General features: G+C 41.6%; 99 protein-coding genes, 1 tRNA gene, 3 pseudogenes and 1 other annotated feature (1 of these 104 only partly in view). Of the genes and pseudogenes, 18 read left to right on the top strand and 85 right to left on the bottom strand.

Features of this window, described 5'->3' with window-relative positions; translation table 11 throughout:
• The 5 genes from H8S07_RS06580 to proS all read right to left on the bottom strand — a co-directional run.
• Positions 1-27, bottom strand: partial view of an HU family DNA-binding protein gene (locus H8S07_RS06580; RefSeq protein WP_021860640.1) — the 5' end (the start) only. It extends 249 nt beyond the left edge of the window; the window shows 27 of its 276 coding nt (coding positions 1-27); its start codon is at positions 25-27; its stop codon lies beyond the left edge, outside the window.
• Between the two features lie 195 nt (positions 28-222).
• Complete coding sequence (locus tag H8S07_RS06575; protein WP_118288322.1) at positions 223-1,233, bottom strand: protein kinase family protein; 1,011 nt, start codon at positions 1,231-1,233, stop codon at positions 223-225.
• Positions 1,234-1,385: 152 nt separating this feature from the next.
• On the bottom strand, positions 1,386-2,714 hold the full coding sequence (locus H8S07_RS06570) for a CCA tRNA nucleotidyltransferase (protein WP_117537894.1): 1,329 nt from the start codon (positions 2,712-2,714) through the stop codon (positions 1,386-1,388).
• Positions 2,715-2,828: 114 nt separating this feature from the next.
• Positions 2,829-3,599: an REP-associated tyrosine transposase gene (locus H8S07_RS06565; protein ID WP_118288321.1), complete on the bottom strand. Its 771-nt coding sequence runs from the start codon at positions 3,597-3,599 to the stop codon at positions 2,829-2,831.
• Between the two features lie 84 nt (positions 3,600-3,683).
• Complete coding sequence (gene proS / locus H8S07_RS06560) at positions 3,684-5,123, bottom strand: proline--tRNA ligase (RefSeq protein WP_117537895.1); 1,440 nt, start codon at positions 5,121-5,123, stop codon at positions 3,684-3,686.
• A 466-nt stretch (positions 5,124-5,589) separates the two neighbouring features.
• Positions 5,590-5,800 (bottom strand) — a binding site (T-box leader).
• A 437-nt stretch (positions 5,801-6,237) separates the two neighbouring features.
• On the opposite strand from proS, the gene H8S07_RS06555 reads away from it, so the two are divergent.
• Positions 6,238-7,083, top strand: coding sequence for an RluA family pseudouridine synthase (locus tag H8S07_RS06555; RefSeq protein WP_186855706.1), 846 nt, complete (start codon positions 6,238-6,240; stop codon positions 7,081-7,083).
• Positions 7,084-7,263: 180 nt separating this feature from the next.
• On the opposite strand, the gene spoVG is transcribed toward H8S07_RS06555, so the two are convergent.
• Genes spoVG through H8S07_RS06540 form a run of 3 tightly spaced genes read right to left on the bottom strand, consistent with a single transcriptional unit; the run spans position 7,264 to position 9,971 of the window.
• On the bottom strand, positions 7,264-7,539 hold the full coding sequence (gene spoVG, locus H8S07_RS06550) for a septation regulator SpoVG (RefSeq protein ID WP_021860634.1): 276 nt from the start codon (positions 7,537-7,539) through the stop codon (positions 7,264-7,266).
• A 42-nt stretch (positions 7,540-7,581) separates the two neighbouring features.
• Entirely contained in the window at positions 7,582-8,700 is a 1,119-nt protein-coding gene (glgD, locus tag H8S07_RS06545; RefSeq protein ID WP_021860633.1) for a glucose-1-phosphate adenylyltransferase subunit GlgD, read from the bottom strand.
• Positions 8,697-9,971: a glucose-1-phosphate adenylyltransferase gene (locus H8S07_RS06540; RefSeq protein ID WP_186855705.1), complete on the bottom strand. Its 1,275-nt coding sequence runs from the start codon at positions 9,969-9,971 to the stop codon at positions 8,697-8,699. Before H8S07_RS06540 ends, glgD begins: the two co-directional genes overlap by 4 nt.
• Positions 9,972-10,201: 230 nt before the next feature.
• Here H8S07_RS06540 and murC point away from each other — a divergent pair, with 230 nt between their 5' ends.
• The 4 genes from murC (at position 10,202) to H8S07_RS06520 (ending at position 14,937) form a co-directional block, all read left to right on the top strand.
• A complete protein-coding gene (murC, locus tag H8S07_RS06535) occupies positions 10,202-11,578 on the top strand; it encodes a UDP-N-acetylmuramate--L-alanine ligase (RefSeq protein WP_118288319.1) in 1,377 nt (458 codons plus the stop codon).
• Between the two features lie 138 nt (positions 11,579-11,716).
• A complete protein-coding gene (locus tag H8S07_RS06530; RefSeq protein WP_021860630.1) occupies positions 11,717-12,718 on the top strand; it encodes a DnaD domain protein in 1,002 nt (333 codons plus the stop codon).
• Positions 12,719-12,740: 22 nt separating this feature from the next.
• On the top strand, positions 12,741-13,766 hold the full coding sequence (locus H8S07_RS06525) for an ATP-binding protein (RefSeq protein ID WP_117537901.1): 1,026 nt from the start codon (positions 12,741-12,743) through the stop codon (positions 13,764-13,766).
• Complete coding sequence (locus H8S07_RS06520; protein ID WP_021860628.1) at positions 13,753-14,937, top strand: ribose-phosphate pyrophosphokinase; 1,185 nt, start codon at positions 13,753-13,755, stop codon at positions 14,935-14,937. The genes H8S07_RS06525 and H8S07_RS06520 overlap by 14 nt, the downstream gene beginning before the upstream one ends.
• A 134-nt stretch (positions 14,938-15,071) precedes the next feature.
• Here the strand turns inward: H8S07_RS06520 and H8S07_RS06515 are convergent, their stop codons facing one another.
• From H8S07_RS06515 to H8S07_RS06475, 9 genes are all read right to left on the bottom strand, one after another.
• Positions 15,072-16,613 (bottom strand): ATP-binding protein, encoded by a 1,542-nt coding sequence (locus H8S07_RS06515; RefSeq protein ID WP_186855704.1) that lies wholly within the window; start codon positions 16,611-16,613, stop codon positions 15,072-15,074.
• 2 nt (positions 16,614-16,615) lie between these two features.
• On the bottom strand, positions 16,616-17,716 hold the full coding sequence (locus tag H8S07_RS06510) for a metallophosphoesterase family protein (protein WP_186855703.1): 1,101 nt from the start codon (positions 17,714-17,716) through the stop codon (positions 16,616-16,618).
• On the bottom strand, positions 17,622-18,860 hold the full coding sequence (locus H8S07_RS06505; RefSeq protein WP_021860625.1) for a sensor histidine kinase: 1,239 nt from the start codon (positions 18,858-18,860) through the stop codon (positions 17,622-17,624). The genes H8S07_RS06510 and H8S07_RS06505 overlap by 95 nt, the downstream gene beginning before the upstream one ends.
• Positions 18,850-19,539, bottom strand: coding sequence for a VanR-ABDEGLN family response regulator transcription factor (gene vanR, locus H8S07_RS06500; protein WP_021860624.1), 690 nt, complete (start codon positions 19,537-19,539; stop codon positions 18,850-18,852). The genes H8S07_RS06505 and vanR overlap by 11 nt, the downstream gene beginning before the upstream one ends.
• A gap of 70 nt (positions 19,540-19,609) precedes the next feature.
• Positions 19,610-21,001, bottom strand: coding sequence for an asparagine--tRNA ligase (asnS, locus tag H8S07_RS06495; protein WP_186855702.1), 1,392 nt, complete (start codon positions 20,999-21,001; stop codon positions 19,610-19,612).
• 99 nt (positions 21,002-21,100) lie between these two features.
• Positions 21,101-21,952 (bottom strand): carboxylating nicotinate-nucleotide diphosphorylase, encoded by an 852-nt coding sequence (gene nadC / locus H8S07_RS06490; RefSeq protein ID WP_186855701.1) that lies wholly within the window; start codon positions 21,950-21,952, stop codon positions 21,101-21,103.
• A gap of 11 nt (positions 21,953-21,963) precedes the next feature.
• Complete coding sequence (locus tag H8S07_RS06485; protein ID WP_186855700.1) at positions 21,964-23,154, bottom strand: L-aspartate oxidase; 1,191 nt, start codon at positions 23,152-23,154, stop codon at positions 21,964-21,966.
• A 36-nt stretch (positions 23,155-23,190) separates the two neighbouring features.
• Positions 23,191-24,096, bottom strand: a complete 906-nt coding sequence (nadA, locus tag H8S07_RS06480; RefSeq protein WP_021860620.1) for a quinolinate synthase NadA — start codon at positions 24,094-24,096, stop codon at positions 23,191-23,193.
• Between the two features lie 375 nt (positions 24,097-24,471).
• The gene (locus tag H8S07_RS06475) at positions 24,472-26,097 is read right to left on the bottom strand and encodes an Ig-like domain-containing protein (protein WP_158570029.1); all 1,626 of its coding nucleotides are present in this window, start codon (positions 26,095-26,097) and stop codon (positions 24,472-24,474) included.
• Positions 26,098-26,722: 625 nt separating this feature from the next.
• Between H8S07_RS06475 and H8S07_RS06470 the strand changes: the two genes are divergently transcribed.
• Entirely contained in the window at positions 26,723-27,211 is a 489-nt protein-coding gene (locus H8S07_RS06470) for a QueT transporter family protein (RefSeq protein WP_117537923.1), read from the top strand.
• Positions 27,212-27,388: 177 nt separating this feature from the next.
• Here H8S07_RS06470 and H8S07_RS06465 read toward each other — a convergent pair whose 3' ends face one another.
• The 4 genes from H8S07_RS06465 to H8S07_RS06450 are packed head-to-tail and all read right to left on the bottom strand — an operon-like array spanning position 27,389 to position 34,325.
• Positions 27,389-29,815 carry a cysteine peptidase family C39 domain-containing protein gene (locus H8S07_RS06465; RefSeq protein ID WP_186855699.1) on the bottom strand — a complete coding sequence of 809 codons (2,427 nt, stop codon included), beginning with the start codon at positions 29,813-29,815 and terminating at the stop codon, positions 27,389-27,391.
• The gene (locus H8S07_RS06460) at positions 29,812-30,969 is read right to left on the bottom strand and encodes a class I SAM-dependent methyltransferase (RefSeq protein ID WP_118660931.1); all 1,158 of its coding nucleotides are present in this window, start codon (positions 30,967-30,969) and stop codon (positions 29,812-29,814) included. Before H8S07_RS06460 ends, H8S07_RS06465 begins: the two co-directional genes overlap by 4 nt.
• A gap of 23 nt (positions 30,970-30,992) precedes the next feature.
• The gene (locus H8S07_RS06455; RefSeq protein WP_186855698.1) at positions 30,993-33,587 is read right to left on the bottom strand and encodes a sensor histidine kinase; all 2,595 of its coding nucleotides are present in this window, start codon (positions 33,585-33,587) and stop codon (positions 30,993-30,995) included.
• Positions 33,588-33,620: 33 nt separating this feature from the next.
• Positions 33,621-34,325 carry a response regulator transcription factor gene (locus tag H8S07_RS06450; protein ID WP_118288307.1) on the bottom strand — a complete coding sequence of 235 codons (705 nt, stop codon included), beginning with the start codon at positions 34,323-34,325 and terminating at the stop codon, positions 33,621-33,623.
• Between the two features lie 241 nt (positions 34,326-34,566).
• Here H8S07_RS06450 and H8S07_RS06445 point away from each other — a divergent pair, with 241 nt between their 5' ends.
• Positions 34,567-34,917, top strand: coding sequence for a sporulation initiation factor Spo0A C-terminal domain-containing protein (locus H8S07_RS06445; protein WP_118288306.1), 351 nt, complete (start codon positions 34,567-34,569; stop codon positions 34,915-34,917).
• Between the two features lie 249 nt (positions 34,918-35,166).
• On the opposite strand, the pseudogene H8S07_RS14920 reads toward H8S07_RS06445, so the two are convergent.
• Positions 35,167-35,289, bottom strand: a pseudogene (locus tag H8S07_RS14920) (lyase family protein); the annotation flags it as partial.
• Here H8S07_RS14920 and H8S07_RS14915 point away from each other — a divergent pair.
• Positions 35,282-35,470, top strand: a pseudogene (locus H8S07_RS14915) (Lrp/AsnC ligand binding domain-containing protein); the annotation flags it as partial. The pseudogenes H8S07_RS14920 and H8S07_RS14915 overlap by 8 nt on opposite strands.
• Here H8S07_RS14915 and H8S07_RS06435 read toward each other — a convergent pair.
• From H8S07_RS06435 to metG, 18 genes are all read right to left on the bottom strand, one after another.
• On the bottom strand, positions 35,397-36,467 hold the full coding sequence (locus tag H8S07_RS06435; RefSeq protein ID WP_118288304.1) for a sensor histidine kinase: 1,071 nt from the start codon (positions 36,465-36,467) through the stop codon (positions 35,397-35,399). The pseudogene H8S07_RS14915 and the gene H8S07_RS06435 overlap by 74 nt on opposite strands.
• 67 nt (positions 36,468-36,534) lie before the next feature.
• Positions 36,535-37,203: a response regulator transcription factor gene (locus H8S07_RS06430; RefSeq protein WP_186855696.1), complete on the bottom strand. Its 669-nt coding sequence runs from the start codon at positions 37,201-37,203 to the stop codon at positions 36,535-36,537.
• A 16-nt stretch (positions 37,204-37,219) separates the two neighbouring features.
• Positions 37,220-39,313 carry an ABC transporter permease gene (locus tag H8S07_RS06425; RefSeq protein WP_186855695.1) on the bottom strand — a complete coding sequence of 698 codons (2,094 nt, stop codon included), beginning with the start codon at positions 39,311-39,313 and terminating at the stop codon, positions 37,220-37,222.
• Positions 39,303-40,073, bottom strand: a complete 771-nt coding sequence (locus H8S07_RS06420; protein WP_186855694.1) for an ABC transporter ATP-binding protein — start codon at positions 40,071-40,073, stop codon at positions 39,303-39,305. Before H8S07_RS06420 ends, H8S07_RS06425 begins: the two co-directional genes overlap by 11 nt.
• Before the next feature lie 113 nt (positions 40,074-40,186).
• The gene (locus H8S07_RS06415) at positions 40,187-40,885 is read right to left on the bottom strand and encodes a P-II family nitrogen regulator (protein ID WP_021860609.1); all 699 of its coding nucleotides are present in this window, start codon (positions 40,883-40,885) and stop codon (positions 40,187-40,189) included.
• 115 nt (positions 40,886-41,000) lie between these two features.
• On the bottom strand, positions 41,001-42,533 hold the full coding sequence (locus H8S07_RS06410) for a DUF1538 domain-containing protein (RefSeq protein WP_186855693.1): 1,533 nt from the start codon (positions 42,531-42,533) through the stop codon (positions 41,001-41,003).
• 372 nt (positions 42,534-42,905) lie between these two features.
• Positions 42,906-43,787: a DUF4392 domain-containing protein gene (locus H8S07_RS06405; RefSeq protein WP_330598525.1), complete on the bottom strand. Its 882-nt coding sequence runs from the start codon at positions 43,785-43,787 to the stop codon at positions 42,906-42,908.
• A 42-nt stretch (positions 43,788-43,829) separates the two neighbouring features.
• Positions 43,830-44,603, bottom strand: a complete 774-nt coding sequence (locus H8S07_RS06400; RefSeq protein ID WP_186855692.1) for a LamB/YcsF family protein — start codon at positions 44,601-44,603, stop codon at positions 43,830-43,832.
• 142 nt (positions 44,604-44,745) lie between these two features.
• Positions 44,746-45,543: a putative hydro-lyase gene (locus H8S07_RS06395; protein ID WP_186855691.1), complete on the bottom strand. Its 798-nt coding sequence runs from the start codon at positions 45,541-45,543 to the stop codon at positions 44,746-44,748.
• 2 nt (positions 45,544-45,545) lie between these two features.
• On the bottom strand, positions 45,546-46,460 hold the full coding sequence (locus tag H8S07_RS06390; protein WP_186855690.1) for a 5-oxoprolinase subunit C family protein: 915 nt from the start codon (positions 46,458-46,460) through the stop codon (positions 45,546-45,548).
• Positions 46,451-47,191 carry a 5-oxoprolinase subunit PxpB gene (pxpB, locus tag H8S07_RS06385; protein WP_118660901.1) on the bottom strand — a complete coding sequence of 247 codons (741 nt, stop codon included), beginning with the start codon at positions 47,189-47,191 and terminating at the stop codon, positions 46,451-46,453. Before pxpB ends, H8S07_RS06390 begins: the two co-directional genes overlap by 10 nt.
• A 16-nt stretch (positions 47,192-47,207) precedes the next feature.
• Positions 47,208-48,050, bottom strand: a complete 843-nt coding sequence (locus tag H8S07_RS06380) for an aminotransferase class IV (RefSeq protein ID WP_021860596.1) — start codon at positions 48,048-48,050, stop codon at positions 47,208-47,210.
• Positions 48,051-48,192: 142 nt separating this feature from the next.
• A complete protein-coding gene (locus H8S07_RS06375; RefSeq protein ID WP_186855689.1) occupies positions 48,193-49,122 on the bottom strand; it encodes an alpha/beta fold hydrolase in 930 nt (309 codons plus the stop codon).
• 20 nt (positions 49,123-49,142) lie between these two features.
• Entirely contained in the window at positions 49,143-50,513 is a 1,371-nt protein-coding gene (locus H8S07_RS06370) for a citrate/2-methylcitrate synthase (RefSeq protein WP_021860594.1), read from the bottom strand.
• A gap of 179 nt (positions 50,514-50,692) precedes the next feature.
• Positions 50,693-51,580, bottom strand: coding sequence for a 16S rRNA (adenine(1518)-N(6)/adenine(1519)-N(6))-dimethyltransferase RsmA (rsmA, locus tag H8S07_RS06365; RefSeq protein ID WP_021860593.1), 888 nt, complete (start codon positions 51,578-51,580; stop codon positions 50,693-50,695).
• Positions 51,581-51,959: 379 nt separating this feature from the next.
• The gene (locus H8S07_RS06360) at positions 51,960-52,727 is read right to left on the bottom strand and encodes a TatD family hydrolase (protein ID WP_186855717.1); all 768 of its coding nucleotides are present in this window, start codon (positions 52,725-52,727) and stop codon (positions 51,960-51,962) included.
• A 4-nt stretch (positions 52,728-52,731) separates the two neighbouring features.
• Positions 52,732-53,718: a diaminopimelate dehydrogenase gene (locus H8S07_RS06355; protein WP_118288296.1), complete on the bottom strand. Its 987-nt coding sequence runs from the start codon at positions 53,716-53,718 to the stop codon at positions 52,732-52,734.
• Positions 53,719-53,816: 98 nt separating this feature from the next.
• Entirely contained in the window at positions 53,817-55,784 is a 1,968-nt protein-coding gene (gene metG, locus H8S07_RS06350; RefSeq protein WP_278336572.1) for a methionine--tRNA ligase, read from the bottom strand.
• 720 nt (positions 55,785-56,504) lie between these two features.
• On the opposite strand from metG, the gene H8S07_RS06345 reads away from it, so the two are divergent.
• Positions 56,505-58,196, top strand: a complete 1,692-nt coding sequence (locus H8S07_RS06345) for a DUF885 domain-containing protein (RefSeq protein WP_243175976.1) — start codon at positions 56,505-56,507, stop codon at positions 58,194-58,196.
• 130 nt (positions 58,197-58,326) lie between these two features.
• On the opposite strand, the gene H8S07_RS06340 is transcribed toward H8S07_RS06345, so the two are convergent.
• The 9 genes from H8S07_RS06340 to H8S07_RS06300 all read right to left on the bottom strand — a co-directional run bounded on the left by H8S07_RS06340 (position 58,327) and on the right by H8S07_RS06300 (position 68,084).
• A complete protein-coding gene (locus tag H8S07_RS06340) occupies positions 58,327-58,515 on the bottom strand; it encodes a DUF7336 domain-containing protein (protein WP_021860588.1) in 189 nt (62 codons plus the stop codon).
• Positions 58,516-58,521: 6 nt separating this feature from the next.
• Positions 58,522-59,055: a hypothetical protein gene (locus H8S07_RS06335; RefSeq protein ID WP_186855687.1), complete on the bottom strand. Its 534-nt coding sequence runs from the start codon at positions 59,053-59,055 to the stop codon at positions 58,522-58,524.
• 16 nt (positions 59,056-59,071) lie between these two features.
• Positions 59,072-59,692, bottom strand: coding sequence for a HEAT repeat domain-containing protein (locus H8S07_RS06330; protein ID WP_186855686.1), 621 nt, complete (start codon positions 59,690-59,692; stop codon positions 59,072-59,074).
• Between the two features lie 101 nt (positions 59,693-59,793).
• Entirely contained in the window at positions 59,794-60,576 is a 783-nt protein-coding gene (locus tag H8S07_RS06325) for an ankyrin repeat domain-containing protein (RefSeq protein ID WP_186855685.1), read from the bottom strand.
• Positions 60,577-60,892: 316 nt separating this feature from the next.
• Positions 60,893-61,591, bottom strand: coding sequence for a DUF6531 domain-containing protein (locus H8S07_RS06320; RefSeq protein ID WP_186855684.1), 699 nt, complete (start codon positions 61,589-61,591; stop codon positions 60,893-60,895).
• Positions 61,592-61,831: 240 nt separating this feature from the next.
• A complete protein-coding gene (gene murI, locus H8S07_RS06315) occupies positions 61,832-62,653 on the bottom strand; it encodes a glutamate racemase (RefSeq protein ID WP_186855683.1) in 822 nt (273 codons plus the stop codon).
• A gap of 100 nt (positions 62,654-62,753) precedes the next feature.
• Positions 62,754-66,122 carry an ATP-binding protein gene (locus tag H8S07_RS06310; RefSeq protein WP_186855682.1) on the bottom strand — a complete coding sequence of 1,123 codons (3,369 nt, stop codon included), beginning with the start codon at positions 66,120-66,122 and terminating at the stop codon, positions 62,754-62,756.
• Positions 66,073-66,717, bottom strand: a complete 645-nt coding sequence (locus H8S07_RS06305; RefSeq protein WP_117537943.1) for a DUF4194 domain-containing protein — start codon at positions 66,715-66,717, stop codon at positions 66,073-66,075. The genes H8S07_RS06310 and H8S07_RS06305 overlap by 50 nt, the downstream gene beginning before the upstream one ends.
• Positions 66,714-68,084: a Wadjet anti-phage system protein JetA family protein gene (locus H8S07_RS06300; RefSeq protein ID WP_186855681.1), complete on the bottom strand. Its 1,371-nt coding sequence runs from the start codon at positions 68,082-68,084 to the stop codon at positions 66,714-66,716. The genes H8S07_RS06305 and H8S07_RS06300 overlap by 4 nt, the downstream gene beginning before the upstream one ends.
• A gap of 235 nt (positions 68,085-68,319) precedes the next feature.
• Between H8S07_RS06300 and H8S07_RS06295 the strand changes: the two genes are divergently transcribed.
• Positions 68,320-68,949 carry a hypothetical protein gene (locus tag H8S07_RS06295; RefSeq protein ID WP_186855680.1) on the top strand — a complete coding sequence of 210 codons (630 nt, stop codon included), beginning with the start codon at positions 68,320-68,322 and terminating at the stop codon, positions 68,947-68,949.
• Between the two features lie 182 nt (positions 68,950-69,131).
• On the opposite strand, the gene H8S07_RS06290 is transcribed toward H8S07_RS06295, so the two are convergent.
• On the bottom strand, positions 69,132-69,659 hold the full coding sequence (locus tag H8S07_RS06290) for a spore maturation protein (RefSeq protein ID WP_186855679.1): 528 nt from the start codon (positions 69,657-69,659) through the stop codon (positions 69,132-69,134).
• Between the two features lie 295 nt (positions 69,660-69,954).
• Here H8S07_RS06290 and H8S07_RS06285 point away from each other — a divergent pair, with 295 nt between their 5' ends.
• Together H8S07_RS06285 and trhA are read left to right on the top strand one after the other, a co-directional pair.
• Positions 69,955-70,569 carry a nucleoside recognition protein gene (locus H8S07_RS06285; RefSeq protein WP_186855678.1) on the top strand — a complete coding sequence of 205 codons (615 nt, stop codon included), beginning with the start codon at positions 69,955-69,957 and terminating at the stop codon, positions 70,567-70,569.
• Positions 70,570-70,785: 216 nt separating this feature from the next.
• Positions 70,786-71,451 (top strand): PAQR family membrane homeostasis protein TrhA, encoded by a 666-nt coding sequence (gene trhA, locus H8S07_RS06280; protein WP_186855677.1) that lies wholly within the window; start codon positions 70,786-70,788, stop codon positions 71,449-71,451.
• Here the strand turns inward: trhA and H8S07_RS06275 are convergent.
• The 5 genes from H8S07_RS06275 to ileS form a co-directional block, all read right to left on the bottom strand.
• Positions 71,389-71,694: a GIY-YIG nuclease family protein gene (locus tag H8S07_RS06275; protein WP_117537994.1), complete on the bottom strand. Its 306-nt coding sequence runs from the start codon at positions 71,692-71,694 to the stop codon at positions 71,389-71,391. The genes trhA and H8S07_RS06275 overlap by 63 nt on opposite strands.
• Before the next feature lie 128 nt (positions 71,695-71,822).
• Positions 71,823-72,629 carry a M23 family metallopeptidase gene (locus H8S07_RS06270; RefSeq protein WP_186855676.1) on the bottom strand — a complete coding sequence of 269 codons (807 nt, stop codon included), beginning with the start codon at positions 72,627-72,629 and terminating at the stop codon, positions 71,823-71,825.
• Positions 72,630-72,716: 87 nt separating this feature from the next.
• The gene (locus H8S07_RS06265; RefSeq protein ID WP_186855675.1) at positions 72,717-73,793 is read right to left on the bottom strand and encodes a SpoIID/LytB domain-containing protein; all 1,077 of its coding nucleotides are present in this window, start codon (positions 73,791-73,793) and stop codon (positions 72,717-72,719) included.
• A gap of 67 nt (positions 73,794-73,860) precedes the next feature.
• Positions 73,861-76,335 (bottom strand): glycogen/starch/alpha-glucan phosphorylase, encoded by a 2,475-nt coding sequence (locus tag H8S07_RS06260; RefSeq protein WP_021860572.1) that lies wholly within the window; start codon positions 76,333-76,335, stop codon positions 73,861-73,863.
• A gap of 33 nt (positions 76,336-76,368) precedes the next feature.
• Entirely contained in the window at positions 76,369-79,527 is a 3,159-nt protein-coding gene (gene ileS / locus H8S07_RS06255; RefSeq protein WP_186855674.1) for an isoleucine--tRNA ligase, read from the bottom strand.
• Between the two features lie 645 nt (positions 79,528-80,172).
• Between ileS and H8S07_RS06250 the strand changes: the two genes are divergently transcribed.
• Positions 80,173-81,159, top strand: coding sequence for a cation diffusion facilitator family transporter (locus H8S07_RS06250; protein WP_117537949.1), 987 nt, complete (start codon positions 80,173-80,175; stop codon positions 81,157-81,159).
• Positions 81,160-81,346: 187 nt separating this feature from the next.
• Here H8S07_RS06250 and H8S07_RS06245 read toward each other — a convergent pair whose 3' ends face one another.
• From H8S07_RS06245 to H8S07_RS15060, 3 genes are read right to left on the bottom strand one after another with little or no spacing between them, the layout of a single operon-like run.
• Complete coding sequence (locus tag H8S07_RS06245) at positions 81,347-82,339, bottom strand: TlpA family protein disulfide reductase (protein ID WP_186855673.1); 993 nt, start codon at positions 82,337-82,339, stop codon at positions 81,347-81,349.
• Positions 82,340-82,341: 2 nt separating this feature from the next.
• Complete coding sequence (locus H8S07_RS06240) at positions 82,342-83,235, bottom strand: 4Fe-4S binding protein (protein ID WP_207722402.1); 894 nt, start codon at positions 83,233-83,235, stop codon at positions 82,342-82,344.
• On the bottom strand, positions 83,228-83,299 hold the full coding sequence (locus H8S07_RS15060; protein ID WP_330416744.1) for a CD1871A family CXXC motif-containing protein: 72 nt from the start codon (positions 83,297-83,299) through the stop codon (positions 83,228-83,230). Before H8S07_RS15060 ends, H8S07_RS06240 begins: the two co-directional genes overlap by 8 nt.
• Positions 83,300-83,496: 197 nt before the next feature.
• Here H8S07_RS15060 and H8S07_RS06235 point away from each other — a divergent pair, with 197 nt between their 5' ends.
• Both H8S07_RS06235 and H8S07_RS06230 read left to right on the top strand, forming a co-directional pair.
• Positions 83,497-84,171 (top strand): response regulator transcription factor, encoded by a 675-nt coding sequence (locus H8S07_RS06235; RefSeq protein ID WP_021860566.1) that lies wholly within the window; start codon positions 83,497-83,499, stop codon positions 84,169-84,171.
• Entirely contained in the window at positions 84,168-85,301 is a 1,134-nt protein-coding gene (locus H8S07_RS06230) for a HAMP domain-containing sensor histidine kinase (protein ID WP_118288284.1), read from the top strand. The genes H8S07_RS06235 and H8S07_RS06230 overlap by 4 nt, the downstream gene beginning before the upstream one ends.
• A 417-nt stretch (positions 85,302-85,718) precedes the next feature.
• Here the strand turns inward: H8S07_RS06230 and H8S07_RS06225 are convergent.
• The 6 genes and pseudogenes from H8S07_RS06225 to srtB form a co-directional block, all read right to left on the bottom strand.
• Positions 85,719-86,216, bottom strand: a pseudogene (locus H8S07_RS06225) (transposase-like zinc-binding domain-containing protein); the annotation flags it as partial.
• A 305-nt stretch (positions 86,217-86,521) separates the two neighbouring features.
• Positions 86,522-86,788, bottom strand: coding sequence for a 30S ribosomal protein S18 (gene rpsR, locus H8S07_RS06220; protein WP_004607925.1), 267 nt, complete (start codon positions 86,786-86,788; stop codon positions 86,522-86,524).
• Positions 86,789-86,809: 21 nt separating this feature from the next.
• Positions 86,810-87,265, bottom strand: coding sequence for a single-stranded DNA-binding protein (locus H8S07_RS06215; RefSeq protein WP_021860563.1), 456 nt, complete (start codon positions 87,263-87,265; stop codon positions 86,810-86,812).
• Positions 87,266-87,285: 20 nt separating this feature from the next.
• Positions 87,286-87,573, bottom strand: a complete 288-nt coding sequence (rpsF, locus tag H8S07_RS06210; RefSeq protein ID WP_021860562.1) for a 30S ribosomal protein S6 — start codon at positions 87,571-87,573, stop codon at positions 87,286-87,288.
• Positions 87,574-87,703: 130 nt separating this feature from the next.
• The gene (locus H8S07_RS06205; protein ID WP_021860561.1) at positions 87,704-87,892 is read right to left on the bottom strand and encodes a DUF951 domain-containing protein; all 189 of its coding nucleotides are present in this window, start codon (positions 87,890-87,892) and stop codon (positions 87,704-87,706) included.
• A 12-nt stretch (positions 87,893-87,904) separates the two neighbouring features.
• Positions 87,905-88,693 (bottom strand): class B sortase, encoded by a 789-nt coding sequence (srtB, locus tag H8S07_RS06200; protein ID WP_118288283.1) that lies wholly within the window; start codon positions 88,691-88,693, stop codon positions 87,905-87,907.
• 644 nt (positions 88,694-89,337) lie between these two features.
• On the opposite strand from srtB, the gene H8S07_RS06195 reads away from it, so the two are divergent.
• Positions 89,338-89,742, top strand: a complete 405-nt coding sequence (locus tag H8S07_RS06195) for a hypothetical protein (protein ID WP_021860559.1) — start codon at positions 89,338-89,340, stop codon at positions 89,740-89,742.
• Positions 89,743-89,745: 3 nt separating this feature from the next.
• Here the strand turns inward: H8S07_RS06195 and rpoN are convergent, their stop codons facing one another.
• The 8 genes from rpoN to H8S07_RS06155 form a co-directional block, all read right to left on the bottom strand.
• Positions 89,746-91,122 carry an RNA polymerase factor sigma-54 gene (gene rpoN, locus H8S07_RS06190; RefSeq protein WP_186855672.1) on the bottom strand — a complete coding sequence of 459 codons (1,377 nt, stop codon included), beginning with the start codon at positions 91,120-91,122 and terminating at the stop codon, positions 89,746-89,748.
• Between the two features lie 84 nt (positions 91,123-91,206).
• Positions 91,207-91,277 (bottom strand) — tRNA-Cys (locus H8S07_RS06185).
• Positions 91,278-91,363: 86 nt separating this feature from the next.
• Complete coding sequence (locus H8S07_RS06180) at positions 91,364-92,002, bottom strand: lactate utilization protein (RefSeq protein WP_186855671.1); 639 nt, start codon at positions 92,000-92,002, stop codon at positions 91,364-91,366.
• Between the two features lie 112 nt (positions 92,003-92,114).
• Positions 92,115-93,269 (bottom strand): PucR family transcriptional regulator, encoded by a 1,155-nt coding sequence (locus H8S07_RS06175; RefSeq protein WP_186855670.1) that lies wholly within the window; start codon positions 93,267-93,269, stop codon positions 92,115-92,117.
• Positions 93,270-93,530: 261 nt separating this feature from the next.
• Complete coding sequence (locus H8S07_RS06170; RefSeq protein ID WP_186855669.1) at positions 93,531-94,835, bottom strand: O-acetylhomoserine aminocarboxypropyltransferase/cysteine synthase family protein; 1,305 nt, start codon at positions 94,833-94,835, stop codon at positions 93,531-93,533.
• 241 nt (positions 94,836-95,076) lie between these two features.
• Entirely contained in the window at positions 95,077-96,207 is a 1,131-nt protein-coding gene (locus tag H8S07_RS06165; protein ID WP_021860554.1) for a M20 peptidase aminoacylase family protein, read from the bottom strand.
• 28 nt (positions 96,208-96,235) lie between these two features.
• The gene (locus H8S07_RS06160; RefSeq protein ID WP_021860553.1) at positions 96,236-96,706 is read right to left on the bottom strand and encodes a YjiG family protein; all 471 of its coding nucleotides are present in this window, start codon (positions 96,704-96,706) and stop codon (positions 96,236-96,238) included.
• 4 nt (positions 96,707-96,710) lie between these two features.
• Complete coding sequence (locus H8S07_RS06155; RefSeq protein ID WP_021860552.1) at positions 96,711-97,397, bottom strand: nucleoside recognition domain-containing protein; 687 nt, start codon at positions 97,395-97,397, stop codon at positions 96,711-96,713.
• 175 nt (positions 97,398-97,572) lie between these two features.
• Between H8S07_RS06155 and H8S07_RS06150 the strand changes: the two genes are divergently transcribed.
• Entirely contained in the window at positions 97,573-99,642 is a 2,070-nt protein-coding gene (locus tag H8S07_RS06150) for a sigma-54 interaction domain-containing protein (RefSeq protein ID WP_243175975.1), read from the top strand.
• Here H8S07_RS06150 and H8S07_RS06145 read toward each other — a convergent pair.
• The 13 genes from H8S07_RS06145 to H8S07_RS06085 all read right to left on the bottom strand — a co-directional run bounded on the left by H8S07_RS06145 (position 99,617) and on the right by H8S07_RS06085 (position 114,054).
• The gene (locus tag H8S07_RS06145; protein ID WP_118288280.1) at positions 99,617-100,537 is read right to left on the bottom strand and encodes a LysR family transcriptional regulator; all 921 of its coding nucleotides are present in this window, start codon (positions 100,535-100,537) and stop codon (positions 99,617-99,619) included. The two genes, H8S07_RS06150 and H8S07_RS06145, sit on opposite strands and share 26 nt — an antisense overlap.
• A gap of 475 nt (positions 100,538-101,012) precedes the next feature.
• Positions 101,013-101,444, bottom strand: a complete 432-nt coding sequence (locus H8S07_RS06140) for an RrF2 family transcriptional regulator (protein WP_186855668.1) — start codon at positions 101,442-101,444, stop codon at positions 101,013-101,015.
• A gap of 178 nt (positions 101,445-101,622) precedes the next feature.
• On the bottom strand, positions 101,623-102,555 hold the full coding sequence (gene cysK / locus H8S07_RS06135; RefSeq protein WP_021860548.1) for a cysteine synthase A: 933 nt from the start codon (positions 102,553-102,555) through the stop codon (positions 101,623-101,625).
• A 376-nt stretch (positions 102,556-102,931) separates the two neighbouring features.
• Positions 102,932-103,054, bottom strand: coding sequence for a MetS family NSS transporter small subunit (locus tag H8S07_RS06130; protein ID WP_021860547.1), 123 nt, complete (start codon positions 103,052-103,054; stop codon positions 102,932-102,934).
• Between the two features lie 19 nt (positions 103,055-103,073).
• Complete coding sequence (locus H8S07_RS06125; RefSeq protein ID WP_186855667.1) at positions 103,074-104,564, bottom strand: sodium-dependent transporter; 1,491 nt, start codon at positions 104,562-104,564, stop codon at positions 103,074-103,076.
• A gap of 276 nt (positions 104,565-104,840) precedes the next feature.
• Complete coding sequence (locus tag H8S07_RS06120; RefSeq protein WP_186855666.1) at positions 104,841-106,364, bottom strand: D-alanyl-D-alanine carboxypeptidase family protein; 1,524 nt, start codon at positions 106,362-106,364, stop codon at positions 104,841-104,843.
• A 393-nt stretch (positions 106,365-106,757) separates the two neighbouring features.
• On the bottom strand, positions 106,758-107,414 hold the full coding sequence (locus tag H8S07_RS06115; protein ID WP_117537961.1) for an L-fuculose-phosphate aldolase: 657 nt from the start codon (positions 107,412-107,414) through the stop codon (positions 106,758-106,760).
• A 59-nt stretch (positions 107,415-107,473) separates the two neighbouring features.
• Positions 107,474-108,913, bottom strand: a complete 1,440-nt coding sequence (locus H8S07_RS06110) for an FGGY-family carbohydrate kinase (protein WP_186855665.1) — start codon at positions 108,911-108,913, stop codon at positions 107,474-107,476.
• Positions 108,914-108,943: 30 nt separating this feature from the next.
• Entirely contained in the window at positions 108,944-109,894 is a 951-nt protein-coding gene (locus H8S07_RS06105; RefSeq protein ID WP_118288275.1) for a 2-hydroxyacid dehydrogenase, read from the bottom strand.
• 61 nt (positions 109,895-109,955) lie between these two features.
• Complete coding sequence (locus tag H8S07_RS06100) at positions 109,956-110,339, bottom strand: OsmC family protein (RefSeq protein ID WP_021860541.1); 384 nt, start codon at positions 110,337-110,339, stop codon at positions 109,956-109,958.
• Between the two features lie 62 nt (positions 110,340-110,401).
• Positions 110,402-111,457, bottom strand: coding sequence for an S-methyl-5-thioribose-1-phosphate isomerase (locus H8S07_RS06095; protein WP_117537962.1), 1,056 nt, complete (start codon positions 111,455-111,457; stop codon positions 110,402-110,404).
• A gap of 65 nt (positions 111,458-111,522) precedes the next feature.
• Positions 111,523-112,728, bottom strand: coding sequence for an S-methyl-5-thioribose kinase (gene mtnK, locus H8S07_RS06090; RefSeq protein ID WP_021860539.1), 1,206 nt, complete (start codon positions 112,726-112,728; stop codon positions 111,523-111,525).
• A gap of 36 nt (positions 112,729-112,764) precedes the next feature.
• Positions 112,765-114,054, bottom strand: a complete 1,290-nt coding sequence (locus H8S07_RS06085; RefSeq protein ID WP_243059850.1) for a Na+/H+ antiporter NhaC family protein — start codon at positions 114,052-114,054, stop codon at positions 112,765-112,767.
• Positions 114,055-114,544: 490 nt separating this feature from the next.
• On the opposite strand from H8S07_RS06085, the gene H8S07_RS06080 reads away from it, so the two are divergent.
• Complete coding sequence (locus tag H8S07_RS06080) at positions 114,545-115,315, top strand: DeoR/GlpR family DNA-binding transcription regulator (RefSeq protein ID WP_186855664.1); 771 nt, start codon at positions 114,545-114,547, stop codon at positions 115,313-115,315.
• Positions 115,316-115,343: the final 28 nt, after the last annotated feature.

The raw sequence follows: 115,343 nt of genomic DNA, 5'->3' as shown, positions 1-115,343 counted from the left end.
TGCTGCTACTAATTCTGTTTTGTTCATGGATAATTTTCCTCCTCTTGTTTAACTATAGAATCCCTTATTTATTCTATTCTGTCATCGGTTTTCACGTCCCCGCGCCAACCGCCTTTAGTTACTGTTATACCTGTTTTCTTATTGTTTGTCAAGGAATTTCATCCAGAAAATGCCCATTTTCCGGCATTTTCACACTTTTTTGCAGTTTTCTGAAAGTCTCTTTTAAAGCCCCTGTACTGGTTCATTAAAAACAGCTTTTAAAAACTTCTTTTTCTGTTTCATCTGCATCACTGCCGTCTGCAATTTCTCGACATTTTTTACAGACATCCACGCCTTATTTGAATGATAGTACACACTCGCAACTTTCCAGAATTTTTCCGGATACATAAGCCGGATGCGCAGATAATCCATTTCATCCGAACTAATTGGACGGATCGCTGAATACGCATTTAACACTGCATCTGCAAAACGTTCTTTCCATCCATTTTTCTCCATTGTTTTTCTGAGAAAATAATACAGATCTTCCACCTGCACATCCTGATGAAACTTTTCGAAATTAGTGATCGCAGCGACCTTGCTGCTGCGCATATCCCGGCACATCAGTATATTATGATAATTGTATTCCCCATGAATCATCTTGCCCGTGAGAAAGCAGTCATTTCTAAGTTTCTCATAGTCTGAATTGCCAAGCCTTTCCGTTGCCGCCTGCGCCCATTCATACATACTGTCGAAAGCTTTCAGGAATGCACATTCAAACTCTCCTTTCAAAGGCACCTTTCTGATAAAACGGCGCACTTTTTTCAGTTCTCTGTCATGCTTTTCATATATTTTCACCAGATGTTCCGCCTGTCCGCATTTATTTTCCATGGGATGCTGAAGAAGGAGATGAAGCTTTGCAAGCTCTGCCGACGCCTCCACCAGTTCTTCTGATCGGCGTATTTCGCATTCTTTTCCATCACACCAGCGCTTCAATATATATTTCTCCCCATTTTCCATTTCTGTAATATGCCCGCCTTCCCTGTTCATTTCTATATGATCCAAATGAGTGTATCCTTCAGTTCTCAGATATTCATATAATTCACAGAGTGCAGGAATCCGGTTTGCGGTCAGCGACACTTCTTTAAGCAGAAACCATCCCCGATTTGTATCGCATAAAACAGCACCCCTGATCTTGCGGGTGCTGCTTATCTCCATATTATATTGTTCTAACACATTTTGTTCTAACTCCTGCATATCTATCCCCTGCACTTTACATATCATATTCTTTCTAAATGTATGTAAAAGCAGGCGTGAATATACCAAAAGGGGACGGGGATTTTCTAGAAAATCCCCGTCCCCTTTTGGTTACTTTATCCACTTACTTATTCACACATTTATACACTTAGTTATCCCAAATATTGGAATAACTTTTCTTTTGTATTCATATCCGGATCGTCAATTACAAGTTCCAGCAATTCTTCTAATTTTTCTCCGATTTTTTTACCCGGCTTCATTCCTGCTGCAATCAAATCACTTCCGTTTACTGCCAGTGTTTTCAAAGATACACACTGCCCAAGTGCGACAATTTTCCGGTATAACTCTTCTATTTCGTCCAGATTCTGTATTTTTTCTTCTCTTTTGTACAGGCTCTGCGCAAGTACATCCGCACGCCTTACTTCCATATAATATGGAAATAATTCTTCACCTATAATATTCATCGCGCGCCGCACATTTTTTTCCGTTGCTTCCATGCGGTAATCGTGATATTTTACAAGTTTTGTCACTTTACGCAATGTATCATTATCGAATTTCAGGCGCTTTAATACACGTCCGGCAATTTTCTCACTCTCTGCCGCATGTTTTTTAAAATGTGCAACTCCATTTGCATCCATCGTTTTTAGAGCTGGTTTTCCTGTGTCGTGTAAAAGCATAGTCAAACGCAGTATCTTATCTGCACGTACATTTTTCATCGCATGCAGTGTATGTTCACCCACGTTATACATATGGTGCGGTGTCTCCTGTATCGTTTCCATCATACGATCAAATTCTGGCAGAAATATCTGTGTAATTTTCAATTCCCATGCCATTTTAAGTAACTCCGGTCGGTCGGAAGTGAGCATCTTCACAAGCTCCACCTGTATCCGTTCCGCACTGATATTTCTAAGTGTTGGTGCCAGCTCACGCATACCTTCTTTTGTATCTTCTGAAATATCAAATCCCAGCTGTGCAGCAAAACGCACACCTCGCAAGATTCTGAGTGCATCTTCGCTGAAACGTTCTTTGGCATTTCCCACACACCGGATACATTTCCTTTGCAGATCCTCTTTTCCTCCGAAAATATCAATCAGTCCGTCTTTATCATTGTATGCCATTGCATTGATTGTAAAATCTCTGCGCAGCAAATCCTCTTTCAGGCTTCTTGTAAACGTCACTTCCCTCGGATGTCTGCTGTCGGTATATTCCCCGTCAATCCGGTACGTTGTAACTTCATATCCCTCTCTGCCAAATACAACCGTCACTGTACCGTGTTCAATCCCTGTGTCAAATGTTTTATCAAATAAAGATTTTGTCTCTCCGGGCATCGCAGATGTTGTGATGTCCCAGTCACCCGGCGTTCTATTTAAAAGTGAATCTCTTACACACCCACCAACTGCATACGCTTCATAACCATACATCTGCAATGTAGTGATAATCTTCTGCACATTCTCTGGTAATTGTAATTCTAAATATTCCACATTTTTACCTCCACTTATCCACATTCCATTTTATCATACCACATTTTTGAATTGGGGACGGGGTTTTTCCAGAAAATCCCCGTCCCCAATTCAAAAAGACCTGTCCCTAATTATCTAATATATTTCTTCTAACACTTGTTTTCTTATGTTTTCCACCATACATTGTGAAATATTAAGAGCCGTTTTTATTTTTCGATCAAATTCGTTTCTCATTGCTGAGTATTCTAATATTTCCTTCATAGATTCTTTATATTGCTGTGACATACTTTTTAATATCTCTACAGCAATCTCTTTCATTTGATCAAATTCTTCTTCCTTTATATCAATAAATAATAGCTTGTTACTACTATCCGGCAAATTATGAAATGCCCAGAACTGCTCTGCTGTTCCAAAAAATTCCTTGATTTTTTTATATACATTTTCATCCAAGATCTCTTTTTTTCTTATTTTACATAATTCATTCATGCTTCCATATTTATATGATCTTGGATCTTTACATAATTTTGCCTTTACGGGATTCAAATGAATATAGCGCAAACAGTTCCAAAAATAATTGGCATCTTCTATGCACTGGCTTTGAAAACGATTTTGAAAAACAACTCCTGATCTTTTATGTTTATAATTATAATATGATGCATATTTTGATGATATAACAGCCATAAATGCTGATAAATCTGATAAACTTGCTTTTATTAAAAGGTGAAAATGATTGGGCATGATGCAATAAGAATATATGCCCACATGATATTTGTCACAATTCTCCCGAATCAAATTTAACATTCGTCCTTTTTCTCGGTTTTGTGCAAATATAGATAAATGATTGACTCCTCGATTAGTTACATGATAAATATCTGATATACTTTTCTTCCTTGATTTACGAGGCATTCCTGTCTCCTTTCCTAAAAAGGGACAGGTCTTTTTCAATTGGGGACGGGGATTTTCTAGAAAATCCCCGTCCCCAATTATATTTTAATAAGATTTTCCCCAATATGCCATCTGTTTTGCAGGTTTTCCACAATAGATACATTTGTCGGAAATAAATTCTTCATCTTCAATCAGACATCTGGTTGCTGCTCCGCCTGTCAGATATTTTACTTCGCCTTCACATTCTGGATCTCCGCACCAGCAGGCTTTAACAAATCCACGATTTGCTTTGAACTTCTCTACCATTTCGTCCATTGTTGTTGCTGTATCGATGTGGCTGTTCAGGAACTCTTCTGCGCGGTTGTACATATCCTGCTGTTCCTGTTCAAGGATTTCACGCAGTTTTACAGCAATCTCATCCAGAGATACAACGATCTTCTCACGATTGTCACGACGTACAACTACAACCTGATTCTTCTCGATATCTTTTGGTCCAATCTCGATACGTGTCGGGATTCCGAGGATCTCCTGCTCAGAGAATTTCCATCCCGGGCTCTTGTCGGAATCATCAATCTTCACTCTGTATCCTGCTTTTTTCAGCTCATCAAACAGTGCATATGATCTGTCCAGAACGCCTTCTTTGTGCTGTGCGATCGGAATGACTCTACATTCTACCGGTGCAACATGCGGTGGTAATACAAGTCCGTCGTCATCACCGTGAACCATAATAAGTGCTCCGATACTTCTTGTAGACCATCCCCATGATGTCTCATAAGCACTGTGTAATTCATTATTTTTATCTACATATTTAATATCAAATGCATCCGGGAATCCGCTTCCGAAGAAATGACTTGTCGCAGACTGAAGTGCTTTTCCGTCATGCATCAGTGCTTCAATCGTATATGTGTCTTCTGCTCCTGCGAATTTCTCGTGTTCTGCCTTTCTTCCTGCTACGAATGGAATAGCCATTGTCTCTTTATAGCAATCCTTATAAACTTCCCACATCTGAATTGTTCTTTCTTCAGCTTCTTCGTATGTTGCATGAAGTGTATGGCCTTCCTGCCATAAAAACTCTCTGGAACGTAAGAACGGTCTTGTTGTCTTCTCCCAGCGCAGTACGGAGTTCCACTGGTTCCATACCTTCGGAAGATCTCTGTATGATTTTACTGTTTTTGCCCACAGGTCACAGAATAATGTCTCAGATGTCGGACGAATACATAATCTTTCCTGTAATCTCTCCATTCCACCATGTGTTACCCATGCAACTTCCGGTGCAAATCCTTCTACGTGATCTGCTTCTTTCTCAAGAAGTTCTTCCGGAATCAGAACCGGCAGGTATACATTCTCTACACCTGTTTCTTTAAAACGTCTGTCCAGATCTGACTGGATCAGTTCCCAGATCGCATAACCATTCGGTAAGTAGTTCATGCATCCTTTTACGCTGGAATAATCACAAAGATTTGCTTCACGTACAACGTCTGTGTACCACTGTGCGAAATCTTCGTCACGAGATGTGATATTTTTTACTAATTTTTCTTTTGCCATCTTTCTTTCTCCTTTTCTACTTTATTCTGGGAGCTCCTTTTATAAAGCCACAAATATAAATCCAACATTTTTACAGTGCCAGAAAAAAATATAATATGCTTTGACACATGTCTTGCACCAGCCGCATTACGGAACGACTATAACACTCATTTAGCAAGCCCTGATGTGGAACATAGATCGTTTGCGAATCTGCTCATAAATAAAATCACCTGGTACTCACTACGTTGTAAGCCTATAAGCGAAAAACATGGTGAAAGGTTTCGATTTCAACATCATCCTAATAAAACATCTACAGAACCTGCCACTGACAATTTTCTCCGGTGGTCAGGACAATAATGATAGCGATAGCATAAAACACGCTTTTCAAGTTTTATCCGCTGATTAGCGATCGTCAAATGTGATCATGCAAGCATGGTACATTTTCCTCGTCGCCATAATAAAAAACGCCGGACCTTTCAGCTCCCTAAAAAGGGACCGAAAAGCTCGGCGGTACCACCCTAGTTAACTGCAACCCTTTTGCAGTTCTCTTCATTCATCATTAACGCTGACGGAAACGCTGTATTTTCATACAGTGGCTCCAAGACCGGTTCCACAGTGCGCCTGCCAGACATCTTTCACCATTATGATGTCCTCTCTGCTGCCCGCTACCATGTACTAATTCTCTTCATCGCCATATTATTTATGGAATTGCTCATAATTTTAATCTATGGTTTTTCTTTTGTCAAGCAGCTAGCATGATTATTTTTCGCTCCTAAATTGAAAATTTAAACTCCACTCTTAATCTCCATGATGGAATTTACTCCTGCATAATTAGAATTTAATCTTGCAAGCTCTAAATGCACATATGTAAAACACTTAACACAAAATAAATCATTCTATCAAGGCTCTACTCTATATTTTGCATATGCACAACAAATTACAATGTAGAAATTCAATAAAAGTCACAACTTTTAAAGTATGAGTGGAATTTAGTTCCGCACTGGAATTTACTTTTTCAAGTCAGCCTCCTGCATTTGTATTTCCCGGCAATCCCGCTATAATTTATTTGCATATTCCATAGCTCTGTGCTTAAATAAAAAAAGAAATCCAGATTTCTGACAGGAGGAAATCATTCATGCAGAATCATATTCAAAAAAATTACAGAAAAAATAATTCTACTTTAAATATTTTATTCGAGGATTCCGATATTATCGTATGTGAAAAACCGCACGGCACAGCAACGCAGAGCCGCCGTATTGGTTCGCCTGATATGGTAAATCTGATCAAACGCCACATTTATGAAACATCTTCTGATAAAAGCGAGCCATATCTCGCAGTAATACACAGACTGGACCAGCCAGTCCGCGGTATTCTTGTCTTTGCCAAAACACCTGCTGCCGCAAAAGATTTAAACCGCCAGCTTCAGAATGGTGATTTTGGAAAATATTATCTTGCCCTGACAAACGGAATTCCGTCTGACACTTCTGGAACACTGGAAAATTATTTGTATAAAAATCTGCAGACTAACACTGCGTCTGTCTGTGATGCAAAAAAGAAAGGCGCAAAAAAAGCTCGCCTCTTCTACGAAATCCATAATGAGTTACGAGATTTTTTCACAGATACTTCCCGTTCCACTCCAGATACTATCAACACAAATTCCGAAGATATTTTTTTCAGTAAAAATCCCGTAAACACCGGGGATGAGCATACTTCAGACATCCAGGATATTTTTTCAAGCAGCACCTCTGTGGACAACGGGCAGTCCACGAAGACACTTCTCAAAATCCATCTGGACACCGGACGCTTTCATCAGATCCGCTGCCAGCTCGCCGCTATCGGATGCCCGATCGTCGGCGACACAAAATACAATCCAGGCTGCCGTGCAAAAAAAGGATGGCAGACATTATGTCTGTGTGCATATAAACTTGAATTTACACATCCTGTCACACATAAAAAAATGCATTTTTCTTTACTAGCCTGATTTTGATGACCAACCCGATATGAGCATACTTCTAAATACTATGACATCTGCAACAAAACGGGCAGTCGCACTAAAGTGCGATGATTCTTTCTCTTTTACAAGAAAAATTTTAAGGACGGAAGAGATGCATTTCTTCCGTCCTTAAACATTTCATTTCTTAATCAGTTTATATGATAGCGGCTACGCTTCCATAACTTCTTTACTCATTGCTTCTTCATACTTGCTAAGAATAATATTCTGGATACGCTCTCTCGTTCCGGAATTGATCGGATGCGCAATATCACGGTACTCTCCGTCCAATGACTTCTTGCTTGGCATAGCAATGAAAAGTCCCTTCTCGCCTTCAATCACTTTGATATCATGAATGACAAATTCTTCATCCATTGTGATCGAGACAACCGCCTTTAATTTGCCCTCCTTTGCTACCTTTCTCACTCGTACATCTGTAATCTGCATTTGTTCTAGCCCCTTTCTTTCAGCCGCTGTACTGTAATCTTTCTACAGCACATACCTCTCGTTCTTTTCGATGACCACTTTCACACCATCTTCCCCTACATGCCTTGTGTTCGCTCTGATGGTGTTACGACTTTCTACAATACAGTTTTCAATATAAGTATTGTCCCCAAGATAAACATCATTCAGAATGATAGAATTTTTAATTACACAATTGTTTCCGACGAATGTCTTCTTAAATAATATAGAATTTTCGACGGTACCATTGATAATACTTCCACTTGCAATCAAACTGTTCTTTACAACCGCACCCGGATTATACTTTGCAGGCGGCAGGTCGCTTACCTTTGAATACACATCTGGCTGTTCCTTGAAGAAGTAGTTTCTTACCTCCGGTTTCAGGAAATCCATATTCGTCCGATAATATGCATCCACGGTCGAAATACTGTTCCAGTAGTCTTTTATTTTATAACCATATATTTTCTTCAGATTCTTGTATCTGATGAGAATATCGGTCACAAAATCATGTCTGTCCTCTTCCGCACAGTGCTCGATCATATCGATCAGATGTCTTCTCCTGATCACATAAATCCCGGTGGAAATAGTGTTGGACTTAGCCACCATCGGCTTCTCTTCAAATTCTTCCACGCGCATCGTATCATTCATCTTCAATGTTCCAAACCGGCTCGCATCCTCTCCTGGAGCAAGTTCTTTACACACGATCGTAATGTCTGCGCGTTTTGCTATATGATATTCCAGAACCTTGTTATAGTCCATCTTATACACCGCATCGCCGGATGTAATGATAACGTAAGGTTCGTGGCATCTCTTCAAAAAATCAAGATTCTGGTAAATCGCATCTGCGGTTCCTCTGTACCAGTATCCGTTATCTGCTGTGATTGTCGGGGTAAATACATAAAGTCCGCCCTGTTTTCTTCCGAAATCCCACCACTTGGAGGAATTCAGATGTTCATTCAACGAACGGGCATTATATTGTGTTAAAACTGCCACTTTCTGAATATGTGAGTTGGACATATTACTGAGTGCAAAATCAATCGCCCGGTAACTTCCTGCGATCGGCATTGCTGCCACTGCACGTTTCTGTGTAAGTTCTTTCATCTTATAACTGTTGCCACCCGCTAGAATAATTCCTACTGCTCTCATACCCGTTCACCTGCCTTTATCAAAGTCTCTCCGCTGTCCAGTACGCCATCCGGGTAATCCTCTGCCGTTGTCTTACCACTGATCGCAGTATTTTTTCCAATCTGTACTTTTTCCGGGATTGCCGAATTCTCTCCAATCGTTACCAGTCCAAAAGAATATACGGACGGTTTCAGGCGGTTCGGTACATCTCTTCCGATTCCCATTACAACTTCATCACCGATTTTACAGTTCTCTGCGATAATCGCCTTGTCCACAACACAGTTTTTGCCGATTACTGCATCCTTCATAATGATAGAATCTCTCACAACGGTTCCTTCTCCTATCACAACACCAGATCCGATAACACTATTGTGAACTTCACCGTAAATTTCTGATCCATTACCGATAATGCATCTGTCGATCACTGCCTGTTCGGAAATATACTGTGGCGGCAGGATGCCACTGTTTGTATAAATCTTCCAGAACTCTTCATAAAGATTGAACTCTGGAATGATATCGATCAGTTCCATATTCGCTTCCCAGTAAGAACCAAGCGTTCCTACGTCTTTCCAGTAACCATTGTACTCGTAAGCAAATAAGCGTTCACCTTTTCTGTGACAATATGGAATAATATGTTTACCAAAATCACATCCAGACTCATCTCTCATCGTATGCAATGCTTCTTTGAGCACCGGCCAACTGAAAATGTAAATTCCCATAGATGCGAGATTACTCTTCGGCTTCTCCGGTTTTTCCTGAAATTCTGTGATCCTTCCATCATCATCTGTGATCACGATTCCAAATCGGCTTGCCTCTTCCATCGGCACCGGCATCGCTGCGATCGTCACATCCGCATTATTCGCTTTGTGATAATCCAGCATAACTTCATAGTCCATCTTATAGATATGATCTCCGGATAAGATCAGTACATAATCCGGATGAAAAGTCTCTATGTAATCAATATTCTGATAAATCGCATTCGCAGTTCCGGTATACCATTCACTGCTCGTGCTCTTCTCATATGGTGGTAAAATCGTTACTCCACCATAATTTCTGTCCAGATCCCACGGAATTCCGATTCCGATATGAGCATTCAATCGAAGCGGTTGATACTGTGTCAGTACTCCCACGGTGTCAATTCCAGAATTAATGCAGTTACTCAGAGGAAAATCAATAATCCGGTACTTTCCTCCGAAAGCTACTGCAGGTTTTGCAACTTTAGCAGTTAGGACTCCAAGTCTGCTGCCTTGTCCGCCTGCCAGAAGCATTGCTATCATTTCCTTCTTTCTCATGTCTTCACCCCTTCACAGTCGTTTATTATCTTATTATAGCATATATTTATCCTTCCGCGAACATTTTTCACAATTTTAGTAAACGTTTCGTGACCTTTTTATGAAAATATACCAAGAAATTTTAGGTTGGTTTTTTTGCCAGATATGTTTATAATAATATGATAGAAGTAAGTAAATTATGAACACTTTCCGGCAACCCGCCGGAGCATTAAAACTAAGGATGGTAGCTTATGTATAAAATCAATTTTGAACAACCGGTACACGTACACTTCATTGGAATTGGCGGAATCAGCATGAGTGGTCTGGCAGAAGTTCTTTTGGAAGAACATTTCACAATCTCCGGATCAGATAACAAACGTTCTCCGCTTACAGAACAGCTTGAGAAAGCCGGCGTCACTATTTTTTACGGACAGAAAGCTTCTAATATAATAGAAGGAATTGATGTTGTTGTTTACACGGCAGCAATTCATGCAGACAACGAGGAATATCAGGCAGCAGTCCAGAAAGGACTTCCTATGCTGAGCCGTGCCGAACTCCTCGGACAGTTAATGACTAATTATGATACTCCGATCGCTGTATCCGGAACCCATGGCAAGACAACAACAACTTCCATGCTTTCCCACATTCTTTTAAGTGCCGAGATGGATCCAACGATTTCTGTCGGCGGTATTTTAAAAGCCATCGGTGGTAATATCCGCGTCGGTAATTCCGAAATCTTCCTTACAGAAGCATGCGAATACACGAACAGTTTCCTGCATTTCTTCCCGAAGATTGGAGTTATTTTGAACATTGATGAGGATCATCTGGATTTCTTCAAAGACCTTGCGGATATCCGTCACTCTTTCCGCAAGTTTGCTGAGCTATTGCCGGCAGACGGCACACTTGTTATTAATGGTGAGATTCCGGAGCTTCACGAGATCACAGACGGGCTTGCATGCCGTGTTGTAACTTATGGTCCGGACAGTTCTTATGACTACAGTGCAACAAATATTCTTCACGACCAGATCGGAGAGGCTTCTTTCGATTTCGTGAAAAATGGAGAGTTTGTAACAAGAATCGCACTCTCTGTCAACGGAGATCACAACGTATCTAACGCACTGGCAGCACTTGCTGTGGCTGATATTCTGAAAATCGATCCGAAGACGGCCGGACAGGGACTGAAAGATTTCCACGGTACAAACCGCAGATTTGAATACAAAGGTGAATTTGACGGCGTCACTGTCATTGATGATTATGCACATCATCCGACAGAGATCACTGCTTCCCTGACTGCTGCAAAACATTATCCACACCGTGAGATCTGGTGTATTTTCCAGCCTCACACTTATACACGTACCAAGGCTCTCTTCCCGGAATTTGCTGAAGCATTATCTCATACGGATCATGTGATCCTTGCAGATATTTATGCCGCAAGAGAGACAGACACACTCGGCATCTCTTCCAAAGACCTTGCAGACGCAATCGCTGAAAAAGGTGCAGATGTATATTATTTTCCTTCTTTTGAAGAGATTGAAAACTTCTGTCGCGAACATTGTCAAAAAGGTGATGTGTTGATAACTATGGGAGCCGGAGACGTTGTAAACATTGGGGAAACGCTCGTTAAGTAAGAGTTATCCACATTTTCCACAGGATTTTATCCACAAAAAACCTGATTTTTGGCTTAAAAATTTCTTTTTTGCCCGGTCAACTGATGTTATAATGATCCTGCAACATTTGAAAGACATTAGGAGGCTCATCAGGCGGGTATGAAAACACTGACTTTAACAAATCAGGCAAAAAAAACAGTTACGGTTCTGGAGAACGAATTCATTGACCGGTATATGCCAAAAGCAAATGGAGAATATGTAAAAGTTTATCTTATGCTTCTTCGCCACCTGGACGAGTCTGCCTCTTTGCCGGCTCCGTCCAGACTAGCTGATCTTTTAGAGTGTACGGAGAAAGATATTTTACGCGCTTTCAAATACTGGGAAGGTCAGGGACTTCTCGAATACAAAGAAGAAGCTCCGGACCGTTCTTTACAAGCTGAAGTTTCTCCATCAGAAGCTTCGCTGACTGTTGCACCGGTTTCGGGCACGGACAAGTCTGTGAACACCAGAAAGCATGGTAACCGCAAGGAATTTAAAGAATTACTTTTTGTAGCTGAACAGTATCTTGGCAAGACTTTATCTGCTACAGATATTAATGCGATTACATATTTTTATGAGACATTACAGATGTCAGCTGATTTGATCGAGTATCTAATCGAATATTGTGTTGAAAACGGACATAAGAGTATCCATTACATCCAGAAAGTTGCTTTATCCTGGCACAGTCAGGATATCCGCACTGCAGAACAGGCAAAGACCAATTCTGTTCTTTATAACAAGAACTGCTATTCTATTCTGAATGCTTACGGAATCAAAGGACGTGCTCCTGCAGCATCTGAGATCGCATATATCCGCAAGTGGCACGAAGAATATGCTTTTTCTCTGGAAATCATTCTGGAAGCATGTGACCGAACCATGAATATGATCCATCAGCCGAATTTTGAATATACAGATTCTATTCTGAAGAACTGGTATAAGAAAAACGTCCACACTTTAGAAGACGTCTCTGTTCTGGATGCCGCATTTACACGTGCGAAAGCAGACAAAGCCAGACAGCAGACAACGCAGCCTTCCAAACCTTCCGGAAGGAATAAGTTTAACAATTTTGAAAACCGCTCTTATGACATGAACGATCTGGAGCGCAGACTGATACAGCAATAAGCAGACAAGGGAGATTTTCTTTATGGCACTTTCAAATTCACAGTACAATGAACTGATGCGCATCTATGAGCAGCGCCAGCTGGACGCCGTCCATCAGGTACAAGAGCGCTATGAACGCGTCACACAGGCGATCCCTGAGTTTGCAGAAATAGATAACGCCATCTCTTCTGCCAGTATCCGGCAGGCGAGACTTCTGTTAAATGGCGAGACTTCTGCTCTGGCAGATTTAAAACAAGAGATACATACCTTATCTGCCCGCAAGAAAGAATTACTCAAATCACATGGATATCCGGCACATTATCTGGAGCCGCATTATCTCTGCCCGGACTGCAAAGACACGGGCTATATCGGAACGAATAAATGCCACTGCTTCAAAAAAGCAATTGTGGATTTATTATATACACAGTCAAACTTGCAGGAGATTTTAAAATCCGAGAATTTTTCTACACTTTCTCTGGATTATTACTCACGCAACCACATAGATCCGGTAACAGGACGATCCTCTCTGGATTCTATGAAGACTGCTCTACATGCATGTCATGAATTTGTAGATACATTTTCCACGGATTTTCGGAACATACTATTATATGGAGACACCGGTGTCGGCAAGACATTTCTGTCAAACTGTATTGCCAAAGAGCTGATAGATGCTGCTTATTCTGTCATCTACTTTTCTTCCAAGCATTTTTTTGATATACTTGCTGAGAATACGTTTGGCAAAAAGGATTCAGATTCTTACGATGAGGAATCCCCGGACACCAATTACATTTACAACTGTGATCTTCTGATCATTGACGATCTCGGCACAGAGATGGCAAATGGTTTTACATCTTCCCAGTTGTTTGCGTGTCTGAACGAACGTATTTTACGCCGGAAATCTACGATTATTTCTACGAATCTGGCATTAGATGATATCAAAAACATCTATTCAGAAAGAATTTTCTCCCGGCTCAGTAGCAGTTATACAATGCTTCGTCTGACCGGAGATGATATTCGCATCCAAAAAAAATTATTAAACCTAGGAGGTACAAAAGATGTTACGTCGTAACGAACGTGTTCTGGATAATATACCTGTTGGAGCTCTTGGAATCATTGCCCTTGACGGATGTCAGGAGATGGGAAAAAGAGTTAATGACTACATCGTAAACTGGCGTCGTGAAGACAGCCACGAATTTAAAAATGATGTAGTATTCAAAGGTTATGAAAGAGACAATTACCTGATTGATGCAAAGGTTCCGCGTTTTGGTTCCGGAGAAGCCAAAGGTATTATTGGTGAATCTGTCCGCGGTAAAGACCTGTATCTAATGGTTGATGTATGCAATTATAACCTGACTTATTCCCTGAGTGGACATACAAACCATATGTCTCCGGATGATCATTTCCAGAATCTGAAACGTGTCATCGCAGCCGTTGGCGGAAAAGGTCGTCGTATCAACGTGATCATGCCATTCCTTTATGAGAGCCGCCAGCACAAGAGAAGCGGACGCGAGTCTCTGGACTGTGCACTTGCTCTGCAGGAGTTAGTACGCATGGGTGTAGACAACATCATTACTTTTGATGCACATGATCCGCGTGTACAAAATGCAATCCCGCTCAGTGGATTTGAAACCGTTCGTCCTACCTATCAATTTGTAAAAGGACTTTTACGCAAATATAAAGATCTCCAGATCGACAGCGAACATATGATGGCGATCAGCCCGGATGAAGGTGCTACCGGTCGTGCTGTTTACCTTGCCAACGTATTGAATCTGGATATGGGTATGTTCTACAAGAGACGTGATTATACAAAAGTCGTAGATGGACGCAACCCGATCGTTGCACATGAGTTCCTTGGTTCTTCTGTTGAGGGAAAAGATGTAATCATCTTAGATGATATGATTTCTTCCGGTGACAGTATCTTAGATGTTGCCAGACAGTTAAAACGCCGCAAAGCAAAACGTATCTTTGCCGCCGCAACATTCGGACTGTTCACAAACGGACTGGACAAATTCGACCAGGCATACGAAGAAGGTACTATTGATGGTATCCTGACAACAAATCTGATCTATCAGACACCTGAACTTCTTGAGCGCCCTTACTATATCAACTGTGATATGAGTAAATATATCGCACTCTTGATCGACACACTGAACCATGACGGTTCTGTCAGCAGCATTCTTTCCCCGAACGAAAGAATCCAGCACGTTGTCGAGAAATATAAAAGAGGAGAAGAGATTTAAATCATCTCTTCTCACATTTAGAATCATATAGCCAAAAAGAGCTTCCCCGCAGTTTTTAAGTATCCTTCTCTAACCACGAGATAACATACTTCTTCGATTTGTTTATATCTGCTTGGAAGCTCTTTTTTATGGCATCATACATTTTCCTTATTATACGGAATATGCATTTTCTTAAGCAGTTCTTCTTCCCGTTTCTGACACGTAAAGATCAACACCTGTTTTTTATTTTCTGCAAGCCACTGTAATGTATTTGCCAGACGTTTCTCATCATAAAATCCAAATGTATCATCCAGAATCAGTGGAAATTCTTCTTCATAGAGAAATTCTGCGGACGCAATGCGAAGTGCAAGATAGATCTGTTCCGCTGTTCCACGGCTCACCTGTTCTATCCGGATTTTCCTGTCCTCTGTAATGAGATAAATTCGCGTGTCTTCGTCTACAAAAAGCCGCTCGTATTTTCCACCTGTAAACGCACAGACAATCTCAGATACTCTGCCATTTAACAACTTGTCCGTCTGCTCGCGCAGTCTTCCCGACAAAGCTTCCAGTTGTTCATACGCCATCGTAACCGCGTCTCTCGTCTGCTGTAATCTCTCAATAACATCATCTGTCAAATCTAGTTCTTCCAGCTGTTCTTTCAGATTTTCATATTGTGTCTGTTTCTCTTTCAATTCTGTTTCTATGCGGTTCTGTTCCCAGAGCAGTTTCTCTCTGGATGCTTTTTCTTCTTCCGGTCGGATCTTTTCAAGTAGAATCTCCGGCTCTGTTTTTTCCTTACGTTTACTTACTTTCATCCGATTCCAGATATAAATCAGGCAGCACAGGAAAATGATGATCGCCATCAGATAATTCCACGGTTTTGACACAATAAATAATGGGGAAATAATCAAAAGAACAAATACGATCAGCTCCATCGGATGAATCCGCCATTTGGAAACTTCTTCTGTATAAGCCAGACTGTCTCTTTTATTTTTCTGTTTTTCCATCTCCCGGAGTGCCAGTTCTTCACTGATGCGGTTCTTCTCTTCGGTGTACTTATGGATATCTGTCCATACATAGGATGCTTCCTGCTCCGTAATTTCCTGCTTTTTCTGTCGTTCTTCCAGTCTTATTTTTATCCGGCGTTCTATGTCCTTTTTCCGTTCCTTCAAGCGGGCAAATGCCGCCCCCAGATCGATGTCTCCCTTATCCTGCGCACAAGCATTGGTGGCATAATTGCGAAGCTCTGTTCCAAGTGAAGCATCCGGTGTTACTTTCAATTGCCCACAGGATATTGTATTCTCGTATCCTGAAGCAGTCAGCCCATCGAGCAGCATTTCCAGATCTCCATTTTCTACCGAAAATTCTTCTCCGTCTTCCTCGCAGAACAATTCTGCCTTTCTCCCTGTTTTTTCAAATGATCTCTGTAGGCAGAATGTCTTGCCTCCCGCTTCAAATCGCAACACACCTGCATAGTAATTAGGATTTTCCCACGGTTCATACAGATGGCTTTCATCAGTTGCTGAAGCACGTCCACGCTTTCGCTCCATCCCAAATAACATCCCTTTCAGGAATGTGTGAATCGTTGATTTACCTGCTTCATTTTCTCCATAAAACAGTTGTATGCCGTCATTTACAGTAATTCTGCGATCTGCAAAACGCCCGAAATTCTTCATCCAGATCTCTCGTATACGCATAACTAACCCCTTCTTGTATCCATCAGCGCCTGTACTCCCTCACAAAGCGCACGATACTGTATGCTTTCCTGTGGATATTCTGATAATTCTTCGATAAATGCCCCCAGGATATCTTCTTTATGCTGTTTCATAAGCTGCCCAAAATCATATGCCGGCGTTGTCCGATCAGCGATTTCCAGTATATTCCATCCATGTTCATTTCCAAACGCCGGATGACCGTATAAGCTGTCACCGGGAGAAAATCTCCGAACCGTCTCAAACATAATATCAGGATCCCTGAAGCCGGTCAGTATAAATTTATAAAAATGCTGTTCTCCCTGTTCGCGGATACATGCTTCTATTCGCTCCTGCAGCTCCTGATTGGTAAACTGCGGTGTCACTGTGATTTTCTCATGGATGTAACGTCTGACACTTGCCGGTACAAAACGTATCCTGCAGCCTTCATCTGTTATTTCACCTTTGATAAAACCATGCTTTCCGGTATCATTCTTATCGATTGGTTCCAGCGCACCACTGTATGCCGCTTTCCCATCTATCACAGTCTGTGGCTTATGAATATGTCCGAGTGCCACATAATCATAATCTACGCGCCGCAGATCCTCTCTGTTAAATGGAACATGTGTCTCATCTCCTCCATGCAGCAGCAAAATTTCGTATTTTTGTCTTCCCTTTTTCAACTGGCTGATATCCAGACGTTCTCTTATCTCCCGCGAATGGTAACTAAACCCACAGACAGATGTACTGATCTCCGGAAGTTCGATACACTGCGGCTCATCTGCCGATATCATATGCACATGTTTCTGCCAGTGAAATGTACGGTAATAAGAATCTTTTTTTATGTAATCGTGGTTTCCTGCAACCAGAACCACCTGTGTTTTTGTCAATTTTCCAAACAGGTAACTGACCTCTTTTAATTCACGAAGCAGCGGTTGTCTGTGAAACAGATCTCCCACAATCAGTAAAAGATCTATCTTCTCCCGCTCACATTTCTCGATCACATTGCGGAAACTATTCCAGATCTCCTTTTTTCTTTTCTCTGCGAGTCCGTTTGGCAGGTCTGGACTTGCCCCTAAATGTATGTCCGCGAGGTGCAGAAACTTCATCTTCTTCTCCTTCCTCCTGCTCCTTCTTTGAAGGCAGTGTTACAATAAATTCTGTCTTCTGATCGTTGCTCTTCGCACGCACATGCCCACCGTGCAGTTCTACGATTTCCTTCGCGATCGCAAGCCCCAGTCCGGCTCCACCGGTACCGCTGGATCTCGAACCGTCCACACGGTAAAATTTCTCAAAAATTGTCTGCAACATTGTTCCCGGAATCTTATCCCCTTCATTGCTGAATACAATCTCTACGTCATCTTCTTTTTTCTGTGCATAGATCTGGATCTTCGTTCCGGCATAGCAGTATGCAATTGCATTTCTTAAAATATTATCAAAAACTCTGGCAAGCTTATCCGGATCTCCGGTCACTTCCAGATTTTCTTCCACTTCCACTTCACAACACAGATTCTTGTCCTGCAGTACGCCGTACAGTTCGTCCGCAATCTGCTCCAGCATCAGAGATAAATTAATCTCAACCGGTTCCAACTCTATGTCCTGCAGATTATAGCGGGTAATATCAAAAAATTCATTGATCAGATCGCCAAGCCGCAGAGATTTCTCTAATGCGATGTGAATGTACTTTTCCCGTTCTTCATCTGACATGTCCGGATGGCTGTCCAGCATCGTAAGATAAGCTACGATGGACGTCAGCGGTGTTTTCAGATCATGTGCAAGGAAAAGCACCAGATCATTTTTCCGTTTCTCGCCTTCTTCCGATTCCAGTTCCTGTCTCTTAATCGTTGCCTTGATCTCATTGAGACGGATCTCAATTGGCTTGAGCTCCGTGATCAGATGCACCGGTTCGTTGGAGTCTGATACAATATTTTCAATTCCGTCTCCCACCTGATCCAGATATTTTGTCATCTTTGAGAGCGCAATATAGAAAAAGAGCGCAAATAAAAGCAGGAAACCGACAACCATGAAAAAGGTCTTATTGTCTCCGATCAATTTCCAGTATAAATGAATCGCTGTTGATTCATCAATATTCAGGTCTTTCAGATATTTAATGAAAAACTTGCTGAATTTGTCATTATACGGTCCATCGATAATATAGCGCAGAATAAATCCACCTACCAGCACGGTCAGTGCCGTTACCAATACCGTCTGCAATAATATACTGAATTTGAGTTTCCGATAATTATTCTTCAACTTTATATCCCACTCCCCATACGGTCTTTATGAAATCAGATTTGCCGGTCGGTATGTTCATCTTCTCCCGCAAATGACGAATATGCACCATCACCGTGTTGTTGCTGTTCTTATAGTAAGTCTCGTGCCATACTTTCTCGAATAATTCTTCTGAGCTTATGACTTTGCCTTTGTTCTCACAGAGCAGCCAGAGAATATCAAACTCAATCGGTGTCAATGTCAGCGGAACTTCATTGTAAACACACTCATGAGACTTTCGGTTTAATAAAAGTCCGGCAAAATCAATGATATCTCCGGTGTCTTTACTGCCTTCATTGTACTGCGTATAACGTCTGAGCTGTGCCTTGACTCTTGCAACAAGCTCCAGCGGATTGAACGGCTTCGGAATATAATCATCTGCCCCCAGTGTAAGCCCTGTGATCTTATCCATATATTCCGTCTTTGCAGTCAGCATAATCACCGGAAATGTGTATTTCTCCCGGATCTGTTTTAAAATCTGGAAACCATCCACATCCGGTAGCATAATATCCAGAATTGCAAGATCAATCTTCGTGCTGTTAATGCAGTCCAGTGCCTCCTGCCCTGTATAAAACTTCAGAATCTGATACTGATCATTTTGTAAATACAGTTCAATTACATCTGCAATCTCTTTCTCATCATCCACTACTAATATATTCATACAATCCCTCCTGAAAACCAGGGGACGGGGCATTTCTCAAAAAGCCCCGTCCCCAATTAGTAATTAAATCTTACAGTTCGCAGTTATTGACTGTTCTTGGGAATGGAATCACGTCACGGATATTTCCCATACCTGTCAGATACATCACGCATCTCTCAAATCCCAGACCGAATCCTGCATGTCTGGTAGAGCCGTATTTTCTAAGATCCAGATAGAACTTGTAGTCTTCTTCCTTAAGTCCCATCTCGTTCATACGTGCAAGCAGCTTGTCATAATCATCCTCTCTCTGGCTTCCTCCGATGATCTCACCGATTCCAGGAACCAGACAGTCTACAGCGGCTACCGTCTTATTATCATCATTCATCTTCATGTAGAATGCTTTGATTTCCTTCGGATAATCGGTTACGAATACCGGACGTTTGTAGATCTCTTCTGTCAGATAACGCTCATGCTCTGTCTGAAGATCTGTGCCCCAGGATACTTTATATTCAAACTTATCATTGTGTTTCTCCAGGATCTCAATTGCTTCTGTATAAGTCACTCTTGCGAAATCAGAAGATACGACATTCTGCAGTCTCTCTAAAAGTCCTTTGTCAACAAATGAATTGAAGAACTTCATCTCTTCCGGGGCATTCTCCAGTACATAATTGATGACATATTTTAACATAGACTCTGCAAGAATCATGTTATCATCCAGATCTGCAAATGCCATCTCTGGCTCGATCATCCAGAACTCTGCTGCATGTCTTGTTGTATTGGAGTTCTCTGCACGGAAAGTCGGTCCGAATGTGTAAATATTGCGGAATGCCTGTGCATATGTCTCACCGTTGAGCTGTCCGCTTACAGTAAGACTTGTCTCCTTGCCGAAGAAATCCTGTGAATAATCTACCTGCCCGTCTTCTGTCTTCGGTACATTCTCCATATCAAGTGTTGTCACACGGAACATCTCTCCTGCTCCTTCACAGTCACTTCCTGTGATCAGTGGTGTATGCACATATACAAATCCTCTCTCCTGAAAGAACTTGTGAATTGCGTAAGCTGTCAGTGAACGCACACGGAATACAGCCTGAAATGTATTCGTTCTCGGTCTCAGATGCGAAATAGTTCTGAGATACTCAAAGCTGTGACGCTTCTTCTGAAGCGGATAATCCGGTGCTGATGCACCTTCAACTTCGATCGTATCTGCCTGAATCTCAAATGGCTGTTTTGCCTGTGGTGTTGCTACCAGTGTACCGGTTACGATAATTGCCGCACCGACATTCAGTTTGGAGATCTCTGTGAAATTCTCCATTTTATCATGATATACGATCTGCAGTGGTTCAAAAAATGTTCCGTCATTCACTACAATAAATCCAAATGTCTTTGAATCACGGATGCTGCGAACCCATCCACCAATCGTGATGGTCTTATCCAGATAGTTTTCTTTGTTCTTGTATAAATCTCTGATTGAAATCAATTCCATGCTAATTTAACTCCTTTTCCTGTACAGCGACAAAAATAGCCGCAATATGCTCTTGGTATTATAACATATTGCGACCCGTTTTTAAAGTCTCATACCTATTTAAATCCTGTGCAGATTCTTAAGTGAAATGTCCAGGATCGGTGCGGAATGTGTCAGTGCACCGCTGGAAATATAATCCACTCCGACATCTGTCATTCTCTGGATATTTTCCATTGTTACATTGCCGGAACATTCTGTCTCGGCTCTGCCGTCAATATATGCGACTGCTTCTTTCATCTGCTCCGGTGTCATATTGTCCAGCATGATAATATCTGCCCCTGCTGCCACCGCTTCTTTAACCATGTCAAGCGTCTCAACTTCTATCTCGATCTTGCGTACAAACGGCGCATATGCTTTTGCCATCTGTATCGCTTTTGTCACACTTCCGGCTGCTCCGATATGGTTATCTTTCAAAAGCACACCATCGGACAGATTATACCGGTGATTATATCCACCGCCTGTGCGGACTGCATATTTCTCAAAAATACGCATATTCGGCGTTGTTTTTCTTGTATCCAGAAGCTTGATCTTACTTCCTTTCAGATAACCCGCCACCGTATGTGTATACGTTGCGATTCCACTCATTCTCTGTAAATAATTAAGCGCCACACGCTCTCCGGATAACAGTACGCGGATATCTCCTCTTACTTTTCCCATCAGCTGTCCTTTTTTCACTTCATCTCCGTCTTTGCAGGAAAAAGTCACTTCTGTATCTGCATCCAGCAGTTCAAATACCCGTTTGAAAACATCCAGTCCTGCGATCACGCCATCCTGCTTGCAGATCAGTTCCACTTCTCCGTCTACCGCCTCCGGCATCACCGCATTCGTGCTGACATCTTCGCTTGATATATCTTCTTTTAACGCCTCCAGTATCAGATGATCTGCCTGAAGTGTCATTGAAATCTTATTCATCTTTGTTCCTCCTACGCTGTCTCTTTTTCCATCCGTGCATATTCTTCCGTAATGCAGTTCGCCGCACGCTTCGCAAATACCAGACTTTCCATCAGTGAATTGCTTGCAAGACGGTTCGCTCCATGTACACCGTTGCAACTTGTCTCTCCTACTGCAAATAAATGTGCCATCGATGTATGACTGTTCCGGTCTACCCAGATACCGCCCATAAAATAATGCTGCGCCGGAACTACCGGAATACATTCTTTTGTCACATCATAGCCTTCTTCCAGACAATGCTCATAAATATTTGGAAAATGCTTTAAAATTGTCTCTTCCGGAATGTGTTCCATAGAAAGCCATACATATTTTGTGCCATCCTTTGCCATCTGCTCCTGGATTGCCTTTGTCACAACGTCCCTCGGCAGCAATTCATTTACAAAACGTTCTTTATCTTTATTATATAATACAGCGCCCTCTCCACGTACAGATTCGGAGATCAGGAAACGTCTGCCCGGCTTCTCGGAATATAATGTTGTCGGATGGATCTGCACATAGTCCAGATGCTCCAGACGGATATCATGTTTCTTCGCAACCTCCAGTGCATCTCCTGTTAAATGCGGGAAATTCGTAGAATGTTCATACAGACCACCGATACCACCGCTTGCAAAAATCGTATAATCCGCTTCGATCTTTAACTGATCTCCATCCTGCTCTGCCGCATAAATGCCACAGCATTTACCAGCTTCTTCTATAATATCTGTCATTGTTGTATATTCTAGAATCTCGACATTCACTCTCTTCTTAACCTGAGCAAGCAGTTTGCTCGTAATCTCTTTTCCGGTAATATCTTCATGGAAGAGAATACGCGGTTTGGAATGTGCACCTTCTCTTGTATAACAGAACTCGCCGTTCTTCTTCTCAAAATCTACTCCGTAAGATACCAGATCATCAATGATCTCTCTGGAACTGCGGATCATAATGTCTACGGATTCTTTCCGGTTTTCATAATGTCCGGCTTTCATTGTATCTTCAAAATAACTATCATAGTCTGTCTCATCTCTCATTACACAGATTCCTCCCTGTGCCAGAAATGAATCACTACTTTCTAAATCTGCCTTTGTCAACATCAGAATCCGCTTATCTTCCGGGAGATTCAACGCATGGAATAGACCGGATACTCCGGTTCCGACGATAACCACATCCACTTTTCTCTCTTTCACTCTTATCCCTCCTAATTATATAGCAAGAGCAATTTTTTATTTTGCAAGCTGTAACATACGCTCCAGCGGAAGCTTCGTCTTCTCACGAAGTTCTGCATCAACGTGTACTTCATTCTCTCCGGTCTGAAGGACATGCAGAACCTTGTCCAATGTAACCTTCTTCATATTCGGACATACCGGAACACTCTTTGGATAATAAAATTGTTTCTCCGGATTCTGACGCTTAAGCTCATATCCGACACCTTCTTCTGTGCAGATGATAAATTCCTCCTTCTCACTTGCTGTCGCATACTGGATAATTCCTTTTGTACTGCCTATGTAATCCGCATGCTTCAATACCCCCTGGTTACATTCCGGATGTGCCAGCACTTCTGCTTCCGGATGCAAAGCTTTCTGTTCAAGAATTTCATCCTCTTCCATCCGCTCATGTGTCGGACAGAAGCCTTCATTATATATAAAATGTTTTTCCGGCACCTGCTCTGCAATGTGGTGTGCCAGATTACGATCCGGAATAAAGAAAATGTTCTTCTGTGGAAGTGCTTTTACAATCTTCACTGCATTGGAAGATGTAACACAGACATCGGAATATTTCTTAAGCTCTGCTGTAGAGTTGATATAACAGACAACCGCCAGGTCATCATATTCCGCACGCACCTTCTGGATTGTCTCCACATCTGCCATATGTGCCATCGGGCAGTCTGCATCTGCTGCCGGCATTAGTACGGTCTTATGAGGACTTAAGATCTTCGCACTCTCTCCCATGAATCCAACACCGCAGAATACGATCAGCTGTGCGTCCAGATCTACCGCTACTCTGCTCAGATAAAAGGAATCCCCGATATAATCTGCTATCTGCTGCACTTCCGCCGGCACATAATAGTGAGCCAGGATCACTGCGTTCTTTTCTTTTTTTAATTTCTTTATCTCTTCAATTACTGACATTGCTCCGTCACCTCGTTTATTTAAAGTCATACTATTATACCATACTGTCTTACAGGTGACAAGACACTTGTATTATTCAAGACTTTACACATATAATTACTAATATAAAACAACAGTCAGGTATGCAATAAATATCGCATACCTGACCGTTGTTTCATATTAACACTAAGAATTTCCCTTATACAGGATTATATTGCCTCTATACAAAATCCTGATGAAGATGCAAATGCTTCCGGATTTATGATTGACTGTCGAAATAACATATAATGAACTTATAGAATTAAATCTGCTATTATTGAAGAAATCTTGCACTAAATAAGCCCCGCTGTGAACTTCAAATTCACAGTGAGGCTATTTTTTTATCGCTTATAATAATTAGCAGCAGTCGCGGTTGTGATCTTCTGCAAATGTGTAAGTATAGCTGAAATCTTTTGCGTTGTAGCAAGATACATACTCACCATCAAATTCTCCATAAGGATATCCGAAGTTATTAAGTGTTCCATCAGCATTCAGGATTCCACCGGTGGCAGCTTTTGCACTCTGTGCCGGAGATAATGTGATATCTCTTTCTATAGAAAGCATTACCCATTTCTCGTTATTTCCTCCCCAGTATTTGTCTTTTACTGGTTCGACATAAGAGTTCCAGTCTGCGTCTGTATTACTCTTTCCGTCAGTCAGAGCCTGTTTTAATACATCAGCAGGATCCGCTTCTACCCATCCTGTTCCAGGTAAGTAGAATTGTGCACGACAGTGCTGGTTTCCTGTGATATCAGCTGCATTAATGCGGATACCGAACATTTCTCTTGCCGGGATTCCTTCTGCACGTAACAGTGCTACAAATACAGAGTTAAGGTCTGTACATTTTCCACCTTTTGTTGTTGTAAGGATATTTTCAACATCACCAAGACCGCATCCTGTTACGGAATTATCACGATGAAGGTTTGCAACTTCCCAATCGAAAATAGCTTTTGCTTTCTGAAGAACTGTCTTTGCATTGGCATCTTTGACAATCTTGTCAGCCTGTGTTTTTACAATGCTTCCTTCTTTAAAAGATCCGCTCTTTTCTGTTTCTTTCAGATATTCAGCAAATTTAGCTTTGTCTACAGATCCTTTTTCAACTAAGTTCGGACGTACAACTTCTTTTCTTGTTACATGATAAGAAAGTGTTGCTGTACGATCAGCAGGAACTACAGAAGCATCCCATTCGATATAGCATGCTGTATTTCCGGCAGAGTCTTTCGTTGCTTTTATAACTTTTGTTGCTTTTGGGGCATCAACTTTTACATTTGTAATCTTTTGGTTGTCATCACTTGTAGGAACCGGAAGCCATACTTTGGCAACTTTTCCAGCCGGTTTGTTAGACATGTCAACTGTATTTTTAACAGTACCGGACTGAGCGTATACAACGTTGAGTTTAACAGAAGCTTTTACTTTCTTGTTTATCTTAGAAGTAGCTGTGATAGTTACAGTACCTTTTTTCTGAGCTGAAACAAGACCTTTCTGAGTTACAGTTGCGATGTCTTTATCGCTTGTAGAATATGTAACAGCTTTGGAAGCAAGTTTCGGATTTACAGATGTAACAGATACCGTACATGTTCCTCCTTCGCATACATTTGTGCATGATGCGGCAATCTTAAGAGATTTTGCTACCGGATTCTTTACAGTAATCTTAACAGAAGCTTTTACCTTTTTGTTCTTCTTTGAAACTGCTGTAATTTTGACTTTTCCTGTTTTTTTACCTGTTACAACACCTTTTGATGTAACAGTAGCAATTTTCTTGTTGCTTGATTTGAAAGTAACTGCTTTAGAAGCACTCTTTGGCTTTACAGTTTTCACTTTCACTTTTGTTTTACTGCCAACAGTGACAGTTGTTTTAGAAGCCTTCAATGTAATCTTGGTTGGCTTCTTTGCTGCGGCGTTAGTGGTTGTTGGCAGAATCATAGAAAATGCAACAGCCATCATCAGGCCGAACAGTGCGAGACGTTTTACACATTTTTTCATAACATCCATCCTTCCTTTCCTCTTTTTGTAGGATTATAAGCACACTATAAGCCTAGTATGTTTATATCTTCCATATTAGAAAGCATGCTTGTACAAGTCAAATTTATAATTATAATAAACGTTATAAAGGAAATCTATAGTGATATTTTTTCAACATGTTCAACATTCTGTTGCGGCTGGTGTAGTTTGCCACTACATCATCAAATGGTTAGATAGTGACAATTAGCCTGTGGAGTTAAGCCTTTCCACACCAGAATTAGGAATAGCATTATCTTTTTGCCTATTGGCGTTATATCATATGTATTTTTGCAATACAATATGTAAATTTCATTAGAATATGGTATGAAAATTTAAAAATTCATGAATAAGTGTGCGTTTCACTGCCCTTCCCGCTTGAATCCTGCCGCCGGATATGCTATACTATCACCCGTTATAACCCCACAAAAACAAGGTCTTATTGGGTTGACCGCCGATTTCCGGCGTAGGCCATATACCAACTGTATATGCCTCCGTGGCATTCGTCAGACATTCATGCAAGCATGCCGCCTGACTCATTGCTGCGCGAAAATGAATCGAGTGTTCGTGACCTTCCACTCGTAAAACAAAACTAAAGGAGATATGAAAAATGAAAAACAAAAACATCACTTACATGACACAGGCTGCCATGATTGCTGCCATCTATGTTGTCATCACCTATGTCGGTGCAGCTTTCTCGTTCGGAGAAGTGCAGGTTCGTATTTCGGAGGCGCTTACAATTCTTCCGGTCTTTACTCCGGCTGCCGTTCCAGGATTATTTGTCGGATGCCTGATCGGTAACATCTTAGGCGGAGCAATCCTTCCGGATATCATCTTCGGAAGTCTTGCCACTTTGATCGGTGCTTTCTTTACATGGAAGCTTCGCAACCAGAACCGCATCCTCGCACCACTTCCACCAATCATTGCAAATATTATTGTTGTTCCATTCGTTCTGCGTTATGGCTACGGTGTAACTTTACCAATTCCGTTCATGATGCTGACGGTAGGTATCGGCGAAGTGATTTCCTGTGGTATACTCGGACTGATCCTTGCATATGCGCTGGACAAATACAAACATATCGTATTTCAAAATGCATAAATAAAATAGAATGTGCCTTGGCACATTCTCGCGCCGAGCGCGTTGCTGAGCGCCTGTGACGCTCGTTTAGCAACGACCGGAGTGGAACGTAGACAGCTTGCAACACTCTACGTTTCTATTACATAACAAAGAGCTGCGTCAGAGTGAATTTTTCACCCTGTCACAGCTCTTTCTTAGTTAACTCCCAATATAATTTCCATTGGCTTTTTTATCCATCTTCTCCAGACTTACCGTATGGCTCTTGCCATTTTTCGCTTCAACATATGTCACATCCGTCTCCGTATAACCAATCAAAATCACATATTTTTTATTTTCCGTAACTGCGATCACAGGTTTTCCCTGGTTCATTACATATGCGATCTGTTCAGCTTTACAGCCACTCAAGTCCAACGCATCCTCGCCAAATGTCTTGCTGATCGCTTCCATCGGTGTCGCGCCGCCATTCAATTCAGAACGCAGTCCTTCTACCGGCTTACTTGTGGCGCTGATCTTATATTGCAGATCACGGTTGCCCCGCTGCCAGATATATTCCTGATTCTGATCAACCACTACACCTCCGTAGTTATCCGCTGATTGAATCGCATCGCCCGCCTGTTTGTAAATTTCCTGCAATTTTCCGTATCCAAATACATAGTATTCTTCTTTACTTTCTGCTTTCTGTACATTTACAACTTTCGGTTTCTCAAACAATACCTGTTTTGGTCTTAACAGCTTCGGTTCTTTGTCAGAAACTCCGTCTGCATAAGTCAGACGCATCTGCGCGCCTTTCAAATCAGTCTTATAAGTCTCCAGCATAATATTGCTTTCGTCTTTTTCTTCATTATTTGTAATATATTCTTCGGTTGTCTTAATGTATGTGCCGTTCTTTTTCTTTGCCTGCTCCAGAATAATACGGTTATCTTCTACTTTCGCATCCAGCACATAGATCTTCTTCTGGCTGTATTTCTTCACAACCTCCCCTTTACTGCTCCGAATTTCTACCTGATACATCGGATCTGTAGATTCTCCCGCCGCTGTCTTTCCAACGTCTGACAGGTGGAAACGTCCGTACACAAAATCACCACCGATAAATCCAAGCGGACGAACACCTTCTTTATTCTTTGCAGAAATTGTCCGTTCTTTTCCATTCTGCAGGTTCAGAATTGTAATTCTGGAAAAGTCCTCATCTGCACAGTATGCCAACAGATGACTGTCTCCGGAAATAACATATTTGCCTTCCGTCAGACCAGTCTGTAATTCTTCACTCCGGTTCTTATTTACATCTGTCTTTCTTAAAACGCCATCATTTAACAGATATAACTCTCCATTATCTTCACTGTAGTAAATTAATTTGCCGAGTTTCTGTGAAGTAATTCCATAGGACTGATCCGTCTGCACAAACACTTTCTCTTCTACGGAATTTTTTTCTATATCATAGTAGTAAATGGCAATACCGACCTCGCCTTCATGTTCGCCGCGGTTCATATAACCACATACGGCAAATGTGATATTTCCCGCTTTATCTGCTGTGAGCAGACGGATCTCATGTTCAGATGTAAGGTTTCTTGCATCATTGTTCTCTGTACTTGCAAAGCTAAATACAAGTGACAGCTCGTCGCGGTCCTTGTTATAATTCCACAGTTCATCCGCCTGCACAAATGACACGATCGTACCTTTTTTATTGATTAGATACGGAACGTCTGCATCCGTAATTCCAAGCAGTATTCCTTTTGCTGAAAGCACTTTGGAAGAAGGATCAAATACCTGTTCCACAGTCCGGTCATAATCAAGCAGATAGACTCTGCGTGCAGTCTTGTCGTAACGCACGCGGAAAAATTCTTTTACATTATACGTATCCTGTTTGTTTTTTTCGCCTTTGCATTTCACCCGATATTCAAGCTGGACACTCGTTCCTGTAGAAGTCGTCTCCTTTACGCTCCAGCGTTCACCGCCCTCAATCTCGGGCTTTAAATCGCCCCACGTAACCTGTGAATAATTGGAATGAATCGTTACATGCCCATAGGATGTATTGCTGCTCTCTTCATCCGCTTCCAGTGCTGTGCTGATATCCGTATCCGTATTCTTATCGACCGTTGCCTCATGGAATGCCTTGATATAATCCATGCAGGCACTCATATTTGTCTCATTCGTCTGCGCAACTCTTGTATAAAAATACACATCTTTTCCCGTCTCCAGATGAAGGATCACTTCCATTACACGCTCTTCACCGAGTACACTTGCCGAGCCAAGCGGAAGACTCACATCTGTTTCCGGATTCTTCACCGTATCTTCATGCAGACATTCTGTCCCATCCAGTGTATAAATCTTATATTCCAGACTGCTGATCTTATTGTCATATGGAATCAGCTCCATATCCAGTTTATTTTTCAATACAGGAGTAATCGTATCACGGACCTCTGTAATATTCATCTGTTTTGCGTATCCCGGCACGGCATTGACACCAAATCCGTCACAATCAAATGAAATCTGTGGAAATGTCGCTGATCCGAGATCTGCTGTCATGGAGTCATCCCCTTTATTTGTCAGATAACTGAATACCAGAACAGCCATGATAAATACACCGGCTAAGATAATTCCATCTCTTATTCTTTTTTTCAAAATCATTCCATCTCCTTCAACAGTTGTCCCAGTGTCGGTTTCACATGTAAGAATGCTTCGCACTTACGGATTTCTTCTTTACTCTGCTCTCTGCTCTGTTCTTTTTTGTCATTCTTTATTGCACGGATAAGCAGATTTTTCGGCGTATGTTCCATATCGATAAATTCCAGTATCTGTACATCATAACCGACAGATTCCAGATATTCTGCACGAAGTCCGTCTGTCACAATCGCCGCAAAACGTTCTTTTAAAAGTCCGTATTTTAATACCGGTTTTAATATATCACTGGCAATCTGGCGGTTCACTTCATGCTGGCAGCAAGGAACCGACAAAATTACTTTTGCATTCCATCCAACCGCCTTCTCAAGTGCGAAATCCGTTGCCGTATCGCAGGCATGCAGTGTAACCACCATATCTACTTCACTCGCCCCTGTATAATCGGCAATATTTCCCTCCAGAAATTTCAGTTTCTCATAGCCATATTTCTCACTCAGTTCATTGCAGTGACGGATTACATCCGTCTTCAGATCCAGTCCGATCATGCAGACATCGTATTTCTTCAGTTCATGCAAATAATAATACATGGCAAATGTCAGATAAGACTTGCCACATCCAAAATCAAGGATTGTAACTTCCCTGTCTTTTGGAAACTGCGGCAACACATCTTCTACAAATTCAAGAAAACGGTTGATCTGCCGGAACTTGTCAAACTTCGCATGCACGATCTTCCCATCGGCAGTCATAACACCCAGATCACGCAAAAAAGGCACCATGGTTCCTTCTTCCAGAATATAGTGTTTCTTCCGGTTGTGCGTAAGATCTACCTGTTTCCAGTTTCCCTGCTGCATTCGTCTTTTGATGGTCACTTTTCCTTTCTTACTGACAAGAACCGTATAATTGTAAGTTCGCGTCTCCATCTGCATCTGTTTCATTGACTGCATATATGCAAGGATCTTCTCACAGGTCTCTTCTACTGATAAGTTCTCATGAAATGCCTGATTGTTGCGGAAAGACTCCAGCTGAAAGAGCAGTTCTCCCCGTTTTATAAGTGGACGGACGCGCACTTTCGTCACCCCCGTCTTATCATGGGCTCCGCTTAATACAGCGGAGCCGAAATCTTTATTTAATTGTTCATTTAATAATTTTCTTAATTCTTCCATAATCATATATTATAACAGAAAAATCAGATTTGTGTACTTTGTTCTTCCTGTACTTTCGGAAATGTAACGGTTGCCTTAAACAGATCACCGTCCAGATACAGTTCAAACTTACCTTTCTGCATCTCTGTCAGTGTCTGGGCAATGGAAAGTCCCAGTCCGCTTCCCTCTGTACTTCTGGAAATATCTCCGCGGATAAAGCGCTCTGTCAGCTGATCTGCATTGATATTTAACGGCTGTTCGGAAATATTTTTAATGCTGAAGATAACCGCACCTTCCGTCACTTTCAGATCTGTATAGATCCTGCTGCCCGTCATTGCATACTTGGCGGCATTATTGTATAAGTTTGCAAGGATCCGCCATGTTCTTCTTCCATCAATATAGACGAGTGCTTTCTCTTTTGGAAGATGCTGAATTTCCGTCAAATTTCTTTCTTCAAACTTCTCTTCATACTCTGCACTTGTCTGCAATACAAGCTCTGTGAAATCCAGTTTCATACATTCCAGCTTAATATTACCGGAAGTAATCTTAGATGCTTCCACAACATCTTCTGTCAATGTTTTCAGACGCATGGATTTCTGTTCCAGCACTTCGATATATCTCTGGATTCTCGGATCATCGAAATTCTCATTTTTCAGGAGATTCACATAGTTAATGATTGATGTCAATGGCGTCTTAATATCATGCGAAACATTCGTGATCAAATTCGTTTTCAGACGTTCATTCTTAATGCTCGCTTCCACAGCCACTTCCAGACCGGCACCAACAGAGTTAATTCCTTCTGCCACTTCCTTCTGACTGCTAAACATACCTTCTGTCGGCACTTTATAGTCCAGTTCCCCTGCTGCAATCTTCTTTACACCGTCTTTGATCTTCGCTCTTTCGATTCCATCATAGACCAGATATACAAACACTGCAAGCTCCGCCAACAGCATCATGAACAGCGGAAATCCATAAGTATCTGTAATCATGACAATCCAGTGCAAAACAACAAAAAGTACAAAAAGCATGATATTACGCCACAGCGAAGACATATTCTGCGCAATATCCCTGACCAGGTGACAGAACATTCGTGAAAGACTGTTTTTCCAGACGATATGCGCTTTGATCCTGCGGACGAAACTTAAAAATCCGATCAGAAACATACTGCATGTATATGAGCCGAAAATTCCTCCCACAATAATATAAGGGATCGCATTTTTTACATAATCTGCCTGACTATAAAAAGTCCCCTCTGTTTTCTGTAAATAATCATCAAAGCAAACAAAATTACCCACTACAGCTGCTGTCACCCAGAGACCTATGATCAATACTGCGGCAATCTCCGTTTTCCACCGGTCAAATCCCGCCAGATGCATTTCTTCATCTTTTGCTCTGCGTCCCGCAATCGCTGTGAGCCAGATTACACAGATCACAAAAAGTGCAAATGCAATCACTGAGAGCATACAGATTCCACGGATAGCTGAACCGTATTTTTCATAAAGCTGATTTTCTGAATAAAAATGATCTGCAATCGGATAGTTTGTATTTACACATGCTGCAAAGACAAAATCCTTCTTTTGGATTCCTGTATTTTTAATCTCATCACGCCATGCTTCTGCAATCTCACTTCGAAGATTCGTCTTAAAATCCTTTAATTTGGATTTTACAATTACATATTTTCCGGTTTTACGGAGCAGCTTTAAATTGTTGTCCAGTTCCTGAAAATTTTCAAGTCTTTTCTGATTTGTATAAATCGTTCCCGCCTTCATATCTGCGTAAATATAATAGAAGTTCGAGTCTCCTTCTTCAATATCTTCATTCGTGTTCTGATATTCTGAATAACGCTCACTCAGACTGTCTACCACACTTGTCACAAGATTATAAGCATCATTCAGTCTGCCATTCCATCTGGAATCTTTATTGGCAAGATTCATCAGGCTGTCGGCTCCTACCGGGGCATACGGCTCTTCCATCGAATATCCATCATAGCTCCAACAATCTACATACTTTAATTCATTATTGCTGCCCTGAATCCCTCGAATCTCACTGCCCCCAACATAATTCTCGCTGTCATAATCATAATTTCCTGCCTTTAAAGAAGAAAGAATCTCTTCTGTAGATGTTTCGCTTCCTGCATTCAAAATAAATTTCAGTTTCTTTGCATTAACAAGCGCTGCAAATTTAGAATAGCGATAATAATGATAAGAACCATCTTTCTTTCTGCAGACAATAATCGGATTCTCCGCATTCGTATCTTTTGTGGAATTCATCGTGTCATTCCATTTCAGCAGATCCTTTAATCGATACGCCAGTCCGCTCTCATTCCTGCCCGTATATTTTTTTTTCTGATCATAAGCTTCAATATCTACGATTTTATTCGGATCAAATTTTCCTTCTGTTTCAAAATACTTTCGCGCACTGATTCCGTTCACAACCTGTGCCGTATAGTCCTTCATCTGAGTATTAAAATTCCTGGAATCCTCGTATTTTTTTGCCGGTTTTCCTTCAAAAATCTCCTGTCGGAAAATCGGATACGCGGTTACCCAGAGTCCACCTGTCGTCGCCGTGATCACAAAAATGTGCGCCAGAATAATCAGGATGAATTTCATTCCTTTTGACCGGTACCATTTACTTTTCATACATCGTCTCCTATATCTTTTATACCCTGCTACTTATAGGCAAATCTTTTCAATCTTATAACCGACTCCCCATACAACCTTCAGATATCTTGGTTCTTTCGGGTTGATTTCTATCTTCTCACGAATGTGCCGGATATGTACCGCAACTGTATTATCTACACCGATTGCATCTTCATTCCAGATATTTTCATAAATCTGGTCAATGGAAAATACTTTTCCCTGATTCTTTACAAGAAACAGTAAAATATTATATTCAATCGGTGTCAGTCTTACTTGTTCCCCATCAACTGTTACTTCTTTCAGATCATCGTTGATCACCAGTCCACCGGTCGTATAGACTTCTTCCCGCTCCTTACCGGATGTACTTCCAAGCTGTGTATATCTGCGAAGCTGGGATTTGACTCTTGCAATCAGCTCCAGCGGATTAAACGGTTTTGTCACGTAATCATCCGCGCCGACATTCAGTCCCAGGATCTTATCCGCATCTTCCGATTTTGCTGACAGTATAATAATCGGAATATTATTCGCTTCCCGAACTTTCAGTGTTGCACGGATTCCGTCCAACTTTGGCATCATGACATCTATGATCAGAAGTTCCACATCTTTTTCTGTCTCCAGAATCTTAAGTGCTTCCTCACCGTCATATGCTCTCAGGATCTGATGTCCTTCCTGACTCAGATAGATCTCAATCGCTTCTACGATTTCTTTATCATCATCACATACTAATATTTTCGCCATTTTTCTTCACCTCATCTCTTACTATACAAGAATAACAGAAAAAATTTAAGGACAAATAAGGAATTTCCTTAAGAAATTATGAAAAGAGCCAAAAAATGTGTGTCGATGTCTGTCGCAGTTTTCCTTATTTTGTAGTATTATTAAGAAAAGTACCGATTTTCTATTATAATAGTCGAATAATAGTCATCACTTTTTTACTTTTGCAGGCGGTTTTAATCTCGGAAGAAGTGCGAGGTAATTTATGAGAAAACACGAAATTGAACAGCTTATCCGCTCACTTGGCATTGGAGCCACTTACCGTGGATATCATTATCTTGTCTATGGCGTATCCCTTTGCATGGACAATGAAGATTACCTGCTATCAGTAGGTAAATTATTATATACCCGTATTGCAGAAGCTTACTTCACAACCGGAAGCAGCGTAGAACGTGACATACGCACAGTGATCCGCATTTGCTGGGAACGCGGGAACCGTCCCCTTCTTCAGGAAATTGCCATGTATCCACTGCATGCCCGTCCAACCGCGGGAGAATTTTTCGATATACTAGCCAATTACCTTAACAATCAGTTGCGTACAGAGGCCTGTCTTTAGGTTTTCTTCCCATCATCTTAAGGTCGTCTTAAGATTTTTTCGATTTCTTTTATAGTTTTAACATATTTTGGACATATTTATCTAATATAATAAGAGACAGATAGATGAGAAACACTTATCTATCTCCCCCCTCATAAAGTTAAGCATTGACACAAGTTCAATGCACACTTTACTCTCATTCCTTTAGATAACTATAAAAACAACGAAAACCCGTTAGCACAATGCTAACGGGTTTTCGCTATTATTGAATTCTACCAGTTTGCGGCATCTTGCTTCATCTGCCGTAATTCCTGCTATACAATTATCTACTAACGTTTCTGCTGCCTGTCCAAGTGTCTCAACAGATTCAAATAAATTATAAAATATTACCGGTAACTACTCCATGCTCATTAAAGTTGCATTTCCAAGCACAATTGAATTGGATCAATTCATTGGACATCTGCAAAAGTTTGGGAAAACACAAACTCAGATTGTTTTCTCTACCCCGGTAGAACCCCGCAGTCTGAACCTGGAACACATGGACGATCCACAATTGGGATCTGAACTTTCATAGTCAAACCTTCCCTATATTCCGATACAGCATATAATTTCAATCCCAGATCTGTCGCCATCTCTCTTGCAAGATAAAGCCCCATGCCGGTTGGTTTCTTGTTGACATTGATATCACTGCCGGTGAAGCCTTTATCAAAAATATACGGGAGATCGCAGGCTTTTACGCCACAACCGTTATCTTCTATATAAAGTATCCACATTTTCTTCCTGTTTTCTTCTCTTTTTTCCACATGGATACGGATTTCCGGCTCTTTATCACAATATTTGACCGCATTGCTGATAAACTGTCCCAGCATAAATTCAAGCCCTCTCCGGTCACTGTAGATTTGAATCCCTTCCGGCTCCATCTGGATATCCACGTGAAATTTCTTCTCCTCCAGAAGCGGACCGTAATCTTCCAGGACTTTCCCCAGTGATTCTTTAAGATTCAGCATTTCAAACAGATAATCTTTGTGACCACCCTTTAACCTTGCATAAAATAACATCTGATCGATCGATTCCTGCATACGTGTCTGAATATATTCCAGCTTATATCCGACCGGCTCTGAAAATTCTTCTTTATGATTTCCCAGTATAAATGCAAGCAAAGATAACGGCGTTTTTACCTCATGTGACCACCCTTCAATATACTCTTCATAATCTTCTGTCTTTTTCAACAGATTTTCTTTTTCTTTTCGTTGTATTTGCAGATAGTCGAGGAGATTCTGCATCCGTTCTTTCTCTGCTTTCCCGCAGTATAGCAATAACTGTTCTGCAGTCTTTTCCTCTGGTTCCTTTAAAAATAGAGCAAATGCCTCTTCTTTTTTCTGTTCTTTCTTTACGATATAAATGCAGACCCCGGCATACATTAATACGGTCATCAATGTGAGAACTCCTGCAAGCACTTGTAACACCTGGACATCTGCAAGCGCAAGAAATAAAATACAGATACCTTCCACACACCCTGTCAACAAAAGCCAGGGCATATATTCTGCTATTCTCTTTCCGTAGTTCTTCATCCTGTACGTTCTCCTTACATCATTTTTTTACTTTTCTTTTAATGAGTTGCCTGACATCTGCCTTTTATCACCGAATTTCCAAACGATAGCCTGTTCCCCGGATGGTTTCAATCTCTTCTTCCATATGAAGTTTCTGCATGGTTTTCTTTAATCTCGTCAGATTTACCTGCAATGCATTTTCATCGATAAAATCTATTGTATCCCAAAGTGCAATCGACAGTTCTTCTTTTGTCACGATCTGCCCACGCTTCTTAAGAAATACTTCCAGTAATTTTCCCTGATTCTTTGGCAGGACAATCGATTCATCATGGATATAAAGTGTATATGTCTGCTGATCCAGCAAAAATTTTTTCCCTTCCAGCAAATGCTTGCGGCCTTCATATCTTTTTAACACATTGGACACCCTCGCCAGAAGTCTTTCTTTCCGGCATGGCTTTGTCAGATATTCATCCGCACCCAGTTCCAGCGCACGCAGTTCATCTGCCATCTGGTCTCTCGATGTCAGTACACAGACCGGCGTCGTTCCTTTATGCTTCAACTCCCGACAGATCTGGAATCCGCTCTTCCCCGGCAGATTAAGGTCAAGCAGAACGAGATCAAGAGGAGCCTTAGAAAGCTCCTCTTCCACCTTTTCAAAATCTTCTACCGCCACGACTTCATATCCGGCCTTTTCCAGTATTTCTCCTAATTCTTCACGTATGAAGACTTCGTCTTCCACAATTCCTATTCGTTTCATAAAATCATACTTTCTTTTATTCTTCTCTTTCCGGCACCATCAGATACAACAGATATCGGTCGCTGAGTTTCTTGACTTCCAGAATATAGATCAATTCTACGATCAGAAGCAACAAGATCATCCCGCTTGCACTTAAGAGCAGTACTTTCTGTGTACCTTCTCCTGTTTCCACAAACAGGGAAAATAAGCTTGCCATCGCCGGAATACTTCCGGCTGCTCCTAAGAATACCGGAATGCCAAAATACCAGTTAATCTGCTTTTTTGCGGAACGGCAGAGCGCATTGGGGGTTGCTCCGAGCCGTATCAGAGTCTGATACCGTCTGCCAATTTTCTGCTGATTTGTCAGGAACTGTACACTGATTACCGTATTTCCAATAATCAGGAAAATCACTGCCAGATAGATTGTAATATAACTTGCACATACACCGTAGAACATACGTCGTCCAAGGCTCTGCAGAAAACAGTCATACGAAATTCCGACTTTGTCAAGTTTCTGGTTCATTTCCTGATATACACGGATCAGTCCCTGTTTCTCCGTTTTTGATGGTTTTAGCACGCCATCCAGATATGTGGTGCCATTTCCGGCTGTCATCTGTTCATAAGCCTTGTCCGGTACGATCAGCGCAAATCCAAGTGTAATCGCGCGGTCGGCAACGATTTCTTTATTCATAACCTTTTCCCCAAGGCTCCATGTCTTTCCGTCCATTGTAACATGTATATTTCCCTGTAAGGCTTTACTCATTATTTCTTTAAACTCATCGGAATAAAGTGCCGATCCAAGGTAAACTGCTGCCTGGTGATCTTTCAATGCAAGAGGCTTTTCTCCTGCCTGTTTTAACAGCTCATTATACCCGGATAATGCAATAATATGCGGTGTATCTTCCCGTTCTATCTCCATTGCAAATACATTTTCATTCGGTGTCTTTCCATCTTTTTTCAACTTGTCTACGAGTTCATCTGCGTTAAAGCCAACTACCCGGTTCTTCTTTTTCGATGGTTTACCTTCCTTATCCAGATTTTCGATCGAAGATTCTATATATCCGGTTTTAATCTGGATCAGCTTTTCAAAATCTGAGCGAAGCCCGGACTTCTGCAATTTTTCAATAGTTGTACTGACGTCCTCATTGTCATCGTCAAATGTATAATCTACGACACGCTCGCTCTGTACCGTATAACTTCTGGCAATCCCGATTCCTGCACCGAACAGGCAGAGTGCTGCGAGGATCAGAATACAGCTCACCGCCGGGACGCTGCTCTTGCGGATAAACATTTCTTCCAGCTGGCGGAATGTAAACATTCCAAGTCTCTCGTGTCGGCTGCCCCATCTGCCCAGTTGTTCCAGTATCAGCCGGAAACCATAGAATACAAGAAATACTCCGGCAATTCCAAAGACTACTGTCCGTGCAAGAATAAGAAGGTCATCCCAGATATGTCCACGGATTCCATCATAAAATGCCACAAACAATAACACGCATCCTGTCGCAAAGGCAAGCACATACAGAACCTTCGGTCTTGTTTTTCCCTGCTCTTTTGCCTGCGGATTCATAAGATTGCCGATCTCGTCCTTAACTACCGCGCCGCTTAAGAACAGGCACGCAAATAATTTTACCAGTATGAAACCGACAGCGGTTCCAATCACTGCAGCGAATGAAAATGTACTCTGATGACCGAGGATTCCAAGCCCCTCTACCTTCGCTGTGATCAGGCTGACCAGCTCGGAAATGCAGACTGCAACCGGGATTCCTGCCACAAGGATCAGTAGACTGCTCTTAATATCTTCTGTCATCAACATAAAAAACAGCCGGCTCCGGCTCATGCCCATCATACGGTACACACCAAATTCATGTTTTCTCCGCTCCATCTGGTAACGTCCTGCAAAATATACGAGAAAGAACAAAATGCATAACGATGCGCCAAACAGTATCGGAACCATTTGAAAGATTTTCTGTATAGCATCACTTTCCATCTCTTTCAGGAAAATGATCACATCCTGCTTCGGCAGTGCCAGAATCACATAAAATGCAATTACGACAACGAGAAGTGAAGCATGAAACAATCCATTTTCCCTGCGGCTTCTCTTACTGTTTCTGGAGACAAGTTTAAAGAACATTTGCACTGCCTCCTCCCAACTGCGCCAACACTTTCAAAATGCGCTCGTAAAACTCCTGCTGGGATTCTTCTGCGAAATCTCTGCGCAGCTCATGGAAGAGTACTCCATCCTGGATAAATAAAATCCGTCCGCAATAACTTGCTGCATTTGCATCATGTGTCACCATCATGATTGTTGCTTTTTTGTTGCGATTTAAACCGAAGAGTTTCTCCATCAATGCTTTTGCATTACGCGAATCCAGTGCCCCAGTCGGTTCATCTGCCAGAATCAGGTGTGGATCCATGACCAATGCTCTGGCTGCTGCTATACGCTGTTTTTGCCCGCCGGACATCTGTGTCGGAAATTTGTCCAGTACATCCTGTATCTCAAGATATTCTGCCAGTTCTTTTAACTTCTGTTCCCCTTTTTTCTCTTCATATTTATGAAGAGCCAGCGGAAGAAGAATATTTTCTCTTCCGGTAAGGTTCTCTAAAAGTTCAAAGTTTTGGAAAAGGTAACCGATCTGGCGTCCTCTGTAATCGGAAAGTTCTGCGCCTTTCAGCGAACGGATATCGGTTCCATTTACAAGAATCTGTCCTCCTGTCGGACGAATCACACTTGCCACGCAGTTAAGAAGTGTGGATTTTCCGGATCCGCTGCTTCCCATGATTCCTAAAAATTCCCCTGTCTGTACTTCCAGGCTGATTCCATCCAGTGCCTTTGTCTCATTTTTCTTGTTTCCATAATATTTACATAAAGATTCAATTTTTAAAATACTCATTCTCTGCTCTCCTTTCATTGATGTAATCATAGCATCTGTGGCTTCCAAATAACACTTACAGTGAATGAAAGGTTTCGCAAGCTTTCGTTTCTGGTATTTGATAATAATATGCCTTACAGCAGATCATCCTTAATATCTTCCTCTGTCATGCGAAGTCCGACCACACTCGAAACAGGCAGTGAAAATACGATTGCCTTCTCCTTACTCTTCAATCCGGTTTTCTCCATGATTGCTTTCATAATCTGTGCTTTCTGTGAGGAGCGAGTAACAATGAAGATCATTTCCTTCTCTTCCACGAGGGAAACACCAAGATATTTTCTGGCGAGCTCTGTTCCGGTTCCTTTCGCATGGACAACTGTACCGCCTCCCGCATTTGCTTCTCTTGCGGCTTCCATAACCGTATCGATATATCCCTGATTGGCAATGGCAATCATCAGTTCATAATCTGTCTCCTTCAATGCTGTTTCCTCCTCTTTTTCAAATGGCTGTTCCTGTATCAGATATTGCAGTGTCTTTTTGCCGCCTATGCTCGCAAGCGGCACTGCAAAAGCAATCCCCGTTCCCGGAACATCAATTTTCATATCAATGATCAGTCCGCGTTTCAGTCGTTTCCATGTATCTCCGGTCACGATGGAGAGAAAAAGAATCTTTTCTGTTTCTTCTAATCCAAAATAATTCAGCACCTCACTGTTCGCTGTCCCTTTTCCCAGTATTTCAAAAAATACCTGCTGTTCGTGTGTCTTATAAAATTCACGAAACTTTTTTCTTGCGCTGCGGCTTGTGATCGCAGCCATCATATATAACCGGCTCATATTTTTCCGCCTTTCTAATTCCAATAAATCGTTTCATACTGTACGTTCTCACATCTACACTCCGCTCTGGTCGGCACTAAACATGTGTCGTTGACATATAGCTCTTCTGGTATCATCATAACTCTATAATATCCATGTCGCCGTATGCTTCCAGTGGCAGTACAGGAACCGCCTCTTCGGTCTGGCGTTTCTTCTCCTGATGCTGGTAAACCGCACCCAGTATCTGTATCGTGATAAGTGGTGTCATCGCAACCATTGCCACAACACCAAATGCATCCGTAACTACATTTCCTCCAATCGCTTCGCATGCTCCCTGTGCCAGAGGCAACAGAAAAGTTGCCGTCATTGGGCCAGAGGCCACACCACCGGAGTCAAATGCTATCGCAGTGAAGATTTTCGGTACCCGGAACGCAAGAAGCAAAGAAACTGCATAACCCGGTATGAGAAACCAGAAAATAGAAATTCCGGTCAGTACACGGATCATTGCAAGGCCCAGTGAGACCGCAACGCCACAGGACAAACTCAGTCCCATTGCCTTCCCAGGTATCGCACCCGAAGTCAGCTCTTCTACCTGCTCCATGAGCACATAAACTGCCGGTTCCGCCTTTACGATGAAATAGCCGATCACCATACCGATCGGTACAAGCACAAACGGATTCGGTAACCCTGCAAGTACCTGCCCCAGATAATTACCGGTTGGGAGAAATCCTACATTTGCCCCTGTCAGGAACAGCACAAGCCCAATGTATGTATACAGGATTCCAATTGCAATTTTCACCAGTGTCCGTTTCATCAGATGCAAAGCCAGTACCTGGAACACAAGGAAAAATACAACAATCGGAAGCAGTGATAATAGCATTTCTCTTATATAAAGTGGAAGTTCCGCTGTGAACAGTCTTCCAAGTTCTATCGAATCTTTCACATCCGGAATATGGATGCCTGCATAAACGCCACTCTCCGGGCGGTAAAGAATACCTAGAAGCAGGACGGCAAGTACCGGCCCGATTGAACAAAGTGCAACCAGACCGAAACTATCCGTTTCTGCATATTTATCACTTCGTACTGCGGAGAAGCCGACACCAAGCGCCATAATGAAAGGAACGGTCATCGGTCCTGTCGTGACTCCGCCGGAGTCAAATGCGACCGCCAGTGAATCTGCCGGCACAAAAAACGCAAGAATAAATATCACCGGATAAAACAAAAACAATAATCTGTAAAGCGCAATTCCAAATAACATACGAAGAACCGCAACCACAAGAAATATTCCAACGCCTGCCGCTACTGCAAAGATCAGAACATTGTTCGGAATAGACGGAACTTGTTCGGCAAGCACTTGCAGATCCGGCTCCGACACCGTAATAATAAATCCCAGCGTAAAACACAATAACACAATAAATGGAAGTCTCCTGGAACCGGCAATTCTCGTTCCAATTCTCTCTCCCATAGGCGTCATCGCAATCTCAGCTCCCAATGTAAAAAACATCATTCCCACAACAAGAAGAATCGCGCCCACTAAAAAAGCCATCAGAATTCCTGCCGGAATCGGAGCGATCGTAAAACTAAGCAACAGAACAATCCCTATGATCGGCAGTACAGCTTCCAATGACTCTTTTAGTTTTTCCAATAATTTTGACTGATATAACTTCAATCGATACCATACCTTTCCTTTTATTTTTTACGTTTCATGTGGATTAATTGTAACATACTCTGGTTAATTTTTCCTTAAGAAAATTTCGTTTTGTTTAAGAAAAGGAACATACTTTAGACACATTTTCCCTGTATACTAAGAGTCAGATAGTTGAAGAACACATCAACTATCACCCCCTCATAAAGTAGCACCGGTCAAGCCGGTGTGCACTTTACTCTCATTCCTTTAGATAACGATAAAAACAACGAAACCCGTTAGCCGTATGGTTAGCGGGTTTTCGCTGCGTTAAAAAGGGGACGGGGCTTTTTGAGAAAAGCCCCGTCCCCTTTTTAGAAATGACCTGTCCCCTTTTCAATTTGTACCTGGCACTTTCTAGAAAATCCCCGTCCCCACTGCGCGGTGGAGTTCATCAAGGATCTCTTTTTCCACAGTCAGTGGAAAACCATCCACACTCAGTACCTGTTCTTTTGTCACGCCATCGATGCTGCCGAGATCTACGATCGCCTGCAGATAGGATTTGATTTCTTTATATGTAGGAAGTACCTGTATCTTTTCTATCTTCTGTATATATGCCGCTAATGCATATGCGCCCCAGTTGGATACGGTTGCGATAATTAGATTGTCAACTTCTACCTTGCATGGTACAAGCGCCAGTTTATCTACAATAACTTCTTTCAGATTGCCCATACCGATTTCATTTCCGCCATCTCCGACACCAAATGTCGGGATTCCGCGCTTTTTGGCAAGATCAAAAAGGATATCGGCTTTTGCTGTATTTTTCTTAATGCTTATACCGCGCATATTTGCATAATCATCTTCAATATTTTTGCCACAGCGTTCAATGGAAATCAGTGCAACCGGATCGTAATCTTCCAGAACTTCTGTATACTGTTCCACGCCATCGCAGATATGTGCATATTCTACGTCCAGATCCTCAAGTTCAAAAAATCCACGACAATATTTATCTGTTACGATGATCGGTCGGTATCCGACAGCCCGCAGTGCTTTTGCGAGTGTCATCGTTCCGAGAGGACCGTCCGTCTCTGCATGTCCCGCTACATAAAATCCGGTTGTCAGAAATATATTTCCTTTCGGAAGCTCCAGAATCTTCTCAGCCGCCCTCTTGCAGTAGAAATCGCCCATATATTTGCGCAAGATAGTCATACCGCGCTTGGAATGACGCAGTACAATATCTTCAACGGTTTCTTTTTTTATATTTACTTTTGTCTGTGCCGCCTGTGCCTGTGCTCCCACTTCTAATCTCTCCTTTATTTTTGCTGTCGTCTTCTGCCTGTTTTATTTCCCAATTACTTCTTCGATTGATGCAATCCTGATGTTTTCTGCTTCCAGCGCTTTACGGATCTTCTGAACAAATGCCAGTGCTTTCGGTCCGTCTCCATGCACGCATACAGAATTTGCTTCAACCGGAATCTCTTTTCCGGTAATCGCTGTTACGGTTCCTTCCTTTATCATCTTGATGACACGTGCCACAGCTTCTTCTTCATCGGTGATCATTGCGCCCGGTTTGCTTCTTGCTACCAGCGAGCCGTCTTCTTCATATGCTCTGTCCGCAAATACTTCTTTTGCCACGCGAAGTCCTACTGCCTTTGCGGCTCCCATCATTTTGCTGCTACTCGGTGCAAGAAGGATAAGCTCAGGATCGACTTCTTTGATTGCTTCTGCGATTGCTGTTGCCAGTTTTTCATCTTTTCCTGCCATGTTATACATTGCACCGTGCGGTTTTACATGCTGCAGTTTAATTCCCTGTGCTGTGCAGAATGCTTTCAATGCCCCGATTTGATACTGCACCATTGCTTTTACTTCTGCCGGCGATGCTGCCAGATTTCTTCTGCCGAATCCGACCAGATCCGGATATCCCGGATGTGCGCCAACACGGACGCCCTGCTCTTTCGCAAGTGCTACGGTCTTTGCCATTACCACCGGATCGGATGCATGAAATCCACATGCTACATTTGCGGAAGAAATAAAGGGAATGACTTCCTCATCCAGTCCGCATTTATAATTTCCAAAACTTTCTCCAAGATCACAGTTTAAATCTACTGCAAACATTTTTCTTCCTTCTTTCTATGTTTCAAATCTTTTTTCAGACTACTTCCATCTATTTTCAAAACCGCACAATACTCGTGTTCTCCCATCACTGCACTGCTACGCTTTTACTCATATCATGGTGGGTGGCTCTATTAGAACCACTTTAGTACTTCAATTCTACATTCTTTACATCCGTAATCAGCATATGTCCCGGTGCGTGTGTGATCACAATATCCGGTTTCACATTCATAACAACATTCTGCGGTGTTACGCCACATGGCCAGAATACCGGAACTTCTCCTTCATTGATCGTTACACTATCGCCGAAATCCGGTTTCATTACATCAGAAATACCAATTGCTTCCGGATTGCCAATCTGTATCGGTGCACCGTGTACTCTTGGCATCTCACCCGTGATCAGTGCGGATTTCACAACCTGGTCATTCGGGATCGGACGCATGCTGACTACCATATTTCCTTTGAAAATACCTGCCGGTGTGCAAGCGATATTTGTCTTGAACATCGGCACATTACAGTTTTCCTCGATATGTCTGACCGGAATTCCTGCTTCCAGAAGTGCAGATTCAAAAGAGAAGCTGCATCCGATCAGAAAGCTCACAAAATCATCCTGCCAGAACTCTTCAATGTCGGTATACTCTCCGACAAGTTCACCTTTTTTGTAAATGCGGTATTTTGGAAAATCCTTTGCCAGATCCACATCATCTGCGATATAGTGAAGATCTCTGCTTCCTACGTCGCTGACTTCAAGGATCGGACACGGTTTCGGGTTTCTCTGGGTAAATAAGAGAAAATCATAAGCCAGATCCTTTGGCAGGATAACCAGATTTGCCTGTGCGTATCCCGCACACATGCCCGATGTCGGACATGTTATTTTTCCTTCTCGGATCAATTTTCTGACCTCTGCCGGTTTCAAATCACTGTAATTTACTGCTTCACTCATCTTTACCTTTCCCCGCTTTCTGTTTTCCATATCTTTGCTGCTTCATCTAACGAAATTTTCTGAAATCTCACCTGATCCCCCGGCTTGCCCTGTACCAGTTTCGGGATATCAAAAGAACACACTGTAGCAATCTTTGCATATCCTCCGGTTGTCTGCCGGTCTGCAAGTAGAATGATTGGTTTTCCATTTGTCGGAACCTGAATGGAACCAAGTGCAATTCCATCGGAAATAATATCCGTTCCGTTTACACTTTCAATCGGTGCACCTTCCATCCGGTAGCCCATCCGGTCACTCTGATCAGATATCGTATACGTTTCATTGTAAAATGTTTTCTTTCCCGCCTCGGTAAAATACTCTTCCTGCGGTCCTTCGATTACACGGACAGTGATTGGTGATGTATATACATCCGGCTTTGCCATCCGGTCTTTCAGTGCTTCATAACTTCTGCCATTTTTGCCAATTTCAAAAATATCTCCGGCTGCCAGCGCCCTTCCTTCGTAACCGCCCATCTTACATTTAAGATTTGTTGAACGGCTTCCAAGCACAACCGGAACATCAATGCCACCGGCGAAAGCTACATAAGTTCTGCAGCCTGCAGTTACCATCCCAAGGGATAAGACATCTCCAGCCTTCACCTGGTATGCACGGTACATTTCTGTCGGTTCCTCATTTATCTTTACGTCCATTGTTGCTCCTGTAACAGCAATGACTGCATCTTCCGTAAATTCCATCGTTCCGCCGAACAAAGTTACTTCCAGTACGGCTTCTCCGTTTTCATTTCCCACAAGATAATTGGCCTTCTTATAAGAAACTTCGTCCATGACTCCGGATGTCCCGATACCGGAATTCATATATCCGTATCTGCCCGCATCCTGTACTGTTGTAAGCGGTCCCGGAATAACAACTTTTACTGACATCCTTCATCACCTTCTTCCACAACCTCTACCTGATACTCTCCTTTTACGATCATGTGGCGGATATCGTAGTAATCGCCAATCGTGATTGGTATAAAACGGATATATTCTCCTGCTTTACAGAGGATCGGATCTTCTCTGTACGGATCATAGAAATCAACCGGTGTACCACCCATCAGTCTCCATCCTCCCGGTGAAGCCAGCGGATAGACTCCTGTCTGATTGCCACCGATGCCAACAGCCCCCGGAAGAATTCTTACGCGCGGGCTTTTCAGTCTTGGCATTTCAATTCGTTTATCCAGACCACCAAGATAAACAAATCCCGGCAGGAATCCCATCATATAAATTTTATAATCAACGGAACTATGGATCTTTATGATCTCGTCACGATCCAGTCCGGTATGTTTTTCCATATCTGCCAGATCCAGTCCGAATCTTGCGCCATAACAACACGGAATTTTTAAAATCCGTTTCTTCTCTGTTGTCTTCCCAATCAATTGTCCGGTCAGCTCTGCTGTCTGCTTCCTTACATTTTCAAAAGAGGTAATTGCCGGATCATAGTAAATCATCAGAGAACGAAACGTTGGTACCATTTCCTGTACACCCGGAATCCGAGTTTCTGCAATTTTCGCTGCCAGCGCATGTACTTTGTCATTGATCGCAGGATCGATCTGATTGCCAAATTCCACAACCAGCGCCCGGTCCCCTGCCGGCATATATTTTATTTCTCCCATGACTTCACCTTCTCATTTATTTATCTGTTGCTTTGTAAAATTCATCCAGAACTGCTACACGGATCTTCTCCAGAAGTTCCGGTGCTTTTCCGCCAACCGGCTTGCCATCGATCTCATTTGCATGCAGACATAAGTTGCTGGAGCTGGATACGATAACTTCATCTGCGTTGAACAGATCATCCAGTGTGTACGGTGTCTCGCTTACCGGAATCTCCAATTTCTTGCAGGCTTTGATAATATGTGCTCTTGCAATACCTGGAAGAATCAGGTTGTCAGTCGGTGCTGTTATCAGTTTGCCATCTTTAATAATATGGACATTACTATGTGCACATTCTGTTACACGTCCACCCGGTCTGTAGAATACACATTCCTGACATCCGGCTTCTTTTGCTTTCTGTGTCGCAACTACAGAAGGAATTAAGTTCAATGTTTTGATATTACAATGGAAGAAACGTGTATCTTCTCTTGTGATCAGCTTGATTGGCTTCGTTCCATCGGAAATTTCTGCCGGTTTCAGCATAATCCATAAGTTTCCAGGACCCTCTGTATATGCATGATCACGGATACCGGTTCCTCTTGTGACCTGATAGTAAACAAATAAATTACCTGTATCCATTTTATTTACCATTTCCTGAAGGAGTTCTTTCAACTCTGGCTTTGTTACCGGCATTTTAATGTCCAGAAGTCCCGCACTGTTAAAGAATCTGTCGATATGTTCATCAATTGCGAAAATCTCATAATTTCTGGACGGCCCTGCATCGTATACACCATCTCCAAACCAGCTGACACGGTCGTTCATCGGGATTGTCATCTCATCCAGTTCACCGTATTTGCCATTGTAATAACCTAAAGTTTTCATTGTAAATTCCTCCTTCTCCTGACCTTTTTACACTAAAAAAGGCGCACAAACTCATGTTTGTGACGCCTTCGTCCTGTACGCTCTATTAATTTCACCTACATTTTATGCTCACCCATTAGTTTTGTCAATGGGTTTTACTTAATTAAAGTGATAAATTTTCTTCCATCCATAAATACAGATCTTCGAATACCTGACTGCGGTCTGTTTCATTCAGGATCTCATGCCTGTCATCCTGATACAGCTTCATCTCTACTTTTTCAAATCCGGCATTCTTGTACTTGTCATATACTTTCTGTACTGCTTTTCCAAAATCTCCAACCGGATCGTCTGCACCGGATACAAAGAATATCGGCAAATCCTTCGAAATCTTCTCTATGCTCTCTTTGCGGGCAAGCACTTTCATTCCTTCAAACATCTGATAATAACCGCCAACCGTAAACTGGAAAGAGCAAAGTGGATCTTTCTCGTATTTTCTGCGCACATCCAGATCTGAACTGATCCAGTCTGTTGCTGTTACTGCCGGATGAAATTTCCTATTATAATTACCAACACTCATCTTATGCACAAGCGGGCTGTGATAATGCCAGCCTCTTACTGCCGCAAGCCCTTTACAGAGCTTCTGCCCCATGTTCAATTCCGCCATGCTGTGTTCACCGGTTCCCATGATGATCGCACCGGCAAGTCCATCAGCATACATCGTCAGATACTGACGAAGCAGAAATGAACCCATACTGTGTCCCAGCATAAAATATGGTAGATCCGGATAATTCTTCTCACCGACTCTGCGGACTCTGTGGATATCTCCGATTACATAATCGTTACCGTATTCTTCCGGGAAATGTCCGTATTCTTCCGGCTTTGCTGCAGTCTTTCCATGTCCCAGATGGTCGTGCCCGATCACAAGATAACCATGTCCGTTTAAGTATCTGGCAAATTCATCGTAGCGGTCTATATATTCTACCATTCCGTGACAGATCTGGAGGATCGCACGCACTTCACCTTCCGGGATCCAGATGATTCCATGTGAGCGCGTCCTCCCATCTGCACTTAAAAAGTTGAAATCTTTCTTCATTTTATATCAACTTCCTTCTCCTAACGATCTTCCATTTTTACATATTCTTTGTAGGAAGCCAGTGGCTTATACGCCGGACGGATAATCTTATCCGCATTCTTTAACTCTTCCAGACGGTGTGCACTCCAGCCGACAATACGTGCCGCCGCAAAAATCGGTGTGTAAAGTGCCGGAGGAAGATCCAGCATACTGTAAACCAGTCCGCTGTAAAAATCTACATTGGCATTGACACCTTTGTAAATCTTACGCTTCTGTGCGATCACTTCCGGAGCCAGACGTTCTACAAGCGCATACAGTCCGTATTCTTTTTCACAGCCTTTTTCCTCTGCAAGCTGTTTTACAAATTTTTTGAAAATGTCTGCACGCGGATCTGAAACAGAATAGATTGCATGTCCCATTCCGTAGATCAGACCTTTCTGGTCAAATGCTTTCTTCTCCAGCAGATCATTTAAATACTGACGTACTTCATCTTCATCTTCCCAGTCTGATACATGCGCTTTCATGTCTTCAAACATCTTCGTTACTTTGATATTCGCACCACCGTGTTTTGGTCCTTTTAACGAAGCCATCGCTGCTGCCATCGTTGAATAAGTGTCCGTTCCGGAAGAAGTTACAACGTGTGTCGTAAATGTTGAGTTATTACCACCGCCGTGATCCATATGCAGAACCAGAGCCATATCAAGGAGCTTCGCTTCCAGTTCTGTGTATTTACGATCCTCACGGAGCATCATCAGAATATTTTCAGAAGTAGACAGATCCGGTGATGGCGCGTAAATAAACAGGTCATCGCCCATACGGTAATTATATGCATGATAGCCGTACACCATCATCATCGGGAACTGGCTGATCAGGTTCAGACACTGTCTTAATACATTCGGGATACTTGTATCATCCGCTTTGCGGTCGTAAGTATACAGATTCAAAATACATTTCGCCAGCGTATTCATCATGTCCTGGCTCGGCGCTTTCATAATGACATCACGCACAAATGTCGGCGGCAATGTCCGGCGCTCTACGAGTGTCTCATGGAACATCTCCGACTCTTTTATATTCGGAAGCTCGCCAAACAACAACAGATATGCGATCTCTTCAAATCCAAAATGTCCGTCCTCTAAAAATCCACGCACCAAGTCTTTGATGTTATATCCACGGTAATACAGATTACCTGCACACGGAACTTCTTTGCCGTCCACGATCTTAGTCGCACAGACATCGGAAATATTAGTAAGGCCGGCAAGTACTCCTTTTCCATTCACATCACGGAGTCCGCGTTTTACTTCGTATTTGCTGTACAGGTCTTTTTCTATTGTCGTATTCTTCTCACACAGTTCTGCGAAATGCTCAATCTCCGGTGTGATCTCGAACAGTGCATATTTGTTTTTTTTCTCCATGCGCATCATCCTTTCTTTGTTAATATCTTTGTTTTTCAATCCACAATTGTTTTTTTCTGCAACAAATTTATTGTTTTTTACCATTTATATGATGTCAGAAACCACAATGCAATTACACCAGAGTGATTTTATGACTTAATGGCCCGCCCCGATATGAGCATAAACAGGAAGCATAAGCTTCACGATATACGATTATGCAGATAATTATAAATTTCATTGCTCAGTCTTGCAAATTCCTCCAGTGATAATGCCTCTCCTCTGACGCTTGCGCCTTTGCCTAACGTCTCGATTGCTTCTGCGATCACTTCTTTCGGGAGATCCCATTTGCCTGCATTTTTCAAACCATTGGCAAGTGTCTTCCGACGCTGGTTGAAAGACGCTCTGATAATATCAAACATCAGCTTCTCATCTTCTACTTCCACCGGAGGTTCAGCATGTCTTGTCAGACGGATGACTGCTGAGCCTACCTTCGGTCTTGGCATGAAGCAGTTCGGTGGGACATTTGCAACAATGTACGGGTCTGCATAATATTGCACCGCCAGTGACAGAGCACCGTAATCCTTGTTACCCGGTCCGGTCTGCATACGGTCTGCCACTTCCTTCTGTACCATGACCGTAATGCTCTGAAGCGGAACATGATTTTCAAAAAGTCCCATAATGATCGGTGTCGTAATATAATATGGCAGATTCGCAACCACTTTAATCGGTTTTCCTCCGTTCTGCTCCTCTACGATCTTCGCAATATCAAGCTTCAGAACATCCTCGTTGATAATCTGAACATTTTCATATTCATGCAGTGTATCCGCAAGAATCGGAATCAGATTTTTATCGATCTCAACCGCAATGACCTTGCCGGCTGCCTCTGCCAGATATTGTGTCATCGTTCCAATCCCCGGTCCGATCTCCAGCACCATGTCTTCTTTTGTAATCTCTGCGGAATAAATAATCTTATCCAGCACATGTGTATCGATCAGAAAATTCTGTCCGAACTTCTTCTGAAAATTAAATTTATATTTCTGTAATACTTCAATTGTATTTTGCGGATTTCCCAGATCTGGTTTTGCCATTTTCTCACTTCTCCCTGAATTTTAGGTATTTTCTAATTATACAATAAGTTTTGTCTTAATGATATACCCAAAATCGAAAATAGTCTTAAGAAAATATAAAGAAAACTCCGAAAATATATGGAAAAATTAAAATATAGCGAAATACATATAGAAATGCAGAAAAACAGGTAGCAAAAATCCAACCGGGAATTTCCTGGTTGGATTTCATAAAATTAATTTATTTGTACTTAATAAAGTTCACTATCGCTGATTCATTGCGAATAATGTCTTACACGTCCAGACCATACCTGATGCGTGCATATGCTTTATGCATCCAGACCATACATGATGTGTGCATATGCTTTATGCATCCAGACCATACCTGATGCGTGCATATGCTTTATGCATCCAGACCATACATGGCACGTGCATTTTTCTCTGTCTGTGCAACAACTTCTTCATATGAGATCTCTTTGATCTCTGCGATCTTTTCCGCTACATATTGGATATATGCAGACTGGTTTCTCTTGCCGCGGAAAGGCTCCGGTGCAAGATACGGGCAATCTGTTTCCAGCACGATTGAAGTAAGCGGAATCTCTGCGACTGTCTCTTTTACTTTTTTCGCATTTTTAAAAGTAACGACACCGCCGATGCCGATGTAAAAGCCCATTTTCACATACTCTTTTGCCATCTCTTTGGAATAGGAGTAGCAGTGGATCACACCATTTAACCCCTGTGCATGCCCCTTCATGATCTCCATCGTATCTGCCGCAGCTTCCCGGCTGTGGATCAACACCGGAAGATTATGCTTACGTGCAAGTTCAAGCTGACGGATAAACCATTCTTTCTGCAGATCATGAGATTCATGATCCCAGTAATAATCCAGTCCAATCTCGCCGACGGCAACAACCTTTTTCTGATCCAAAAGCGCTTCCATCCGTACAAGTTTCTCTTCGTCCAACGCACCGACTTCATCCGGATGTACGCCGACTGCGGCATACATAAACGGATATTTTTTCACCATTTCTGTCACACGTGCACAGGACTCATAAGTTGCCGACACATTGACGATCGTGCCGACACCATTTTCTTCCATGGACATCAGCAATTCTTCTCTGTCTACGCCAAACTGCTCATCATCATAGTGCGCATGCGTATCAAAAATCATCATCTTACAGTAACTCTTTTCTGAGTTCTTCCGGTGTCTTCTGTGACAGCATTGCCGGTGCGATGTCAAATACAGATTTTGCTCCGCTCTCTCCGGCTTTGGAAAGTCTATAAGCTGCTCTTGCATAACAGATCAGAACGCTTGCTGTAAATTCCGGGTTGGAATCCAATTTCAGAGAATATTCTATCACGTGTTTATTTCCTTCTGTTCCTGTCTCTCCGCTGCGGATAACAAAACCACCGTGTGGCATCTTGCTGTGATTTTTCTTTAACTCTTCTTCTGTGATAAATGTTACAGTTGTATCATACTCATCGAAGTAGTTTGGCATTGTCTTGATTGCCTCTTCGATTGCTTTTAAGTCAGCTCCCTCTTCCGGAACAACATAACACTCACGAAGATGTTTGTCTCTTGTTGTCAGCTCCGGCTCACTTCCGGTTCTTACTTTCTCTACTGCAGCCTCGATCGGTACAGTATACTGGATACCATTTTTTACACCTTCGATACGGCGGATTGCATCAGAGTGTCCCTGGCTGACACCTTTTCCCCAGAAAGTATAAGTGCTTCCCTGTACCAGAATGGATTCTGCATACAGACGGTTCAGTGAGAACATTCCCGGATCCCAGCCAACAGAAATAATACTTACATTGTTTCCTGCTTTTGCTGCAGCATCCACATTTGCAAAATACTCCGGAATCTTTGCGTGTGTGTCAAAACTGTCAATAGTACAGAAGTTCTTAGCAACTTCCGGTCCCATAACCGGCAGATCTGTTGCAGAACCACCACACAGAACCATAACATCGATATCTTCTTTCATAGATACCATATCATCAAAATGTTTTACTTCTGCGCCTTCTGTTTTAATAGAAACTGTCTTCGGATCTCTTCTTGTGAATACAGCCTTCAGTTCCATATCATCGTTACGCGCGATTGCCTGTTCTACACCACGTCCAATATTTCCATATCCTACAATACCAATTCTAATTTTTTCCACAATTCTGTCTCCTTTTCCACATTTTATTTATCCACATCCGTGGGATAATTTAATTGGGGACGGGGCTTTTCGAGAAAATCCCCGTCCCCAATTAAATATTAACAGATTTCAGCACCTGCCGGCATATCTTTTTCTGGTGATACAAGTGCCAGATTGCCATTGGCGTCTTCTGCACAGAGTAACATTCCTTCAGATAATACGCCTGCAAGTTTTGCCGGTTTTAAGTTTACAAGTACCATAACTTTCTTGCCGACCATCTCTTCTGCACTGTAATGTGCTTTGATTCCGGAAACAATCTGTTTTACTTCGCTTCCGACACGCACCTGTGAGCAGAGAAGTTTTTTGGATTTCTTCACTTCTTCGCAGGAAATGATTTCTCCTACCTGGAACTGCATTTTACCGAAATCTTCAAATGTAATCTCTGGTTTTGCTTCGATATCAATCACTTCCTCGTCAGAAACTTCTTCTTTCTCTTCTACATGTGGATGCAGTTCTTCTACTCTCTTCATCACTTCATTGATGTCCTGTCTTGCGAACAGAATCTCCGGCTTGTCTGTAACTTTTCCGTCACCTAACTGTGCGAAGATTTTCTCTGCTGTTTCCGGCATGAAGGATGAAAGTAATCCTGCACCAACCTTGATACTTTCGATCAGATTTGCAAGAACAGTTTCAAGACGGTCTTTCTTGTCTTCTTCTTTTGCCAGTGCCCAAGGCATTGTTTCATCGATGTATTTGTTACAGCGTTTGAAGAGTGTGAAAATCTCTGTGATTGCATCTGCTACACGCAAGTCATTCATCTTCACATCAACGTTCTTCGGTGTGTTCTCTGTAACTGCTTTCAGATCTGCATCGATTGCAGCACCTTCTTCATCTAATGTCACATTTTTATTTGTAACAACGCCGCCAAAATATTTATTTGTCATGGAAATCGTTCTGTTTACCAGATTTCCTAATGTATTTGCAAGATCAGAGTTAATACGCTCTACGAGCAGATCCCAGGAAATGACTCCGTCATTTTCGAATGGCATCTCATGCAGTACAAAATAACGGATCGCATCTACGCCAAAGAAATCTACCAGTTCATCTGCATATAATACATTTCCCTTGGATTTACTCATCTTACCGTCACCCTGTAATAACCACGGATGTCCGAATACCTGTTTCGGAAGCGGCACACCAAGAGCCATCAGGAAAATCGGCCAGTAAATAGTATGGAAACGAATGATATCTTTACCGATCAGATGCAAATCCGCCGGCCAATATTTATTAAAGCGCTCAGAATTATTTCCGTCGCAGTCATAACCGATTCCTGTGATATAGTTTGTCAGCGCATCCAGCCATACATAAACAACATGTTTCGGATCGAAATCTACCGGGATTCCCCATGAGAATGAAGTTCTGGATACACACAGATCCTGCAGTCCCGGAAGAAGGAAGTTGTTCATCATTTCATTTTTTCTTGCTACCGGCTGGATAAATTCCGGATGCGTATTGATATGCTCGATCAGGCGGTCTGCATATTTACTCATTTTGAAGAAATAAGCTTCTTCTTTTGCCGGTTTTACTTCTCTTCCGCAGTCCGGGCATTTGCCATCTACTAACTGGGATTCTGTCCAGAAAGACTCACATGGTGTACAGTAAAGTCCTTCATAAGAGCTTTTGTAAATGTCTCCCTGATCGTATAATTTCTTGAAAATCTTCTGTACCTGTTTCTCATGATCTTCATCTGTTGTACGGATAAATTTATCATAAGAAGTGTTCATCAGATCCCAGATTTCTTTTACTTCTCCGGCAACTTTGTCAACGTATTCTTTTGGTGAAATACCTGCTTCTTCTGCCTTTAACTCGATCTTCTGACCATGCTCGTCTGTTCCTGTCTGGAAAAATACATCATAGCCCTGACTTCTCTTATATCTTGCGATCGCATCTGCAAGTACGATCTCGTAAGTATTACCAATGTGCGGTTTGCCGGAAGTATAGGCAATCGCTGTTGTAATATAATATTTTGGTTTGTCCATGTTTTCCTCTCCTTTTGCTTTTAGATAATTATGAGTTTGTGCAAGCACAGTGTGACGACTTCAACTTTTTTTATCTTCGGATTGCTCCGTGCTTTCGCACTCCCGCAATCCTACCCGCAATTCGGATATCGCCTGGCTTCGCCATGCTTTTATCCTCATTGCGGGGCAGGTCATGAAGTCATGCTGTCACCCTTGTGCAAGCACAGTGTGACGGCATGACTTATGACCTTGGTAAAAAAAAATCTCCAATTTTTCAAAAACTGAAAAATCAGAGAAGACGGGATATCCCGCGTTACCACTTCTGTTCGCTTCTGCCTCACGACAGCAGCCTTACCGGGTGCATGTAACACCTCCCGCTGTAAAGGGCGGTCCCTTCATGACCTAACCTCGCGGCTCAGCCATCCCACTCCGAAGCCATCTTCCATCTTCCTTCATCTGTTCCTCTCAGCCTGCCGGAACTTCTCTGTAAAATGTACGGAAAATGTACTCTCTTCTTCACTGTGTTTGCTCATATGATTAACATATTTCCAATACATGAAATCGTAGCATAATCAGCGTGCCTGTGTCAAGTCATTGAGACGATTAACGATTAAAAAGGTTAAAAGATATTCTCCCCTTCCTCTGCATATACTCTAGTAATAATGTCTTCCTTCCGAAAGGGTTCTTATGTTCCGACAACTATTCCGTAAACGTTTCTATTTCTTTATTCCCATTATAATTATTACCGCGTGGCTCGCGCTGCATTTATTGCCTGCATCCCTGTCTCAATTGCTGCCGCAGTCCCTGCCTTTTTCTGCTCCGGTCAAGACCGCAAATTCCAAATTCCGCACTTACACGCGTGAGCTGTTCCGGCAGGAATTATCCGGTAACACGCTTTCGCTGCATTACACTTTAAAAAATCCGTCCGCTTACGGCATACAGGAAGAGGACATATCGCTTGGCTCTTACAATATCGATCCGGAAGCGTCCTGTGCCGCCGCGGAAAATGCGCTTTCCCGCCTACATACTTTTAATCGCAGAAAATTATCCTCTGAAAATCAGATTACTTACGACATTTTGCAATATTCCTTCCAATCCGCAAAACAAAATGCCAATTACCAGTGGTATGAAGAACCGCTGTCCTCGCTGACCGGTGTGCAGGCACAGTTCCCGGTTCTGCTGTCTGAATATCAGTTTCACACGCGCGATGATATAGAGACTTATTTTAAATTGCTCGCCGAAACTCCGAAGTATTTTGACTCATTAATACAATTTGAAACGAACAAAGCAAAACGCGGATTATTCATGTCTGACTCACAAGTGCAGGCGATCATAAAAGAATGTGAGTCATTTTTAAATTTACAGGAAAATAATTATCTTTACTCAACATTCCAGACACGGATTTCCAAGCTGTCTCTCTCGAAAAAAGAGCGGATCAAGTGCATACAGAAAAATGAATCCGGGCTAAAAAAATATGTTTTTCCCGCCTACCAGAATCTGATCAAAGGTCTGCAAAATCTGCTTGGAAATGGAAAATACACAGGTGGTCTCTGCCAGTACCCGGGCGGTGCCGGTTATTATGAACATCTCGTTGCCGAAGAAACCGGTTCTTCCCGCAGCATTTCCGAATTAAAAAGCCTGATCATCCGCCAGATGAGAGAAGATCTTGCCGGGCTGAAAAAATATTATATTTCCAATTCATCCCTGTCTTCCGATCTCTACAAAACTCAGGGGACAAAACTTTCCGACACCAACCCGCACTCCATTCTCGCTTCTTTGCAGCAGAAAATTAAAAAGGATTTTCCGAAAGCAGCCAAAACCGAGATTACGATCAAATATGTAGATAAAGAAATGGAGGAATATTTAAGCCCGGCTTTTTATATGATTCCTGCCATTGACGATACAAAAAATAATACAATTTATCTGAACCGCGGGCATCTGCCGGATGACCTGTCCCTTTACACCACGCTGGCGCATGAAGGCTATCCCGGTCATCTCTACCAGACGACTTATTTTACCGCCAGAAAACCAGATCCTATCCGCACAATTTTCAGCTTCGGCGGCTACACCGAAGGCTGGGCGACCTACTGCGAAATGCTGAGCTACTACTATGCGCCTGTCGATAAAACGTATGCAGCTATGGCGCAAAAAAATACTTCTCTCATTTTAGGTCTCTACAGCCTTGCCGACATCGGTATCCACCATGAAGGATGGGGACTTTCGGAGACAACAACATTTTTCCGGAGCCACGGCATTACCGACACCGATTCCATCCGGGAAATTTATGATCTCATCATTTCCGATCCGGCGAATTATCTGAAATACTATGTCGGTTTTCTGGAATTTCTGGAATTAAAAAAAGCTGCCGTCGAGAAATGGGATTCTCACTTCTCGCAGCAATGTTTTCATAAAGCGGTATTGGATATCGGACCTGCGCCGTTTGAGATTTTGCGTGGTTTTACATTATCAGCCAACAATTAATCTAATCCGGCAGGGGATTTTACTCCATTGTAAAATCCCCGTGCATTGATCTCAACAATCCAGTTTAAACCGTATGTCATTCTGTGTGAAATTTTTCCGTCCATCGTTCTTCATCTGAACATAGTTCTTCTTATCCATAATAAAAATCATCCTGATTAACTCGTAGTTTCTTAATCTTGAAACACCGCGGATAGTCTTTAAATCCTTGTACCTGTGAACGATATTTCTTCATCACCTGCCGCGCTTTCTTCCAGCTTCCGAAGTAACCTATCACTTTAATCTCTACACCTCTCACATGTGTCAACTGATATACATACATAAATCATCACTCCATCTCGTTAAGCCTTATCGCTTTTAAATTCATATCCGAAATTCCGTATGTTTCCTGCAAATAATTTTTCATTTCCGCTTCCAGCTTTGTTTCAAAAGTAATTTTCCTCTGTTCTTTATCAAAGCAATAGAATCGGTTCTTCTTCCGGTTTTGATAAACAAAACATTGTGGATAATCTTCATAGTCATGTACTTCATCCATAAATAATGGATTTCCCCATACATTTGTATCATACAGAGCAAACTCATACGTTGTATGTGTCTGTTGCAATATAAACTCCTTTTCTACAGTTATTTCATAGGGCTCTTCGTACACACTTATAAAGCCTTCTTCCCAGAAATCATTTTCTTCATTGATCTTTCTTTCACTAACCCAAAAGCTATCTTCTTTTCCTGCAAATCTTGGTTGCTTTTTGAATTTCTCCAATCCTTTATTTAACTGCTCTTCGGATGAATATACCGCCAGGATTATCTCATCATCATTCGCCGGATCTTCATCCCAATAATTAAATGATAATTCATATAGCATAGATTCACCTCTTTCCCTATACCCATTCCTTCTCCACGTAATACTTCTGAACCAGATTCATGTACGGTTCGATCTTCAATAATTCTGCCTTTATCTTATCCGCATTTTCTTTGTTCTCCATTTGCTCCAATACATAAATCATTGTCCATGTGTGGTCTGTTTTTTTCAGATTTTCCGGTTTCAAATTTTTATCAATCAGCTTCTGGACTTCTGTAAAATATTCGCTAAATCCATAATTATATAATTCTTCTGCCAGATAAAACTTCACATAATCCTTATCTTCCTGTCTGTATTTCCTGCGTATCCATTTCAGCGCCTTTTTTTCAACACACCGATTCCGATTCATGACAACTTGAAGCAGTGATATATATGCTTTGGCACGCGTCACTTCGTCGTATTCTGTTGTTAATTTTTTCAGCCGCCTCAATGTTTTATCGCTTGTACCGCCTGATAATGCCATAATAGCTGCAAGTGCTACATCCCACTCTCTGTCATATGTCATCTTTCTTAAAATATTTTCCATCCATGTGCCATTGTAAGACTCTAATTTATGTATTACTTTTTCACGAATCTCTTTACTTCCAGTAAATGCAATTACACTCAGGCGAATTTTAGTATGTAAATCTGGCTTGTTCATATTCATCATATATCCTTATTCGATTCTGTTTCATATATTCAGAAATTGCCCTGCTGTCACTTTTACTTATACGTCCTTTTTAATTATCAAAAACTGATTCATTACTCCCCGACTAATTCATTCCATATCATCTTCCGAATCTTAGAATCCTCCATATCTTTTGCACTTATTCCTCGATAGTCCTTGACGGAATCATCTGCGCCATAGCTGTACAATAATTCTTCGATTTTCAAATATGTTTTTGGAGCACTATCTCTTCTTGCTCTCGAATGAAATAATACATTTCTTCCATCTTCATCACAAAAGTTCACATTAGCGCCATTTTCCAGCAAAATCTGCGCTGTACTATAATGCCCAAAACAACATGCAATCATTAAAACGGATGTTTCTTTCTCCAAATTTACATCTGCATGATATTTCAAAAGTAAACGCACAACTTTATTATTTCCGTCACCACAAGCACAATACAATGGCGACAGTCCCTCAGCATCCAACATATTAACTTTAGCACCTGCTTTCATAAGTACTTCCACACTTTCGAAACTATTTTCCTGAACTGCCCAATATAGTGCCGTTGATCCCCTATATGTATCTGCATTAATATCTAAGCCTCTTTGAATAAGTGCCCATAACAATTTATATTCATTTCTAGCAGCCAAATATAAACACAAACTATTATGATCTTTCCAGTTAATTTCACATCCTGCATTTACCAATATCTTTAACAGATCATAGTTTTCATATATGCAGGCATATTCTACAGGTGCCATTCCATTTTTGTCTAACCAATCAATATCTGCTCCCATATGTATTGTTCGCAACATAAGTCTTTTGCAATTCAGCTTAATGCTTCTTATTAGAAGACTATTCCATATTTTTTTCATTTTAGTATCCTCTTTATATATTTGTTTTTTATTATGTATTTTCTAATAGTAATAATGATCATGTGGTGATGGATGCCCCAGCTTGTCTGAATATTTAACATTCGGATGAAAATGCGGTCTTTTACCATAATGATGAATTGGCTCCTTACCTTTTCCAGCCCTTTTAGCTTTTTCCCTTGCTTCTTTTCTACTTCTACACTGAATTCTTTTTCCGATCCTATATTTACTTCTCGGTTTTGCAGACGCTTTTTTTCTCTTTGCAGGTTTACTCCGATGTATTTTTATTTTAGGAAGCTTCGGTTTAGAAAGAGTATACTTAATTTTCCTCTGCAATTGTTTCTTTATAAGAGTAACTCATCTCCCCGATCTGGGTACTCTTTACACTGGCTGCGGTATCACCGAAAGGTGTTTTTATGCTTCCATCATTCAGTGTCAGATCTTTCGTCTCTTCGCAAACGTAAGTCTCTCCGCTCTTCTCGAAATGATAGATGCTTCCGTCACTATCCAGATAATACATCGTACCATCTTCACTTTCAACCAGTTCTTTATGCAGGGTATCGCTCCATCCGGTTCCTAACATGCCGTTAAGAAGCGACTGGTTGTTATAGGTTCTTGCCATTTCAAACGTCAACTGGCTTGCCGGAAGATTTGCATCTTCCTGACTGTAAGTAAGATTTCCACTCTGGTCTTCTACGGTTCCATTTCCGGTTGGCGTCTGGAAACTCTGGTAGCCTAGATAGTCCTGACTTCCGGTATGTTTCTCAAACTCTTCCGGTGCGGTTCCTGTTCCACTCAATACCGTATCAACCATCTCCTGCTCTTCGCTCTCACCGGAGGAATCTGAACGGACTGCAATCTTATGCTGTCCGTTTCCGGTGATCGTGCCTATCGGAAGTTCCACACTTCCACTGGTTCCGGTTCCCAGCTTCTTCCATGCGACATCGTCGATCTTGTATTCCATCTGTTTGAAGTTTGCATCAGATACACCTGACCACTGGATCATCGGATTCTGCACATCGGTCGGTTCTTCTTTTGTTGTCAGTTACAGTTCTATTGTTTTCTTTCACCTTCCTTCTTCTTATCTTTCCGCACGCATCCTCTTATCTACTACAACGTTTGAAACTCTGTTTTTGTTACAATTTTTTATAATTTTATTGAAAAAATTGTAAAAAAATACCGCTCCTACTGCTTTACTATAAGTAACAATCGGAAACGGTATTTCGTGACACTTTTTTATAAATTTTTTTAATTTTTTTTAATATTCCTCGATATTGACTTCCTTCGTGGTCGTCACATCATAAGGCAGGATCGAATCGGCGAATTTCGTAAATTTCTCCGCCGCATCACTGACATAGAACTCATAGGACGCTTCTCCTTCAGACGGATTCGCCATTCCGTTCTCTGCCAGCACTTTTTTAAGATCCATGGCTGTCTCATATGCCGGATTGACAATATGTACGCTCTCTCCGAAATATTCCCGGATGCTGGAGCGAAGAAGCGGATAGTGAGTACAGCCTAAGATCATCGTATCGATATCTGTTTTCTTCATCTCAGACAGATAAATATCGATGACTTCTTTTGTAATGCTGTGTTTTGCAAATCCCTCTTCTACCAGCGGTACGAACAGCGGGCATGGTTTCCCGATAACCTTGATATCCGGATTCAGTTTATGGATCTCTTTGTTATAGGTCTCGCTTCGGATCGTCGCTTCGGTTCCGACGATTCCGATGCAGTTATTTCTCGTCTCCTGCACAGCAGCTCTCGCTCCCGGAACAATTACGCCGAGAATTGGAAGATCTGTTTCTTTCTGCACAGTTTCCAACGCAAGCGCACTTGCTGTGTTGCAGGCGATTACAACTGCCTTTACATTTTTCGTCTTTAAGAAACGGATGATCTGTCTGGAAAACCGGATAATGTTATCCTTGGATTTACTTCCGTAAGGCACACGCGCCGTATCTCCGAAATAGACGATATTTTCATTTGGAAGCTGACGCATGATCTCCCGCGCTACCGTCAGCCCGCCGACACCAGAATCAAACACTCCAATCGGTGCTGTATTTGTAATCTCTTGACTCATAATCATACTCCCTTGATTTCATTATATGCTAACTATCATATCACACTCGAGTTCGGATTTCCATACTCAGCAAAAATGTTCGCTACCTGATCACAGGCACTTACTCCTCAACCAACTCATCGAAATCGCACTTCTCAAACTCCTGGATGGAAATGTGCCGTTTATTCGGATTGGCATAGACAAATGTCTTATCGACATTCTCCAGATAATTCTGGATCTTGTCGTTCGTAGCACTGATGATCGCCTGAAATCCAAGTCCGCGGATCAGCGAAATACAGCTTGCCACTTTCTCAGCGTCCATCTTGGAAAACGCTTCGTCCAGCACAACGAGACGGATTGTCGGGTTGCGGTGCATTTTCGGAGACAGGTTAATCCGGTAAATCTGTGCAAAGCTGGCAAGAAGTGCCACATACAGCGGATTCTGCCCTTCTCCGCCGGAATTTTTCTTGATCATTTTGCTCAAGCCGATTTTCATGTCTTTTTCGCCATGCACGATCTGCTGCATATCGAAGGATAAATACGTTCTGTAATCTGCATATTTGTCCATATTTTTCTTCGCTTCTTCCAGCTCTTCCGGTGTTGCATTCTCCGGCGGCAGGAAAATACTGATCAACTCATCCATCAGATCCGCGTACTGCTCCTCATGCTCCATCGTGAAAAGATTCATCTGATTTTCCATACCGTCATCCAGTGACGCCGGATGGATCTGGAGCGAATCATCCATGAACATTTTATAATATTTTCCGTCCGGACCTTTGTTCTTCGTAATGACAAATTGATATTTATCTTTACCGAAATCAAGTTTGCTGATAATGCGGTTCAGCTCATCCTGTCTTTGATAAGCTTCTCTTATGGCACTGCGGATCTTAAAAATAAAATCGTCTTTGAAATGCTCTACTGCTGCCCTTGCCTGATCTTTTGCTGCATCTTTAAATGTCTCCAGCTCTTCACACTGCAGATTATCGAGAAGTCGGTCATATGCATCATTATCTCTGTTTGTCGCAGAAAATGTCCGGTTCGCATAACTTCTGAGATAAGTACTTCTTTCTTCTACCAGCTTCTGATAAGCCTCTTCCCGCTCATCCATCTTCGGATACCGTGAAGCGATCTTCTGTTTCTGTAAATATTCATAATTTTCCGAGCGTCTGCCTGCAAGATATTCCTGAAATTCCTGTTCGTAAACGTCATCCCATTTGCTCTGTTCCATTTTCTGTTTCTGCACAAGCAGCGCTTCTTCCGCATGGAGACGTTCTTCCTGCAACTGCTGCATTTCCTGCGTCTGCTTCCAGATTGCTTCCTGCACTTCCGTGATCTGTGCCTTCTTTACATCCTGTTTCTTACGGATGTCTTCTTTTTCCTGCTCCCAAGCATCCACAGACGTTTCTTTCATTTGCTGCATCTGTTTTACAAGCTGACTTTTCCGTTTCTCACGCTCTGTAATCTTCTCTGCATCTGCCTGCAAAGTAAGATATTCTTCTGCCGGCTGGGACAGCATTTCAAGCTGCAATGTTTTCTTGATCTCTTCTAATAATTCCTGCAGCGGCATGCGTTCTTCTACCAGTTTCTCACAGCGCTCTTCCAGCTGGCGGACACGCTGACGCATACTCGTCTCACCGATGTACGCTCTTCTTGTGTACTGATCCGGATTCATATGCTGCAAACGAAAACTATGATACAATACACAGTCCGGTGTCACACCGATCTTGCAGTTACGGAGCTGTTCTACGGAATCACATTTTTCTACATTTCCAAGGAAGAAATCAATATAATCCTGCACATATGCTTCTTTCGCTTTCACTTCTTTTGCAAGTCCGTTATCTTTGACTGCATAGCCATCCTTGCCTGCGCCTGCCACCACTTTTTCTGTATCGAGAATGGACACGCGGTGGTATTTCTTCCGATCCATCTGTTCATACAGTTCCATCGCTTCTTTTGCATACTTCGGTTCCACGATCAGAAGCAGCTTGTTGTTGCCAAGATAACCTTCGACAGCATTGTGCCATGTCTCGTCTTTCACATCGAGAAGGTCGGCAAGGATCTGCACATTTACAAACTTTCCGCACTTCTCATGTAGGCGGTTGCGCAACTCATATCTTGCTTCCTCCAGCTCTTTCGGATAAGCTTTCTTTCCCTGTTTCAGCTCTTTTAACTCTTCTCTTGCCTCTTTCTCTTCTTTCTTCACTTTGCGGAGCGACATCTGTGCTTCCTGTCTCTGCTCTTCCAGTTCCTCGCGGACTTCGCCAAAGCTCTCCTGCAGACGCTCCAGCTCTTCTGCCATAATCGTTCCTTTTGTAAACTTTTCCATGTCCCAGAGCATCTGGTTGGAAACCACATCCTGCTCTTTCCATGCTTCCAGCCGTTCACTGATCTGCTGCCATTTTCCCTGGCTTGTCTGTAAATGTTCCAGTGTCTCATTTACCGCCGCAAGTTCAGCTTCCAGATTTGCATATCCGCTGTTCGCAATTCTTAAAATAATCTCTTCATACTGTTTCTGCAGTTCAACTTCTTCTTTCTTAAGCAACGATAAAATTGCTTCCTGCTCACCGGTGCCTTCTTTGCGCACTTTTTCCTTATCCATGCAGGCCTGGATCTGTCCTTCCAGCTTCAGCATTTCCAGGCGGTCGATCTGATAAGTACATAAAAGAACTTCTTTTTCTTTTTCCTGAAATGCTTCATATCTGCCATGGATATCCTGCAACTTTTGAATTTCGTTCAATGTCTCCTCGATCTTGCTTCGCATTCTCGCATACTGCATAACGCTTTCCTGCAAGTCTTCTATATGAATATCCTGCTCCATGCAAATATATTCTTTCACAAAATCTTCCAGTTTAATATTCATTTTAAATGGAATCGCACGTTTGAAAAGTCGTGGGAATTTCTCCGCATCCAGTCCGCCAAGATAAATATCGTACATCTGGCGGCGGAATCTCTCATTGCTCGGTCCACAGTAAAACTGCTCCGCCGGGAAAGAACGCTGTAAATATTCACGCATTTCCATTGTCGTCAGGCATCTGGATGTGGTACGGTAATTATTTTCCAGAAGACCTCCCATGTGCCAGAAAAACAGTCTGCTGATATCATTTGTCGCCGTATCTACGTCAAACACAACGCCGATACACTGCTTTTCTTTTGTATCACTCTGCTCTAATTCCAGTACGATCGTGCTGGAAAAATTCTGATTTCTCAGATACTGAAATTCATTGTGTTCATTAATGTTGACCATTCCACGCAAATATTCAATGAGGGAACGGTCGGAATCATCTGCTGCCGCTTTATTAAAAAATCCACGTCCGTCTGTATTTGCATATAATACAATCTGCATCGCGTCAATCACGGTTGATTTTCCACTTCCCGAATGTCCGGTGAAGAAATTAATTCCTTCACTGAATGTCAGTATTTTCTGATCAATGTAATGCCAGTTATTCAGACAGATCTTCGACAGTATTTTGAATGGTTGTTTCGTCTCCAATAGTATCCTCCTCACTGAATGTCTCTAATAATGCCCGCAGGTCATCGCCCAGAAGTACCGTATGAATACATGGGTAAATGACCAGTCTCGTCTCTTCGTTTAATTCTTCCAGAACATCAAGTGGTTCTATGATCTGGTATTTTTTTAAAAGTGCAATCGTTCTGCGCATTTCGGTCGGTGACGGCAGACCGCGTAGCACGCGGAACTCGCCGGCTTTACCGTTTAATGCGCCAACGGTTGTCACAATGTGGCTGCTCGAAGAAACCGTCTCCATCTGCTCATCGTAAATCAGTTTCAGAACAAGCAGATAAATGGTCGCAAGCCGCGATAATTTCTCACCCCAGAGCTGTTCGCCCTGAATGTAAATCACACCCATATGCGTATTTTCCCGCAAAGTAATTCCTGCCACTTTGAAGTAGGCACGGATAAATTCCAGATGTTTGCTCAACACACGATATTCTCTCACCGGAACCATGCGTCCCTGTCTTTTATCAAACTTTCGCTCCAGAACGAAGGTCTGTCGGTACAGAATCTGGATAACTTCTGTTATTTCTTCCTGCTCTTCCTGCGAAAGCTGTTCAAAATATTCGATCATAAGCGTCTCCTTACAAATTTGAGTGCCGGATATTTATAAGAACCATTTTCAATCTGATCCGGTTCTTCCTCCAGCACCATATATTTACTGTTCTTTCTTGTACTGTAATCGTAAGCAAGAATCAGTTTCTCAAACGCCTCTTCATCCATCAGCGAAATCTTGGAAGCGTCCATTACTTCTCCGTCCATATAAGACTCAATAAATTCCTCAATCTGGCTTCTGCTGTAGCGCATCTGAATCCGGTTTAGCTTGAGTACATCATCTTTATCAAGATCCGGCAATGCCTGATCCGGCACCATTTTACTGATAAAATCCGTTCTTGGTCTTCGTCTCTTATACAGCGATTTCTCCGAAAGAATTTCCAAAAGCGAGAGATTCATCCGCTCCCCGGTTTCACGGATCATCGCATCCTGTTCCTGCGCATCCTTCGTTTGGGACATGCGGTTCAAGAGCTGCACGACCAGACCTTTCGTATCCGTCTCACCACTTAACAGATAGTTAAGTCTCGTCACTGTCGCACGCACATATTTCGCATGCTCTTTATCCATGTTGGCGATCCGGTGCTCAATGTCATCAAATCCACGCTCGATCTGATCCAGAAGATCCAACACATCATCTTTCGTATCACCCATCTGCGCCGCCCGGGTACGGATCTCTTCTATCCATTCTTCATCTTCCCGCATGTCGCGCAGACATTTTTTAATATCCATCTTATAAATATAGAAGTTATCCGATGTTTTCAAAATGTGGTATTTCTTCTGTACGATTTCTTCCACATATCCATCCAGATGTTCCCGCAGCAGATCTTCATAATTATTCTGCTCCAGAAGCCTTGCAAAAAATTTATCCATATTATGAAGCATATCCTGCAATGCTTTATTCAGCCGCTTCGTGTTGACAAGCGCCGTCCGCAGCATTCCGAGGTTCGCCCTGCTGTCGTTCTTAAAAGAAAATAATGTCGCATACACATTCTGGATATAGATTTCCGTGTCCTGCATATCTTCTGAAGACAGCCGCTCAAACGCCTCAATAAAAACAGCCGAATAATCCGGAATAACAATGTTCGTAACCAGCGTTTGATAATCTTCAATCCGCTTCAGCCATCCGGTCTTCAAAAGCCAGTTCAGAATTCTCGACGATGGCGTCTCCAGCATGTCGAACTCTGTCTCATTTTCCTCCCACTGGAGCTTGAACCGCTTTCTCGCATTCATGTCCCCCAGCACTTGGATACACACTTCCCTCGTCAGGAAATAATTATTATATTGATATTCTTCATTGATGCACAACAGTGCTTCAATATAAATGTCCCGGTTCACCGAACGGAATAAACTCCAGAACGTGTCCGGGATTTCATTTCTTAATTGCATCTGTTTTCTCCATTTTATAATCCAAATCCGTTATTGCCCACAAACCATCTGCAAACAACAACTAAAATCCATCATTTAGTATAAATGTTTCCGGCTTCCATTGCAATGTTCTATTTTTCCTGTCATAATGTATATAATACCAAGGGATAAAAGTGTGTCATCCGTCTGAACTTGTTCAGAGACGGATGACACACTTTGAGACCTGCCACGTACGTTATAAAATGGAGGAACAGACATGGCTGAAACAATCATGAAAGAAACAACCGAAGAGCAAAAGAATAACACCACTGAAAATGTGGTAACTCCTTTTGAGAAAAATACAGGAAATGAAAATGCTACAAAAGAAACTGAGGAGAAAACTTCTGCTGCTGAAAATTCAGATTCCGTTAAGACAGATTCCATGAAAAATGATTCTGTAAATACAAACACTACAAATGCAGACTCTGCAAATGCAGATACTACAAATACAAACACTACAAATGCAGACTCTATAAATGCAGACTCTATAAATTCAGACACTACAGGATCAGCTCATTATCGCACGATTGACGATCCTTCCGATAATTTTTCCAGAGATCAGTGGATTCTTTCCCACATCAAAGACGAGGATCTGATGGAATATCTCCGGTTAGAACAGCATCGCATGGAACTTTTACAACAGGCAAAAGAGAAACGCGAAAAACGCATTTTCACACTGGTTCAGCTTTTACTTTCACTTGCCGCTGTCATTGCAGTTACTTATCTTTTAAAAGACAATCCGACAATCCTTTTAAGCATCCTTTATATTGTCGGCATTATTGGCGCTTTCTGGATCATGAAGAATCCAAAAGATAAGAGCGATCGTAAAAATAAAGATACTAAATAGCTATCTGTTTCATATTTATTTTGTATTTAACTTAAAATCAATTTTACTATATGATCCGGTCTGGAATTTCCAGGTCGGATTTTGTTATAGCTACGAGGAAAATGCACGCATTTATACAGGTGCATTTGACGGCCGCTAATCAGAGCGAGATATGAAAAAGCGTATCTCGTCTCTGTCAATAATCACAACATCGCTCCCGCAAGTATCACACTTGCTGCAAGACCGGCGAAAGTTGCAAGCAATGCACCAGTCAGTGTGTACCTCGTCTTTGTAACTTTTGCTGTCATATAATACACACTCATTGTATAGAAAATCGTTTCGGTACTTGCCATGCTGATGGACGCAATTAATCCGTTTCTCGAATCTGTCCCAAATTCCTTATAAATATCTAATAGCAAACCGGTTGCTGCCGAAGAAGAAAACATCTTTACAACTGTAAGCGGCACCAATTCGCCCGGAAAGCCAATCCATTTCGTAAACTTTCCGATTTCTTCCGACAGACAAGTCAGCAAGCCTGAAGCCCTCAAGATTCCGACTGCCACCATAAGCCCTACCATTGTCGGTATGATTTTCGCCACAGTCAGAAAACCGCTTTTCGCGCCTTTTACAAATACATCATAAACCGCAACCTGCCGCAGGATTCCATAGCATAAAATTCCAAGAATGATCATCGGAATCAGCAGATCCGACACGATAAGAAACCATTTCATTTCCAGATTCTCCATTTAGCATATATTTTTGTTCTTTCTAAATCAAAATGTCAAAAAACAACAGCTATGATACTTGCATATCGTTCCTTTTTTACTCCCCTAATCCTATACCAATATTTCTATACTATTACTGTATGGCTGTTTTTCTTTATAAATTCTTATTTTTTTATTCCGGAATATTTTTTTATTCTATGCACACTTTGTTGCAAATATCTCCTTTATCTTAAGCATAACTTTTTCCTTTCTTTCATAAAATACTTTAAGTTTGTAATAAAAAATACTTTCGAGGTATCCTATGTTAAATCTTCTCTGGGCAGGCATGATCATTGCAGGTGTTTTCTTCGCCGCATTCACCGGGCAGATTCCGGAAGTAACAAAAGCGGCGCTGGATTCTTCTAAAGAAGCAGTGACGCTTTGCATCACAATTTCAGGAGTTATGGCTTTTTGGACCGGAATGATGGAAATCGCCCAGGAAGCAGGCATGATTCGGAAACTTTCTGCGAAACTTTTGCCCTTCCTACATTTTTTATTTCCAGAACTACCCTCTTCCCATAAAGCAATACCACATATTTCTACAAATATTATTGCCAACATATTAGGGCTTGGATGGGCTGCGACTCCTGCCGGATTAAATGCCATGCAGGCACTTTCAGATTTGGAAAAGGAACGGCGGTCTGGAAAAGCTCCCGGTCCGGTGCTTCCTCCAGGCACTGCGAGCAAAGAAATGTGTAATTTTCTCATTCTGAACATTTCATCACTACAGCTGATTCCAGTAAATATTATTGCATACCGCAGTCAGTACGGAAGTGTCAATCCTGCTGCCATTACCGGTGCCGGAATTCTTGCGACCAGCGCCAGCACGCTGACCGCTATCTTATATTGTAAATACAAGAATCATCACCCCTATTAGAAAAGCTTCTTTTCATATTGATATGTTAAAAAGTAGCTATACAAATATTTATTTTTCTATATATGAAAAACACATAATAGTCACCAAATACTTTGATTTTCAAATTTTTTTGTTTCAGGGGTTGCTTTTTTTATTTTTTGAGATATAATATGGATATAAATAGACGTAGTATTTAATACTACATGTTGAACTATCGATTTCTAGGAGGCGGTATTTATGTCAGATACAATACAAAAATATATCAAAGATCCAGGAAGCGCGATCACTCATTTTATCGGAATGTTAATGGCAATTTTTGCGGCTATTCCACTTCTGATCAAAGCAGCAAGAGAGCCTTCCCGCATCTATATTATTTCCATTGCGATTTATGCGGTCAGCCTGATTCTGCTCTATGCAGCCAGCACCACATACCATACATTTAACCGCACGCCGCGGATTAATAAAATTTTGAAAAAAATCGACCATATGATGATTAGTGTCCTGATCGCCGGAAGCTACACTCCGATTTGTCTGCTCGTGCTTGGTGGCAAAACCGGAATCATTTTGCTCTCTATTGTGTGGGGTATTGCGATTGCCGGAATCATCATCAAGGCTTTCTGGATCAACTGCCCGAAGTGGATATCTTCCGTTCTGTATATCGGCATGGGCTGGACCTGCGTACTTGCATTTACACAACTTCTTAACTCCATGTCACAGGCAGCTTTCGGATGGCTCCTTGCAGGTGGTATCATTTACACTGTCGGCGGCGTGATCTACGCACTGAAACTGCCGATTTTCAACCGCCGTCATAAGAATTTCGGAAGTCATGAGATCTTCCACTTATTCGTTATGGGTGGAAGCTTCTGCCACTTCATCGTTATGTACAACTTTGTTCTCCGTTAATTGAAATGTAGCGAGCAGAAGCTCTTTCTTCTTCCGCGGCAGTTGTTTGATCTCATACTCCCGTCGCATAGCTTCAGATTTTGTCTGGAATGTCTCATAATAAACCAGCTCAACTGGGCGTCGGTACTTCGTGTACTTGGCGCCCTTTCCTTCGTTATGCATTTTCACACGCTTTTCCACATCATTCGTCCAGCCTGTGTATAACGTGCCATCCGCACATTTTAAAATATATGTATAATTCATTTTCCACACATCTTTCCACATCTTATCTACATCACAGTATAACTTATCCACGATATCCCGTCCAGTTACGAAAAAGGGACAGGGACTTTCGAATAGGGGACGGGGATTTTCTAGAAAATCCCCGTCCCCTATTCGACTAAGAACTCAATCGGATTGACCGGCTGCCCATTTTTCCGCATTTCAAAATAAACATTGCTGCCTTCTGCGCTGTAGTATTTGGTCGGTTCACTAACATAACCGAGTGTTGTTTTTGCCGTAACCGACTGCCCGGTCTTCACCGGCACTTCCTTGAGTTGTCCATAAATCAGCTCATAGCCGTTACCAATATCAACGGTTACGGTTGTTCCGGTCTGTGCAGTTTTGTCAATCGACTTTACAACGCCTGTTGTTGCTGCTATGACTTGATCTCCGACTTCTGCAGAGAAAATAACTGCCGGATTGTATTTGTACTGATCCAATGTCTTAAAGTACACGGTTTTATCCATGCTGTAGTTCATCAGGATGCTGCCGTCTACCGGCCAGAGCAGTTCACTCTTCCCGTCAAATCCTGATATTGCCCGACTTCCGGTTGTTTGTGTTTCTCCGGCTGTTGTTCCATCTGAATCATTTTCATTATCAGATGTACTTTCTCCGGCTCCTGTATTTTCATCGTTATTATCCGGTTTTTCTGTATTCGGGACGTTGTCTAATGGTGTGTTGCCTTCGCCTTTTTCTTCTGCACTCTTTTCCGGTTCGTTCACAATCTTGTCCGTTCCGGCTTCTTTCTTCTCTTGTTCCATTTTTGCCTGCAACTGTTCTTTCTGCGCCTGTTTGTAGTCTTTAAATGTATATGTTCCTACTATTGCGATAGCTGCCACAAAGCACAAAACGGCTGCAACGGCAGGCCCTCGTTTTCTTTTTTTTGGCCCTGGTCTCTTTTTTTGCTCTTGATTCATCTAATCACCACCTCTGACTTTATTTTTGCCAGCGCATGGTAACCTTATTCACATAGTTTATTCATTTTCTAAATTTTATATTATCACCTACTTTCCCACCTGATTTTTACTTCCTCCTTCTCCCTGTACGATTTCCGCAACCTCCCGGATTTTCGTCTTTTTATAAAAATAACCGAGTATCTCCTTATAAGTTTTCCCCTTTTTCGCCATTTCATTTGCCGTATACTGGCTCATTCCGTATCCATGTCCGACACCGCATGTGATAATCCGCAGTTTTCCAGCGTATTTTTGTAAAATAAAACTCGACGACGCCAAATGATATTTCTCCCGGAACGCTTCACCGCTCATTATTTCTTCCCCAACCCGCACTTTTTTCACATATCCGGCGCTATCGAGTGCAGTCACTTTTGCATCTAATTTTTTCTCCATTGTTGTCTGGATCTGCCATTCATTTTCCAGATCTTTCGGACAGGTCACTTTTTTGAGATAAGGATATTCTTCACCCAGCGACTCTTTTGCATCCCGTGTACTTCCGTTTGTCAGCCTGCAAAATGGTGCATACGCCGGTTTCCCTTTCCATGTCAGGATCTCGCCATCCGTCTCCTCCCACGCTTTTTTTAATTTATTATAGTAGGAATAATATTTATTGCTTCCCCACAACTGTTTTTTCTGTGCATCGGTCAGATAACTCTGCTCAAGTACAGTATCACTTCCGTCCTGATTCATTTTCTCGCAAATAGATGTGCGCACAAGTACCGCCTGCGCTTTCCATGCTTCTTTTTTATACGAGCCGGGCATTTCTTTCGCCATGACACTAATTCCGTAATCTTCTAAGGGCATTTCTATAATTTTCTTACTACCTCTCAAATTACTATTATTTCCATTTCTCTCTTTTGATCCACTGTTCTTCACACTATCGTCATCCACATCTCTACCTCCCGAACCATCTCTATTTTTCGAGCCACCGCCATTCTCCTCCCCATCTGCTATATCTGCACCATTTCCCGAGCCATCTCCCGACTCACTACTCTCCACCCGCACATACGTCTCATCCACTTCCACGCTTCCTCCCCGCCCGGATCCATTTAAAAATACCGTCACAAAATACGGCACACAGATCAGTATCGCCAGATAACACACTGCTTTTTTCAAATATCTATGCATACAAAAAGCCCTCCCATACACTGTATGGAAGGACTTGTCTGCTTATTCACAAATTTATTTGCAAATTTTATTCGTAAATTTCTTCTGAAATTGTCTCTTTGTCCAGTTTCCAGATATCATCTACATATTCCTGAATCGTTCTGTCTGATGAGAACTTACCGCAGGATGCTGTATTTAACAGGACCATCTTAGCCCATCTGTCTTTATCTCTGTAAGCTGCCTCTACTTTCTCCTGTGCCTCGGCATAAGAGCGGAAATCTTTCAGGATGAAATATACATCTGCCTGATTATTTCCCTGTGGCATTAACAGTGAGTTGTAAAGATCGCGATACATCTCTGTATCACCCTGTGCATAAGTACCGTCTACCAGCTGGTCAACCACTCGTTTGAGCTCTGGATCGCTGTTGTAGATCTGGCGTGAATCGTATCCACCATTCTGCTCATAGTTAATAACTTCATCAGAACTCAGACCAAAGATAAATGCATTATCCGCTCCGACTTCTTCTACAATTTCCACATTTGCTCCATCCATCGTTCCCAGAGTTGCGGCACCATTTAACATAAATTTCATATTACCGGTTCCGGATGCTTCTTTGGATGCTGTAGAAATCTGTTCGCTGACATCTGCTGCCGCAAAAATCCACTCAGCATTAGATACACGGTAATCTTCGATAAATACAACTTTCAATTTACCGTTAATACTGCGGTCATTATTTACAACATCTGCTACGGAGTTGATCAGCTTAATGATCTGTTTTGCACGGATATAACCTGCGGAAGCCTTCGCTCCAAAGATAAATGTTCTTGGATAGAAGCTCTTCTCCGGATGCTCTTTAATCTGATTGTATAAGTACATGACGTGTAAAATGTTAAGAAGCTGACGTTTGTACTCATGCAGACGTTTTACCTGCACATCGAAAATAGATGTCGGATCTACTTCGATACCGTTATGCTCCTTGATGTATTTTGCAAGACGTACTTTATTTTCATATTTGATAGACATAAACTCTTTCAGAGCTTCCTCGTCATCCAGCCATTTTTTCAGTCCGGACATCTTCGGCAGATCTGTGATCCAGTCTTTTGTTCCGAGTTTTTCTGTTACCCAGTCTGCAAGCAGCGGATTTCCGTGCATCAGAAAACGTCTCTGTGTGATACCGTTTGTCTTGTTGTTAAATTTCTCCGGCATCATCTCGTAGAAATCACGCAGCTCCTGTTTTTTCAGGATCTCTGTATGCAGGCGCGCAACACCATTGACAGAATATCCGGCAACGATTGCCAGATGTGCCATCTTCACCTGTCCGTCTCTTAAAATCTGCATTTTTGCAACTTTTTCTTCATTTCCTGGATACATCTCACGTACCTGGATTACGAAACGACGGTCGATCTCCTGAATGATCTGGTAAACTCTAGGAAGCAGTTTTGAGAACAGGTCGATCGGCCATTTCTCCAGCGCTTCTGCCATGATCGTATGGTTTGTGTAAGCACAGGTCTTTGTTGTAATCTCCCATGCATCGTTCCATTCCATATTTTCTTCATCCAGAAGGATTCGCATTAACTCTGCAACTGCTACAGTCGGATGTGTATCGTTCATCTGAATTGTAATCTTCTCCGGCAGTTCATGTAAATCTGTATGTTTTTTCTTAAATTTGGCAATTGCTGCCTGTAAGCTTGCAGATACGAAGAAATACTGCTGTTTCAGACGCAGTTCTTTTCCTGCGTAGTGATTATCGTTCGGATACAGCACTTCTACGATATTCTTCGCAAGGTTCTGCTGCTCAACCGCTTTGTGATAATCTCCACGGTCAAAGGAATCTAACTGGAAGTCTACGATTGGCTCTGCATCCCAGATTCGTAAAGTATTGACGATATGGTTGTTGTATCCGACAATCGGATAATCATACGGAACAGCCAGTACAGATTCGTAATTTTCCTGTACAAAATGTGTCTTTCCATGCTCGTCATACTCTACACGGATGTTTCCGCCAAAACGTACTTCTTTGGCATACTCCGGACGTTTCAGTTCAAACGGATTGCCGTCTTTTAACCAGTTATCCGGAGTCTCTACCTGATAGCCGTCCTCAATCTTCTGCTTGAACATACCATAGCGGTAGCGGATTCCACAACCGTAAGCTGCATATCCCAGTGTTGCAAGTGAGTCTAAAAAACAAGCTGCCAGTCTTCCAAGACCACCGTTACCAAGAGCCGGATCCGGCTCCTGGTCCTCGATTGCATTAAGATCGATGCCAAGCTCATCTAAAGCTTCCTTCACCTCTTTGTAAGCGGTCATATTGATCAGGTTATTTCCAAGCGCACGTCCCATGAGAAATTCCATAGACATGTAATAAACCATCTTCGGATCATCTTTCTCATACTGTTCCTGAGTCGCGATCCAGTCATCGATGATCGCTTCTTTTACAGCATAAGAGACTGCCTGGAATAACTGCTGCGGGGTTGCTTCTTCAATTGTCTTACGAAACAGGGTTTTTACATTATTTTTAACTTCTTTTTTAAACGCCTGTTTTTCAAATCTTGGATTGATCATTTTCACATTCCTTTCTTTACGGAGGGGCACAGATTACTGTTTTTCCACGCCGAGTGTTACCTTCTCTCCGTTGATCTTCCATTCTTTCACATATCCTGACGGTATCTGTTTCACTGCGCTTATGCCCAGAGTCTCTCCGGCGATCTCATCTGCATGCTCCGCGAAAATCTTCTCAGCCTTCTCGGTTCCCTCGTATGTGATCGCAATCTGATCCATAACTTCAAATCCGGCTTCTTTACGCATCGTCTGTACTTTGCTGATGATCTCACGTACAAATCCTTCTGTCAGAAGTTCTTCTGTCAGGTTCGTATCCAGAACAACGGTAATTCCGTTATCATTTTCAGATACATAGCCTTCCATCTGTGCAGTGTCAATCAGAAGATCCTCGCGGAATAAAGTAATCTCCTGTCCATTGATATCCAGTTTTAAAGAATCGGTTGCATTCAGCTCATCCATTGCTGCGTTTCCGTCTAATGAGCCAAGTGCAGCTTTGATTCCACCTAACATTTTACCATATTTTGGACCTACCGTCTTTAGCTGAGGTTTGAAAGAATAGGAGGTGAAATCACGAACTTCTTGTGTAAATTCCATAGTTTTTACATTCAATTCGTCTTCGATAATCTCCTGATAGAACTCCGGAAGTTCAAAATCAGCTTTCACATACATTTTTCCAATCGGCTGACGGTTTTTGATATTTGCAGTATTTCTGCAGGCACGTCCCATAACAACCAGTTTCAGAAGTTTCTCCATGTTATCTTCCAGTTCTTTGTCAATGTGCTCCTCATTTACAGTCGGATAATCGCACAGGTGGATACTCTCCGGTGCGCTCTCATCCAGGCTTCTTACGAGATTCTGGTAAATATCTTCTGTCATGAACGGGATCATCGGTGCAGCAACCTTGCTCACTTCAACAAGCGCTGTGTACAGAGTCATGTAAGCATTGATCTTATCCTGCTCCATTCCTTTTGCCCAGAAACGCTCACGGCTTCTTCTTACATACCAGTTACTCATATCATCTACAAATTCCTGAAGTGCTCTTGCTGCTTCCGGGATTCTGTAATTTGCAAGATGATCATCTACGTCTTTGATCAGTGTATTTAATTTGGATAATAACCATTTATCCATAACGGATAATTTATCATATTCCAGTACATATTTTGTTGCATCGAAATTATCAATATTTGCATACAGTACGAAAAACGCATAAGTATTCCACAGAGTTCCCATGAATTTTCTCTGTCCTTCTACAACAGCTTTTCCATGGAAACGGTTCGGCAGCCACGGTGCACTGTTTACATAGAAATACCAGCGGATCGCATCTGCTCCGTATTTCTCCAGTGCATCAAACGGATCAACTGCATTTCCCTTGGATTTACTCATCTTCTGTCCATTCTCATCCTGTACATGTCCCAGAACGATAACGTTCTTATACGGAGCTTTGTTGAAAATCAATGTGGAAATAGCCAGTAAGGAATAGAACCATCCACGTGTCTGGTCTACCGCCTCGGAAATAAAGTCTGCCGGGAAATGCTTCTCGAACAGATCCTGATTCTCAAATGGATAGTGGTACTGTGCAAACGGCATAGATCCACTGTCAAACCAGCAGTCGATAACTTCCGGTACACGGTGCATTGGCTTGCCGCACTTCGGACACTTGATCGTTACATTGTCGATATATGGACGGTGTAATTCGATCTCATCCGGACAGTTGTCGGACATAGATTTCAGTTCTTCAATACTTCCGATTGAATGCTGGCATCCGCACTCGCACTCCCAGATATTTAACGGAGTTCCCCAGTAGCGGTTACGGCTGATACCCCAGTCCTGGACATTTTCCAGCCAGTCGCCGAAACGTCCTTTTCCGATGCTTTCCGGGATCCAGTTGATCGTGTTGTTGTTGGCGATCAAATCGTCTTTAACTTCTGTCATCTTGATAAACCATGACTCACGAGCGTAGTAAATCAGTGGTGTATCACATCTCCAGCAGTGTGGATAGCTGTGTTCAAACTTCGGTGCGTCGAAGAGAAGTTTTCTCTCATCCAAATCTTTTAATACTTCCGGATCTGCTTTCTTTACGAAAATACCGGCAAATGGTGTAGTCTCTCCCATATCACCTTTTTCGTCTACTAACTGTACGAACGGCATGTCATATTTACGTCCGACTTTGGCATCGTCTTCACCAAATGCAGGTGCGATATGAACAACACCGGTACCATCTGTCAGTGTTACATAAGTATCGCATGTAACGAAGAATGCTTTTTTATTCTGTTTCGCTGCGCAGTCATATGCACACTGGTACAGCGGCTCGTATTCTTTGTATTCCAGATCCTGTCCTTTGTATGTTTCCAGGATTTCATAATCCGGACCTTCGTTTCCTGATTTCTCAGCAAGTCCACCAAGAACAGTATCCAGAAGCGCCTGTGCCATGTAATAAACATATCCGTCAGCAGCCTTTACTTTTGCGTAGTCTTCTTCCGGATTTACACAAAGACCGATGTTGGACGGCAGTGTCCAAGGTGTAGTTGTCCATGCGAGGAAATATGCATCTTCTCCGACAACTTTGAAACGTACAATTGCAGAACGTTCTTTTACATCTTTATATCCCTGTGCTACTTCCTGTGCAGAAAGCGGAGTTCCACAACGAGGGCAATAAGGAACAATCTTGAATCCTTTGTACAGAAGACCTTTGTCCCAGATCTTCTTCAGTGCCCACCACTCAGACTCGATAAAGTCATTGTGATAAGTAACATACGGATCATCCATGTCAGCCCAGAAACCTACAGTATTAGAGAAATCTTCCCACATACCTTTGTATTTCCATACGCTTTCTTTACATTTCTTAATAAATGGCTCTACACCATATTTCTCGATCTGTTCTTTTCCGTCCAGTCCAAGAGCTTTCTCAACTTCCAGCTCAACCGGCAGACCGTGTGTATCCCATCCGGCCTTTCTCGGTACTTCATATCCCTTCATTGTACGATAACGCGGGATCATATCTTTAATAACACGAGTCAGTACGTGACCGATATGCGGTTTACCATTTGCTGTCGGCGGTCCGTCGTAAAACATATACTGTGGACAGCCTTCACGGTCTTCCATACTCTTCTCAAAAATGTGATTCTCTTCCCAGAACTTCTCTGTAGCCTTCTCGCGGTCTACAAAATTCATGTCTGTCGAAACTTTCTTATACATGATTCTCCTCCTTCTCTGATGGGGGACGGGGCATTTCTAGAAAATCCCCGTCCCCTTTTAATATCTTTTGATAGTTTTCCACATTTTCCACATCTTTTTTCCACATCGTGGGGGAAAATTGGGATGAATATTAACATTTTTTGCATGTATAGGATAAATAAAATAGAATGTGCCTTAGCACATTCCCGCGCTGAGCGCGGTTGTTTACAACAATCTACCTCTTCGCGCGAGTGCGCATTCTGCCGGAGGCTTTTTTTATATAATAGGAAATGCAATTTCTATTATATAAAAAAAGCTTCCATCCTGTATAGGACGAAAGCTGTGCCTGCGTTTATAAACCACCTAAACATACTATCATATGCTTTTCCTGTAACGGGGAAATGCCGTCAGCATCTACTAAGCTTGCGCTTTTGGATGTCTGCAACTCGGAAGTGATCTTCGGATATCGTTACTTGTACCGGACTTCCACCATCTCCGGCTCGCTGTGACGTTCTGCTATATCGTACTGTCTCCGTCAACGTTTTATATCTTTCCATATGCGTTTTTATTATACGAGTTTTCGCTTTGTTTCGTCAAGGTTTTATTTGCCATTTTTATTTTTTTCTTTTATACTAAAATAAAACATTACAATATTCGGAGGATTTTATGCATATAGGTAAGAAAGCGCAGAAAAGAGAAAAATCAGCTATGTCGGTTTCTTTATACGGAAATCTGGTTTTTGTTGTTATCGAGCTTCTCATGGCTATTTTTACAGGTTCACAGGCGGTGCTTCTGGATGCAGTTTATGATGGAGTAGAATTTTGCATGCTACTGCCATCGCTTTTCCTTATTCCGTTGCTATACCGCCCATCCAATGAACAGCATCCGTTTGGATACACCCAGATTGAATCCATTTTCGTTGTTGTCAAAGGAATCACCATGGTCTCTGTAACATTCGGGCTGATCTTCAATAATATTCATCTGATGCTCCACGGCGGACACATCGTATCCTTCCATACGATTGCGTCATTTGAATTTTTCGCATGTTTCCTTGGCATTGTAGTCACTATTTATCTGAGTATAAAAAATAAAACGATGGCATCTCCTATGATCAATATGGAAATGCAGGGATGGAAAATTGACAGCTTTCTGTCTCTCGGCATGGCAGTTGCCTTTTTACTGCCGATACTGCTGCCATTTGCATGGTTTAAACCAGTTATTCCTTACCTGGATCAGATTATCACGATTACGTTGTCTGTCATCATGCTTCCGGCACCGATCCGCACTATTATCACAGCATTCCGTGATCTTATGCTGATCCCACCGGAAGAAGACACCATTGAAGAAATCAAAAACCTTGTGGAACCGATCATCCGCACTTATGGTTATCAGAAATTGTATTATGATATTCTGCGTACAGGACGTAAGCTGTGGATCAGTGTCTATATCACATTTGAAAAGGACCTCGTATCACTTGCTAAATTCAAAGCCATCCAGTCAGAGTGTATTGCAGCTCTCGCTGAAGAATATCCTGATTTTTATTTTGAGCTTCTGCCGGATATTGCTTTCACCGGAGCCGAGAAAGCTGCACTGGAGCAGAAAATTCTTGAAGAACAGATGCAAGAAATGCAGGAAGGAACAAGGGAAGTGTAAATAATTGTACACTCCCAATTGCAACAGGAAACGTGAAAATACCAATAGGAATTGTCTTTATTGTTAGTAAGGATATAAAGAATATAAAGCAAGGAGCGAGAGGCTTGTATAAAATCAAGCTTTCGCCCTTGCTTTATACATTTCAGTTATAAAATGCATATCAACTGCAGGCAACAATTACAAAGAATTATTTCCCATTTTCGGTTGCCTGATCAATGAGCTCATTCAGTCTCTTTGCCTGATCTTTCGCTGTGATGGCGCCTACGATTGGCTCTCCTACGATATTACCCTTCTGGTCAACGACGTATGTCGTCGGGTAAGAGAAGAGTCCGGAAGTAAATTTTCCTGCTTCACTATTTGTGGCAAACCATACATTTTTGTAAGTAATTTTCTTTTTTGATAAAATATCTTTCGCTTCTTTGATGGCTGCTTTGTCGCCGTCGATTGTAAAGGTGTTGACACCTATCACTTCGCCGCCTTTTTTCTGAAGCTTTTTATTGAGCGCCTGCAGATCTTTCAGCTCACCGACACATGGGTTGCATGTAGTGAACCAGAAATTTACGACTGTCACTTTATTTTTCGCAAAAAGCTTCTTGCTGTCTACTGCATTGCCGTCAAGATCTTTTCCTTTGAAGCCTGGGAAACTTATCGCACTACTTTTTTCTGTACTCTTATCATCTTTATTATCGGATGTACTCATGCCTGCTTCGCTTGCATCCACGCTGTCGCCAGAACCTGGTTTCGTTCCGCAATCCGGATATTTCTGTTCTAAAACAGTCAGTCTTCCTTCGATCTTCTTGATTTCTTCTGCTCCTTCTTTCAATGTTTTCAATTCGTCTTTTGAAAATTGATCCTTCGCACCGTCGATTGTCTTAAGGAGAAAATCTCCATAGTTTGTACCATCTTCAATCATCGGATTGTTCTTATTGGCTGCCAGGAATACTTTTTCCCAAAGCTTGGAGTTGGCTGCCAGAATATCATTTTCTTTCTGCATCAGCTTCTGATAAAGCTTTGCCGCTTCTTCTTTGCTGTCCGGATTATTTTTGCTGTCACTTTCTGTCTGGGCAGTTTTCCCGGAGCTGCTATCCTTGCTGTTACCAGAAGTACATGCACTGAGTCCAAGTGCTAAAATGAGTGTCATTGTTACAGCTGTTGTTTTTAAAAGTTTTGTTTTCATCATAATTATTTATCTCCTTTACATTTATTATTTTTACTAAAACCATATCGAAACCTAAGTGCTTCGGCCGGGCATTCTTTTATACATTTGCCACAGCGGATACATTCCGTGTGGTCAGGTGTCTTCGTGATATCCACATCCATCTTGCATACGCGGGCACATTTTCCACAGGAAATGCATCTACGATCGTCCACTTGGATACCTAAGAGGGATACTTTATTCATCAATGCGTAAAATGCACCTAATGGGCAGATCCATTTGCAAAACGGACGGTAAAATAAAATACTTAATACTACGATTACAAGCAGAATAATTAATTTCCTTGTAAATAATGCTCCACGCGCCTGACGGATTCCTTCATTTACGATGGCCAGCGGGATGGCCCCTTCCAACACACCCTGTGGGCAAATATATTTACAGAAAATTGGATCCGACATTCCCACATCATTTACAAGAAAAGCCGGCAGCAGGATAACCGCGAATAAAAGCACGATATATTTGATCCAACGAAGAGGCTTTAACTTCATTGTGGAAAACTTTTTGCAAGGAATCTTATGCAGCAGATCCTGAAGCCAGCCGAAAGGACATAAGAATCCACATACAAAACGCCCCAACAGGACACCGATCAGGATCAGAAATCCACTTATATAGTAGGAAAAGCGAAATTTTGATGCGCCTACCACTGCCTGAAATGCGCCGATCGGACAGGCACCTGCTGCCGCGGGGCAAGAATAACAGTTCAATCCCGGCACACATACGGCTTTCCCTTTACCTTGGTAAATACTCCCCTTTATAAAATTTGGCAAATGTATATTTGTAAGCAATGCCGCTCCCGCCTGGATCCATCCACGGAAACGACTTATAATTATAGATGTTTTTTTCTTCTTATTCTTATCCAATGCCAACACACTCCAGACACAATCGGATTGCCTTACTGAATACTGAATCCACTTCGCCTCGCATTGCTCCGAAGCATACCATGCATATCGCGGCTATTAGTAAAGCGCCCTGGATCATAGCTTTTTTTCTATGAAACAATTTGATCACTCCCTTCATTTCTGCCTCATTATAACACGGCATGTATAAAATCCTTGTTAAGAAGCAAAACTTAACAAAGATTTTATGTCCATATGCTATACTGATACCAGGAGGAAACATATATGCATATTTTAATAGTAGAAGATGAGAAGGTGCTCTGCGACACGATCGTACGCAGCTTAAAACACCTTTCATACAGTGTAGATTATTGCCACGATGGGCAGACTGCGATCGACATGCTCGCTGTGGATCATTTTGACCTTGTCGTTTTGGATCTTAACCTTCCAAGAAAAGATGGCATGAGCGTTCTTAAAGCACTTCGAGAAAATGATTTTGATACGAAAGTTCTGATCCTTTCGGCCCGAAGCGAAGTCGCCGATAAAGTTGCCGGATTAGATGCCGGCGCCAACGATTACCTTACAAAACCATTTCATTTGGAAGAACTGGCCGCAAGAATACGTGCTCTTACACTTCGACGATTCACACAGCACGACGTCGTGCTGACCTGCCAGGAGCTTTCCTTTGATACAAAGGCACGCAAAGCTTCTGCCAAAGGTTCGGACATTTCTCTTACAAGGAAGGAAACGGGGATTTTAGAATATCTAATGTTGAATCAGGGGCGTCCGATCAGCCAGGAAGAATTTATTGAACATGTGTGGGACAGCAGCGTCGATAATTTCAGCAATTCCATAAGAGTGCATATTTCTTCTCTCAGAAAGAAGCTGCGCACCGCTTTAGGATACGATCCGATACACAACCGCATAGGAGAAGGATACGTAATGGAGGAACGCCAATGAAAAAATTATCTTTACAATGGCGGATCACTTTAATGACTGCCGTTTTAATCTGTGTCACATGCGTACTTATGAATTGCCTGATCGGCTATTCCGGTAAGCATTATATGGATACAATTGGAAATGACATCTCTACTTACAGTGATACAAACAGCGACAAAACCGAATCCTTTGACCCAAGCAGCAAGGACCTCGATAATGCGCTTACGATCATTGTAAGCGGCGCCCAGAACTCCTTCAGTCTGACAAGCTGGTATATTACAGCGGCTGTCACACTGCTTGGCGCGGCGCTCGCTTATTTTGTCAGTGGACATGCACTAAAGCCACTGAAAAGCTTTGCCTCTCAGATTGAAAAAGTACAGCCTGACAATTTATCAGATATGAAAGTGAGTGAAGATGTGCTTCCGGAGTTTCGACAGTTCTGTCGCTCTTTCAACAGTATGATCGACCGTCTTGATGAAGGATTCAAAAGCCAGCGGCAATTCACCGGCAATGCTGCCCATGAACTTCGCACCCCGCTTGCACTTTTGCAGGCACAAATGGATTTATTTTCCATGGAACACCCGGATGTAGACGATGAGACGCGCAACGTTCTCGATCTTATAAAAGAACAGACAGAACGCATGTCACAGATGACGAAAATCCTTCTGGAAATGAGCGAGCTCAACAGCGTACCATGTGAGGATGCGATCGAACTTGCTCCGATGGTGGAGGAAATATTTACCGACCTTGCCCCTCTCGCCGAAGAGAAACATATCGCGCTGTCTTCCGATGGAGACGCCCGTTTCATTGGAAGCGATACTTTAATCTATCGTATGCTTTTTAATCTTACTGAAAATGCAATTCGCTATAACCGAAAGAGCGGCGCTGTTCGCATTTCCGTCTGTGAAGATAAGAAATATCATCTGATCCGGATAAAAGATCATGGTTTTGGAATTGCCAAAGCAGATCAGCAAAGCATTTTCCAGCCATTTTTCCGTGTCGATAAATCCCGCAGCCGCGCCCATGGCGGCGTAGGACTTGGTCTTTCTCTCGTTTGGGAGATTGCCTCACTTCACGGCGGGTCTGTAAAAGTGGAAGAAAGCTCCAAAGAAGGAACTACCATTCTCGTAAGCCTGCCGAAAGAAAGATAGCACAAAAAAAGGGTGTGTTACGATAACGACTAAAAAAGGTCCACCGGACCTTTGGGTTTGTCAAGCAAAGTGTGTAAATTTTTTGATTTTTTATCGGCGGTCAAATTAGACCGCCGATTTTGCATTATTTTTGTTGATTCGCATATTATTGGAAGGGCAAGTCATCGTCTTCTGCATCAGTATCTGAAAGGTGGATATATCAAAATAAATCTCGTCTGTTTCGGTAGCATACTGATAACTGCGACCCTGTCTTTCCGCCTCTTTTTCTGCTTCTGATAAACTGTCAAACCAATCTTGTAATTCTTTTTCGGCTCGCAAAGCACTGATGAAATCAAGGGGATACCCACCGGCTCCACAGATATAATCGCCATTATCATAAGGACTCCTGCCTTTTGCTACCCATTCATGAAGTTCCCTACACCTTTGATGTTTTGCTTTTGGCCATGCCTTTTTGAGTGCTTTTGCAAAACCTGTACCCCCATCAGACACTACCATCCTTGGCTCAGCAATACGTTTCATCAAAGCGATCCAGGCTCCTGCATGTTCATAACGACACAAATACCATCCCAACACATGCTTTTCATCACAGCAAATCAAAACGCATGCTTTCCGACCAAGATAGATCCCATCGAGAAATACTACATCTCTAGATTCTGCTATCTTTGGCGGCATAGCCCATATATCCCAGAACTTTGCTGTCTTTCTTCTAAAGGATCTTCCTTCTCCAGACATTGTTGATTGAGATTCTTTTCCAAACAGCCAATCCAAAAAGATTTGCAGTTCCTTGGATTCATTATTAATTTTATGCGTTAGTGACGTTTTGCAATTCTTACAAAGCCAACGTTGCGAACCAGCTTTTGTCTTTCCAGACTTCACACATTTTATACCACAAACAGGACAATTTACTTGATTCATCTAATCTTCCCTCCATGGTTCTTATTTTAAGGAAGATTAAAAGCCTTTAGTTCCTTTATTTTCAAGGGTTTGGAGACTTTTTATCAACACGTTTTGTCCACCCTCAAAGTTGTTTAAAAAAAGATTAAACCGCCTTCAACCCTTTATTTTCAAGGGCTGAAGGCGGTTTCTATCAACACATTTTGTCCTATAACTCAAATTATAAGAATTCGCAGGCGCAAATCCAACTACAAAAAAAGCCTTTAAATACTAATTCTATCAGTACTTAAAGGCTTTCTATTATTCATACTTAAATGCCGTGCAAATTAGTCCTGTACGTATGGCATAAGAGCAACGTGACGTGCTCTCTTGATAGCTACTGTAAGAGCTCTCTGATGTTTAGCACAGTTTCCTGTGATTCTTCTCGGAAGGATTTTTCCTCTCTCAGAGATGTACTTTCTTAATTTTGCTACATCCTTGTAATCGATCTCGTTATTCTCTTTTCCACAGAATACGCAAACTTTTTTTCTTCTACGTCCGCCGCCTCTTCTCTTGAAGCCGCCTTCTGGACGATTTCCTTTATCGTAAGCCATGATTAACTCTCCTTTCAATTCTTAGTTGAACGGTAATTCTTCGTCAATTCCATCTGGAATATTCATGAAGCCGTCGCCTGCATCCGCTGCCGGAGCTGGTGCCGGTGAAGGAGCCGCCTGGCGGAAACTTCCTGCGTTAGCATCACTGACTGCTTTGCTCTCTGCAAATTCCTGATCTTCTACAACAACATCTGTTGTGTAAATTTTCTGACCTTCTTTGTTCGTGTAGCTTCCTGTCTGAATACGTCCTGTAACGATTACCTTCAGACCCTGACGGAAATACTTCTCCGCGAACTCTGCACTTCTTCCGAATGCAACACATCCGATGAAGTCTGCAGTCTGCTCTCCGTCATTGTTACGACGGAATCTGCGGTCAACAGCTAATGTATATCTGGCAATTGCCATAGAGTTATCACCCTGTGAATATCTAACTTCCGGATCCCTTGTTAAGCGTCCCATCAAAATTACTTTATTCATATTATACCTCTACTTCCTGTCTATGCTTCCTGTCTAACGCATAAATATCTGACTACATTATCCATGATGCGAATTCTCTGTTCGATTTCGCCTGGAGTCTCAGCATCAGACTCGAAGTGGATGAAATAGTAATATGCTTCTTTCATCTTCTGAATCTCGTAAGCTAATCTTTTCTTACCCCATTCATCAACGTCAGAGATCTTGCCACCGAAACGCTCAACTAATGCTTTCACTTTTTCGATAACCTGTGCTCTTTCGTCGTCTTCGATTTTTGCACTGACAACAACAGCTAATTCATATTTGTTCATGTCGTCCTGCACCTCCTTCTGGTCTTTTGGCCCCCGCCCGCTTATGTGGGAGCAAGGATTTCCGCGCATGGTTATACACGGAATAATAGTGTATCACAATTTGATATGATAACATAAAGGCTTAATTGTTTCAAGCTTTTTTCTTCAAATCTCTTGTATTTTTTTCAACAAGCTTTCTCGCGGTCATGATCTGATGTCCGCACCCCATACATTTCAGCCGGAAATCCGCTCCAACACGCAGGATCTCCCACTCTTTGCTTCCACACGGATGCGGTTTCTTCAATGTAACGATATCGCCCACTTCATATATATAAGCCATTTTAATTCCCCCTTACTCCAGCTCTTCTTCCTGCACTCTTACGCCAATCACAACAAAACGATGTTCATCACTGGCTCCTGTGCAGGTAGAAAGTGTAACACAACTGTCACTATTTGTCACCTCTACGCCAGTATCGTAGAGTGCCATACTTTTTGCTGCTTTCGTAAATAATTGAAACATTGCATCATCCGAGAAATCTGTCTGGTACACATCGGATTTCTCTGTCGTCTCTCCCGCAGCATATATAATGTAAGTTAATTTTCTTCCATCTAATGTGTAAATGTAAAAATACGGATATTTCTTCCAGAATTTCTTCGTATCATAATCCTGCAAATGCCGGAACATGGAGCCATCTTTCATGCGATGCCCGTACACGATACTGTTGCCGTCTGCAAAATCCGCATTTGCATTTGAATCTAAGAAAATGCTTCCCAGCGTATTCTCATTATTTGAAAATGTTTTATGCAGATAAGTCTGGTTGTCTTTCCCCTGCACAATCGGATAATTAATTTCCTTCGGTTTCGGAGAAAAACGAATCCACCCTATCGTATCTGCATTTATTTTCTTCAACTTATCAAAATCCACCTGAAACTCATCTACGGATCTTCCCGAATCTTTATCCTGTGTCACCGCCAGTTTGCGTACTTTCTTATATTCATCCTGTCCGTCTTTGTAGCCTTTTCCGATTTTCAGAAGGTTATATCCGGAAACGCAGAATACAATCACCGCAATTACTAAAATGATATTCAGTAGTAAATTATTTTTCTTCCTTCTTCCTCTGTGATGTTTTCTTTCACTCATCCGCACCACTCCTTCAACTATTGTCTTTACATTATAACAAGCCTTGCCTACTTCTACCAGTGTCAATTAATAAAGCGTGTGCCTTCCCCCCCATTCTTGTGCCAGATGCAATTTTCTGCAATACTCTGCTGTCCTCGCAAGTACGCGTCTCCTTTGGTTTTTCTACTATAATAAACCAATAAAATACCATAATCGGTGTTCAAAAAAGAGTGTACTTCCTCCCGAAGAGTTTTATATATCAGAAACGACGTTTCCAGTTCTCATTATTAAAAAAGACAGCTCATCACCTCCTCATAACAGAAAAGCTTTCTATAGCTGCCTTTTTCTCGCATTATTTATTTAATTTTAATCGTTATTGTTCCATATTTGCCTGAGCCGTCTTTCGCCTTTGCAGTAATCTTCACTTTTTTGCCTTTTCCGGCTTTCATATTAGACAAATAAATTCCCGGATAAGTTTTATGAAATATAAAATATTTTAATTTATATGATAGATGTTTTCAGTATAGCCTCCCCCAATTTTTTTGTCAAAACATCATTTTATACTTTTTTAATGACCTTTCACTTCTTCTTAATTGACTTTAAAATCTGTGGGTATATCATTATGAAATATAGAAATAATCTTATAGAAATCAGAGGTGTGAGATATGAATCGGTTCAAAGAAAAATTTATGCAATTCATGTATGGAAGATACGGAATAGATACATTAGGAAAATGGACAGTCGGGCTGGGACTCGCAATTATGCTGATCGCCGGATGGACATCTAATTCCAAGTTGTCTCTCCTTTCCTGGGTGCTCATTATTTATTCCTATTACCGGATGTTTTCCAGAAATATTTATAAACGTTCCCACGAAAATCAGCTCTTTCTTGGAAAGACCGCGAAGATCCGCAGCTGGTTCTTCCATAAGAAAAGTATGATGCTGCAGCGCAAGACACATCATATTTACCGGTGTCCGGGATGCAAGCAGAAAATAAGAATCCCACGTGGCAAAGGACGGATTGAGATCACCTGCCCAAAATGCCACACGACATTTATAAAGAACAGTTAAAAATCAGACAACGGAGTCCTGTTTCCAGTCCTTTCTTCCGGATGCTCCCGGTATTCCTTCCTGATCCCGGTATTTTGCAACGGTTCTTCTGGAAATCTGGATTCCCTTTTCATTTAATAATTTTGTTATAACCGCATCACTGTACGGTTTCTTTTTGTTTTCCTGTCTTATCAATTCTCTTATCATCCCCTTAATAGCAGCACCGGATTGTTCTGCATTTTCCTGCATACCACGAACAAAGAAATAACTTAACGGGAAAATCCCCTGGCTGCATTGCAAATATTTTTTATTCACCGCACGACTCACTGTCGATTCATGTATTCCGATCTCTTCCGCTGCGTCTGCCAGACGATATGGTTTTAAATATGCACTGCCATGTTCAAAAAAATCTTTTTGATGTACTACTATTGCTCTTGCCACTTTTAACAAAGTTGTATTTCGCTGCTCTATGCTCTGTTTCACCCAGTTTGCCTGTTTTATCTTCTGTTCCAGATAATCTTTCACTTCCTGAGATGAATTATTTTTTTGCATCTGACTGTAATATGGACTGATCGATATATCGGCATACATCCAGTCATTTAACAGAATGTCGTAATATTCTTTAAATTTCACAACAATTACATCGGGAATAATGTATTTCATCTGTTGTCTGTTACTGAAAGATCCACCCGGCTTTGGGGAAAGCGTTTTCAGTCGTTCACACATAACTAAAATTTCATCTATTGAGAGTTTCATCTTTTTTGCAATCTGTGGAATTTTATTTTCTCCAAGCAACGGAAGACATTCTGTCACCAGTTTTTCCATATTATGATCCAGTTCCCCCCGTCGCTGCAATTGCAGTTGAAGGCATTGCTGCAGATTCATTGCTGCAACACCTGCCGGCTCCAATGTACGCACCTCTTCTATAAGCTGTATTATATGTTCTTTCGTCTCACCTACACTGTCCACAATATCTTCTACAGTATCTGTGAGATATCCCCGGTCATCCAGACTGTCCAGAATAAATTTTAAAATCTTCTCATCCCTGTCGCTGTACTCCTTCCATAAAAGCTGCGACCAGAGATAGTCCTGCAGTGTTTCTTCGTCGTTTGGATCCACATTCCATTTATTTTTCAGATTGGAAATATCATCATCATCGCTCTGTCTCTGTGTCAGATAATGATACTGTTCCTCTGCAGATGTCTGCTGTTGCCTTTCTTCAATAGATTCTGTTCCAGTATTTTCTTTTACATGTTCATCCAATTCTACTACCGGATTCTCCAGCATTACTTCATTCACATATTCCTTTAATTCCTGCGAAGTCATCTGTAAAATTTCCACGGACTGTATCATTTTCTCTGTCAAAATCTGTTTTTGTTTCTGTCGTAATTCAAGTCTCATACACTCCACCGTGTCCTTTTTCGCATTTTTCTCGTCACCATAACACAAAAATCCTGCCCGAATCGGACAGGATTTTTGTTATAAAGGCGCCAACCAGATTTGAACTGGTGATAGAGGTGTTGCAGACCTTTGCCTTACCACTTGGCTATGGCGCCATCTATGTGCATTTGTTATTATAGCAAATGCACAGGTATTCGTCAATAACAGAATCTTAATTCTACTGTCAGATTTTTAATATTTTCTAAAATCCCAGGTCTTCATTTACAAGGATTACTTTAATCCGGTTTGGATGTTTAGAATAACGTGTCACCAGAAACTGACAGCAAATCGTGTCCGGATTCTTACAGTCAAAGCAGGAACCTGTTTTGCAGCAAGGTGTATCCAGCCCGAAGCGCTGCGCATTGATCGGCGCCGCCTCATTTCTTGCGCGGGACCATGCATTTTCCAGATCCTTTGTAACCTTATTCATACCGATGATCATAATAACATTTCTCGGTCCATATGCAATTGCGGACACACGATTGGCATTGCCATCAATATTTACAAGCACACCACTTTCCGTAATCGCATTAGCACTTGTCAGGAAGAAATCACTGTCGTAAGTTGCCAGCTCAATTTTCCGTTTTTCTTCTTTGTCCTTTGCCGCATCACGATTATAAACTTTATAATTACCTTGACAGACTGCATCCTTTAATCCGATCTCGGCGATCGACATCGAACCGCCCCAGGCAATTGAACTTCCTTCCGGAATGAGCCTGAGTGCGATCTGCAATGCTTCTTCCTTAGAGTCCGCATAGTAGCCTTCCATATTGCGGGTTTCCAAATTCTTAATCATGCGCTCGCCCAGGAGCACATTTCTCTTGATACGATTTTCATCCATAGTCTTCTCCTCCTGTCCACATATTTCACATCATTCCCTCCACATTCCCTGTGGGAAATGTGGAGTACTTTTAAAAGGGGACGGGGCTTTTCTAGAAAAGCCCCGTCCCCTTTTAAGCTTTACGATTATTATACCACATCTCGCCGATACGCAAAATATAAAATGAAAGCATAATCTTTGTGCGGTTCTCATTATTTAAAATATCATACCCCAGTATTTCTTTGATAGCATTCAATTTGTAAGTCAGTGTATTCTTATGGCAGTATAATGCCTGTGCTGTGCAGACTGTGCTGCACTCATTCTCAAAATATGCCTGCAGGATTGCCACATAATCTGTCTGATGTTCTCTGTCATACTGGAGCAGACTGCCCAGTGTCTCGTCCACAAATTTCGTATATAATGTCGGTTCTTTAAAGTCAGTCAGTATTTTGTAAATGCCAAGCTCATTATATACAAGATAATTCTTCGGAATTGCTGTCTTCGTAAGCTGATATGCAATCTGTGCAGATTCAAAGGATCGGTGGATCTCATTTAATTTGTTCACCGTAATTCCAATTCCTGCATAAATATTCTCATCATTTTCACACATATCCCTCACACATTCCTTCACCCACGCCTCAAAATGACCGGCTACCAGAACTGTAAGAATACCCTGTTCTTTGTAAATAATACTCTTCCTCATAGAATAACGGATATCGCGCTCCAGATCTTCCAGAATACTATTGCCTTTATCCGTATCATAAGTGTGACAACTGATACGGATAACAATATAAGAATAATCTTCAAAAAAGCCATTACGTTCCAGATGATTCTGATACATATCCTGACTGTCCGGATAATAAATTGCATTTTTCAGTGCATTTATCAGATTCGTCTCAATCTGCTCATTCTTCAGCAAAATTTCCGAGAAAAGCCGCATAATATCGATATAAGGCGTGTCCCATGACGCTGAAAATAACGGCAATTTCTTCTCATTACAGTAATCTACAATCTCCTGCGGAAATCCCATTCCATCATGCATTCCCACAATCAATCCCCCCGCATTTTTTTCACAGAGACAATCGATAAATTTCTTCAGCCATTCATTGGATTCATAATTAAGTCCCGAATTAAACAGTAGTTCATTTCCATGCAGAAATTGTGTAAATTCAATATCCTCTACCATATGTATCCAGCTGATTCTTTTTTCAAAGCAGCTCTGCGTACAAAGCCTGATATTGTACTCTGGAATCAGCTGTACGTATAATTTTTCCAGTTCTACGGCCATAAAACATCTCCTTTTTTGAAACTATTGTATCATTTTTGTGATCAGAGCACAATTTATATCTGTTTTTCTGTTTACAAAACCTATGTTAAATCTGGATAATTCATGTTATATTGTCATTGAAGCACAAAGCTATTGATAGCATCCCCGAAATTTGTGCTCCATATTTGAACTTCAGATTATTGAATATTAATAAAAGCCGAAGTATTTCCACTTCGGCTTTTATTAATTATCTAAAAGAACGCTTTTAGCGTCAAGAGGGGCTTATTTTACTGCCTCAAATGCTGCATCTAATGCTGCAATCAAATCTTCTACTTTTTCAATTCCGATAGAAAGACGGATTGTGTTTGGTTTAATTCCCTGATCTAACAGTTCTTCCTCTGTGCACTGGCTGTGTGTTGTTGTTGCCGGATGGATTACAAGAGATTTTACATCTGCAACGTTTGCAAGCAGTGAGAAAATGGACAGGTGATCAATGAAATCCTGCGCCGTCTTGGCATCTCCTTTAATCTCAAATGTAAAGATAGATCCACCACCGTTCGGTAAATATTTTTTATATAATTCATGGCTCGACTCACTCTCAAGAGACGGATGATGTACTGCCTCTACCTGTGGGTGATTTGCCAGGTAATCTACGATTTTCAGCGCGTTGCTTACGTGACGTTCTACACGAAGTGATAATGTCTCTAATCCCTGAAGGAATAAGAATGCATGGAATGGAGAAAGTGTTGCTCCTGTATCACGTAAGATAATTGCACGAATGTATGTAACGAAAGCTGCCGGTGCAGTTGCGTCTGCAAATGAAATTCCGTGGTAGCTTGGGTTCGGATCAGAGATCCATGGGAATTTTCCGCTTGCTTTCCAGTCGAAGTTTCCTCCTTCAATGATGACACCACCGATTGCTGTTCCGTGTCCACCGATGAATTTTGTTGCTGAATGTACAACGATGTCTGCGCCATATTCAAATGGACGGATCAGATATGGTGTTGCAAATGTTGAATCTACAACCAATGGAATATTGTGTTTGTGTGCAATTTTTGCAATCTCTTCCAGATCAACTAAGTTAGAGTTCGGATTTCCTAATGTCTCAACAAAGATTGCTTTTGTATTTTCCTGGATTGCTGCTTCAAATGAACCTTCAACTTCCGGATCAACGAATGTTGTTGTTACACCGTTTGTAAGTGGAAGTGTATGTGCCAGAAGGTTATATGTTCCTCCGTAAATAGTCTTGGATGCTACGATATGCTCACCTGTTTTTGCAAGTGCCTGGAATGTATAATCGATTGCTGCTGCTCCGGATGCAACTGCAAGTGCTGCAGAACCACCTTCCAATGAAGCAATACGCTGTTCAAATACATCTTCTGTCGGATTTGTAAGTCTTCCGTAAATATTTCCTGCATCGCGAAGTCCAAATCTGTCAGCTGCATGCTGTGAGTTATGGAATACATAAGATGATGATGCATAAATCGGAACTGCTCTTGCGTCCGTTGCCGGATCAGCCTGCTCCTGTCCAATGTGTAACTGTCTTGTTTCAAATCCCCAGTTTTTTGAATCCTTAATATCTGCCATAATTTTGTCCCTCCATATTACGCTTACTGCGTTTCCTTAATTTGCCCTTTTTTGTTGTGTTTCTTTGTTTCTGTAAACATACTAACATGGTAGGTAATTCTTGTCTAATACATAAGAAAAATATCCAGTTATAGAATGAAACTATAACTCAGAGAATAAAAAACAAAACAGACTATCACTTTATTTTCTTAAAATGACAGTCTGCTTCTTAGAGGGTGTTTATTTTATTTTTCCTTATTTCTTAATCATGCATCCGTTTTTCTACCAGTCTGCACCAAATCTGTACACCATATTCCAGTGCCTTTGTATCAATCACAACATTTGGATTATGGAATCCCGGAACTGCATCCGCTCCCAGTCCCATATAAGTCGTTTTGCAATGCAGCTTCTGTGTATAGTAATGGAAATCTTCTCCGCCTGAATTTTTGAAGATTCCAATTGAACCGTGTTCGCCAAATACATCCAGAATCGTTTCTTCTGCAAGTTTAATCATATCATCATCAAATTCTGCTGCCGGAACTCCACTGTTGAATGTTAATGTCGCTTCTGCTCCGACTGCTTCGCATGCTTTTGTCACAGCTCTGACAACCAGTTCTTTCATATGTTCAATCTCTTCATTGCTTTCTGAACGAAGATCCAATGCCATAAATGCTTCTTCAGGGATATTATTATATGTTTCTCCCGGGATCTTAACATTTGTCACTTTTACAGAACTCGGGATTGCCGGATTTACACGAATCATATTAACAGCCTGTGTAGACAGCGACAGTGCATCTGCTACGTTGACACCAAGATGTGGTTTTGAACCATGCGCAGTTTTTCCTTTGATAGAAAAATGCATAATACAGCTTGCATTATGATACATTGCCGGTATTGCCTTTCCCAATCTGCAATCCTGTTTCGGGCGCAAATGCATGCCAACCATTTCCTCAACATCATTCAGTACTCCTGATTCAATCACTTTTAAAGCACCAAACAATTTTTCTTCTGCCGGCTGGAATAAAATTTTCAGTCTTCCTGCCTTCACCAGTCCTCTGTTCTTAATTTCTCTTGCAGCAACCAACAGCATAGAAATGTGTCCATCATGTCCACATGCATGAATAATTTTGCGTTCTCCATTGATAATAAATTCCAGCGCATCTATATCTGCTCTTAACGCCAGTACAGGTCCCGGTTTACCAGAATCAATCGTCACAAGAATACCTGTTCCTGCAATTCCCGAAACAATATCTTCATCCCTGAATCCACATTTCTTTAATTCACTCAGAATAAATGCAGATGTCTTATACTCTTCAAATCCCAGTTCTGGAATTGTATGTAAATAATCATAAACCTCATGTACATAAGTGATATAATCTTTCTGTTCTGCCATTGTTCTTTCTCCTTTCTGCTACATTATTTTAAACAATAAAATAATTCATGATCAACATTGCAATAATTCCATTTACAGTTGCAATCGTAAACATATGAGGATAGTATTTCGTATCCAGTTCAGCTGTTCCAAGCATACGTCCCATGAACTGCACCTGTGCTCCGGAAAGCAATAATGCCGGAAGCATAATTGCAACCTGTGCACTTGTCATCTGTCCAGCCGTAAAAAGTCCGGCGATAACACCTGCGGCTCCTCCCATAGATACAAAAATTGCCATCCATGCTGTTGCAGCAACACCCGGGAGTCCAAAGATTCCCATGATCGGTGTAAATACTTTTCCAATAATTTCCATTAATCCGGTCAGATTTAAGATTGAAATCACAGCAAATCCAAAAATAATATTCGGAACCATAGAATTTGTACCGATCTTAAATCCATTTCTCGCTCCGCCTACAAATGCGTCAATAATATTTCCCTTCTTCTCTGTCTTTGCTTCCATATGTTTATGCCTCCTCTTTCTTATCCATTTTGTTTACCCAGAAACGCATTGCATTTGCACCCACAAATTTCAACACAATAATCAATACCAGCGGTTTCCAGATTGCCAGGTCTCCAATAAATGGGAATAATGCGGCTCCTGATGCAAAAAAGTTTGTAATTACAGACGCTCCTGAAAACTGGAACGCACAGAAAATCGCTTTTTCTTTCTCTGTGATATAACCATTATCACTTAATTCTTTTGTCATAGCTGCTGCAGCATCTGTTGACTGAATACTTGTAATCAATGTAAGTCCGGCACTTCCCGGAAGTCCCATCAGTGGTTTTAACAACGGGCTGAGTAATTTCTGTGCTGCTTTCATTCCATCCAGATGTTCAATGATCTTTACCATACCAAGTGCAAACATAACTGACGGCAATAATGTAAGTGCATATAACCATCCGTCCTTCGGTCCGGATCCTCCGACTCCACGGAAGTTTTCCGCCAGCGTACCCGATCCTTTTGTTAATTCTCCAAGCGTTCCAAAACTTCCCATTACATTATTGAAATCTAATGCTTTAAGCGCTCCTGGTGCTTTCTGAAATAATCCTGAGAAAAACAGAATACCTACCAGTAATGCAATATAACCATACCATTTTACCTGTACCTGTTCTTCTGCTCCCTTTCTCTTTTCCTTTGTTTCTGTTGCCATTCCTTTTCTCCTCCTTTATGACTGATATATTTATATAGAGCAAAAACCGTGCCAACTTTCTTCCTGCTTTATTTCGCGTTTTTTCTCTATTTTTTCTTTTCTTCGAGTATTTTTTAGGATATAATTGGATAAAACAGGATATTATCCATTATATTCAAAGAAGGATGGGAATTCAATGAAGAAAAAGCTGATTTTAATTACCTACGATTTATTAAATGCCATGCATTACCGCCAGGAACTTTTAGATTTTTTTGGTGGATTATTCGAGCTGGAAACACATACAATTACAGATGGAATCGGCGAACACCTGAAAGCTGATGCTGTTCTTGCTCTTTCTCCGATTAATAATGAAGAAATACTTAAACATTTTGACGATGAACCAATTATTATTCATGGCGTAAAAGCAATTTCAAATACTGGTTATAAAAAGCTCATGAATATCGTACCCGGAACAAAAGTCCTGTTAATGACTACAAACCGTACTTCTGCGTTTGATATGGCTGCTTATCTTTATCAACTGGGAATCAATCATATTGATTTCGTTCCATCTTATCCGGACAATCCAGAAACTTACAGTGTTGATATTGCGGTCACTCCGGGACAGATGCGTTTTATCCCATCATATATCACAAAAGTTATCGACATTGGATGGCGTCTGATTTCAGCAGACACATTAATGTCTGTGATGGTTGCACTGGAAATCAAAACGAACTCTCTGCTTGAGAAATTGTATCAGACATCGAAAGAAATTTTGAACAGCGACTTTTCACACGCACCGTTGGATCTCTATTCAAACACAAAAGACCTGTTAACTCTGACGATCAACCTGATCGATGATGGTCTGCTCTTTTTAAACACAAGTGACCATCCGGCTTTTGTCAATCAGGCTTTTTTGTCTATGATGAATTTGAACGAACAGACTATTGACACCCGGGAACTGATCCGTTATCTTCCAATGGAAGTCCGGGAACTGATTACGGATCCGTCAGAACGGGATAATTATATTTTTAAATTAGAAAAACAAGAAAAAATATATACATTTTCCAAGCATATATTTTCACTTTACAAAGATACAAAAGGATTCTTAATTATCTTAAAAGATGCAAAAAAAATCGAATCTCTGGAACATGAGATCCGAAAAAAATCAATCCATAAAAATGCTGCTGCCAAATATCAGTTTTCTGATATTATCTGTAAAAGCAGTGTTATGAAAGACTGTATCCAACGAGCCAAACGAATGGCTCTTACAGATTTTCCGATTCTTATCAACGGAGAAAGCGGAACCGGGAAAGAACTGTTCGCTCAGTCTGTGCACCAGTATTCTGCACGCAGTGCTCATCCATTTATCGCACTCAACTGTGCCTCCCTTTCAAATGAATTACTGGAAAGTGAACTTTTTGGTTATGAAGAGGGTGCCTTTACCGGTGCAAAACGCGGTGGTAAAAAAGGCTTATTTGAACTTGCGCAAAACGGAACCATATTTCTCGACGAAATTGGCGAAATGCCTGTCATTCTGCAAGCGAAGCTCCTTCGTGTTCTGCAGGAACAGGAAATCCGAAAGCTCGGAAGCAGCACGACGATTCCGATCAATGTACGGATCATCACGGCAACAAACCGAAACCTTTCGGACATGATCGAACAGGGACTCTTCCGTCTGGATCTGTATTACCGTATCAGTATGTTTACACTCGTGATCCCGCCACTCAGAGAACGTATCGATGATATCCTGCCATTGTCCGAACATTTTTTGAAAAGTTTTAAAATCCATCATTCTATCACGCCTGCGCTACAGGAACTTTTGCTGTCTTATTCATGGAAGGGAAATATCCGCGAATTACAAAACTGTATTGAATATATGGCATACATGGGTTCCAGAGCTTTAACACCGGATGATCTTCCACCTGGATACAACAAAAAAATAATTACAACCTCCCAGACAGATCTCATACATTCACAAAAGGATTCACCTATTTCCAATTCTTCTGTGGAATTTTCCGATTTGTTTTCCAGAGAAGAAACTTTATGTCAGCGCATTCTGTCTCTTCTCTACCAACAGCCAATGGGGCGGATGAAAATATTAAAAGAACTAAATTATGACTATACCGAACATGAGATAAAAAAAGCTTTTGATTATTTACATGAAAAAAACTGGATTAAAAGTTCCAGAGGACGCGGCGGAACATCACTGACTTCCGCCGGAGTACAGCAATTCAGACTGGCTACTCAATCCGCAGATACTTTTTAATCTCTTCTATATAATGCTCGCCCATGCGGCTTAAAATAGAGTTTTTCCTTGTGACATACCCGATCTCCATCTCACTGTTCGGGTTCATTTCATCATCTTTAAATGGAACTGCGCGATACTCATCACCGTTCAGTTCCTCACAGATGATGCCGGAGCACAGCGTATACCCATTCAATCCGATCATCAGATTCAGCATCGTTGCACGATCATTTGCCTTGATGATCTGCGGATATTCATTCGTAGACAGGATTTCTTCTGCAAGATAAAATGCACTGTCATCTCCCTGTTCAAATGCAAGGCACGGATATTTGCCAAGCTGCTCAAAAGAAATAGATTCTTCGTTTGCCAGCGGATGTCCTTTCCACAAATATACATATGCCTGGCAAATGGTCAGATGATGAAATTCCAGTCCCGCGGAGCGAAATAATTTTGTCATAGATTTACGGTTGAAATCTGACAAATAGAGAACGCCGACTTCGCTCTTCATCGTACTGACATCCTGAATGACTTCTTTGGTCTGCGTCTCCCGGATTGCAAATTCATACTGTGACATATCATAAGCTTTTGCCATATCTACAAACGCTTTGACAGCGAAAGAATAATGCTGTGTGGAGACACCAAATTTCTTCTTATAGCTGCCACCACCGCTGTATTTTTCCATTACGGTTTCATATTGTCCATAAATCTGCTTCGCATATAATAAAAATTCAGTTCCGTCATTCGTCAGCGTAACTCCACGTCCGCTTCGGTAAAATAATGTGATTCCAAGCTCTTTCTCCAGTTCTTTTACCGCACTGGTCAGCGACGGCTGAGAGACAAACAGCTGCTCCGCTGCTTTATTCAGAGATTTAGTCTGTGCAATTGTAATAATATAATGAAGTTGTGTTAATGTCATAATCTTTTATCCTCATATTGTGGCAAGTCACTAAGCCATTTTTATTCTGGACTCCACCGCTATATTCGCAAATTCGCACGTCACTACGTGCTCTTTCGCTGCTTCGCAGCTCATTTTGCTCATATCGGGGCGGTGACTCTATTTTTCTGTTTCCTATATATAAACACCTTACGGATTGCTCCGTGCTATGCACTTCCACAATCCTGCACAATATTCGGATATCGCAGGGCTACACCCTGCTTTTATCCTCATATTGTGGCAAGTCACTAAGCCATTTTTATTCTGGACTCCACCGCTATATTCGCAAATTCGCACGTCACTACGTGCTCTTTCGCTGCTTCGCAGCTCATTTTGCTCATATCGGGGCGGTGACTCATTCGAGTCACCTTTCGAATAAGAAAAGATGCTATTTACATACAAGCATGACATATCATCTTTTCTTATTCTATGGAGTCCTGAATAGTTACTCTGGTGTTTATATATAGTACATCTCCGCTGAATACGCAGTAATCTCTTCTGTCTTTTCCACTAATCCTTTTAAGGTCAGTCCCCGCAGCAGTTGATTGGTCTGCTCATTGACCGGATTGATAATGCATCTCTGAATCACCTGTGCAGTCGGCAGTTCGGACACTTCTTCATCCAGTTCATAGCTTCCATCCATCGCTTCAACTACATCAGATATGCGAATTTCCTCCGGTAATTTTCCAAGCAGATATCCGCCCTGTGGACCTTTGATACTTTTTACAAATCCTGCTTTTCTGAGCGCAGTAAATATCTGCTCCAAATATTTGGCGGAAATATCATTCCTCTCCGACACATCCTTTAACTGTACACATTCCGTTTTTGCATATATCCCCAGATCTATTAACGCCTGTATGCCATAGCGGCTTCTTTTCGAAAATTTCATATTACCCCAATCCTTTATCTTTTATTTTTAACTGGCAAAATACAGAGTAAACATTTTAGGTTTACTCTGTATTTCTACTCATGGTATCTACTTTATGATTATGCCTGTCCGGCGAATGTTTTACTCACTTTTACAGGCATTTCCGCTCAGCAAATGTTTTACTTACTTCGCAGGTTATTTACTCTGTAAATAATGGTGTTGAATAATATCTGTCACCTGTATCTGGCAGTAATGCTACGATTGTCTTGCCTTTATTCTCTGGTTTCTTCGCATATTCGATTGCTGCATGAAGTGCTGCTCCTGAAGAAATACCTACCAGTACGCCTTCTTTCTTGGCAAGCAGTTTTGCTGCTGCAAATGCATCTTCATTTTCTGCTTTATAAATCTCATCGTATACAGATGTATTGAGTACGTCCGGTACAAATCCGGCACCGATTCCCTGAATCTTATGTGCTCCGCTCTTTCCTTCAGATAATACCGGTGAAGAAGCTGGCTCTAATGCTACGATCTTCACTTCCGGTTTCTGCTCTTTCAGATATTCACCGGTTCCTGTCAGTGTTCCTCCGGTTCCGACACCTGCGATAAAGATGTCAACTTCACCATCTGTATCTTTCCAGATCTCCGGTCCTGTTGTTGCTTTGTGCACAGCAGGGTTTGCAGGATTTACAAACTGTCCCGGAATGAAGCTGTTCGGAATCTCTTTTGCAAGCTCTTCGGCCTTGGCAATTGCTCCTTTCATTCCTTTCGCGCCCTCTGTCAGCACTAACTCTGCACCGTATGCTTTCAGAATATTTCTTCTCTCAACGCTCATTGTCTCAGGCATTGTAAGAATGATACGATATCCTTTGGCTGCTGCGATGGATGCAAGTCCGATTCCAGTATTACCAGATGTTGGCTCAATAATCACAGAACCTTCCTTTAACTGTCCTTTGCTCTCTGCATCTTCGATCATTGCCTTTGCGATTCTGTCTTTTACACTTCCTGCCGGGTTGAAATACTCTAATTTTACAAGTACTTTTGCTTCCAGACCTAATTCTTTCTCAATATTTGCTACTTCTACAAGTGGTGTGTTTCCAATTAATCCTAATGTTCCTTTATAAATATTTGCCATTTTAAATCCCTCTTTCTATTTATCTGTAACCGTTCTACGTTTTTCTTCTATGATGCCAGGGGCAAAAGCCTAAAACTATGATGTGCTTGCACACGAATGGTTTTATGGCATCTTCCTATATAAAATATGCGATGATACTTCATCTTAAAACTGTGGGCAGCAACATCGGCTGCAACACCTTGCCACACAGCACAATTGATAAACTAACATTCGCCAGTGTTTTCTCACTGCACTACAGTTTCTGATCATCTTGTTCATCTCCTTATCTCTTCTTCATGTAAAGTATACTATCACTATAAACCTACTATGTCAATAGGTTTTATTCAAAAAAAGAAGCGATACACTCATATGTGCACCGCTCTTATTTTATAAACACTTATTTACTCTGCTCTTTTGCTTTCATTCTTTCTTTTTTAAACACTCTTGAAAGAAAGTAAACAAATCCACCAACATATCCTACAATTGTAATTACCATCATAATAATTGCATCCATCGTCATAACACATACCTTCTTTCTATTATTTTGCGATCTCGTCTTCTTTCATCTCGCCTTTTGCAGTTTTACTATTGAAGAATTTGGAAAGTACAATACCTACAACAATAACAACTGCAAACTGAAGTAATACTGTTCCCGTATTATCCTGAATAATAAATGGATTCAGCCATGTATTCGGGAACCATTCTTTTGTCTGAAGAAGCCAGTAGCCAACCATTCCTACTACTAAAACAGGAATAATATACATACATGCAGTATAGTATGCTTTTGGTAAATGTACGTCTGCGCCTTTTGCATTGACTTCTTCTGTACGCAATTTTTCTACTCCATATTTCCATGCAAGCACTGCAATAAATGCACCACTTACTAAAAGTCCAATTCCCCATACCCAGTCCTGATTATCGATGTTGATTAATGACCAGCATGAGAAACATCCTACAAGGAATCCTGCAAAGCAAACACCAACAACTGCTTTCTTACGGGATACGCCAAGGTCAACTACACATTTGACACCGACCTCGATCATTGAGAACAGTGATGTAATAGCTGCAATTGCAAGCAGTCCGAAGAAAATAAATGAAATAAATCTTCCACCCGGAATTGTTGTAAATAACTGATAAATATAAATAAATGTAAGTCCGAAGTTACCCTGGCTAAGTGCCTCATTTGCTGCTTCCGGCGTTGCAGAAAGTGCACAGATTGCAGGAATTACTACAAGTGCTGAAAGGATGGCTCCAAGGTTATCACCAAGTCCCATGATCAGACAGCTTGTCGGAACGTCTTCATCTTTTCCAACATAGTTTGCATATGTAATAATGAATCCCCATCCGGCACCAGTACTCCATGCTGCCTGGATAAATGCCTGGATCCATGTATTCGGACTGAGAAGATATTCTTTCTTAATTGTAAAAAGATACTGCAGTCCCTGACTTGCTCCATTTAATGTAACTGCGTAAATTGCAAGTCCGACAAGAATGACAAATAATGACGGGATCGCTACTTTACAGAATCGCTCGATACCACCGGCAATTCCCTGATAAACGATAAAACATGCAACTGCAAATCCGATTGCGTGGAATAAAATAACCTGCCATTTAGAATCTGTAAATGCTGTCCACATTGCTGATGTAGTCTCGGTTGTCAGATTCGCTTTAAATGTGGTAACTGAATTTACCGCATATTTCATACAATATCCCTGAAGTACACAATAATAACTCATCAGGAAAAAACAAACTGCTGCCACGAAAAATCCCATCCATGTATATTTCTTTCCACCAACATTACGGAAAGAACCGATACATCCAAGCCGGGTCTTCTTACCAATTGCCATCTCCGTTGAGAGAAGCGGTACTGCAAAAATCAGCATTGCAATCGTCCAGGCTAAAATAAATGCTCCTCCACCATTCGCCGCACATACTCGTGGGAATCGCCAGACATTTCCTGTACCAATACACATACCTAAAGCGGCTGCAATGTAACCTATGGTACTAAACTTTTCTTGTTTCTGTTCCATAATTAAACCTCCGTCCGAATACTACACTCGTCAGAAGCTCTAATTTCTTTCCTACCACCTGTTTCTTTCGCAACCGTAAAACTTCCGTGTGTATTCTAATTTTTCTTTCTAATCAGTATTTTTTGTAGATAATTACAGTTTTTTCTGATTTATCCGATTTATCCGAATTTTCTAATCACTGATTGATTTTATTTTAACGTTCACGGATTCAAAAGTCAATATAAATATTACATTTTTTAATTTTAGGTATTAGTATTTCTTATATGCCATTCTCCTTTACCGTTTCCTCTTCCGCTTTTTCTTAAACCGTCGCATCTTAATCAAACGCGCAATAAACAGCAGAATCAGTACGATCAGAACAGCCACCAGCCCGGCGAGTTCATAACTCTTCGTTCTTCCGTATTGCTGATATTTGGCTGCAAGCTGCTTCCAGATTTTCTCCGGAAGGATTTTTTTGTCTTTATTTTTAATCATCCTCTCAGTTTTGCCAGGTTTTGTAACTTTACTCTGATTTTTCACAGATGATTTTGGCTCAACTTTTGCCTTGTGTGCATCCAGATAAGACTGGCTCAGCTTCGCTCTTGCACTTCCGACAAGATTGTCTCTGTAAGTATAAGTCAATGTTGCTTCGGACGGCATGCTCTTGTCTACTTCCATCTTCATCTTCAGATCTGAAAATTTTACCCCTTTTGGCAGCATGACATAACCGCTGTTTTCATCGGCAAGAATCTCCCCGACATCTTTTGATGTCTCATTGCCGGAAACCGGAGTCTTTTTGAAATTTTTAAATGCATAATCGAATAAATGTCTCGTATCCGGGAAAATATTTCTTCCGTGTGTACGCATCACAACACAGACGAGTTTCGTATCGCCTTTTTTTGCCATCGTGATCAATGTTGCCAGTGCATCTGATGTAAATCCGGTCTTTCCGCCGACTGCATATTTATAATAATAAGAGCCACCCGGCCATAACATCTTATGCTTCTGGTAAAATTCGTGTTTCTCTACCGTCTTTGATTTTGGAATTGTGTAATTCAGTGTCTGTACAATCTTGAAAAATTCCGGATGTTTGAACAACTCTCTTCCAATCAGTGCCATATCTCTGGCGCACGTATAATGATTCGGATCATGCAGACCATTCGTATTTGCAAAATGAGAATTATTTCCACCCAGTTCTTTACATCTTACATTCATCTGCTGCACAAACCAGTTGTAATCATGTCCGGCATTTTTACCGACATTTGCCCCGACTGCGTACGCAGCTTCATTTGCCGATGCAAGAAGTGTCGCATACAACGCCTGTTCCAGCGTGATCTTATTCCCTTTTTTCAGCCCGATGGAGGAATCGCCCGGTTGAATAAATGACACGCAGTCTTTTGTAAATATAACCGGATCATCCATCTTGCCATTCTCCAGTGCAACCAATGCTGTCAGCACCTTTGTGATACTCGCCGGATATTCGTGTGTGTCAATGTTTTTTGCATATAGAATCGCACCTGTACCGGCATCCATCACAATTCCGGACTCTCCGTAAGTCCCCGGTCCTTTCGGCCAGCCCTTGATCTGGTTCGACTGGATCTTCATCTTATAGACTTTCTTTAATTCTTTTTCCCGCTGCTGTTCCGGTGTCAGCTTCTTTTTTGTTTTGCGTTTTTTTCCGGTCTTTTTCGCGGCTGTAGTTTTTGCAGTTGCTGAACTGTTTGTTCTCGCTGCATTTGCCTGCACCACCGGTCCCAGGCATAAAGACAGTGCAAGAAGCGCTGCCAGACATCTTCTTCCTATTTTTTTCCTATTAAACATATATTGCCCTTACCTTCGTTTACTGTTCTCTGCCGTTCCCCGTATGCGTCCAAATCAGACTTTCGACAGTTTTGTTCATTATACCACATTTTTCTCACTTCTCAAACCTTGCCGCTGGCAGCTTCTGGGGACGGGGCTTTTTGAGAAAAGCCCCGTCCCCATTTCAAAAGCCCTGTCCCCATTTCAAAAGCCCTGTCCCCATTTCAAAAAGCCCCGTCCCCATTTCAAAAAGCCCTGTCCCCATTTCACCGCAAAGCACTCGCAAAAAGGGCAAGAGCCATCGCTTTCGCGGTGGCTCTTTTATTTAAGGGGTTCCCTTCTCTAATTATACAATGTATATTAAGGGAATGGAGGGTTATTTATATTATTTTAAAATGTGAATTGTCGGATAAATTAGTTTTTCTTTTTCGGCTGTCCGTAGCTCTTAAAGCTTTCCAGTACTTCTGCCATTTCTTCTTTAGACAGATATACAGGACCACCGATTGTCTTTGTACGGTACTCTAACTCAGCACAGAATTCCATTCCACATGCCAGAGAATAAGCGCTCTTTAAGCTTCCGCCGCAAGCGAGCATACCGTGGTTAGCAAGCAGAACTGCGTTGCTGTCACCGATTGTATCAGAAGCTGCTTTCGCAAGCTCCGGTGTTCCGTATGTGCAATACGGAGCACATGGTACTTCATCTACACCGGCATCTGCGATTACATAGTGAGCTGCTCTCAGTGGCTGACGAAGTGTTGCAAATACTGTACAGTACATAGAGTGTGTATGAACAACGGCTCTACATTCTGGTTTTGTTTTGTACATTGCTGTATGAAGTGCCCACTCGCTTGATGGTTTCTTGTCTCCATCTACGATATTAGCATCCAGGTCCATGATAACTACATCTTCCGGTTTTACATCGAAGTATCCGATTCCTGAAGGGCTAATAGCCATGTAACCTTTCTCTGCGTTATAAATACTGATGTTTCCGCTTGTTCCGGATGTCAGTCTGTCAGCGCTCATCTTTTTACCATATTCTACAATCTGTTCTCTTTCTTCCTGCATTAACATTGTTTTTCCCTCTTTCTTCATTAATTTCTGTTTCTTTTTCATAATCTATGCTAACTCCCTTAAGGATTTAACATCTGACGGTTTTTCAACCATTCTTTGTAATATTCCAGAATCAGGCTGTCCTCTTTCGGTGTGTAAATCGTTTCTGCCTGCTCTGTCTCTTTTTCGGATTCAATTCCGTAATATGCATTACAGATTCTTAAGCAGCCATTGATGGATGCTTGGCTGAATCCGTCCCGGATGATCAGTTTCTTTCCTGTCAGATCTGCCAAATGCTGGCATAACATCTTCGACTGGAAACCACCTGCACATCCTAAAATGTATTCTTTCTCATGTCCTGTCATCTCGCACAGACTTCTGTACTGTACATAGATAGAACATGCAATATCAGCTACGACTGCCCAGATCAGATGGATTGGTTTCATCGTTGCGTCAAATGGTGCTTTCATGACAAATCCACCCTTTTTCAGAGAACGTTTCTCTGAGAAATATAAGGATGAAAAAGACGCGGTACATAAATACTCGGTCTGTTTTGCCATCTCTTCTTCCAACTCCTCATAAGAAGTATCCGGAAAGAGAAAAGCTTTCATCTTCTGATAGTTCAGTCCGGTAACGCCCGGGTTTGTCTCAACCTGGTAAGTATCCCCGCCAAGGTTGGAATCTGTCCAGCAGCGCTCCTGTTTGTCATAATATTTATAATCTGTGATTGTTGCAACCGGCGAAGTCGTTCCGGATACTACCGCAACATCTCCGACACCCATTCCAACACTCTTCAGCGCAATCTGTGTATCAGCTCCGCCGACGATGAATTCTGCATCGTTGCTGATTCCCAGCTCATCTGCCATTTCTTTCTTAATCGTGCCAAGGCTATCTCCGGCTTTGGCGATCTCCGGCAGAATGTCCATGGAAATTCCATAGTCTTTACAGAGTCTTTCGGACCAGTCTTTTTCTTCGATATCAAAGAGCTGTGTCTCGCATGCCTGTGACGGTTCAATGACCAGTTTTCCAGTGAACATCTCTCCGATCCATTCACTAAGACTTGTGATCTTTGCAATGCTCTCGAACTCTTCCGGGTATTTTTTGCGGTATCCCATCAGCTTTGCTGCCGGGAAGTCTTCTGTTACCCAGCGACCGGTCTTTTCATAAATGAATGTGCAGTCTTCAATCTCTGCCATCCATGCACGGCCTCTGTTATCAATATTCGGAAGTCCCAGATAAGCCTTTCCTTCTTTATTATAAAGGACAATACTTTCTCGGGCTCCGGATGAAGTGATCGCACGTACCGGATGATCCGGAAACTCCTCCAGCAGCTCTTTACAGCCGTCTAAAAGATTCTGTTCCCATTCTTCCGGGAGAAAATACTGTGCATCTTCATACTGTTTATCTTTGTAATATTGATTTTCGTAATTTCGAATTCCCCAGATGGTTCCATCGGCACTGACAAGTCCTACTCTGGAATTTCCGGTTCCCATATCTACAACCAGATAATTTGTTTCCATCTGCTTTTCTCCTTATTTAACTGAATTAAATTATTTATTTTCCTTCATCCATGCATCGATGCGGTCAGCCAGAATTCTTGACTGATGATCTGTTACTTCATAAGTTGCACCGCAGATATGTGGTGTCAGAAGTACATTGTCCAGTCTTGCAATCTCCAGTGCTTCCTCTGTCGGAGGTTCAACTTCCAAAACATCCAGGATTGCTCCGCGGATCTTCTTATTTCTTAATACTTCCATCAGAGCCGGCTCATCTACAACTGCACTTCTTGCTGTATTTACGAAAATAGCTGTTTCTTTCATCTTTGCAAATAAATCTGCATTGATCATTCCCTTAGTACTGTCAAGCACCGGAAGATGAATAGAAACGATATCTGAATTCTTGAAAATCTCTTCCAGTTCACATTTCTTGTAGCTGTCTTTTACAAAATCTACAAATGGATCATAGAAAGAAATCTCACAGCCATATGCTTCAAGGATCTTAGCTGCATGTTTTCCAACTGCTCCAAAGCCGACGAATCCGACTTTCTTTCCGCAAAGCTCGTTTCCCATCCATGTGTAGTAAGGAGTTGTTCCTTCTACCCATTTACCGTCTTTGATCCACTGTACTGCCGGAACCAGGTTACGCATATAGCTTACAAGAAGTCCTGACAGCATCTCTGCTACAGCCTGTGCATTTCTTGCCGGTGTGCAGAGAACCGGTATATTTGCTTTCTTGCATGCTTCTACATCAATATTTGCCGGATTTGCACGACAGTCTCCGATGAAAATCAGTTTGTCATATCCGTTTAATACCTTTTCTGTTACACGGTCAAGCTCTGTGATCAGTGCGTCCGGCTGTTCTTTCTTCAGAACTTCCAGCATCTCATCTTCATAATAACGCTCTCCGGTAGTTGTCCACGGATCATATACAATCTCATCAAAATAAGCTTCAAGTCTTTTTCTTTCACTTTCAATAAAAGGTGCTCTGATTAATAATTTCATTTTAGCATTTTCTCCTTTTTATTCTTCTCCTGTTCGCTGTCGTTTCTATTTCCTATTAAATCTACTCTCCAAGTGGTTCAAATACAAGTTCTTTGGAAAGATTACTTTTCACAAGACAATCATCATAAGCTCTCTTCGCTACATCTTCGGATACTTCTTTCGGAACTCCTGTAACTTCGATCTTGTGTCTGATGTATGTTTTTTTATCATCGTGATAATCAAGTGCTACTGTTACAATAACTTTTTTAAATTCAATTCCATCTGCTTCACAGATCTTACGTGCGCATACGTCCAAACATGCTGCATATCCGGCTTCGATAAAATCGTGTGGACCGAATACATATCCGTCTCCGCCATATTCTGTCGGATTGTCACAGTCTACGGAAACTTTTCCGTTAGAAATAACAGAGCCATATTTTCTCTCTTTATTCATACATGTAACCATTGCTCTTACCTCTTTTCTTTATCTAAAGTCGGGGCAAAAGTCCCGGCTATAATGTTTTAATTTTAGTAGAAGTCTTTCACTTCACCTTTGAAGTAATCATTTAACAGATACGGTACATAGACACCTTTATCTGTTACAACACCACTGATGAGATGTGGCGGTACTATATCGAATGATGGATAGATTCCTTTTACTTCCGGAATTGTATTCGGGATACCTCGGTAAGAAAGTACCTGTGCAGGATCTCTTTCCTCGATAACGATATCTTTTCCGTACATTTTGTCTTCATCCGGGATTCCTGTTACATAGTATGGAATTCCGAAATATTTTGCCAGAATGGAAATCTGGAAAGTACCGATCTTATTAGCAATATGACCATCTCTTGCGATCGTATCTGCTGCTGAAGTAAAGAGATCGATACCTTTGTGCTGCATAGAATAAGCTACCATATTATCTGTAATAACTGTTGTATCGAATCCCATCTGTGCACAGCATGTAGATGTCAGTCTAGCTCCCTGCAGATACGGTCTTGTCTCTGCACAGAAGATTTTAATATCGTTGTTGTTCTTTCTTGCTGCACGAAGCATCATTCCGATGATTGTCTCACCGAAGCACTGTGTAAGGATTGTTCCGTTCTTCGGGAACAGAGCTGCCAGGTTCTCTCCGACTTTACCCATTGTTGTATATCTTCTGTTCAGAGAATCAACAGTTCTGTTGAAACATGCTTCTACTGCACTTTTTCCTTCTGCAAGTGCTTCTTTTGCAACTTTTAAGCAGCCTTCTGTGATAATTCCCATACGGTTTGCTGTTGTCGGCCTGGCATGTGAAATATCATAAGAAGCCTGTGTTAAGAACTTGATCTGCTCTTCTTCTGTCTTTCCTTCTACTTCGTGTGCTGCCAGCGCCATTCCCATACCAGCTGCTGTATATGGTCCTGCACTCTGCGTAACCATATCTGTGATTGCCTGTGCAACTTCTTTATAAGTTGTACACTCAACAAATTTTACCTCTGTAGGATAAATTCTACGGTCTAATATTCTTACTTTTCCATTCTCATACCATGCTACATTTTCATACTGGAGCATGAATGCCAAATCCTGATCACATCTTTCCATCATACATCTTCCTTTTCTTATAGATACCCTCCGGACCGTTTTACCAGCCCGGAAAGTGATTTCTTTACTTATTTTAAATATTCTTTACCCACAGCTTTGATTGCTGCTCCGTCTTTCAGAGTTCTTCTTTCCTTGATCAGCTTAATACCAATCTGGATCAAAGCTCTCTCCATCGGTACTCTCTGGTCAACATTTGTAACAGAAGTAACTTCTTTTACTTTTGAGTCTCCAACGACACGACGGATGATTTCTGTTCCGGCATATCCAAAGGAATCTGCCATTACTTTGTCTGTGTAATATTTCTTGAATCCTTCTGTCTTGTACAGCGGGAATTCAACAAGCGCATCCCATTTTGCTGAGAATTTCTCTTTGAATTTATCTGTAACTTCTCCGATTGTCTTCTCAATCCATGTCAGGAATTCTGTATTTTCAGAATCTGTGTAGTATTTGTTTGCCCAGGCAAAGAACAGGTTTCCGATTACATTACCGATATCATATCCCATTGGTCCATAGAATGCAAATTCAGGATCGATTACCTTTGTTCCTTCTTGATTTACGAAAATAGAACCTGAATGTAAATCTCCGTGGATCAGTGCCTGTGCATGATTCATAAAGTCATCACGAAGCTGTCCTACCTCTGCATGCAGGTCTTCATCTCCATAGAGTTTTTCTTTTACAAAATCCATATTCTGATCCAGGATGATGTTACGTCCCTTGTAATCATAGTATGGTTCTGTAAATACCAGATCTTCTGAAATATCGCAAAGTTCCGGGTTTGTAAATAATTTTACTTTTTCTTTCTTCTCTGCTCTGTTCATGATCAGATCTGTTGTTGGAAGCAGCGTATCTGCCATAAAAGTTGCAATATCATCTGCAAGTTTCGGGAAAGTCTTACCTGCTGCCATCTCTGTACGAAGGTTCTTGTAAGCGGAAATATCTTCCATAGATAATGCATACATGTTCTCATCATAGAGGTAAATTTCCGGAACAAATCCTTCTGATAATTTTCCTTCAATACCAAGAATCTCTGCTTCAATTTTATTACGATGCATATCAAGCGGTCTTCCTGATGAACGAAGAACGGTATCTGCCTGTTTGATGATCAGAGATTTTCCTGTTTCCGGATTCCAGACTTTAAATACATAGTTGATGTTTCCATCACCGATCTCGATTGCTTCTAATTTTTCGTCTTCTTTAAAATATCCAACTTTTTCTACTGCATATTCTTTTGCTGTATCAACATTCAGCAAAAAATGCTTTGAATATTTATCCATTTTTAAATTCCTGCTTTCTGTCTTTAATTTCTGTTCTTAGTTTGCTTTTGCAGCTTTTCCTTTGAATTTCGGCCATCCGATGACAATAAAGATTACACCGAAAATGATCATGAGGATGTCATACCATACATATGGCATAATAGTTACAGGAGCGATCTTAGCCATAGCACCGGCTGTCAGTAACTGTCCTGCATATGGTGTTAAACCATTGAATGCAGATGAGAACAGGTCAAGAATGCTGGCTGTTCTTGCCGGAGCGATATCAAACTCTTCTGAGATATCTTTTGCGATCGGTCCAACAGCGATGATTGAAATTGTGTTGTTTGTTGTTGCTACGTCTACTAAACTTACAAGTGCTGCGATACTAAGTTCTGCACCTACTTTGGATTTCATTCCCTTAGCCAGTTTGTTCAGCAACCAGTCGATACCACCCAGATACTGCATGATTGCAACAAGACCACCTACGAAGATAGCGATGACTGCCATGTCCTGCATACCCATCATACCTTCGTGTACAACCGTGAATGATTTTACAAATGAGAAATCTCCGTGGAAAACTCCGATAACCATTCCGGAAATAACGGAAATTGTCATAGCCATTACTGCATGCATTCCTGCCAGAGATAATGCAATGATTAAAATATAAGGAACTAAGTTCACAAAGTTGATTGCTCCGCCTGCGGAAATCTTAGTTGCATCAATCGGATACAATGCAAGTGCTACTACTGTAATGATAACAGCAGGTCCAACCATGAAAATGTTTGCTTTAAATTTTTCTTTGTTTCCAATTCCCTGTGTTGTTGTTGCTGCGATTGTTGTATCAGAAATGAAGGAAAGGTTATCACCGAACATTGCTCCACCTACTACTATACCGCTAACAAGTGCTAAGCTTACGCCTGTTTTAGATGCGATATCAATTCCGATTGGCATCAAGGCTGCTACAGTTCCCATTGAAGTTCCCATTGAGAAACTCAGTACACAACCGATTAAGAATAATCCCGGAAGGATCATGTTGGTCGGCAAAATTGAAATACCGATGTTTGTTACTGTATCTGTTGCGTGCATTCCGCTTGCTACTCCGTAGAATGCTCCGGCCAGCATGTAGATGATTACCATCAGGATCAACGTGTCATCTCCGCCACCTTTGCAGAACATAACCATTTTCTCTGTAAATGTTTTTTTCTCAGCTACCGGGCTTTTCATAAATAATGAAATTCCGGATGCTAAAAAGATACCGATCATTAATGGGAAGTTACCGAAATCTCCGGTTCCGATGCCCATTGCGAAATAAACTACCAGGAATATTACCAGAGGTAATAACCCCATAAAGCTTCCTTTCTTGTTGTTAGCGTTTTCCATTTTACTCTTCCTTTCTTAACGTTATATGTATTTTCTTTTTTTAATGAAGTTCCTGGATTATCTTGTGGTCTTTTGTTTTGTATCCGTTTCTTCATTAACAATAACGTTCGCTTGAATTGAATTTTGATACTGTGTCATGTTGTTGTGCGCTTGCATTCAACATAAAATGTCATTTTTCCTAAATACCTCTCAAAATCACATTTTATTACGTCTACCCTCCTTCGTCTGTTTTGCTATAACAACAAATTACAACATTGATACACATTTGTCAACACTATTTTTGTTAATTTTTTTTACTTTCTTTGGTATTTTCTTGACTTTTATAGTCATTTTCACAACTAGATCCAATTTTGTTCAATTTTAATGTTGAAAAATGCGAGTTTTTTTGGTATTATATTCATGCATTCAATAATATTATATATTTTTCCTATAACAATACTGAAAGGATTTACGAGTTATGTTAAAGATCGACAGACAAAAACACCTGGACGAGGAACTTCATACATATGGAAGCATCTTGATCTCCACAATGAGTCAGAAGCTGAATTGTAGTGAAGAAACGATCCGAAGGGATTTAAAGGAAATGGAAGCGCAGAACAAGCTGAAGCGTATCCATGGTGGAGCATTCCTGCCGGATGCAGATGACAAAGGTGCACCCGTACAATTACGTGAAACATTTTTCTCACAGGAAAAAAAACGACTTGCAGCATGTGCAATTGATCGCTTTATTAAAGAAGGAGATACTATTTTTTTAGATTGCAGTACAACCTGCCTGGCACTTGCCAAGGAACTTGTACAACGGAATCAGAAAATGACCATTATTACTAACTCTCTTCGTATTATAAATTTATTTGGCAATCAATCTTCTGCCCTGAAGCTTATTGCACTTGGCGGAACATTCCGTCAGCGTTCCAATTCATTTACAGGATATCAGACTACGGATGCGATATCCTATTACATTGCAGATAAGTGCTTTATCAGCAACTCAGCCATCGACTTAACCCACGGTCTGCTCGACAACAACATGAACGAAAGCCAGGTAAGAAAAGCTTTCATCTCTCAATCACGTAAACATTATCTGGTCGCTGACCATACCAAATTTTCAGATACTGCGGAATATAAGATCACAGATTTGAAAGATATTGATATGATTATCACAGATAAACGTCTATCCGATGCATGGGAAGATAAATTGCAACAATGCAACATTCCCATTTGTTATTGCTAAATACTATAAATCAGGTATAGAACCCTCA

Source organism: Dorea hominis (assembly GCF_014287705.1).
GTDB lineage: Bacteria > Bacillota > Clostridia > Lachnospirales > Lachnospiraceae > Dorea_D > Dorea_D hominis.
The sequence above is the reverse complement of the archived record's forward strand: the minus strand, read 5'-3'. Positions and strand labels throughout refer to the sequence as shown.

What these genes read in the sequence shown, in the direction of transcription:
- H8S07_RS06575 (WP_118288322.1), bottom strand. Translation starts at nt 1,233, where the DNA reads ATGCAGGAGTTAGAACAAAATGTGTTAGAACAATATAATATGGAGATA.
- H8S07_RS06565 (WP_118288321.1), bottom strand. Translation starts at nt 3,599, where the DNA reads ATGCCTCGTAAATCAAGGAAGAAAAGTATATCAGATATTTATCATGTA.
- proS (WP_117537895.1), bottom strand. Translation starts at nt 5,123, where the DNA reads ATGGCAAAAGAAAAATTAGTAAAAAATATCACATCTCGTGACGAAGAT.
- H8S07_RS06555 (WP_186855706.1), top strand. Translation starts at nt 6,238, where the DNA reads ATGCAGAATCATATTCAAAAAAATTACAGAAAAAATAATTCTACTTTA.
- spoVG (WP_021860634.1), bottom strand. Translation starts at nt 7,539, where the DNA reads ATGCAGATTACAGATGTACGAGTGAGAAAGGTAGCAAAGGAGGGCAAA.
- glgD (WP_021860633.1), bottom strand. Translation starts at nt 8,700, where the DNA reads ATGAGAGCAGTAGGAATTATTCTAGCGGGTGGCAACAGTTATAAGATG.
- H8S07_RS06540 (WP_186855705.1), bottom strand. Translation starts at nt 9,971, where the DNA reads ATGAGAAAGAAGGAAATGATAGCAATGCTTCTGGCAGGCGGACAAGGC.
- murC (WP_118288319.1), top strand. Translation starts at nt 10,202, where the DNA reads ATGTATAAAATCAATTTTGAACAACCGGTACACGTACACTTCATTGGA.
- H8S07_RS06530 (WP_021860630.1), top strand. Translation starts at nt 11,717, where the DNA reads ATGAAAACACTGACTTTAACAAATCAGGCAAAAAAAACAGTTACGGTT.
- H8S07_RS06525 (WP_117537901.1), top strand. Translation starts at nt 12,741, where the DNA reads ATGGCACTTTCAAATTCACAGTACAATGAACTGATGCGCATCTATGAG.
- H8S07_RS06520 (WP_021860628.1), top strand. Translation starts at nt 13,753, where the DNA reads ATGTTACGTCGTAACGAACGTGTTCTGGATAATATACCTGTTGGAGCT.
- H8S07_RS06515 (WP_186855704.1), bottom strand. Translation starts at nt 16,613, where the DNA reads ATGCGTATACGAGAGATCTGGATGAAGAATTTCGGGCGTTTTGCAGAT.
- H8S07_RS06510 (WP_186855703.1), bottom strand. Translation starts at nt 17,716, where the DNA reads ATGAAGTTTCTGCACCTCGCGGACATACATTTAGGGGCAAGTCCAGAC.
- vanR (WP_021860624.1), bottom strand. Translation starts at nt 19,539, where the DNA reads ATGAATATATTAGTAGTGGATGATGAGAAAGAGATTGCAGATGTAATT.
- asnS (WP_186855702.1), bottom strand. Translation starts at nt 21,001, where the DNA reads ATGGAATTGATTTCAATCAGAGATTTATACAAGAACAAAGAAAACTAT.
- nadC (WP_186855701.1), bottom strand. Translation starts at nt 21,952, where the DNA reads ATGAATAAGATTTCAATGACACTTCAGGCAGATCATCTGATACTGGAG.
- nadA (WP_021860620.1), bottom strand. Translation starts at nt 24,096, where the DNA reads ATGTCAGTAATTGAAGAGATAAAGAAATTAAAAAAAGAAAAGAACGCA.
- H8S07_RS06475 (WP_158570029.1), bottom strand. Translation starts at nt 26,097, where the DNA reads ATGAAAAAATGTGTAAAACGTCTCGCACTGTTCGGCCTGATGATGGCT.
- H8S07_RS06470 (WP_117537923.1), top strand. Translation starts at nt 26,723, where the DNA reads ATGAAAAACAAAAACATCACTTACATGACACAGGCTGCCATGATTGCT.
- H8S07_RS06465 (WP_186855699.1), bottom strand. Translation starts at nt 29,815, where the DNA reads ATGATTTTGAAAAAAAGAATAAGAGATGGAATTATCTTAGCCGGTGTA.
- H8S07_RS06460 (WP_118660931.1), bottom strand. Translation starts at nt 30,969, where the DNA reads ATGGAAGAATTAAGAAAATTATTAAATGAACAATTAAATAAAGATTTC.
- H8S07_RS06455 (WP_186855698.1), bottom strand. Translation starts at nt 33,587, where the DNA reads ATGAAAAGTAAATGGTACCGGTCAAAAGGAATGAAATTCATCCTGATT.
- H8S07_RS06450 (WP_118288307.1), bottom strand. Translation starts at nt 34,325, where the DNA reads ATGGCGAAAATATTAGTATGTGATGATGATAAAGAAATCGTAGAAGCG.
- H8S07_RS06445 (WP_118288306.1), top strand. Translation starts at nt 34,567, where the DNA reads ATGAGAAAACACGAAATTGAACAGCTTATCCGCTCACTTGGCATTGGA.
- H8S07_RS06435 (WP_118288304.1), bottom strand. Translation starts at nt 36,467, where the DNA reads ATGAAGAACTACGGAAAGAGAATAGCAGAATATATGCCCTGGCTTTTG.
- H8S07_RS06430 (WP_186855696.1), bottom strand. Translation starts at nt 37,203, where the DNA reads ATGAAACGAATAGGAATTGTGGAAGACGAAGTCTTCATACGTGAAGAA.
- H8S07_RS06425 (WP_186855695.1), bottom strand. Translation starts at nt 39,313, where the DNA reads ATGTTCTTTAAACTTGTCTCCAGAAACAGTAAGAGAAGCCGCAGGGAA.
- H8S07_RS06420 (WP_186855694.1), bottom strand. Translation starts at nt 40,073, where the DNA reads ATGAGTATTTTAAAAATTGAATCTTTATGTAAATATTATGGAAACAAG.
- H8S07_RS06415 (WP_021860609.1), bottom strand. Translation starts at nt 40,885, where the DNA reads ATGAGCCGGTTATATATGATGGCTGCGATCACAAGCCGCAGCGCAAGA.
- H8S07_RS06400 (WP_186855692.1), bottom strand. Translation starts at nt 44,603, where the DNA reads ATGTTTGCAGTAGATTTAAACTGTGATCTTGGAGAAAGTTTTGGAAAT.
- H8S07_RS06395 (WP_186855691.1), bottom strand. Translation starts at nt 45,543, where the DNA reads ATGAGTGAAGCAGTAAATTACAGTGATTTGAAACCGGCAGAGGTCAGA.
- H8S07_RS06390 (WP_186855690.1), bottom strand. Translation starts at nt 46,460, where the DNA reads ATGTCAGTAAAAGTTGTTATTCCGGGACCGCTTACAACAGTACAGGAT.
- pxpB (WP_118660901.1), bottom strand. Translation starts at nt 47,191, where the DNA reads ATGGGAGAAATAAAATATATGCCGGCAGGGGACCGGGCGCTGGTTGTG.
- H8S07_RS06380 (WP_021860596.1), bottom strand. Translation starts at nt 48,050, where the DNA reads ATGAAAACTTTAGGTTATTACAATGGCAAATACGGTGAACTGGATGAG.
- H8S07_RS06375 (WP_186855689.1), bottom strand. Translation starts at nt 49,122, where the DNA reads ATGAAGAAAGATTTCAACTTTTTAAGTGCAGATGGGAGGACGCGCTCA.
- H8S07_RS06370 (WP_021860594.1), bottom strand. Translation starts at nt 50,513, where the DNA reads ATGGAGAAAAAAAACAAATATGCACTGTTCGAGATCACACCGGAGATT.
- rsmA (WP_021860593.1), bottom strand. Translation starts at nt 51,580, where the DNA reads ATGGCAAAACCAGATCTGGGAAATCCGCAAAATACAATTGAAGTATTA.
- H8S07_RS06360 (WP_186855717.1), bottom strand. Translation starts at nt 52,727, where the DNA reads ATGATTTTTGATACGCATGCGCACTATGATGATGAGCAGTTTGGCGTA.
- H8S07_RS06340 (WP_021860588.1), bottom strand. Translation starts at nt 58,515, where the DNA reads ATGTATGTATATCAGTTGACACATGTGAGAGGTGTAGAGATTAAAGTG.
- H8S07_RS06335 (WP_186855687.1), bottom strand. Translation starts at nt 59,055, where the DNA reads ATGCTATATGAATTATCATTTAATTATTGGGATGAAGATCCGGCGAAT.
- H8S07_RS06330 (WP_186855686.1), bottom strand. Translation starts at nt 59,692, where the DNA reads ATGAACAAGCCAGATTTACATACTAAAATTCGCCTGAGTGTAATTGCA.
- H8S07_RS06325 (WP_186855685.1), bottom strand. Translation starts at nt 60,576, where the DNA reads ATGAAAAAAATATGGAATAGTCTTCTAATAAGAAGCATTAAGCTGAAT.
- murI (WP_186855683.1), bottom strand. Translation starts at nt 62,653, where the DNA reads ATGAGTCAAGAGATTACAAATACAGCACCGATTGGAGTGTTTGATTCT.
- H8S07_RS06305 (WP_117537943.1), bottom strand. Translation starts at nt 66,717, where the DNA reads ATGATCGAATATTTTGAACAGCTTTCGCAGGAAGAGCAGGAAGAAATA.
- H8S07_RS06300 (WP_186855681.1), bottom strand. Translation starts at nt 68,084, where the DNA reads ATGCAATTAAGAAATGAAATCCCGGACACGTTCTGGAGTTTATTCCGT.
- H8S07_RS06295 (WP_186855680.1), top strand. Translation starts at nt 68,320, where the DNA reads ATGGCTGAAACAATCATGAAAGAAACAACCGAAGAGCAAAAGAATAAC.
- H8S07_RS06290 (WP_186855679.1), bottom strand. Translation starts at nt 69,659, where the DNA reads ATGAAATGGTTTCTTATCGTGTCGGATCTGCTGATTCCGATGATCATT.
- H8S07_RS06285 (WP_186855678.1), top strand. Translation starts at nt 69,955, where the DNA reads ATGTTAAATCTTCTCTGGGCAGGCATGATCATTGCAGGTGTTTTCTTC.
- trhA (WP_186855677.1), top strand. Translation starts at nt 70,786, where the DNA reads ATGTCAGATACAATACAAAAATATATCAAAGATCCAGGAAGCGCGATC.
- H8S07_RS06275 (WP_117537994.1), bottom strand. Translation starts at nt 71,694, where the DNA reads ATGAATTATACATATATTTTAAAATGTGCGGATGGCACGTTATACACA.
- H8S07_RS06270 (WP_186855676.1), bottom strand. Translation starts at nt 72,629, where the DNA reads ATGAATCAAGAGCAAAAAAAGAGACCAGGGCCAAAAAAAAGAAAACGA.
- H8S07_RS06265 (WP_186855675.1), bottom strand. Translation starts at nt 73,793, where the DNA reads ATGCATAGATATTTGAAAAAAGCAGTGTGTTATCTGGCGATACTGATC.
- H8S07_RS06260 (WP_021860572.1), bottom strand. Translation starts at nt 76,335, where the DNA reads ATGATCAATCCAAGATTTGAAAAACAGGCGTTTAAAAAAGAAGTTAAA.
- ileS (WP_186855674.1), bottom strand. Translation starts at nt 79,527, where the DNA reads ATGTATAAGAAAGTTTCGACAGACATGAATTTTGTAGACCGCGAGAAG.
- H8S07_RS06250 (WP_117537949.1), top strand. Translation starts at nt 80,173, where the DNA reads ATGCATATAGGTAAGAAAGCGCAGAAAAGAGAAAAATCAGCTATGTCG.
- H8S07_RS06245 (WP_186855673.1), bottom strand. Translation starts at nt 82,339, where the DNA reads ATGATGAAAACAAAACTTTTAAAAACAACAGCTGTAACAATGACACTC.
- H8S07_RS06235 (WP_021860566.1), top strand. Translation starts at nt 83,497, where the DNA reads ATGCATATTTTAATAGTAGAAGATGAGAAGGTGCTCTGCGACACGATC.
- H8S07_RS06230 (WP_118288284.1), top strand. Translation starts at nt 84,168, where the DNA reads ATGAAAAAATTATCTTTACAATGGCGGATCACTTTAATGACTGCCGTT.
- rpsR (WP_004607925.1), bottom strand. Translation starts at nt 86,788, where the DNA reads ATGGCTTACGATAAAGGAAATCGTCCAGAAGGCGGCTTCAAGAGAAGA.
- H8S07_RS06215 (WP_021860563.1), bottom strand. Translation starts at nt 87,265, where the DNA reads ATGAATAAAGTAATTTTGATGGGACGCTTAACAAGGGATCCGGAAGTT.
- rpsF (WP_021860562.1), bottom strand. Translation starts at nt 87,573, where the DNA reads ATGAACAAATATGAATTAGCTGTTGTTGTCAGTGCAAAAATCGAAGAC.
- H8S07_RS06205 (WP_021860561.1), bottom strand. Translation starts at nt 87,892, where the DNA reads ATGGCTTATATATATGAAGTGGGCGATATCGTTACATTGAAGAAACCG.
- srtB (WP_118288283.1), bottom strand. Translation starts at nt 88,693, where the DNA reads ATGAGTGAAAGAAAACATCACAGAGGAAGAAGGAAGAAAAATAATTTA.
- H8S07_RS06195 (WP_021860559.1), top strand. Translation starts at nt 89,338, where the DNA reads ATGAATCGGTTCAAAGAAAAATTTATGCAATTCATGTATGGAAGATAC.
- rpoN (WP_186855672.1), bottom strand. Translation starts at nt 91,122, where the DNA reads ATGAGACTTGAATTACGACAGAAACAAAAACAGATTTTGACAGAGAAA.
- H8S07_RS06180 (WP_186855671.1), bottom strand. Translation starts at nt 92,002, where the DNA reads ATGGATGAAAATCGTATCAAGAGAAATGTGCTCCTGGGCGAGCGCATG.
- H8S07_RS06175 (WP_186855670.1), bottom strand. Translation starts at nt 93,269, where the DNA reads ATGGCCGTAGAACTGGAAAAATTATACGTACAGCTGATTCCAGAGTAC.
- H8S07_RS06170 (WP_186855669.1), bottom strand. Translation starts at nt 94,835, where the DNA reads ATGGCAGATATTAAGGATTCAAAAAACTGGGGATTTGAAACAAGACAG.
- H8S07_RS06165 (WP_021860554.1), bottom strand. Translation starts at nt 96,207, where the DNA reads ATGGCAGAACAGAAAGATTATATCACTTATGTACATGAGGTTTATGAT.
- H8S07_RS06160 (WP_021860553.1), bottom strand. Translation starts at nt 96,706, where the DNA reads ATGGAAGCAAAGACAGAGAAGAAGGGAAATATTATTGACGCATTTGTA.
- H8S07_RS06155 (WP_021860552.1), bottom strand. Translation starts at nt 97,397, where the DNA reads ATGGCAACAGAAACAAAGGAAAAGAGAAAGGGAGCAGAAGAACAGGTA.
- H8S07_RS06150 (WP_243175975.1), top strand. Translation starts at nt 97,573, where the DNA reads ATGAAGAAAAAGCTGATTTTAATTACCTACGATTTATTAAATGCCATG.
- H8S07_RS06145 (WP_118288280.1), bottom strand. Translation starts at nt 100,537, where the DNA reads ATGACATTAACACAACTTCATTATATTATTACAATTGCACAGACTAAA.
- H8S07_RS06140 (WP_186855668.1), bottom strand. Translation starts at nt 101,444, where the DNA reads ATGAAATTTTCGAAAAGAAGCCGCTATGGCATACAGGCGTTAATAGAT.
- cysK (WP_021860548.1), bottom strand. Translation starts at nt 102,555, where the DNA reads ATGGCAAATATTTATAAAGGAACATTAGGATTAATTGGAAACACACCA.
- H8S07_RS06130 (WP_021860547.1), bottom strand. Translation starts at nt 103,054, where the DNA reads ATGACGATGGATGCAATTATTATGATGGTAATTACAATTGTAGGATAT.
- H8S07_RS06125 (WP_186855667.1), bottom strand. Translation starts at nt 104,564, where the DNA reads ATGGAACAGAAACAAGAAAAGTTTAGTACCATAGGTTACATTGCAGCC.
- H8S07_RS06120 (WP_186855666.1), bottom strand. Translation starts at nt 106,364, where the DNA reads ATGTTTAATAGGAAAAAAATAGGAAGAAGATGTCTGGCAGCGCTTCTT.
- H8S07_RS06115 (WP_117537961.1), bottom strand. Translation starts at nt 107,414, where the DNA reads ATGTTAATGCAGGAAGAAAGAGAACAGATTGTAGAATATGGTAAAAAG.
- H8S07_RS06110 (WP_186855665.1), bottom strand. Translation starts at nt 108,913, where the DNA reads ATGGAAACAAATTATCTGGTTGTAGATATGGGAACCGGAAATTCCAGA.
- H8S07_RS06105 (WP_118288275.1), bottom strand. Translation starts at nt 109,894, where the DNA reads ATGAAATTATTAATCAGAGCACCTTTTATTGAAAGTGAAAGAAAAAGA.
- H8S07_RS06100 (WP_021860541.1), bottom strand. Translation starts at nt 110,339, where the DNA reads ATGGTTACATGTATGAATAAAGAGAGAAAATATGGCTCTGTTATTTCT.
- H8S07_RS06095 (WP_117537962.1), bottom strand. Translation starts at nt 111,457, where the DNA reads ATGATGGAAAGATGTGATCAGGATTTGGCATTCATGCTCCAGTATGAA.
- mtnK (WP_021860539.1), bottom strand. Translation starts at nt 112,728, where the DNA reads ATGGATAAATATTCAAAGCATTTTTTGCTGAATGTTGATACAGCAAAA.
- H8S07_RS06085 (WP_243059850.1), bottom strand. Translation starts at nt 114,054, where the DNA reads ATGGGGTTATTACCTCTGGTAATATTCCTGGTAGTTTATTTCGCAATG.
- H8S07_RS06080 (WP_186855664.1), top strand. Translation starts at nt 114,545, where the DNA reads ATGTTAAAGATCGACAGACAAAAACACCTGGACGAGGAACTTCATACA.